General features: G+C 62.0%; 117 protein-coding genes (2 of these 117 cut by a window edge). 44 read left to right on the top strand and 73 right to left on the bottom strand.

What is annotated here, in order from left to right; all coding sequences use genetic code 11:
* The 8 genes from R4P65_RS04465 to purL form a co-directional block, all read right to left on the bottom strand.
* On the bottom strand, window positions 1-714 hold the 5' portion of the coding sequence (locus R4P65_RS04465) for an AIM24 family protein (RefSeq protein ID WP_003939813.1). It extends 33 nt beyond the left edge of the window; 714 of the gene's 747 nt are visible here — the first part of the coding sequence; it begins with the start codon at window positions 712-714; its stop codon lies beyond the left edge, outside the window.
* Between the two features lie 13 nt (window positions 715-727).
* Window positions 728-1,405 carry an AIM24 family protein gene (locus R4P65_RS04470; protein WP_317825589.1) on the bottom strand — a complete coding sequence of 226 codons (678 nt, stop codon included), beginning with the start codon at window positions 1,403-1,405 and terminating at the stop codon, window positions 728-730.
* Between the two features lie 3 nt (window positions 1,406-1,408).
* On the bottom strand, window positions 1,409-2,017 hold the full coding sequence (locus R4P65_RS04475; protein ID WP_020970622.1) for an AIM24 family protein: 609 nt from the start codon (window positions 2,015-2,017) through the stop codon (window positions 1,409-1,411).
* 167 nt (window positions 2,018-2,184) lie between these two features.
* Complete coding sequence (purF, locus tag R4P65_RS04480; protein ID WP_003940541.1) at window positions 2,185-3,762, bottom strand: amidophosphoribosyltransferase; 1,578 nt, start codon at window positions 3,760-3,762, stop codon at window positions 2,185-2,187.
* A gap of 126 nt (window positions 3,763-3,888) precedes the next feature.
* Window positions 3,889-4,278: a sterol carrier family protein gene (locus R4P65_RS04485; protein WP_214883455.1), complete on the bottom strand. Its 390-nt coding sequence runs from the start codon at window positions 4,276-4,278 to the stop codon at window positions 3,889-3,891.
* A complete protein-coding gene (locus tag R4P65_RS04490; RefSeq protein WP_317825591.1) occupies window positions 4,278-4,934 on the bottom strand; it encodes a CPBP family intramembrane glutamic endopeptidase in 657 nt (218 codons plus the stop codon). Before R4P65_RS04490 ends, R4P65_RS04485 begins: the two co-directional genes overlap by 1 nt.
* Window positions 4,931-6,715, bottom strand: a complete 1,785-nt coding sequence (locus R4P65_RS04495; protein ID WP_317825592.1) for an alpha/beta hydrolase — start codon at window positions 6,713-6,715, stop codon at window positions 4,931-4,933. The genes R4P65_RS04490 and R4P65_RS04495 overlap by 4 nt, the downstream gene beginning before the upstream one ends.
* Window positions 6,716-6,718: 3 nt before the next feature.
* A complete protein-coding gene (gene purL, locus R4P65_RS04500; protein WP_317825593.1) occupies window positions 6,719-9,007 on the bottom strand; it encodes a phosphoribosylformylglycinamidine synthase subunit PurL in 2,289 nt (762 codons plus the stop codon).
* Window positions 9,008-9,257: 250 nt separating this feature from the next.
* Between purL and R4P65_RS04505 the strand changes: the two genes are divergently transcribed.
* Window positions 9,258-10,235, top strand: coding sequence for a Dyp-type peroxidase (locus tag R4P65_RS04505; RefSeq protein ID WP_317825594.1), 978 nt, complete (start codon window positions 9,258-9,260; stop codon window positions 10,233-10,235).
* An 11-nt stretch (window positions 10,236-10,246) separates the two neighbouring features.
* On the opposite strand, the gene R4P65_RS04510 is transcribed toward R4P65_RS04505, so the two are convergent.
* Together R4P65_RS04510 and R4P65_RS04515 are read right to left on the bottom strand one after the other, a co-directional pair.
* Window positions 10,247-11,539: a M18 family aminopeptidase gene (locus tag R4P65_RS04510; protein WP_317825595.1), complete on the bottom strand. Its 1,293-nt coding sequence runs from the start codon at window positions 11,537-11,539 to the stop codon at window positions 10,247-10,249.
* Window positions 11,540-11,627: 88 nt separating this feature from the next.
* Window positions 11,628-11,981, bottom strand: coding sequence for a VOC family protein (locus R4P65_RS04515; protein ID WP_317825596.1), 354 nt, complete (start codon window positions 11,979-11,981; stop codon window positions 11,628-11,630).
* 68 nt (window positions 11,982-12,049) lie between these two features.
* On the opposite strand from R4P65_RS04515, the gene R4P65_RS04520 reads away from it, so the two are divergent.
* Complete coding sequence (locus R4P65_RS04520; RefSeq protein ID WP_317825597.1) at window positions 12,050-12,655, top strand: hypothetical protein; 606 nt, start codon at window positions 12,050-12,052, stop codon at window positions 12,653-12,655.
* A gap of 12 nt (window positions 12,656-12,667) precedes the next feature.
* Here the strand turns inward: R4P65_RS04520 and R4P65_RS04525 are convergent, their stop codons facing one another.
* The 3 genes from R4P65_RS04525 to R4P65_RS04535 form a co-directional block, all read right to left on the bottom strand.
* A complete protein-coding gene (locus tag R4P65_RS04525; RefSeq protein ID WP_411742511.1) occupies window positions 12,668-13,342 on the bottom strand; it encodes a CatB-related O-acetyltransferase in 675 nt (224 codons plus the stop codon).
* A 93-nt stretch (window positions 13,343-13,435) separates the two neighbouring features.
* Entirely contained in the window at window positions 13,436-14,665 is a 1,230-nt protein-coding gene (locus R4P65_RS04530; RefSeq protein WP_317825598.1) for an acyl-CoA dehydrogenase family protein, read from the bottom strand.
* Window positions 14,666-14,756: 91 nt separating this feature from the next.
* The gene (locus R4P65_RS04535; RefSeq protein WP_317825599.1) at window positions 14,757-16,058 is read right to left on the bottom strand and encodes an alpha/beta hydrolase; all 1,302 of its coding nucleotides are present in this window, start codon (window positions 16,056-16,058) and stop codon (window positions 14,757-14,759) included.
* 69 nt (window positions 16,059-16,127) lie between these two features.
* On the opposite strand from R4P65_RS04535, the gene R4P65_RS04540 reads away from it, so the two are divergent.
* The gene (locus R4P65_RS04540) at window positions 16,128-16,739 is read left to right on the top strand and encodes a phosphoribosylanthranilate isomerase (RefSeq protein ID WP_317825600.1); all 612 of its coding nucleotides are present in this window, start codon (window positions 16,128-16,130) and stop codon (window positions 16,737-16,739) included.
* On the opposite strand, the gene R4P65_RS04545 is transcribed toward R4P65_RS04540, so the two are convergent.
* Window positions 16,727-17,638, bottom strand: coding sequence for a hypothetical protein (locus tag R4P65_RS04545; protein WP_317825601.1), 912 nt, complete (start codon window positions 17,636-17,638; stop codon window positions 16,727-16,729). The genes R4P65_RS04540 and R4P65_RS04545 overlap by 13 nt on opposite strands.
* A 235-nt stretch (window positions 17,639-17,873) precedes the next feature.
* Here R4P65_RS04545 and R4P65_RS04550 point away from each other — a divergent pair, with 235 nt between their 5' ends.
* Window positions 17,874-18,647, top strand: coding sequence for an SDR family oxidoreductase (locus R4P65_RS04550; protein ID WP_317825602.1), 774 nt, complete (start codon window positions 17,874-17,876; stop codon window positions 18,645-18,647).
* 18 nt (window positions 18,648-18,665) lie between these two features.
* Here the strand turns inward: R4P65_RS04550 and R4P65_RS04555 are convergent, their stop codons facing one another.
* Both R4P65_RS04555 and R4P65_RS04560 read right to left on the bottom strand, forming a co-directional pair.
* On the bottom strand, window positions 18,666-19,097 hold the full coding sequence (locus tag R4P65_RS04555) for a nuclear transport factor 2 family protein (protein ID WP_317825603.1): 432 nt from the start codon (window positions 19,095-19,097) through the stop codon (window positions 18,666-18,668).
* On the bottom strand, window positions 19,094-20,017 hold the full coding sequence (locus R4P65_RS04560; protein WP_317825604.1) for an alpha/beta hydrolase: 924 nt from the start codon (window positions 20,015-20,017) through the stop codon (window positions 19,094-19,096). Before R4P65_RS04560 ends, R4P65_RS04555 begins: the two co-directional genes overlap by 4 nt.
* 111 nt (window positions 20,018-20,128) lie before the next feature.
* Between R4P65_RS04560 and R4P65_RS04565 the strand changes: the two genes are divergently transcribed.
* Window positions 20,129-21,130 carry an NADP-dependent oxidoreductase gene (locus R4P65_RS04565; protein ID WP_317825605.1) on the top strand — a complete coding sequence of 334 codons (1,002 nt, stop codon included), beginning with the start codon at window positions 20,129-20,131 and terminating at the stop codon, window positions 21,128-21,130.
* A gap of 54 nt (window positions 21,131-21,184) precedes the next feature.
* Here the strand turns inward: R4P65_RS04565 and R4P65_RS04570 are convergent, their stop codons facing one another.
* Window positions 21,185-22,333, bottom strand: coding sequence for a CoA transferase (locus tag R4P65_RS04570; protein WP_317825606.1), 1,149 nt, complete (start codon window positions 22,331-22,333; stop codon window positions 21,185-21,187).
* Window positions 22,330-23,502 (bottom strand): acyl-CoA dehydrogenase family protein, encoded by a 1,173-nt coding sequence (locus R4P65_RS04575; RefSeq protein ID WP_046380332.1) that lies wholly within the window; start codon window positions 23,500-23,502, stop codon window positions 22,330-22,332. The genes R4P65_RS04570 and R4P65_RS04575 overlap by 4 nt, the downstream gene beginning before the upstream one ends.
* Before the next feature lie 149 nt (window positions 23,503-23,651).
* Between R4P65_RS04575 and R4P65_RS04580 the strand changes: the two genes are divergently transcribed.
* Window positions 23,652-24,722, top strand: coding sequence for a LacI family DNA-binding transcriptional regulator (locus R4P65_RS04580; protein WP_317825607.1), 1,071 nt, complete (start codon window positions 23,652-23,654; stop codon window positions 24,720-24,722).
* 4 nt (window positions 24,723-24,726) lie between these two features.
* On the opposite strand, the gene R4P65_RS04585 is transcribed toward R4P65_RS04580, so the two are convergent.
* Genes R4P65_RS04585 through R4P65_RS04595 form a run of 3 tightly spaced genes read right to left on the bottom strand, consistent with a single transcriptional unit; the run spans window position 24,727 to window position 26,748 of the window.
* A complete protein-coding gene (locus tag R4P65_RS04585) occupies window positions 24,727-25,278 on the bottom strand; it encodes an SRPBCC family protein (RefSeq protein ID WP_317825608.1) in 552 nt (183 codons plus the stop codon).
* Window positions 25,279-25,321: 43 nt separating this feature from the next.
* Window positions 25,322-25,987, bottom strand: a complete 666-nt coding sequence (locus tag R4P65_RS04590; protein ID WP_317825609.1) for an alpha/beta fold hydrolase — start codon at window positions 25,985-25,987, stop codon at window positions 25,322-25,324.
* A complete protein-coding gene (locus R4P65_RS04595; RefSeq protein ID WP_317825610.1) occupies window positions 25,984-26,748 on the bottom strand; it encodes an MBL fold metallo-hydrolase in 765 nt (254 codons plus the stop codon). Before R4P65_RS04595 ends, R4P65_RS04590 begins: the two co-directional genes overlap by 4 nt.
* 19 nt (window positions 26,749-26,767) lie before the next feature.
* Between R4P65_RS04595 and R4P65_RS04600 the strand changes: the two genes are divergently transcribed.
* Complete coding sequence (locus R4P65_RS04600) at window positions 26,768-27,859, top strand: alpha/beta hydrolase (protein ID WP_317825611.1); 1,092 nt, start codon at window positions 26,768-26,770, stop codon at window positions 27,857-27,859.
* On the opposite strand, the gene R4P65_RS04605 is transcribed toward R4P65_RS04600, so the two are convergent.
* Entirely contained in the window at window positions 27,845-28,435 is a 591-nt protein-coding gene (locus tag R4P65_RS04605) for a TetR/AcrR family transcriptional regulator (protein WP_317825612.1), read from the bottom strand. The genes R4P65_RS04600 and R4P65_RS04605 overlap by 15 nt on opposite strands.
* A 130-nt stretch (window positions 28,436-28,565) precedes the next feature.
* Here R4P65_RS04605 and R4P65_RS04610 point away from each other — a divergent pair, with 130 nt between their 5' ends.
* The 6 genes from R4P65_RS04610 (at window position 28,566) to R4P65_RS04635 (ending at window position 33,218) form a co-directional block, all read left to right on the top strand.
* On the top strand, window positions 28,566-29,570 hold the full coding sequence (locus tag R4P65_RS04610; protein WP_317825613.1) for a patatin-like phospholipase family protein: 1,005 nt from the start codon (window positions 28,566-28,568) through the stop codon (window positions 29,568-29,570).
* Between the two features lie 13 nt (window positions 29,571-29,583).
* On the top strand, window positions 29,584-31,116 hold the full coding sequence (locus tag R4P65_RS04615) for an NAD(P)/FAD-dependent oxidoreductase (RefSeq protein WP_317825614.1): 1,533 nt from the start codon (window positions 29,584-29,586) through the stop codon (window positions 31,114-31,116).
* Window positions 31,113-31,991, top strand: a complete 879-nt coding sequence (locus R4P65_RS04620; RefSeq protein ID WP_317825615.1) for an SDR family oxidoreductase — start codon at window positions 31,113-31,115, stop codon at window positions 31,989-31,991. Before R4P65_RS04615 ends, R4P65_RS04620 begins: the two co-directional genes overlap by 4 nt.
* A gap of 19 nt (window positions 31,992-32,010) precedes the next feature.
* The gene (locus R4P65_RS04625) at window positions 32,011-32,529 is read left to right on the top strand and encodes an N-acetyltransferase (protein WP_317826126.1); all 519 of its coding nucleotides are present in this window, start codon (window positions 32,011-32,013) and stop codon (window positions 32,527-32,529) included.
* 90 nt (window positions 32,530-32,619) lie between these two features.
* A complete protein-coding gene (locus tag R4P65_RS04630) occupies window positions 32,620-33,030 on the top strand; it encodes a hypothetical protein (protein WP_230814708.1) in 411 nt (136 codons plus the stop codon).
* Window positions 33,030-33,218 (top strand): helix-turn-helix transcriptional regulator, encoded by a 189-nt coding sequence (locus R4P65_RS04635; protein WP_230814709.1) that lies wholly within the window; start codon window positions 33,030-33,032, stop codon window positions 33,216-33,218. The genes R4P65_RS04630 and R4P65_RS04635 overlap by 1 nt, the downstream gene beginning before the upstream one ends.
* Before the next feature lie 24 nt (window positions 33,219-33,242).
* Here R4P65_RS04635 and R4P65_RS04640 read toward each other — a convergent pair whose 3' ends face one another.
* From R4P65_RS04640 to R4P65_RS04660, 5 genes are all read right to left on the bottom strand, one after another.
* A complete protein-coding gene (locus tag R4P65_RS04640; RefSeq protein ID WP_030535223.1) occupies window positions 33,243-33,470 on the bottom strand; it encodes a hypothetical protein in 228 nt (75 codons plus the stop codon).
* A gap of 81 nt (window positions 33,471-33,551) precedes the next feature.
* On the bottom strand, window positions 33,552-34,379 hold the full coding sequence (locus R4P65_RS04645; RefSeq protein ID WP_230814710.1) for an ABC transporter ATP-binding protein: 828 nt from the start codon (window positions 34,377-34,379) through the stop codon (window positions 33,552-33,554).
* Window positions 34,363-35,463: an aliphatic sulfonate ABC transporter substrate-binding protein gene (locus R4P65_RS04650; RefSeq protein WP_317825616.1), complete on the bottom strand. Its 1,101-nt coding sequence runs from the start codon at window positions 35,461-35,463 to the stop codon at window positions 34,363-34,365. Before R4P65_RS04650 ends, R4P65_RS04645 begins: the two co-directional genes overlap by 17 nt.
* The gene (locus R4P65_RS04655) at window positions 35,460-36,317 is read right to left on the bottom strand and encodes an ABC transporter permease (RefSeq protein WP_317825617.1); all 858 of its coding nucleotides are present in this window, start codon (window positions 36,315-36,317) and stop codon (window positions 35,460-35,462) included. The genes R4P65_RS04650 and R4P65_RS04655 overlap by 4 nt, the downstream gene beginning before the upstream one ends.
* Before the next feature lie 243 nt (window positions 36,318-36,560).
* Complete coding sequence (locus R4P65_RS04660) at window positions 36,561-37,409, bottom strand: class I SAM-dependent methyltransferase (protein ID WP_317825618.1); 849 nt, start codon at window positions 37,407-37,409, stop codon at window positions 36,561-36,563.
* Between the two features lie 181 nt (window positions 37,410-37,590).
* On the opposite strand from R4P65_RS04660, the gene R4P65_RS04665 reads away from it, so the two are divergent.
* From R4P65_RS04665 to R4P65_RS04680, 4 genes are all read left to right on the top strand, one after another.
* On the top strand, window positions 37,591-38,436 hold the full coding sequence (locus R4P65_RS04665) for an LLM class F420-dependent oxidoreductase (protein ID WP_317825619.1): 846 nt from the start codon (window positions 37,591-37,593) through the stop codon (window positions 38,434-38,436).
* 104 nt (window positions 38,437-38,540) lie between these two features.
* Complete coding sequence (locus R4P65_RS04670) at window positions 38,541-39,113, top strand: flavin reductase family protein (protein ID WP_317825620.1); 573 nt, start codon at window positions 38,541-38,543, stop codon at window positions 39,111-39,113.
* Window positions 39,106-39,732 carry a superoxide dismutase gene (locus R4P65_RS04675; protein WP_317825621.1) on the top strand — a complete coding sequence of 209 codons (627 nt, stop codon included), beginning with the start codon at window positions 39,106-39,108 and terminating at the stop codon, window positions 39,730-39,732. The genes R4P65_RS04670 and R4P65_RS04675 overlap by 8 nt, the downstream gene beginning before the upstream one ends.
* Window positions 39,733-39,878: 146 nt before the next feature.
* A complete protein-coding gene (locus R4P65_RS04680) occupies window positions 39,879-40,970 on the top strand; it encodes an alpha/beta fold hydrolase (RefSeq protein ID WP_317825622.1) in 1,092 nt (363 codons plus the stop codon).
* Window position 40,971: 1 nt separating this feature from the next.
* On the opposite strand, the gene R4P65_RS04685 is transcribed toward R4P65_RS04680, so the two are convergent.
* Window positions 40,972-42,240: a vWA domain-containing protein gene (locus tag R4P65_RS04685; RefSeq protein ID WP_317825623.1), complete on the bottom strand. Its 1,269-nt coding sequence runs from the start codon at window positions 42,238-42,240 to the stop codon at window positions 40,972-40,974.
* Between the two features lie 173 nt (window positions 42,241-42,413).
* Here R4P65_RS04685 and R4P65_RS04690 point away from each other — a divergent pair, with 173 nt between their 5' ends.
* A complete protein-coding gene (locus R4P65_RS04690; RefSeq protein ID WP_230814720.1) occupies window positions 42,414-43,376 on the top strand; it encodes a sensor domain-containing diguanylate cyclase in 963 nt (320 codons plus the stop codon).
* An 89-nt stretch (window positions 43,377-43,465) separates the two neighbouring features.
* On the opposite strand, the gene R4P65_RS04695 is transcribed toward R4P65_RS04690, so the two are convergent.
* The gene (locus R4P65_RS04695) at window positions 43,466-44,764 is read right to left on the bottom strand and encodes an HNH endonuclease signature motif containing protein (protein WP_317825624.1); all 1,299 of its coding nucleotides are present in this window, start codon (window positions 44,762-44,764) and stop codon (window positions 43,466-43,468) included.
* Window positions 44,765-44,922: 158 nt separating this feature from the next.
* On the opposite strand from R4P65_RS04695, the gene R4P65_RS04700 reads away from it, so the two are divergent.
* From R4P65_RS04700 to R4P65_RS04720, 5 genes are all read left to right on the top strand, one after another.
* Window positions 44,923-45,426: a MarR family transcriptional regulator gene (locus R4P65_RS04700; protein ID WP_317825625.1), complete on the top strand. Its 504-nt coding sequence runs from the start codon at window positions 44,923-44,925 to the stop codon at window positions 45,424-45,426.
* A 10-nt stretch (window positions 45,427-45,436) separates the two neighbouring features.
* Window positions 45,437-46,495, top strand: coding sequence for an LLM class flavin-dependent oxidoreductase (locus R4P65_RS04705; protein ID WP_317825626.1), 1,059 nt, complete (start codon window positions 45,437-45,439; stop codon window positions 46,493-46,495).
* A gap of 8 nt (window positions 46,496-46,503) precedes the next feature.
* Window positions 46,504-47,070, top strand: coding sequence for an FMN reductase (gene msuE / locus R4P65_RS04710; RefSeq protein ID WP_019745144.1), 567 nt, complete (start codon window positions 46,504-46,506; stop codon window positions 47,068-47,070).
* Window positions 47,067-47,594, top strand: a complete 528-nt coding sequence (locus tag R4P65_RS04715) for a hemerythrin domain-containing protein (RefSeq protein WP_042952845.1) — start codon at window positions 47,067-47,069, stop codon at window positions 47,592-47,594. Before msuE ends, R4P65_RS04715 begins: the two co-directional genes overlap by 4 nt.
* 72 nt (window positions 47,595-47,666) lie before the next feature.
* Window positions 47,667-47,999 (top strand): CD225/dispanin family protein, encoded by a 333-nt coding sequence (locus R4P65_RS04720; protein ID WP_003940071.1) that lies wholly within the window; start codon window positions 47,667-47,669, stop codon window positions 47,997-47,999.
* 47 nt (window positions 48,000-48,046) lie between these two features.
* Here R4P65_RS04720 and R4P65_RS04725 read toward each other — a convergent pair whose 3' ends face one another.
* The gene (locus tag R4P65_RS04725; protein WP_317825627.1) at window positions 48,047-49,198 is read right to left on the bottom strand and encodes an alpha/beta hydrolase; all 1,152 of its coding nucleotides are present in this window, start codon (window positions 49,196-49,198) and stop codon (window positions 48,047-48,049) included.
* 38 nt (window positions 49,199-49,236) lie between these two features.
* Here R4P65_RS04725 and R4P65_RS04730 point away from each other — a divergent pair, with 38 nt between their 5' ends.
* Together R4P65_RS04730 and R4P65_RS04735 are read left to right on the top strand one after the other, a co-directional pair.
* Window positions 49,237-49,695, top strand: a complete 459-nt coding sequence (locus R4P65_RS04730) for a DUF5990 family protein (RefSeq protein ID WP_317825628.1) — start codon at window positions 49,237-49,239, stop codon at window positions 49,693-49,695.
* Between the two features lie 72 nt (window positions 49,696-49,767).
* Window positions 49,768-51,249, top strand: coding sequence for an NAD(P)/FAD-dependent oxidoreductase (locus R4P65_RS04735; protein ID WP_317825629.1), 1,482 nt, complete (start codon window positions 49,768-49,770; stop codon window positions 51,247-51,249).
* Window positions 51,250-51,871: 622 nt separating this feature from the next.
* On the opposite strand, the gene R4P65_RS04740 is transcribed toward R4P65_RS04735, so the two are convergent.
* Window positions 51,872-52,642: an ABC transporter permease gene (locus R4P65_RS04740; protein WP_230815461.1), complete on the bottom strand. Its 771-nt coding sequence runs from the start codon at window positions 52,640-52,642 to the stop codon at window positions 51,872-51,874.
* Window positions 52,643-52,704: 62 nt separating this feature from the next.
* Window positions 52,705-53,142, bottom strand: a complete 438-nt coding sequence (locus R4P65_RS04745) for a GtrA family protein (RefSeq protein WP_020908979.1) — start codon at window positions 53,140-53,142, stop codon at window positions 52,705-52,707.
* A gap of 141 nt (window positions 53,143-53,283) precedes the next feature.
* Here R4P65_RS04745 and R4P65_RS04750 point away from each other — a divergent pair, with 141 nt between their 5' ends.
* Window positions 53,284-53,991 carry a TetR/AcrR family transcriptional regulator gene (locus R4P65_RS04750; RefSeq protein WP_003940173.1) on the top strand — a complete coding sequence of 236 codons (708 nt, stop codon included), beginning with the start codon at window positions 53,284-53,286 and terminating at the stop codon, window positions 53,989-53,991.
* Window positions 53,992-54,040: 49 nt separating this feature from the next.
* Here the strand turns inward: R4P65_RS04750 and R4P65_RS04755 are convergent, their stop codons facing one another.
* The gene (locus R4P65_RS04755; RefSeq protein ID WP_230815460.1) at window positions 54,041-55,537 is read right to left on the bottom strand and encodes an MFS transporter; all 1,497 of its coding nucleotides are present in this window, start codon (window positions 55,535-55,537) and stop codon (window positions 54,041-54,043) included.
* 99 nt (window positions 55,538-55,636) lie between these two features.
* Here R4P65_RS04755 and R4P65_RS04760 point away from each other — a divergent pair, with 99 nt between their 5' ends.
* Window positions 55,637-56,296: a TetR/AcrR family transcriptional regulator gene (locus R4P65_RS04760; protein ID WP_019745154.1), complete on the top strand. Its 660-nt coding sequence runs from the start codon at window positions 55,637-55,639 to the stop codon at window positions 56,294-56,296.
* Between the two features lie 9 nt (window positions 56,297-56,305).
* Here the strand turns inward: R4P65_RS04760 and R4P65_RS04765 are convergent, their stop codons facing one another.
* The 3 genes from R4P65_RS04765 to R4P65_RS04775 form a co-directional block, all read right to left on the bottom strand.
* On the bottom strand, window positions 56,306-56,509 hold the full coding sequence (locus tag R4P65_RS04765) for a PspC domain-containing protein (RefSeq protein ID WP_317825630.1): 204 nt from the start codon (window positions 56,507-56,509) through the stop codon (window positions 56,306-56,308).
* A 178-nt stretch (window positions 56,510-56,687) separates the two neighbouring features.
* Window positions 56,688-57,536, bottom strand: coding sequence for an alpha/beta hydrolase (locus R4P65_RS04770; RefSeq protein ID WP_317825631.1), 849 nt, complete (start codon window positions 57,534-57,536; stop codon window positions 56,688-56,690).
* Between the two features lie 294 nt (window positions 57,537-57,830).
* Complete coding sequence (locus tag R4P65_RS04775) at window positions 57,831-58,184, bottom strand: helix-turn-helix domain-containing protein (RefSeq protein ID WP_317825632.1); 354 nt, start codon at window positions 58,182-58,184, stop codon at window positions 57,831-57,833.
* A 109-nt stretch (window positions 58,185-58,293) separates the two neighbouring features.
* Here R4P65_RS04775 and R4P65_RS04780 point away from each other — a divergent pair, with 109 nt between their 5' ends.
* The 5 genes from R4P65_RS04780 to R4P65_RS04800 all read left to right on the top strand — a co-directional run bounded on the left by R4P65_RS04780 (window position 58,294) and on the right by R4P65_RS04800 (window position 62,883).
* Window positions 58,294-58,914 (top strand): malonic semialdehyde reductase, encoded by a 621-nt coding sequence (locus R4P65_RS04780; protein WP_317825634.1) that lies wholly within the window; start codon window positions 58,294-58,296, stop codon window positions 58,912-58,914.
* 300 nt (window positions 58,915-59,214) lie between these two features.
* Window positions 59,215-59,862, top strand: a complete 648-nt coding sequence (locus R4P65_RS04785; protein ID WP_054187726.1) for an ABC transporter permease — start codon at window positions 59,215-59,217, stop codon at window positions 59,860-59,862.
* On the top strand, window positions 59,859-61,070 hold the full coding sequence (locus tag R4P65_RS04790) for an ATP-binding cassette domain-containing protein (RefSeq protein ID WP_007731456.1): 1,212 nt from the start codon (window positions 59,859-59,861) through the stop codon (window positions 61,068-61,070). Before R4P65_RS04785 ends, R4P65_RS04790 begins: the two co-directional genes overlap by 4 nt.
* A 41-nt stretch (window positions 61,071-61,111) precedes the next feature.
* Window positions 61,112-61,891, top strand: a complete 780-nt coding sequence (locus R4P65_RS04795; protein WP_007731455.1) for an ABC transporter permease — start codon at window positions 61,112-61,114, stop codon at window positions 61,889-61,891.
* A complete protein-coding gene (locus R4P65_RS04800; protein WP_317825635.1) occupies window positions 61,888-62,883 on the top strand; it encodes a glycine betaine ABC transporter substrate-binding protein in 996 nt (331 codons plus the stop codon). Before R4P65_RS04795 ends, R4P65_RS04800 begins: the two co-directional genes overlap by 4 nt.
* Window positions 62,884-62,910: 27 nt before the next feature.
* Here the strand turns inward: R4P65_RS04800 and R4P65_RS04805 are convergent, their stop codons facing one another.
* A complete protein-coding gene (locus R4P65_RS04805) occupies window positions 62,911-63,687 on the bottom strand; it encodes a trans-aconitate 2-methyltransferase (RefSeq protein WP_317825636.1) in 777 nt (258 codons plus the stop codon).
* Window positions 63,688-63,731: 44 nt separating this feature from the next.
* Window positions 63,732-64,778: a phosphatidylinositol-specific phospholipase C domain-containing protein gene (locus tag R4P65_RS04810; RefSeq protein ID WP_317825637.1), complete on the bottom strand. Its 1,047-nt coding sequence runs from the start codon at window positions 64,776-64,778 to the stop codon at window positions 63,732-63,734.
* Window positions 64,779-64,970: 192 nt separating this feature from the next.
* On the opposite strand from R4P65_RS04810, the gene R4P65_RS04815 reads away from it, so the two are divergent.
* Window positions 64,971-66,494 (top strand): long-chain fatty acid--CoA ligase, encoded by a 1,524-nt coding sequence (locus tag R4P65_RS04815; RefSeq protein ID WP_317825638.1) that lies wholly within the window; start codon window positions 64,971-64,973, stop codon window positions 66,492-66,494.
* A 19-nt stretch (window positions 66,495-66,513) separates the two neighbouring features.
* Here R4P65_RS04815 and R4P65_RS04820 read toward each other — a convergent pair whose 3' ends face one another.
* From R4P65_RS04820 to R4P65_RS04830, 3 genes are all read right to left on the bottom strand, one after another.
* A complete protein-coding gene (locus R4P65_RS04820; protein ID WP_317825639.1) occupies window positions 66,514-67,578 on the bottom strand; it encodes an acyl-CoA dehydrogenase family protein in 1,065 nt (354 codons plus the stop codon).
* A complete protein-coding gene (locus tag R4P65_RS04825; protein ID WP_317825640.1) occupies window positions 67,575-68,702 on the bottom strand; it encodes an acyl-CoA dehydrogenase family protein in 1,128 nt (375 codons plus the stop codon). The genes R4P65_RS04820 and R4P65_RS04825 overlap by 4 nt, the downstream gene beginning before the upstream one ends.
* A 504-nt stretch (window positions 68,703-69,206) precedes the next feature.
* Window positions 69,207-69,761 (bottom strand): helix-turn-helix domain-containing protein, encoded by a 555-nt coding sequence (locus R4P65_RS04830; protein ID WP_317825641.1) that lies wholly within the window; start codon window positions 69,759-69,761, stop codon window positions 69,207-69,209.
* 546 nt (window positions 69,762-70,307) lie between these two features.
* On the opposite strand from R4P65_RS04830, the gene R4P65_RS04835 reads away from it, so the two are divergent.
* Window positions 70,308-70,874, top strand: a complete 567-nt coding sequence (locus tag R4P65_RS04835) for a hypothetical protein (protein WP_317825642.1) — start codon at window positions 70,308-70,310, stop codon at window positions 70,872-70,874.
* Between the two features lie 99 nt (window positions 70,875-70,973).
* On the opposite strand, the gene R4P65_RS04840 is transcribed toward R4P65_RS04835, so the two are convergent.
* From R4P65_RS04840 to R4P65_RS04875, 8 genes are all read right to left on the bottom strand, one after another.
* Window positions 70,974-71,591: an alternate-type signal peptide domain-containing protein gene (locus R4P65_RS04840; protein WP_317825643.1), complete on the bottom strand. Its 618-nt coding sequence runs from the start codon at window positions 71,589-71,591 to the stop codon at window positions 70,974-70,976.
* 41 nt (window positions 71,592-71,632) lie between these two features.
* Entirely contained in the window at window positions 71,633-73,300 is a 1,668-nt protein-coding gene (locus tag R4P65_RS04845) for a signal peptidase I (protein ID WP_317825644.1), read from the bottom strand.
* A gap of 7 nt (window positions 73,301-73,307) precedes the next feature.
* Window positions 73,308-73,904, bottom strand: a complete 597-nt coding sequence (locus R4P65_RS04850) for a SipW-dependent-type signal peptide-containing protein (protein ID WP_317825645.1) — start codon at window positions 73,902-73,904, stop codon at window positions 73,308-73,310.
* On the bottom strand, window positions 73,897-74,532 hold the full coding sequence (locus R4P65_RS04855; RefSeq protein WP_024488237.1) for a signal peptidase I: 636 nt from the start codon (window positions 74,530-74,532) through the stop codon (window positions 73,897-73,899). The genes R4P65_RS04850 and R4P65_RS04855 overlap by 8 nt, the downstream gene beginning before the upstream one ends.
* Window positions 74,529-75,083: a hypothetical protein gene (locus tag R4P65_RS04860; protein WP_317825646.1), complete on the bottom strand. Its 555-nt coding sequence runs from the start codon at window positions 75,081-75,083 to the stop codon at window positions 74,529-74,531. Before R4P65_RS04860 ends, R4P65_RS04855 begins: the two co-directional genes overlap by 4 nt.
* A gap of 3 nt (window positions 75,084-75,086) precedes the next feature.
* Window positions 75,087-75,638: an alternate-type signal peptide domain-containing protein gene (locus R4P65_RS04865; RefSeq protein ID WP_317825647.1), complete on the bottom strand. Its 552-nt coding sequence runs from the start codon at window positions 75,636-75,638 to the stop codon at window positions 75,087-75,089.
* Window positions 75,639-76,153: 515 nt separating this feature from the next.
* Window positions 76,154-77,749: an amidohydrolase gene (locus R4P65_RS04870; RefSeq protein WP_317825648.1), complete on the bottom strand. Its 1,596-nt coding sequence runs from the start codon at window positions 77,747-77,749 to the stop codon at window positions 76,154-76,156.
* On the bottom strand, window positions 77,746-78,705 hold the full coding sequence (locus R4P65_RS04875; protein ID WP_317825649.1) for a DMT family transporter: 960 nt from the start codon (window positions 78,703-78,705) through the stop codon (window positions 77,746-77,748). Before R4P65_RS04875 ends, R4P65_RS04870 begins: the two co-directional genes overlap by 4 nt.
* A gap of 51 nt (window positions 78,706-78,756) precedes the next feature.
* Between R4P65_RS04875 and R4P65_RS04880 the strand changes: the two genes are divergently transcribed.
* Both R4P65_RS04880 and R4P65_RS04885 read left to right on the top strand, forming a co-directional pair.
* On the top strand, window positions 78,757-79,314 hold the full coding sequence (locus R4P65_RS04880) for a TetR-like C-terminal domain-containing protein (protein ID WP_317825650.1): 558 nt from the start codon (window positions 78,757-78,759) through the stop codon (window positions 79,312-79,314).
* A gap of 206 nt (window positions 79,315-79,520) precedes the next feature.
* Entirely contained in the window at window positions 79,521-81,161 is a 1,641-nt protein-coding gene (locus tag R4P65_RS04885; RefSeq protein ID WP_317825651.1) for an ABC-F family ATP-binding cassette domain-containing protein, read from the top strand.
* 68 nt (window positions 81,162-81,229) lie between these two features.
* Here the strand turns inward: R4P65_RS04885 and R4P65_RS04890 are convergent, their stop codons facing one another.
* From R4P65_RS04890 to R4P65_RS04915, 6 genes are all read right to left on the bottom strand, one after another.
* The gene (locus tag R4P65_RS04890; RefSeq protein WP_113682517.1) at window positions 81,230-81,718 is read right to left on the bottom strand and encodes a nuclear transport factor 2 family protein; all 489 of its coding nucleotides are present in this window, start codon (window positions 81,716-81,718) and stop codon (window positions 81,230-81,232) included.
* 27 nt (window positions 81,719-81,745) lie between these two features.
* The gene (locus R4P65_RS04895) at window positions 81,746-83,059 is read right to left on the bottom strand and encodes an MFS transporter (RefSeq protein WP_317825652.1); all 1,314 of its coding nucleotides are present in this window, start codon (window positions 83,057-83,059) and stop codon (window positions 81,746-81,748) included.
* 76 nt (window positions 83,060-83,135) lie between these two features.
* Window positions 83,136-84,593 carry an FAD-dependent oxidoreductase gene (locus R4P65_RS04900; protein ID WP_317825653.1) on the bottom strand — a complete coding sequence of 486 codons (1,458 nt, stop codon included), beginning with the start codon at window positions 84,591-84,593 and terminating at the stop codon, window positions 83,136-83,138.
* Window positions 84,590-85,372, bottom strand: coding sequence for an SDR family oxidoreductase (locus R4P65_RS04905; RefSeq protein WP_317825654.1), 783 nt, complete (start codon window positions 85,370-85,372; stop codon window positions 84,590-84,592). Before R4P65_RS04905 ends, R4P65_RS04900 begins: the two co-directional genes overlap by 4 nt.
* Window positions 85,365-86,201, bottom strand: coding sequence for an SDR family oxidoreductase (locus R4P65_RS04910; RefSeq protein ID WP_317825655.1), 837 nt, complete (start codon window positions 86,199-86,201; stop codon window positions 85,365-85,367). The genes R4P65_RS04905 and R4P65_RS04910 overlap by 8 nt, the downstream gene beginning before the upstream one ends.
* Window positions 86,202-86,250: 49 nt before the next feature.
* Complete coding sequence (locus R4P65_RS04915) at window positions 86,251-86,700, bottom strand: nuclear transport factor 2 family protein (RefSeq protein WP_317825656.1); 450 nt, start codon at window positions 86,698-86,700, stop codon at window positions 86,251-86,253.
* Window positions 86,701-86,838: 138 nt separating this feature from the next.
* Here R4P65_RS04915 and R4P65_RS04920 point away from each other — a divergent pair, with 138 nt between their 5' ends.
* From R4P65_RS04920 to R4P65_RS04945, 6 genes are all read left to right on the top strand, one after another.
* Complete coding sequence (locus R4P65_RS04920; RefSeq protein ID WP_317825657.1) at window positions 86,839-87,561, top strand: IclR family transcriptional regulator; 723 nt, start codon at window positions 86,839-86,841, stop codon at window positions 87,559-87,561.
* A 131-nt stretch (window positions 87,562-87,692) separates the two neighbouring features.
* Window positions 87,693-88,658 carry a pirin family protein gene (locus R4P65_RS04925; protein WP_230815434.1) on the top strand — a complete coding sequence of 322 codons (966 nt, stop codon included), beginning with the start codon at window positions 87,693-87,695 and terminating at the stop codon, window positions 88,656-88,658.
* Window position 88,659: 1 nt separating this feature from the next.
* Window positions 88,660-89,406 (top strand): pirin family protein, encoded by a 747-nt coding sequence (locus R4P65_RS04930; protein WP_317825658.1) that lies wholly within the window; start codon window positions 88,660-88,662, stop codon window positions 89,404-89,406.
* Between the two features lie 114 nt (window positions 89,407-89,520).
* The gene (locus R4P65_RS04935; RefSeq protein WP_317825659.1) at window positions 89,521-90,303 is read left to right on the top strand and encodes a pirin family protein; all 783 of its coding nucleotides are present in this window, start codon (window positions 89,521-89,523) and stop codon (window positions 90,301-90,303) included.
* Between the two features lie 44 nt (window positions 90,304-90,347).
* Complete coding sequence (locus tag R4P65_RS04940; protein ID WP_317825660.1) at window positions 90,348-91,274, top strand: hotdog fold thioesterase; 927 nt, start codon at window positions 90,348-90,350, stop codon at window positions 91,272-91,274.
* Between the two features lie 66 nt (window positions 91,275-91,340).
* On the top strand, window positions 91,341-92,288 hold the full coding sequence (locus tag R4P65_RS04945) for an intradiol ring-cleavage dioxygenase (RefSeq protein WP_317825661.1): 948 nt from the start codon (window positions 91,341-91,343) through the stop codon (window positions 92,286-92,288).
* A gap of 13 nt (window positions 92,289-92,301) precedes the next feature.
* Here R4P65_RS04945 and R4P65_RS04950 read toward each other — a convergent pair whose 3' ends face one another.
* The 3 genes from R4P65_RS04950 to R4P65_RS04960 all read right to left on the bottom strand — a co-directional run bounded on the left by R4P65_RS04950 (window position 92,302) and on the right by R4P65_RS04960 (window position 95,616).
* Window positions 92,302-94,662, bottom strand: coding sequence for an excinuclease ABC subunit UvrA (locus tag R4P65_RS04950; RefSeq protein ID WP_317825662.1), 2,361 nt, complete (start codon window positions 94,660-94,662; stop codon window positions 92,302-92,304).
* 88 nt (window positions 94,663-94,750) lie between these two features.
* On the bottom strand, window positions 94,751-95,161 hold the full coding sequence (locus R4P65_RS04955; RefSeq protein WP_209909792.1) for a VOC family protein: 411 nt from the start codon (window positions 95,159-95,161) through the stop codon (window positions 94,751-94,753).
* A gap of 5 nt (window positions 95,162-95,166) precedes the next feature.
* The gene (locus R4P65_RS04960) at window positions 95,167-95,616 is read right to left on the bottom strand and encodes a helix-turn-helix transcriptional regulator (protein WP_230815428.1); all 450 of its coding nucleotides are present in this window, start codon (window positions 95,614-95,616) and stop codon (window positions 95,167-95,169) included.
* 113 nt (window positions 95,617-95,729) lie between these two features.
* Here R4P65_RS04960 and R4P65_RS04965 point away from each other — a divergent pair, with 113 nt between their 5' ends.
* Window positions 95,730-97,688: a M13 family metallopeptidase gene (locus tag R4P65_RS04965; protein WP_317825663.1), complete on the top strand. Its 1,959-nt coding sequence runs from the start codon at window positions 95,730-95,732 to the stop codon at window positions 97,686-97,688.
* A gap of 71 nt (window positions 97,689-97,759) precedes the next feature.
* On the opposite strand, the gene R4P65_RS04970 is transcribed toward R4P65_RS04965, so the two are convergent.
* From R4P65_RS04970 to R4P65_RS05030, 13 genes are all read right to left on the bottom strand, one after another.
* Window positions 97,760-98,086, bottom strand: a complete 327-nt coding sequence (locus R4P65_RS04970) for a YnfA family protein (protein ID WP_070795706.1) — start codon at window positions 98,084-98,086, stop codon at window positions 97,760-97,762.
* A gap of 16 nt (window positions 98,087-98,102) precedes the next feature.
* Window positions 98,103-99,188 (bottom strand): sn-glycerol-3-phosphate ABC transporter ATP-binding protein UgpC, encoded by a 1,086-nt coding sequence (locus tag R4P65_RS04975; protein ID WP_317825664.1) that lies wholly within the window; start codon window positions 99,186-99,188, stop codon window positions 98,103-98,105.
* 15 nt (window positions 99,189-99,203) lie between these two features.
* Window positions 99,204-100,535, bottom strand: coding sequence for an ABC transporter substrate-binding protein (locus R4P65_RS04980; RefSeq protein WP_214883217.1), 1,332 nt, complete (start codon window positions 100,533-100,535; stop codon window positions 99,204-99,206).
* 37 nt (window positions 100,536-100,572) lie between these two features.
* Window positions 100,573-101,475 carry a carbohydrate ABC transporter permease gene (locus R4P65_RS04985; protein WP_124567764.1) on the bottom strand — a complete coding sequence of 301 codons (903 nt, stop codon included), beginning with the start codon at window positions 101,473-101,475 and terminating at the stop codon, window positions 100,573-100,575.
* A complete protein-coding gene (locus R4P65_RS04990) occupies window positions 101,472-102,446 on the bottom strand; it encodes a sugar ABC transporter permease (RefSeq protein ID WP_317825665.1) in 975 nt (324 codons plus the stop codon). The genes R4P65_RS04985 and R4P65_RS04990 overlap by 4 nt, the downstream gene beginning before the upstream one ends.
* A gap of 74 nt (window positions 102,447-102,520) precedes the next feature.
* The gene (locus tag R4P65_RS04995; RefSeq protein ID WP_317825666.1) at window positions 102,521-103,444 is read right to left on the bottom strand and encodes a L,D-transpeptidase; all 924 of its coding nucleotides are present in this window, start codon (window positions 103,442-103,444) and stop codon (window positions 102,521-102,523) included.
* A 216-nt stretch (window positions 103,445-103,660) separates the two neighbouring features.
* A complete protein-coding gene (locus R4P65_RS05000; RefSeq protein ID WP_317825667.1) occupies window positions 103,661-105,343 on the bottom strand; it encodes an FAD-dependent oxidoreductase in 1,683 nt (560 codons plus the stop codon).
* Window positions 105,344-105,424: 81 nt separating this feature from the next.
* Complete coding sequence (locus R4P65_RS05005) at window positions 105,425-106,306, bottom strand: hypothetical protein (protein ID WP_317825668.1); 882 nt, start codon at window positions 106,304-106,306, stop codon at window positions 105,425-105,427.
* A gap of 10 nt (window positions 106,307-106,316) precedes the next feature.
* Window positions 106,317-106,535: a dodecin gene (locus tag R4P65_RS05010; RefSeq protein WP_003939815.1), complete on the bottom strand. Its 219-nt coding sequence runs from the start codon at window positions 106,533-106,535 to the stop codon at window positions 106,317-106,319.
* 15 nt (window positions 106,536-106,550) lie between these two features.
* Entirely contained in the window at window positions 106,551-107,762 is a 1,212-nt protein-coding gene (locus tag R4P65_RS05015; protein ID WP_317825669.1) for a serine hydrolase domain-containing protein, read from the bottom strand.
* Between the two features lie 109 nt (window positions 107,763-107,871).
* Window positions 107,872-108,387, bottom strand: a complete 516-nt coding sequence (locus R4P65_RS05020) for a DUF6764 family protein (RefSeq protein ID WP_317825670.1) — start codon at window positions 108,385-108,387, stop codon at window positions 107,872-107,874.
* Window positions 108,388-108,465: 78 nt separating this feature from the next.
* Window positions 108,466-109,506, bottom strand: coding sequence for a non-homologous end-joining DNA ligase (gene ligD, locus R4P65_RS05025; RefSeq protein WP_317825671.1), 1,041 nt, complete (start codon window positions 109,504-109,506; stop codon window positions 108,466-108,468).
* Entirely contained in the window at window positions 109,506-110,552 is a 1,047-nt protein-coding gene (locus tag R4P65_RS05030; protein WP_317825672.1) for an ATP-dependent DNA ligase, read from the bottom strand. The genes ligD and R4P65_RS05030 overlap by 1 nt, the downstream gene beginning before the upstream one ends.
* A 108-nt stretch (window positions 110,553-110,660) precedes the next feature.
* On the opposite strand from R4P65_RS05030, the gene R4P65_RS05035 reads away from it, so the two are divergent.
* Complete coding sequence (locus tag R4P65_RS05035; RefSeq protein WP_317825673.1) at window positions 110,661-111,278, top strand: hypothetical protein; 618 nt, start codon at window positions 110,661-110,663, stop codon at window positions 111,276-111,278.
* A gap of 88 nt (window positions 111,279-111,366) precedes the next feature.
* On the opposite strand, the gene R4P65_RS05040 is transcribed toward R4P65_RS05035, so the two are convergent.
* Together R4P65_RS05040 and R4P65_RS05045 are read right to left on the bottom strand one after the other, a co-directional pair.
* Entirely contained in the window at window positions 111,367-112,518 is a 1,152-nt protein-coding gene (locus R4P65_RS05040; RefSeq protein ID WP_317825675.1) for a magnesium and cobalt transport protein CorA, read from the bottom strand.
* Between the two features lie 302 nt (window positions 112,519-112,820).
* Window positions 112,821-113,131, bottom strand: partial view of a TetR/AcrR family transcriptional regulator gene (locus R4P65_RS05045; RefSeq protein ID WP_230815414.1) — the 3' portion only. It continues 307 nt past the right edge of the window; only the last 311 of its 618 coding nucleotides appear in the window; its start codon lies off the right edge, out of view; the stop codon is at window positions 112,821-112,823.

A 113,131-nucleotide genomic window follows, 5' to 3' on the forward strand; every position in this document is an offset into this window, starting at 1 on the left:
CAGTGCGCGCAGACTGTTCTGCCCGAGTGCAACGGTCTCGGATTCGATGTGTTTGAGGAGGTGTCCGTCGTGGACGACCTTCTCGCTCGACTGGATCAGTACCGTCCCGGCTCCGGTGAAATCGAACTGACGTTCTTCGCCGGTGTTCGCGCCGAACATGCTTCCGCGAACCGCGCCCAGGAAGCTCTGCATCCAGTCGGCATCGAAGTGATGGGACGGTGACGGGCAGTCAGCCCAACCCACCAGCGCCTGCGGGTCGATGCGCAGCGGCGGCTCCGCGAACATGACGGGGCCGTTGGACGACGCCAGGAACTTGCCCGTCCCGAGCAGCGTCAAAAAGCCTGGGACGATGGACTGTTTGAGGTCCAGGCTCGTCTCGAAGGCGAGGAGATTGGCCGCGCGAATCGTGAGGTTGCCGTCGTCGAGGTCGTAGGAATTGATGTTGAATCCGCGGTCCCCGAGGATCAACTTGCCCTGCCCCTGAGCGAGCACCCAGTCGTCCGCGTAGAGCGGCGAAGAGAACCTGGCCGCGACGATCGCCGTCATACTCGTGCGCCCGAGCGGCTCGAAGTTGATGTTTCCGTAGTACGCGATCATCGCGCCCTTGGACGTGAACCACGGCTGCCCGGCCATCTCGACGCAGAAGGCGTAATCGTTGCCCGGGACGTTGTCGTTGGCGGGCAGAGTTGCCGGATTGTGAATTTCGATACCCATGCTCTGTGCCCTCTCAGAACTTCTGCTCGGACGCTTGGACCCAGACGGTGCCGGCGCCGGTCATCTTCAGCTGGATGGACTCCCCCGAGCCCTTGCCGACGGCCTCGCGCCAGCCGACGTTCGCCGAGATGTCGACGTTGATCTGACCGATGTGGCACACGTATGCCTGCGGGTCGACGACGACCTGAGGGTTGTTGGGACCGACCTGCAACGGAATCGCGCCCCCGTGCGAGAGGACCGCGACGCTTCCCTGTCCGTGCAACTGCGTCGTGAACAGGCCTTGACCGGTCATGGCGCCGCGTACCGCTCCGCGCACACCGCCCTGCGACGTGAGAGCGACTATCGAACTCTGGAGGTAACCGTCGTGTGCGAGGAGCCGGTCGGCTTCGACCGTGAGCATCGACGAACCGTCGAGGTGGATGACCTCGACGTAAAGACCAGCGTGCCCGTAGAAGACCTCTCCATTTCCCTCGGCGGCCATCATGCGTGCGTGTTCGCCGGACATCATGCGGCCGGCCATCCCGGCGATACCGCCCATGTTCGGCATGGCGCCGGGGCCACCGCCCATGCTGTGCGGGATGAAACGGACTTCGCCGGTGTAGTAGAGCATCGACCCGGTGCGGGCGAGCACGTTCTGTCCCGGTGCGAGAGTCGACTTGACGACCTTGCTGTTCACCAATTCCAACGGCATGGGTCAGCGCTCCTCGGGCTGGATGTAGACGACTCCGGATCCGTCGAATCGCAGCGAGAACGCTTCACCGCTGCCACCGCCGATCGCGGAGCGCCAGGTGACGTCGGTGACGAAGCTCTGGTTCAGCTGACCGCGGTGCGCGACGAAGGCGTCGGGATCGGCAACCAGAGGATACTGCGGGCTGACTTCGAGCGCGATGATCGGTCCGCCCTTCGACAGCACGGCCACCAGACCGGTGCCGCTGACGACCGTCGTGAACAATCCCTGTCCGGAACCTGCGCCGCGGAGGCCGGCAAATTTCACGTCGGTTCGCAGTTGGCCGACCAGTGCGAGCAACTGTGACGCTTCCACGTGCAGAGCGTCGTTGTCGAGCTCGATGATCGTGATGTCCTGGGCGTCGACCGCGAAGTAGACGGTGCCTTGACCGCTGACTTCCATCAGGGACAGTGATTCACCTGCCGCCTTCTGTTTCAGCGCGGCACGCAGCCCGCCGCCACCGCCCATACCGGCGTTCTTGAAGGTGATCGCACCCTCGTACGCCACCATCGAGCCGTTGATCGCTTTGATGGTGTCCCCCACCAGGTCTGCGACCAGTACCCGGTGCCCATCCATTCTCAGTTGCGCCACGGAGGGCACTATGCCAGATGCTCACGACGTATGCCGTGTCGTGGAACAGATCGCGTCGTTGAACAGATCAAAAAGCGACGGAACAGAAAATCTGCCGCCCACATGCTGTGGACGGCAGATTCTCGGCTGTCGAATTTCAACGATTCTGATGTTCAGGGGCGGCTGAGCGCGCTCGCATTGTCGTTGTCGCGAGTGGCCGTCGAACCTGCGGTGCTCTCGAGCATCCCCTCGAGGACGTTCTTGCCGATCGACGTTTCCTTGGGAAGCGCGATCGGGTAGGTCCCGTCGAAGCACGCGGCGCACAGACGGCTGGCCGGCTGCTCGGTGGCGGCGATCATGCCTTCGGTGGAGATGTATCCGAGGGTGTCCGCTCCGATGGAACGACGCACGCCGTCGAGCATTTCCTCGAACGTCGCGTCTTGTCCGCCCGCGCCGTTGGCGATCAACTCGGCTGGTGAGGCGAAGTCGATGCCGTAGAAGCAGGGCCACTTGACCGGCGGCGAGGCGATGCGGACGTGAATTTCAAGGGCGCCGGCTTCGCGGAGCATCCGGATGAGCGCACGCTGGGTGTTGCCGCGGACGATCGAATCGTCCACCACCACAAGGCGCTTGCCGCGGATGACTTCCTTGAGCGGGTTGAGCTTGAGCCTGATACCGAGCTGACGGATCGTCTGCGACGGCTGGATGAAGGTGCGGCCGACATAGGCGTTCTTCATCAAACCCTGGCCGTAAGGAATGCCTGAGCCCTGTGCGTACCCGACTGCTGCGGGGGTGCCGGACTCGGGAACGGGGATGACCAGATCACCTTCGGCGGGATGCTCGCTGGCGAGCAGACGGCCGATCTCGACGCGGGTCGAGTGGACCGAACGGCCACCGATGACGCTGTCGGGACGGGCGAGGTAGACGTACTCGAAGACACAGCCCTTGGGCGTCGGGTTCGCGAAACGCGAGGATCGGACGCCGTCGGCGTCGATCGCGAGCAGCTCACCGGGTTCGATGTCGCGGACGAACGACGCACCGACGATGTCGAGGGCTGCGGTCTCGCTGGCGACTACCCAACCGCGGTCGAGTCGGCCCAGGCAGAGCGGGCGGATGCCGTGCGGATCGCGCGCTGCGTACAGCGTGTGCTCGTCCATGAAGGTGAGGCAGAACGCGCCCTCCAACGTGGGAAGCAATTCCATTGCGGCCTGTTCGATGGTGCTGTCGCCGGCAGCGTGTGCCAGGAGACCACCGATGAGGTCGGAATCGGAAGTCGCGGCATTGGGGCGCTTGTCGTTGACCAGGCCGGCTGCACGGGTGCGGCTCGCGAGTTCAGCGGTGTTGACCAGGTTGCCGTTGTGGCCGAGCGCAATGCCGGTACCGGCAGTGGTCGTACGGAAGATGGGCTGCGCGTTCTCCCACGTCGTGGAACCGGTGGTGGAGTAACGGCAATGTCCGACGGCGACGTGTCCTGGCATCGCTGCGAGGGTCTGCTCGTCGAATACCTGGCTGACCAGGCCGAGATCCTTGAACACCAACACCTGGGAGCCGTCGGCTACCGCAATGCCAGCAGCTTCTTGACCACGGTGCTGAAGTGCGTACAGGCCGTAATAAGTGAGCTTCGCCACATCCTCTCCCGGCGCCCAGACGCCGAATACACCGCATTCTTCGCGGGGCTCGTTCTCGTCCTCGTCGGACGGGTTCGAAGCGAGGAGATTTGGACTGTTGACCGACAGATCGGCACGAGTCACCGGGCGCTCCCTTTGTGGGCAGGGGTTGGGGGGCATCCATAGTCTACGGGCATTTTGGGACCCACTTCCCCTGAGGGCTGCCTTGGGCCTCAGATCACGGCGAAGCGAACCGGATGGTCTCTGTCACTACGCCAACCGGAGCAGTGGGAGCCAGTGCGCAATTTCGGGGGCGCGGCTACCTGAGGCGTCGACTCGTCCGTCACCTGCGGCCTCGGAAAACTCGAGGAGTCCGGTGACCATCTGCAACCAGGTCCGAGCGTCCGTCTCGACGACGTTGGGCGGGGTTCCGCGGGTGTGACGCGGACCTTCGATGCATTGCACGGCAACAAACGGCGGCACCCGTACCTCGACGCTCGATCCAGGGGCAATCTGTTCGAGAGTGCGCGCACTCATCTTCACTGCCGCACCGAGTTCACTGCGGGAAGGCTTCGGAAGTTCCGGATCGCGAAGCCACGGGCCGACGGCCAGGACGGCGGCTCGAAATTCGGCGGGGTCGACGGCGCGGCGGGGCGGCATCAGTTCACTCCATGTCTGCGAGTAGCGATACGAACGGCAAGTGCGCCACCAGCATTCGTGGCCAGGTGCAGCAGGGCGGGGGCAAGCACGCTGCCGCCCCGGCGGTGCAGCCACTCGAACAGCAATGCCGACGCACCGGTGAATGCCACTGCTGCGGGAACGTTGTCGCCGGCGCCGCGGGCGGGGGCGACGTGCCACAGCCCGAAGGTCACTGCATGAACGGCCTGCGCGGTCGGTCTGTTCAATTCGCGGTTCCAGACTGCGGACATCGCGCTGCGGAACAACAGTTCCTCGGAGAGCACCGTGCCGAACGGGATGTGCAGGACGATCCATTCGAGGAAATCTTCGCGGCCGTCTGCTCGCTCGTCGGCAGCGAGAGTCGCGCGCAAGGAGGGAACGGCCAAAGCGACGCTGTAACCCGTAAGTACTGCGCCGGCCGCGGCTCCGCCGAACTGAGCACCACCACGAATGCCGGTGTGCGCCAAACCGAGTTCCTCGCGGGTGTAACCACGTGCGAGTAGGACTCCGATGGCCGACAGACCGGCCGCGGTGTTGACCACGGCGCGAGCGCGAGGCGAAAGACCGAACGCCGGAAGCACGACGTTGCTCCAGGTGATCGCGGTAGCGGAAAGCGCGATCGAGGCGACTCCCCTCACTTCTCGGGGCCCTCTGATTTCACGGCGACAACCAATGCCGACCGCACTCGCTCTGTTTCTGCGGCCGTCCATCCCTCGGGCTGGGCGACGCTGATCCAGGCGTCCAGAACGGAGGTTCCGTAATTGTGACCGTGACCGTCGGGAACTCCCGCGGCGTTACCGAGGTCTGCGGACACCTGCCAGAACGTCACGACCGGGAACCATTTCATCGACGGCGAGCGGTCGAAACCGGGTACTTCCTTGAGCCACTCAGGCCGATTGAACATGAGGTCGGGTGACCACCACACCACTGGATCGGAAGGGTGCTGGACAAACAGAACTCGAGGCTGCGGCCACGTCATCCCGTCGGTCGGAATGTCTTCGGAGCGATCCGCGAACCGCACGCCGGCCAAGCCGTCCGCGTATACGGGAGCTACTTCGGGAGTGCCGGGATCGCGTCTCTTCTCGATCGAACGCCACAACTGCGTCGCGTTCGGCGGGCCCACCCACAGAATTCCGTCGGCGGTATCGCGCGCCGCTTGCAGTGTGTCGAACGCCCCGGCGCCTGCCATGACGCCGAGGCTCTCGCCGTAGACCATGAACTTCGGCCTGGTGGCTTCCGGTTCCTGAAGCCATCTTTCGTGTACCCGCTCGATCAACAGGCGACCGGCAGCTTGCGCCTTCTCCTGGTCTGCGAGGAACGAGATCCAACTCGGCAGGTACGAGTACTGGCTGGCGACAAGCGCAGTGTCACCGTCATGTACAAGTTCGATTGCCTGCGCCGCAGTGGGATTGACCCACCCCGTACCCGTCGTCGGAATGACCACGAGAACCTTGCGCTGGAATGCGCCGGTCCTCTCCAGTTCTTTGACGACCAGATCCATGCGCTCTTCGGGGTCTTCGGCGCTTTCGAGGCCGGTGTACACGCGAATCGGATCCATCGCAGGCTTACCGGTTGCCGCTTCGAGTTCCTGCGCGTCGAGTCCGCGTGAGACGAAGTTCCGTCCCTCGAACCCCAATGTGTCCCAGGGAGCAGCAGATTCGGGGCTACCCGATTTCATCGGATCCTGCGGTTCGACGACGCCGTCGCGAGTAGTCGAGTTCTGCAGACTGAAGATCGAGTTGGTCGCTGCGTAGATTCCGCGGACCAGGACGCCGTCGACCAGCATGAAGAACAGAACGGTGACAACCAGGACGCCGACACCGTTGGCCACCGACCGCGACCAGTGGAACCGCCGCATCAGCTGTCGGGCAATCAGTTTCACCAGATCGTGCAGGACCCGCCAGATCGAGATGAGCAGACCGCCGATGAGAAGACTCAGTCCGAGTGTTCGGATGTAGCCCGAGGTGGTCGTGCCTTCGGCATCGGTCAGTGCCGCGATTTCGCGTTGCCACCCGGCCGCGTAGACCAGCATGATGATCGCCGCGACGATGGACGCGACCGGAACGAAGACTTTGATCGCGGACGGCACCGGTTCGGGCAGTGGCCACCACCGTCGCCCGCTGAGCAGGTATCGCTCGACAGCCCAACCGATTGCGGTACCGACCCCGTAGCCGATGGCCGAGTTGATGCCGCCGATCAGACCTTGGAACAGCCAATCTCGCGGCAACAGCGAAGGGGTCAACGACCAGCAGAAGAAGAACGCGGCAAACGCGATGCCGGTGAAGTCGAGTTTGAGGAGACCCCACGCCCACTCGGTGAAGCGGTTGTCGAGCTTCTCGAGAGATGCGGGAACAGCCAGCCGCAGGTGGTGTTCCTGCGGCTGGCTGTCAGAAGAAGTCAGTTCTCCGGAATCGACCATCTATCACCCGAACAGAGCGGGCAGCGTTCCCTCGAAAGCCTCACGGAGCTTGGCCATCGTGACGGAGAAGTGTCCCTGGACCTCGACGGAATCACTGCCCTCATCGACGACTCCGATACGCGTCCACGGCAAGCCGCGGGCGGTGCACATACCTGTGAAGCGTGTTTCTTCCGTGCGCGGAACTGCAACGAGGACGCGTCCCGACGATTCCGAGAACAGAGTGACGAACGGATTGGCGCCTTCGGGAATCAGGATGCGGCAACCGGTTTCGCCGGCCAGCGCGGCTTCGACGACGGCCTGGGCCAATCCGCCCTCGGAGAGGTCGTGGGCTGCGGTGACCAGTCCGTCACGCGAGGAGGCGAGCAGGATGTCCGCGAGCAACTGCTCACGGGCGAGGTCGACCTTCGGCGGCACGCCACCGAGATGACCGTGCTCGACCTGCGACCAGATGGAACCGTCGAACTCGTCGTGGGTGTCGCCGAGCAGGATCAGCGTCTCGCCGGGTTCAAGTCCGAGGCCCGTCGGGATGCGGCGGTGAACGTCGTCGATCACACCGAGGACGGCAACCACCGGCGTCGGCAGGATTGCCGTGGATCCGGTCTGGTTGTAGAAGCTGACGTTGCCGCCGGTGACGGGGATGCCGAGGGTGGCACAGCCGTCGGCGAGGCCGCGAACAGCCTGCTGGAACTGCCACATGACACCCGGATCCTCGGGTGAACCGAAGTTGAGGCAGTTGGAGACGGCCTTGGGCGTTGCGCCCGTGACTGCCACGTTGCGGAAAGCCTCGGCCAACGCGAGCTGGGCACCGGTGTACGGATCGAGCGCGGTGTAGCGGCCCGAAGCGTCGGTGGACAGTGCGATTCCGCGTCCGGTCTTCTCGTCGATGCGGATGACACCGCCGTCGGCGTTCTCGGCCAGGACGGTGTTACCGCGGACGTAGCGGTCGTACTGCTCGGTGATCCACTTGCGGCTGCACAGGGCAGGCGAGGCGATCATCTTCAGCAGGGTCGCTTCGAGCTCGGCGTCGGTTTCGGGACGCTTCAGTCCGGCGGTCGTGTTCGCGATCAACGCGTCCTGGCTTGCCGGGCGCTCGACGGGACGGTTGTAGACCGGGCCTTCGTGAGCGACGGTGCGCGGGGGAACATCGACGACGGTCTCGCCGTGCCAGGAGATGGTGAGGTGCTCGCCGTCGGTGACCTCGCCGATGTCGGTGGCCAGGACGTCCCACTTCTTGCAGACCTCCATGAACGCATCGACGTTCTCGGGCGTGACCACGGCGCACATGCGCTCCTGCGATTCGCTCGAGAGCACCTCGGCCGGGGTCATGCCGGTGGCGCGCATCGGAACCTTCTCGAGGTTGATGTGCATGCCGCCGTCGCCGGCTGCAGCCAGCTCGGAGGTTGCGCAGGACAGCCCGGCGCCGCCGAGGTCCTGAATACCGACAACGAGGCCGGCCTTGTAGAGGTCGAGACAGCACTCGATGAGTACCTTCTCTGTGAAGGGGTCGCCGACCTGAACCGCGGGCAGCTTCTTACGTCCGCCGGTGTCTCCACTCTCGTCGTCGAAGGTTGCCGACGCGAGGACCGAAACGCCGCCGATTCCGTCGAGACCGGTGCGTGCTCCGAACAGGATGATCTTGTTGCCTGCGCCCGAAGCGAAGGCCAGGTGCAGATCCTCGACGCGCATGACACCGGCAGCGAGGGCGTTGACCAGCGGGTTGCCTGCGTAGGACTCGTCGAAGACCGTCTCGCCGCCGATGTTCGGCAGGCCGAGGGAGTTTCCGTATCCACCGACACCGCGCACGACACCGTCGACGACGCGACGAGTGTCGGGGGCGTCAGCAGCGCCGAAACGCAGCTGATCCATGACGGCGATCGGGCGCGCACCCATGGCCATGATGTCGCGGACGATGCCGCCGACTCCGGTGGCCGCACCCTGGTAGGGCTCGACGTACGACGGGTGGTTGTGGCTCTCGACCTTGAACGTGACTGCCCAACCGTCGCCGATGTCGACGACGCCGGCGTTCTCACCGATACCGGCCAGCATGTTGGCGCGCATCTCGTCGGTGGTGGTCTTGCCGAAGTATCCGAGGTGGACCTTGGATGACTTGTACGAGCAGTGCTCGCTCCACATCACCGAGTACATCGCCAGTTCGGCGTCCGTGGGACGGCGGCCCAGGATCTCCTTGATGCGTGCGTATTCGTCGTCCTTGAGACCGAGCTCCTTGAACGGCTGAGCGGCATCGGGATCAGCCGATGCGTGCGTGACGGTATCGACCTGGTGAGCAGACACTGGAGAGTGGTCCCTTCCCTACGGGAGTCAAGAGGCAAGCCGGCGCGGAGCAGGACACCACGAATGTGCCCAACGAAAGAACGTGCCGGAGGACAGTCTATCGGTGTGGGCCGACGACTTCCGCAGACGGCAGCACCCGCAACACCTCCGGGCCTGCGAAGTATCGCCGGTCACACCCGCCCCGGTTTGGGTAATCCGGTCGGTTTTCTTAAGGTCAGGCCGGCCCACTCTCTCCCTCGAAAGGCCTCGCATGCCCCAGGATGTTCGTCAGTCCGACCTCACGGCACAGTCGCAGTCGGTGACCACTCCCCTCACTCCGGCTGCAATTTTCCTGGTCGCGACCGTAAATCCGGGTGGCGAGAACACCACACGAGAACTACTCGCCGACGTCGCGGGTCTGCAGCGCGCCGTGGGGCTGCGCGTCCCCGGATCAGGTTTGGATGTGGTGACAAGCATCGGATCGTCGGTCTGGGATCGACTGTTCGCCGGTCCGCGCCCCGCGCTACTGCACCCGTTCGCCGCTCTACAGGGTGACGTTCACTCGGCGCCGTCGACTCCCGGCGATCTGCTCTTCCACATCCGCGCAATGAGCATGGACGCGTGTTTCGAGGTGGCTCGGCAGATCACGAAGCGACTGCAAGGCGCGGCCACCGTCGTCGACGAAGTTCACGGCTTCCAATATTTCGAGAACCGCGACCTCATCGGCTTCGTCGACGGCACCGAGAATCCGGTGGGCCGCGACGCCGTCGCCGCGGTGACGGTCGGCGACGAGGATCCCGAGTTCGCCGGCGGCAGCTACGTCCACATCCAGCGATACATCCACAAGATGCGGGACTGGGAAGCAATCACCGTCGACGAGCAGGAGCGTGTGATCGGACGCAGCAAACTCGAGGACATCGAGATGACGTCCGACGTGAAGCCTGCCAACTCGCACGTCGCCCTCAACGCAATCAAGGACGAGAACGGCAAGGCTCTCGAGATCCTGCGTGCCAACATGCCGTATGGACGCCTCGGCGACGACGAGATCGGCACCTTCTTCATCGGCTACTGCCGCACACCGGCGATCACCGAACGGATGCTCGAGAACATGTTTCTCGGCAACCCTCAGGGGAATTACGACCGTCTGCTCGACTTCTCGACGGCCGTGACGGGCTCGATGTTCTTCACACCGAGCGCCGACTTCTTCGAGGATCTACCGGCTGCGCCCACTGAGCTCCCAGCACCTTAACTACGCGCCCTCTAACTACGCGGCGTGAGGAAGGCACCAAGCGCGTCGGCATACATGCGGACATCTGCCGCCCCCATCAGCTCGCGCGCCGAGTGCATGGCGAGCTGAGGCGCGCCCACATCTACGGTGGACAGTCCGGTGCGTGATGCCGTGATCGGTCCGATGGTGGAGCCGCACGGCAGATCGGCGCGGTGGACGTAGCGCTGCATAGGCACTCCTGCCTGATCGCACGCCAGCGCGAATTCGCCTGCACCTGCTGCATCGGTGGCGTATCGCAGGTTCTGGTTCACCTTGAGTACCGGCCCACCGTTGATCTCGATCCGATGAGCGGGCTCATGGCGGTCCGGGTAGTTGGGGTGCGTCGCGTGAGCCATATCGCCCGACGCGCACACCGAGCCCGCCATCGCCTGCAGGAATTCTTCGCGGCCACCACCGCGCCCCAACACGATCCGTTCGAGCACGGTGTTCAGCAGATCTGAGAAAGCTCCACGGTCGGACATGCTGCCGACCTCTTCATGATCGAAGAGTGCGAGCACCGGGACCTGCTGACCGGGCGACTCGACTGCGGCCAGAAGTGCTTGTGTCCCTGCATAACACGTGCCCTGATTGTCCAGCCGAGGGGCGCTGACCAATTCCTTGTCCACCCCCACGACTGAGCTGGGCGCAAGATCGTGTGTCATCAATTCCCAGCCGAGAACCGACGACGCGGCTACACCCGCACGCTCGGCGACAAATCCGGTGAACGACTTGGGTTTCGAACCCACGCCCCAGATTCCGTTGACGTGCCGCTGCGGATCCAGAGTCACGCCCTTGCGATCTTCGGACAGGTGGATAGCCAGCTGCGGAACACGCAGAATCGGGTCGTCGATGCGAACCAGCTTCTGCTCCACAGTGTTTCCCACCCGGACACTCAAACGGCCGGAGATACCGAGATCGCGGTCGAGCCAGGAGTTCAGCCACGTACCGCCATACGGTTCGAGGCCCACCATCTGCCACCCGGCCGAAGTGAGGTCGGGATGCTGTTTGACCCGCAGATTCGGGCTGTCGGTGTGACCTCCGACGATCCGGAACGGAGCGGTGTTTCCCACGCCCTCGGTGCTCCAGGCAATCAGCGAACCACCCCGCACGAGGAAGTACCGTCCGGGCTCGGCGGGCCACGACTGCGTTTCGTGGACTTCGACGAACCCACCGGCCGTCAGCTCGGTCGCCACCGTCGCGCACACATGGAACGGTGACGGTGACGAATCGACGAAGCTGCACAGGCCGTCTGCGTCGGCCCCGGTCCGAGGAGTCTGAGAAGTCATGCCCCTCATCATGCCCGAATCGGTGTCCGCGAAATCAGTGGGCACGAAATCAGTGGGCACGAATCGGGTGAGCTCAGAACCTGTCAGCTCAGGCGTGAGGACCGGACACGCAGAACTGGTTCCCATCAGGATCGAGGAGCGTCACCCAACGGAAACCGTCCATGTTCTCGCGGTGGTGCTCGGTTGCTCCGGCCTCGACGAGCCGCGCCACCTCGGCGTCGAGATCCGGACTCCCCAGATCGAGATGGATGCGATTCTTCCCTGCCGTGGGATCCGAGACCTTCTGGAAAGCGAAGTTGGTGGCGCTGTCCGGGACCGCGACGATGTAGAACCAACCGTCGTTCTCCTCGACGATGTTTCCGCCCAACTGCGCTGCCCACCACGTTGCAAGCGGACCGGGATCGAGACTGTCGAAGGTGATCATGCCGAGTGTGAGAGTCATGCGCACAAGCTAATGCAAGCCACCGACAAAAGACTCGCAATCTCGGGCCGAGATGAGACGATCCTCGAATGCGACTCACGACGCTTCGCAACCGCGTTGCAGAACCACTCTTCGCCGTTTTCTTCACGACCGGATTGCTGTTGAGCTGCCTTGGAGTGCTCGCCTGGCGATTTGCCACGACATCTATGCGAACAGAACATATCGGCATCCAGCCTCCACCACCACCGCCGATGGAGGACGGCAAGACCGGATACATGTGGGTTGTCGACGGCTACAGCTACGTCGACGCCCCACACTGGTTCCCCGCAACTGCATGGTTCCTGATAGTCGGAACGGCTGTCGCCGTTGTCGTCTCGGCGATACTGAACGCGACGGGATGGCGACTGGCCAGTGACGCGCACGGTAGAAAATTTGCTCTTCCGCTTGCACTTTCAGCTTTCGGCGCAGCCTACGGACTCGCGGTTGCCGTTGTCGGAAAAATCTGGCCGCCCACCTTCTATTCGGTGGTCCTTCCCGAACCGCGCGACCCGCAGAACCCCTACCCGGCATCGGCCGTTATCCACTTCGACCTCGAGCCGAACCTGATCACCTTCACCGCAACAGGTCTTGCCGTCGGCCTTCTCACGGCCGCCCTGCTTCATGTCCAGAGCTACTCGCTCACTCGATCGAACTAGCAGATCGGTAGATCACTCAACCGCTTCGAGTTCCGCGACGCTCCCGTCCGAGATCAACCGGACGTGGCGGGTGATCTTCTCGATCGGCCAGTCCCACCACGCAATTCGCACCAACTTCTCGATGTCTTCAGCACTGAATCGGCGCTTGATCTCCATTGCCGGGTTGCCGCCGACAATTGCGTAGTCCGGGACGTCGCGTGTTACGACTGCGCCGGTGGACACGATCGACCCGTGGCCGATCCGGACACCGGGCATGACTGTCACGTTCCCGCCGAACCACACGTCGTTCCCCACGACGGTGTCACCGCGCGACGGCAGATCCTGCACCAAATCCATGTGCCTGGCCCAATCGCCGCCCATGATCGGGAACGGGTAGGTGGAGACACCGTTCATACGATGATTTGCGCCGTTCATGATGAAGGTGACGCCGGTTGCCAGCGCGCAGAACTTTCCGATCACCAGTTTGTCGGGACCGTAGTGGTGCAACACGTTTCGAGTCTCGAACTCTTCGGCGAACTCCGGATCGTCGTAGTACGTGTACTCCCCTACCTCGATCAACGGGTTGTCGATCAACGGCCTCAGCAACACCACTCGCGGTTGCCCGGCCATCGGATGAACAAGGGTGGAATCCGGCGCAGTGTGATCCGGCGCAGCGAAATCTGACGCAGTGGGATCTGACGCGTCCATTACCAACTCCGATCCGTCGGCGCGGTGTCGCCGACCGCAGCAAGACTATCTGGTTCCTGCTGCGATCGACCGACAAGCGAAAACGTACCCGTGTCAGCCCAGGAGACCCTTGGCGATGTGGGTGACCTGAATTTCGTTGCTGCCCGCATAGATCATGAGCGACTTGGCATCACGCGCCAATTGCTCGACTCGGTACTCGGCCATGTAGCCGTTTCCACCGAACAGCTGCACGGCTTCCATTGCTACCTCGGTCGCTGCGCGCGAGGAGTACAGCTTCATCGCCGACGCCTCCGCCAGGCTCACTTTGTCTCCGGCCGCGGTGCGTTCGATCGCGTTGAAGACCATGTTCTGCACGTTGATTCGAGCGACCTCCATCTCGGCCAGCTTGAGCTGGATGAGCTGGAACTGCCCGATCTCGCGTCCCCACAGTTTGCGGGACTTCGCGTATTCGATACTCAGACGGTGGCATTCGTTGATGATGCCGAGAGACAGGGACGCGATGCCGATGCGTTCGGCGGCAAAGCTCTCCTTGGCGCTGGACTTTCCGTCCGACTTTCCGCTGTCCTCGGTCTCGCCGAGCAGACGGTCCTTGGTGATGCGGACGTTGTCGAAGAACAGCTCACCGGTGGGTGAGGAGTTCATGCCCATCTTCTTGAACGGCGGGCTCTGGGTGAGACCCTCCATGCCCTTGTCGAGGATGAAGGCGAGCACCTTGCGATCGCGACGATCAACCGACGCATCGCCCTCGTCGAGCTTTGCGTACACGATCATCACGTCGGCGTACGGACCGTTGGTGATGAAGGTCTTGTTGCCGTTGAGAATGTAGTCGTCGCCGTCGCGGCGTACGTAGGACTTCATGCCGCCGAAGGCATCCGAGCCGGAGTCCGGTTCGGTGATCGCCCAGGCGCCGACGGTCTCGAATGTCACCAGGCCGGGGAGCCAGCGTTCCTTCTGCGCGAGTGTGCCGCGGCTGCGGATAGTTCCGGCGGCCAATCCGAGGCTGACGCCCAACGACGCGACGAGACCGAGGCTGACTCCGGCCAATTCACTGTTGAGCACAACGCCCATGCTGCCTGCGCCGCTGAATGCGCTCGACTTCTCACCGCCACTGGAGGGTGCATCGCCACGCTCACGTGCCAGCGACTTCTCGAGACCCTCGCGTGCCATGTCGGCCAGACCGAAGGTCGAGTACAGCTTGCGGATGATGTCGAACGGCGGCAGCGCACCACTTTCGAGCTCGTCGACGTGAGGTCGCACCTCTTTGTCGATAAAGCCCCGCAAGGCGTCGCGGAACATCAGGTCGGTGTCGGACCACTCGTACATGTGCCTGAACTCCAGTCGGTGAACGATCGAGAGACTGCCGAACGGCAGTCACACACCGAATATAGAACACGTTCCAAAACCGGAACAGGATTCAGCTGATCAGTCCCATTCGCTGCGAGATCCACGCCAGTTCCTGTTCGACGCCCGCGGACCACACCGAAAAGCTGTGACCACCGGGAAGCTCGAGATACCTGGCGTCCATTCCGGCCGCTTTGGCCGCTTCGTACACCTTCTGCTGGCCGGGCTTGAACTCGTTGTCATCTGTTCCGACGACAAACACTCCGCCCGAGTTCGGGAACTTGCGGGTCGCCAGCAGGTCCATCGGATTCACCTTCACGAACGCTGCTTCGTCGCCGCCGAAGATCTCGTCGACGGTTCGCTGTCGGTCACCGAGCGAAGGCTCCAACTGACCGGACAGATCGAGGAAGGTCGGGTACACCTCGGGGTAATTGGTCGCCATCTGCAGTGAGCAGGTGCCACCGTAGGAGAGCCCACCGATTGCCCACGCTCGCGGACTCGTGTCGATCTGGAACGCATTCGCCACCGCAGCGGGCAAGTCCTTTGCCAGATACGTGCCGACCTTGCCCTGTGACGAGTCGGTGCACAGCGGATTGGCCATCTGCGACCCTGTTCCATCGGCTATCACGACGACCGGAGCGAGCCCGGCGTGATCGCGCGCGAAAGAATCCATTGTCGCGGTCAGCTTTCCGCCTTGGAGCCAGTCCTCGGGCTTGCCAGGCTGACCTGCCATGAGCACGAGCACGGGAAGAAGCGGGCGCGGATTGGTGAAGTACGACGGCGGCAGATACACCTGGGCGTCGCGCGCGGAGAATCCTGAAATCGTTCCGGGTACAGGCAAAGTCGTGACTCGTCCGCGAATCGGCATGCCCTCCGGCGCTTTCCACACCGTGTCGGTGGGGTCGCCGGTGACAACAGGATCCGTCGGACCGGGAACTTCACTGAGTGAGATGCGGTCGAAATCGTCGTGTCCGAACGCAATTCCCACAGTCGGATACGCGGCGAAAACCAGATTGATCTGCGTCGCGGCGGTGACGATGACCAGTACGGTCGCAATCACGGACAGCACCGCCTTCGCGACGGTTCCGCCCGCCTTGATTCGCGGCCCGAGAAGTAGCAGCGCGTAGATACCGAGACCGATCCACACGTAAATCGACATCTCGATGGGATCGGGGAACGGCACGATCACCTTTTCGACGGTGATCCACACGGCGATCATGATCACCAGTGCGATCAGCCCCGCGATCGGCACCGCTCTGCGGTAGTACCAACGCACGTTCGAACCGAGCAGCCACACACCACCCAGAACCCCAAGGACAGTCAGGATCACCGGCAGCGGTCCCGAGATCAAACTGATTCGGTAGAGCCAGTCCACGTCAAGCCTCTCGCACGTAGAAATGTCGCACGCACGAGGCTAGACGACGACACTAGTACTCTGTATCAGGTGACATTCATCAAGGTCTGTGGCCTACGCGACGTTGACACGGTCGACCTCACGGTGGGACTGGGCGTCGACGCCATCGGTTTCGTCTTCGCCGAGAGCGTCCGCAAAGTCGACCCCGCTCTCGCAGTCGAGCTACTCGCACGAGTCCCCGCTCACGTCCGGGCAATCGGAGTCTTTCTCGGTAACCCGATCGATCAGATCCGCGAGATCGCCGAGGTCACCGGGCTTCGCACCGTGCAGATTCACGATCTTGTCGACGCCGAGCAAGTGCAGCAACTGCACGATGCCGGCCTCACCGTCATCCGCGCGGTCGTCTCCAGCAACGTCCGCGACGGTTACAACCTCGACCTCGGTGAGGACGAGCTCTTGATCGACGGCGCGGACGCCGGATCCGGGGTGCCGTGGAACTGGGCCCAACAGCAATCGCGCCCGCAAGGTCAATGGATCCTGGCGGGCGGACTGTCCCCGGACAATGTTCGTGACGCATTGGATGCCACCGGAGCCTGGGGCGTCGACGTCTCCAGCGGCGTCGAATCGTCCCGCGGCGTCAAGGACCACGCTTTGATCGAGCAGTTCGTGAGCGCTGTCCGGCAGACCGATCACTCGAAATAGGACGCGTAGTCACTGAACGCGACTTGGCCGGTGGGACTCGCCTTCACAGCGTCGGCAACGGCAGGCGGAATGGGAACCCAGTGTGCAGGCATCGCTGCCGCCAGTGCGGGCTTCAAGATGTAGAGCAGAGCGAAGTTCACTATCCAGAGCGGCGGCGCCATCGACATGCCGACTTCCGAACTCACATCGCCTTTGGTGTTGGTCACCAGCTGCGCTTCACCCGAAATCTGTTGCGCTGCAAATCCGTAGACCGCTTGCACCGTGTATGCCGACTGGTAGAGCGCGATCAGAGTGTGCGTCGCACCGTTGTTGCGCAGCCAGGTGCCCACGAAACCGCCAGGGGCGATCAGCGTATTCACCTGCCGCGTCGGCGCATCCGCGTTGGCGGGGCTCTGCAACAATCCGTCGGGATTCACGTACAACCCGTAACTGGCCAGAACCGACGGCGTAGTGCCGGAGTAGAGAGGGCGCCCGTTCGTATTGGTCAATATTCGGGCGCATTCGTCGATCACCTCGGCGTCCTCGCGATTGCCCCCGACCCCACCGCCGGAGATGAGATCGCGATACTGCTCCTTGGACAAAGTGTCGGCTGGTTCGAGTCCGATCTGCGCGGCAATCTCGTCCGCTACCTGTTGACCCAGCGGCTGGTTGAGCTGATCCGGACTGATCATCTGCGTGGGCGCGACGCTCTCGTAGCCAGGTGCCCCGGCAAAGGGGATCACGAACCCGGTATCGACAGTCTCCGCAACAGGTTGAGCGCCGGCCGTCTGAGTCATGGCAAACGAAAGTACGCACACCCCAACCAAAGCCAGTACCGGGATGGTCCCCCGGTGCGACCGTGCTCGACGTCTACAGCCCTCGTTTGAGAAAGCCTTGCCTGCAATTCCCTTGCCGCGCATAGGTCAACCTCCCGGGACACAGTCGGGCGAATCAACTCGAGCTTGTATCTCAGTCAAACGCTGTGCACAGCGCCGTGTCAAGACTCTTGCCAGGTCGAGGGGCCGACGGCGCCCGCTCGCCCGCTACAGTGGTCTTTCCGACCAAGGTGGCCTCACCCGCGGTAGACCGCTCGAGTTGTGCGCGTCAGTTGCCGGAAGTCCCGCGTCGGTTACAGGAAGTCTCGGGAGGCGAGCAGTGTCTGACAAGCGCGGGACCGTATTGATCACCGGTGTCGGCCGGAGCAAGTCGATCGGAGCAAGCCTCGCATTGGGTCTCGCCGAGGATGGTTGGGATCTGACGATCGGCTACTGGGAGCCTTATGACGAACGCGTCGGATTCGTCCGCGGAGCGCACGATCCACAGGACGTGGCAGAGAAGTGTCGCGCACTCGGGAGCCGTGTCGACCTGGTTCCCGGAGATCTGGCCTCGCCGGACGCTGCCGGTCAGCTCGTTGACGCAGCCGCAGCGCGGAACGACCTTCGCGGGCTGGTGCTCTCACATTGCGAAAGCGTCGACAGCTCCATCCTCGATACCACCGTCGAGAGCTGGGAACGACATTTCGCCGTCAACGCCCGCGCCTCTTGGCTGCTGATCAAAGCGTTCGCCGAACGACTTCCGCAACAGCACGATGCCAGTCAGGTGACCGGACGGATCATCGCGCTCACCAGCGACCATGCGGCCCACAATCTCCCGTACGGGGCCAGCAAGGGCGCACTCGACCGCATCGTCATCGCAGCCGCAGTCGAACTCGGATCACGTGGCGTAAGAGCAAACGTCATCAACCCAGGACCGATCGACACAGGGTGGATGACACCGGAGATCAGACAGGCCGCCACCCTCCAGACCCCTGCCGGCCGGCTGGGCACTCCCGGCGACACTGCAGACCTCGTTCGATTTCTGATGTCCGACGCCGGAGGCTGGATTACGGGACAACTCCTTCACTCCAACGGCGGATTCAGTACGAACTGAGCCCTGGCCGGACTCGGTTCAGGCTTTGTAGGTCGGCAGCGTCTGCCCGAGCCTGCGGCCCATCTCGGCAGCCAATGCGGCGAGCCCGCTGGCCGGACGCACCATGACCTCGAAATCGACGATCTTGCCGTCCTCGTCGAATTCGACCATGTCGATTCCCTTGAGGCTCTTGTCGCCGATGTTCGCACTGAATTCGAGAACGACCTGCCGACCGTCGGCTCCGGCGAACTGACGGTGGTACTCGAAATTCTCGAACACCTGGATCACCGTATTGAGAATGAGCACAACGGCATCCGCGGACTGGTACGGCTTGAATCCGGTGGGCGATCGGAACTGCGCGTCAGGCGCGACGATGGTCGGTAGCGCCGACAGGTCACCGGTTTCGATCATGGTGTGCCACAACTGCAGGGCGGCTTCAACTTTCGGTTCGAGCGTCAATTCCGTGCTCATGCTTCTACCCTTTCCTCGACGTTACCTGCCACTTGATTTACTGGCACTTGATTGGTGACGGCCCACGCACTCAACACAGTTCGCACCCCGGTCACGAGTTGCAACGGCTGATCGATCATGACGTGATGTCCGGCTTCGGGAATCTCCGCCACGATGGCCTCCGGTCCGAACAATCCGCGCATGTGCTCCATGAGCCGGTCGGACACAATTCCGTTCTCGGCCCGGAAATACGCTACGCGGCAACGTGGTTCGCTGCCCATAACATCCTCGGCGCCAACACGGAGAAAGAAGTTCGGATCGAATTTCCACGACCAACCACCGACGACTTCCTCCATCGACGTGGCCGCCACATGATCACGCACTGCGGGTACCCCCGAGTCCTGCGGCGGTACGAAGCGGAATCGGTCCATCGCATCTTCTCTGGAGCGGTAAACCTTCTTGGGGCCGAACGCATTCTGGCGTCGAGCTGCCTCTTCTTCGGGCGTACGCGCCTTGAGTGGAGAATCGATGATGACAACGCCGTCCAACAACTCGCCGTGCAGATGTGAGGCCACGAAAGCAACAATCCCACCCATGCTGTGCCCCACCAGAATCGGCTTGCCGTCGATTCCCCCTGCCTCGGCCGCCGCCAGCACCTCGCGAGCCCACTGGGACATTGCGTAGGCGTCGCGAGTGTCACTGTCGCCGTGCCCCGTCAAGTCGAGAGCGACAACGCGGCATCCCTCGGAGAACTGCGGCGCGATGTGATCCCACCAGCGACTGTGGGCTGCGCCGCCGTGAATCAGCACGATTCCCGGCCCCGCCGACCCCCAAGCCCGAAAGTGCACCGAAGCGCCCTCGACCTCCACCGACCCCGTCTCGACCGGCGCTTCCAGCGCCCGAGTGAACCAACCAGGCGCGTCTTCGACCACATTGCTCATCGATCGAACATACATAGTCGCCAATCGGTTCATCCAACTCTTCCCAGTTCGTGATCCATCACCTATATTGAATCCGGCCTCAAGTTCAATTCGTTTCGCCGAAGGGGAGAGATGACCAACCGCCAAGTACGCCTCGCCGCCCGCCCGACAGGACTTCCCGACGCTTCCACCTGGGAATATGTCGACGCCGAGATCCCGTCCGCCGGACCGGGCGAGTTTGTCGTCAAGGTCGAATACCTCTCCCTTGACCCCGCGATGCGCGGTTGGCTCAACGACGTCAAGTCGTACGTTCCCCCGGTCAAGCTCGGCTCCGTCATGCGCGCCCACGGCGTCGGACGCATCACCGAGTCGCAACACCCCGATTACCAGGTCGGTGACATCGTCGCCGGATCGTTCGGCGCTTCCGAATACGGTGTTTCCGACGGCACCGATGTCACGCGGGTCGACGAATCGATCGCTCCCCTACCGACTTGGCTCGGCGCTCTCGGATTCCCCGGCGTCACCGCATATTTCGGATTGCTCGACGTCGGAAAGCTGAAGGACGGTGACACCGTCGTAGTATCCGGCTCGGCAGGCGCCGTCGGCAGCCTCGTCGGCCAGATCGCAAAGATCCACGGCTGCAAGGTCATCGGCATCGCCGGTGGTCCGGAGAAGTGCGCGTGGCTCACCGAAGACCTCGGCTTCGATGTCGCCATCGACTACAAGAACGAATCCGTCTACAAGGCACTCAAGTCCAATGCTCCCGACGGTATCGACGTGTACTTCGACAACGTCGGCGGAGAAATTCTCGACGCCGCGCTCTCCCGTTTGCGTCTCGGCGCTCGGGTGGTCATCTGCGGCGCCATCGCGGGCTACAACGCCACCGAGCCTCAGCCCGGCCCCGCGCACTATCTGTCACTTCTCGTCAACCGGGCCACGATGGCCGGCTTCGTGGTCTTCGACTACCTCGATCGTTACGCAGAAGCGCAGGAGCAGATCGGAAAGTGGATCAAGAGTGGCGAATTGACGGCCCGCGAGCATGTCGTTGACGGGGGCATCGACGCATTCGGCGACAGCCTCAACCTTCTCTTTGCCGGTGCGAACACTGGAAAGCTGGTCCTGAAGGTCAGCTGAGTCAGCCACACACGCAGATCGGCCACCGGTGTTCCGGTGGCCGATTCGCGTGCGTCAACCAACGCCCGGCGGGGTGGGAACGCTGTCTTCACCCAACCGCGGCGGGGCCGACCGATAGGTTGCCGGAGTGCCGCTCAACCGAATCGGATTGGCTACCTGCCGAGTCGGTGCATCGCGACGCGGATCGTCAATGGTCACCACCGGAACGAGATCCAGCCGTTCCGCCAGCGCTATCGCGTCGGCGATTTCGTTGAGGGGCCCACACGGAACACCTCGCTCGGTCAGTGCCTCGAACCACGAGTCTGCAGTGCCCTTGGCCAACGCAGCAGTGACGGCGTCGAACAGTTCTTCTCGATGCGCGACCCGATCCCGATTCGAGATGAACCGTACATCCGCGGCAAGTTCGGGAATTCCGAGAACCTCTACCAACGAACCGAATTGGCGATCGTTGCCGACAGCGAGAACCAGCGGGCGGTCGGCGGTGTCGAACACCTCGTAGGGCGCGATGCTCGGATGCCGATTGCCCATGGCCGCGGGCACCACACCCGCCGCCACGTAGCCGGACGACTGGTTGGCCAGTGCGGAAAGCAACGAGGACAACAGATTGACCTCGACGTGCTGCCCTTCGCCCGTTCGATCGCGGTGGCGCAGCGCTGCAAGGATTCCCACGCTGGCATGCAAGCCGGTGATGACGTCGACCACCGCGACACCGACCTTGGTGGGAGTCTTGGAATCGGGACCCGTGATACTCATCAATCCGCCGACCGCCTGAATCAACAGGTCGTACCCCGGCAGAGAATTGTTGCCACCGAAGCCGCTGATCGAGCAGTAGACCGCACGCGGATTCATTTCTCGGACAGCGTCGTAGCCCAGCCCCAGACGGTCCATCGTTCCCGGCAGGAAGTTCTGCACCACGACGTCCGCACTGCGAACCAGCTCGCGTGCACTCTCCAGATCCGCGCGCTCGCGCAGGTCCAGAGTGACCGACTTCTTGTTGCGGTTCACCGACAAGAAGTAGCTCGACTCGTCCCCCACCCACGGCGGGCCCCAGCTGCGAGTATCGTCGCCGACACCCGGCCGCTCGATCTTGACGACCTCCGCGCCGAGATCGGCAAGAATCATCGTGGCGTACGGGCCGGCGAGGACGCGGCCGAAATCCGCGATCACCAACCCGTCGAGCGCTCCGACAGCGTCTACCGTCACCGGAACGCTTCTTCACCGGTGAGAGCGCGACCGATCACCAGCTGGTGAACCTCGGAGGTGCCCTCGTAGGTGAGAACGGATTCGAGGTTGTTCGCGTGCCGAATCACGGGGTATTCGAGCGTGATGCCGTTGGCACCCAGGATGGTTCGGCACTCACGGGCGATCTTGATGGCTTCGCGGACGTTGTTGAGCTTGCCGGTGCTGACCTGCTCGGGACGAACCGTCCCAGCATCCTTGAGACGTCCGAGGTGGATTGCGAGCAACTGACCCTTGCCCAATTCGACTGCCATGTCAGCGATCTTGGCCTGAGTGATCTGGTACGCGGCGAGCGACTTGTCGAAGACCTTGCGATCACGCGCGTACGAGATCGCGGTCTCGAGGCAGTCACGTGCTGCACCCATCGCTCCGAAGATGATGCCGAAGCGGGCCTCGTTGAGGCAGCCGAGCGGGCCGGATAGTCCGCGAGCCTTGGGCAGCATCGCCGAGGCAGGCAGACGCACGTCCTCGAGCACCAGTTCCGACGTGACCGACGCCCGCAGCGACATCTTGTTCTTGATCTCGGGGGCGGAGAAGCCCGGAGTGTCGGTGGGAACAACAAATCCGCGGACGCCGTCGTCGGTGCGCGCCCAGACCACGGCGACGTCCGCGATGGAGCCGTTGGTAATCCACATCTTGGTGCCGTTGAGGATCCAGTCGTCGCCGTCGCGCTTGGCGTTGGTTCGCATGCCGCCGGGGTTGGATCCGAAATCGGGTTCCGTGAGACCGAAGCAACCGATGGCTTCACCGGCCGCCATCCGCGGGAGCCACTCTTCCTTCTGCTCTTCACTTCCGTTGTGGTGGATCGCGAACATGGCGAGCGAACCCTGGACTGATACGAGGCTGCGAATACCCGAATCGACAGCTTCGAGTTCCTGGCAGGCCAACCCGTACGCCGTCGCGCTCATCCCGGCACAGCCGTAGCCCTCGAGGTGCATGCCCAGTACGCCGAGCGCGCCCAGCTCCTTGGCCAGCTCACGAGCCGGCAATGCTGCCGCCTCGAACCATTCGCCGATGTGCGGGCGAATGCGATCGTCGACCATCTTGCGGACCGTGTCGCGGATCGCGATCTCCTCGGCATCCAGCAGGGTGTCGATGGCAAAAAGCTCGGACAGGGACTGCGGCGTGGTCACGGGGCCTCCAGTGTTCTCGGGCGCAATCCTTTGCAAGAACGATTGCGCAATCGTTTGCATCGCCTAGAGTAGGGCCCGGTTGCACACCCGTCAATCCCCGACCCTCACTCCGCCCCACACCCGGACCCACAGCAGGAGCCCCGACGCAGATGACGCCCGATCCGTCGACCCGCAGCAACGGCCGTCCGCCGACGCTGCGCGAAATCGCCGACCAGGCCGGGGTCCACATCTCGACGGCGTCGCGGGTCCTCCGTCAGCCCGAGCCCGCCGACGGTTGGTCCGACTCCGCGCTCCGAGTTCGTCAGGTCGCCGAGGAGCTTGGTTACCAACCGAACCTGTGGGCGGCCAGCCTGCGTACCCGAAAGACCACCACCATCGGCGTCGTGATGCCGAGGCTGACGGACGTCGTGGTGGCCACCATGTTCCAGGGCATCGAGGAGGCTGCCACCGCGGCGGGTTACTCGGTCCTGCTCTCCAGCCCACCTGACGATCTGGACGCGCAGCGCAAAGCAGTCGAGTTCCTGGTCAGCCGCCAGGTCGACGGGCTCATGCTGAGCAGCATCCACCTGCCGGGTACCGATTTCGTCGACTCACTCCCCCTGCGCTCGCTACCGATCTTGCTGCTGAACCGGCACATCGACCCGGCGACGTCGTCCGCGAACCGAAGCCTGCCATTTGTCAGCGGCGACGACCGCCTCGGCGGCTACCTCGCGGGAAGGCATTTACTGGATTGCGGCTATCGCGATCTCGGTGTGATCGCCGGACCGGATCACGCCAGCACTTCACGTGAACGCGTCGCAGGTTTCCGCGACGCCCTGGCCGAAGCGGGCTTGGAACTACCGCCGAACCGAATAGTGGCGTCCGAGTTCGAAGTTCAAGGGGGTGTCGATGCGGCTGCCACACTGCTCAGCGGGAACACGCGCCCTGACGCCGTCTTCACGGTGAGCGATACCATCGCGATCGGCGTACTCGGTGTGGCCCGTGATCTCGGGTTGAGCATTCCGGACGATCTTGCGTTGGTCGGCTACAACGACATTCCGGTTGTCTCCCAACTCCCGGTGCCACTGACGACGGTGAGGTCCCCCGCCCGCAAGATCGGCGCGACCGGGCTCGAGCACCTGCTCGCATTGATCGCCGGCAGGAACGTCGAATCCGTGAAGCTTCCCGTCGAACTGATCGCGCGTGCCTCCACCAGAAAGCCTGCCAGTCGCAAACTCTGAGCAGCTACCAGACCTGAGATTCGTCGATACCCAGCTGTCGCGCATAACCAGAGTTGAGCGCGTCCCAGCCGTACTCGCGTGCCCGTTCACCCACGATCGGACCGAAGGGCTCGCCCGCCAGAAGGGCGTCGAGTACGTCGAAGCACAAATGCCATCCCGCAGCGAGTGCCGACGCCATCCCCTCAGCCCGCGACCTCTGCGTGAGCACAACGCGGGTTCCACCTTCGATCGGGGTCAGGTCCCACACCAATTCGTCCGGGCCCCACTCGTGTTCGAGCCGCCGGGAAGTCTCCACGACGTGAACGATGACCGGCAGCGACATTTCGGGGGCGCCGTCCTCGGTGAGCATGGTGATCACGGCGTCGCCAGTGCGGCTCAGATTCCGATCGGCGGTGTACGGCGTCCATTGCGCCAACATCTCCGGGTCGGTGATCGCCTCCCACACCTTCTCGACGGGATACGGCAGCACCCGAGGAAAGCTGACGACTGTGTCGTCGCCGTCGACGCTCACCGTGACGTCGGACAGGGCACTGGGCTGATACGGCTGGGCACTCATGAGTCGATCTCACCAGGAACCACCGACACGGGCAACCGGCGCGTCAACGTCCGAGCGTGAACAGTTCTGTTGCTGCGGCGACTGCCTGTTCGACCACCGGATACTTCACCACGGACAAGTCGTGTCGAGCTCCCTCGAACTCCACCAATCGTGTCGGTACGGGAATCAGCGCGAGTGCGGCCCGAAGCTCCTCCGTGGTCGCGAATTCGTCTTTCGATCCGTGGACGACAACGGTCGGTGTGTTCAACTCGGGTAGGTGCTCGGTTCTGAGTTTGTCGGGCTTCTTCGGAGGATGCAGCGGGTAGGACAGCAGAACGAGTCCGTCGACGAGTCCTGGGTTCTGCGCCGCCAGCATCGACGCTTGCCGTCCGCCGTACGAATGTCCGCCGAGCAGAACAGGTCCGGGCACCGAGTAGTCCTTGCGAACAGCGGCAATCACCTCGGCAATGCCCGCGCGATCCTCCGCAGCACGCGACGGATGTGGCGGCCCCGAAGCTCGACGCACCCGAAACGCGAGATCGAAGCGCAGGACTTGCACTCCCGCCACGGCAAAGCCGTCGGCAACAGCGCGCAACAGCACAGTGTCGCAGTTACTTCCGGCGCCGTGAGTCAGTGCAAGCGTGGCGACGGGCGACGCGAAGGACACAGAATCAGGCCGATGCAGGAAACCGTGCACTGCACCTTCGTCGACCGTTTCGACAGTAGTCATGGACGCATCCTTGTCCGGCCGGCTCGGGCCTGTTCGACTGCGGCAGCCAGGCTGCCTTCGTAGACCGGACCGTGTCCGGGAAACAGCACGCCGGCAGGTGCAGCGGCGATATTGTCCAACGCCTGGTCCGTCGCTTCACGGTCATGATTGAAAGGGCACACCAGAAATTGTGGTCCGGCGACGCTCGATGTCGCGTGTCCGGTCACCAAAGCGTCACCCGACGCGACGACGCCTGCGTCGGGGACCAGGTAAGCGCTGTGGCCGTCGGTGTGCCCGTGAGTGGGGATCGGCACGATACGGCCTGGGATATCCAGCGCGCCACCGGACGCAAAGGCCTGTGCGTGAAGCAGTTCCGCTCCTTTCAACGCGCCCGCTCCGATCACGTCGCGAAGCCACTTCGGAGCACCTCGCCGCCACAACAGCAACGGAGCTTTCGCCGGCGACAACTGCTGCAGATACTCCCGCTTCGCGTGGGGCACCTCCAACGGATCCATCAGGACCGGAACCTCGAGCCGAGTCACGATGTCCGCGATTCCGCCGATGTGATCAACGTGCGCGTGAGTGACGAGGATTGCCCGAACATCCCCGAGCTGGTGACCGATCTGCTCGATCGAGCGTTCGACGTCGGCCCCGTTGGCCGGGTATCCGCCGTCGATCAGCGTCAGATCGGACCCCTCTTCGACCAGTACCCAATTGGCGTGACCGCACCGAACCAGGTGTGTGTTCTCGATCTGCGTGATCGACAGTGCCGCAGTAGTCATGCTTGGTAGTGTGCGCCACGTGTCGGAATCCGTGAAGCAGGCCAGCAGCCGCAGCATTCGAGATCGCGCCGAAGCATCCTTGGTGGCAGCCGCATTCGCGCTGCCCAGCGCGGTGAAACGCCGAATCACCGGTCCACCCGTAGTCATCGAGGGCAACACGCTCGACGCCGACGCACACCTGCTGCTCACGCTCGCGAAGACGCGGCCACTACCGTCGCATACAACCGATTCCCAGTCACTCGCCGCTGCTCGCGCCAATCTCACCCGAACGGCGATCATGATGGGCGGTCGGCCCGCACCGGTCCACACCGAAGAGATTTCCGTTTCGGGCGCCGACGGCCCACTTCGAGCTCGGCTCTATGTTCCGAGCGCCGACACCGGCGCTCTACTCGTCTACTTCCACGGCGGCGGCTGGGTGCAGGGCGGCATCGAATCCCACGATGCTCCGTGCCGCCTGTTGGCCGAGACTTCCGGCGCACGGGTCGTCTCGGTCGACTACCGGCTCGCGCCCGAATTCGCTTTCCCCACACCGGTACACGACGCCTACGCCGCCTACCTCGACATCGTCGACCGCGCCGAAGAGTTCGGTGCAGACCCGACGCGGATCGCTGTCGGCGGCGACAGCGCGGGTGGGCACTTGTCGGCAACGGTGGCGCTGCGTGCCCGCGACGACGGCAACACCCCTCCGGCAGCACAACTGTTGATCTATCCCGCGACCGACTTTCACGAGAAGGCGCCGTCGAGAACGACGTTCGGTGAAGGCTTCTTCCTGACCGAGGCCAACATGAACTTCTACGAGTCCAGCTTCCTCGGCAGCGATGCCGATCGACTCGACCCGATGGTGTCGCCGCTACGCGCCCCCGATGTGGCCGGACTGCCACCAGCCATCGTGATCACGGCGGGATTCGATCCACTCCGGGACGAAGGCGAAGCCTACGCAGCTCGATTGCGCGACAACGGTGTTCACGTGACGGATCGACGCTATCCCGGATTCATCCACGGCTTCGTCAATGTTCTGGGACCGAGCGCCGGTTCACGCGCCGCTGTCGCCGAGATCGGCGGAATGCTGCGAGTACTCCTTGCCCGCCCGACAGTTTCACCCACCCAGTAATATTTCGCGCACCGTATCCACCAACGGATCGACGGGAAGCTCTGGGCTGATCGCACGCTGAAGACCCAAACCGATTCCGACGCTGAGCATTCGAAGGGCCGCCGCATTCGGGTCCATTGTCGGCGTCACATTGTTGGATTCGGTGAGGTGCTGCACCATTCCGGCGATCAGTCCGCGCACTTGGTCGGCACCCGCCGCGATTTTCGCTCGAATGTCCTCGCTGTGCCGTGACCGGACCGAGAACTCGACCTCGAGCAGAGTCCACCTCTGGTCCCCGATCGTCCGCTCGGCCCATCGCGCGAACTCGGCCACCGCGTCGTCGAGCGTCGACTTCGCTCCGAGCTGGGCGGTGATCTCACCGACCTTGGTCAACCTGATTCGGCCGAGCACTTCAGCGCACAACTCGTCTTTGTTCTTGAAGTTCGAGTACACCGCACCCTTGGAGTAGCCGGCATCCTCGGCGATCTGATCGAGTGACGCGGCGGCGTACCCGCGATCGAGAAAATGCTCGACGGCCGTCGCCAACAAGGTTTCGCGGGTCAACGCCTGCGCTTCCTGCCTGGTCAATCGTGCCATCGGAACCTCCTAGTGGTTCTGAGTATCGAGATTCCAACGGTAGCCGAATACCGGGAGCGGCCCGCGGGCGCACTCCGGACAACCATATTTGGGGTACCCACGTTATTCAGATACTGATAGTCTCCGAAATATGACTTCAGAAGTGACCGGCACCACCGCGACCGGGTTCAGGCGAAACAGCGCGCCGAAACGCGGCTTGGCAATCGGATGCGGCGGCACTCTCGGCTTCGCCTGGACCGTTGCCGCGCTCGCCTCGGTTCGGGAGGCACTCGACTGGGATCCCCGCGAAGCCACCGCAATCATCGGCACGTCCGCCGGAGCCGAGTTCGCGACGATGCTCGGCAGCGGAGTCGGAGTCGACGAGTTGGTCGCCATGCAACTCGGTGATCCCGCGGCCCGCCCCGAACTCCTCGCCCACATCGCGTCGGCACCCGGAAAAATCCCACCACTACCGAGCTTGGGGATCGGCAATCCACGACTGGTGGCGCGTCGAGATCTTCCGGTTCTGAGCCGGATGAGCGGCATAGCACCGCTTGGTGGCGGTGACCCGTCCTGGCTCACCGCGCTCGCCGCATCACTTGCCCCTGGCGATTCGTGGCTCCCACATCCGAACGCGTACATGGTATCCATGGACTACAGAACGGGGCGGCGGGTCGCATTCGGGGCACAGGGGGCTCCGGAAGCGACCGTCGGTGAAGCACTTCGAGCGTCGTGGGCGATTCCCGGCTGGTTCCCACCTGTCACCATCGACGGCGTCAGGTACATCGACGGCGGCGCGGCATCCACGGCTTCAGTAGACCTCCTGCTCCCCCTCGAGCTGGACGAGCTGGTCGTACTGGCGCCCATGGCATCTCGAACGCTGAAGCCAGCGCGCGGTGCTGCACGCATCGAACGCCGGGCCCTGCGCAACTCCATGTCCAAGGGCCTCGACCGCGAGATCGAGCTGGTTCGCGCTGCCGGCACCAAGGTCCTGCGTATCGATGCCACCGATGACGATCTCGCCGTCATGGGCGCCAACTTCATGGACGGCCGACGGCGGCTCGCCACCTTCGAATCATCCCTGCGCACAACACGTGCGAGCGTCAAGCGTGAACTCGATGCGCACGCGTTCCACACCACCCATTCCCACCAGTGAAAGCGCAGACTCAGTGAACAACGAACCTGACCACTTCGAGGTCGTGATCATCGGCGGCGGGATCTCCGGAATCGGCGCAGCCATTCATCTGCAGCGCCTCGGGATCGAAAATTTCGTCCTGCTCGAAAAGGCCGATTCGCTCGGTGGAACCTGGCGCGCCAACACCTATCCCGGTTGTGCCTGCGATGTTCCGTCCGGCCTGTACTCGTATTCCTTTGCCGCCAATCCGGATTGGACGCGTTTGTTCGCGGAGCAGCCGGAGATCCGCGAGTACATCGACGATACGGCCCTCCGCCACGGCATCGACAAGCATGTTCGCTTCGGGGTCGAAATGCTCTCCTCACAGTGGGATGCGTCGCAATCCCTTTGGAAGATAACAACTTCCAGTGGCGAACTCACTGCTCGTTTCGTGATCGCGGCCACGGGTCCGTGGAACGAACCCTTGACACCGGCAATCCCCGGACTGGAAGCGTTCGAGGGCGAGGTGTTTCATTCCTCGCAGTGGAATCACGACTACGACTTGACCGGAAAACGGGTCGCTGTCGTGGGTACCGGCGCTTCGGCAGTCCAGTTCGTTCCGCGCATCGTCTCCGAAGTCTCCACACTTCACCTCTACCAGCGAACCGCTCAATGGGTTCTCCCCAAACCCGACCACTACGTACCGCGGATCGAAAGGTCCGTCATGCGATTCGTACCGGGAGCACACAAAGCCCTGCGCAGCATCGAATACGGAATCATGGAAGCGCTCGGATTGGGATTTCGCAATCCGTGGATCCTGCGAATCGTGCAGAAACTCGGTTCGGCCCAGTTGCGCCTGCAGGTCCGTGATCCGAAGCTGCGCAAGGCGCTGACACCCGACTACACCCTCGGTTGCAAGCGACTGCTCATGTCGAATTCGTACTATCCGGCACTCGGCAAACCCAACGTCAGCGTCCATGCCAATGCAGTTGAAGAAATCCGCGGCAACACCGTGATCGGCGCCGACGGAGCGGAATCGGAGGTGGACGCCATCATCTTCGGAACGGGCTTTCACATCCTCGACATGCCCATCGCCTCCAAGGTTTTCGACGGAGAAGGTCGATCACTCGACGACCATTGGCAGGGAAGCCCGCAGGCGTACTTCGGTTCCGCCGTCAGCGGATTTCCCAACGCGTTCATTCTGCTGGGCCCGAGCCTCGGCACCGGGCACACGTCGGCGTTCATGATCTTGGAAGCCCAACTGAACTATGTGGCGCAGGCGATCGGCCACGCTCGTCGGCACGGCTGGCAAACCATCGACGTGCGGCCGGAAGTACAGGCAGCCTTCAACTCTCAGGTTCAGGAAGCACTGGGAACCACGGTCTACAACGCCGGTGGTTGCGAAAGCTATTTCTTCGACGTCAACGGCCGCAACAGTTTCAACTGGCCGTGGTCGTCCGGCGCCATGCGTCGACGGCTACGAGACTTCGATCCGTATGCCTACAACCACACGCTCTCCGACAACCCTTCGTTGGATACCACGCCCTCTGAGCCCACCACCTCCCTCGAACCGGAGTACACCGCATGAGCCTCTTCGGCACCACCTACCCGCCGATCGATCTCGACGGAGCAGTTGTTGTCATCTCCGGCGGCGGCCGCGGAATCGGCCGGGCCACAGCGGAGTTGTTCGCAACTCGCGGCGCACTCGTCTGCGTCGGCGATCTCGATGAGGAGACAGCCGTCGATACAGCCGCGTCCATCGGCGCACGGGCCCGCGGCTACGCACTGGACGTCACCTCGCGCGAATCCTGGGATGTGTTCATCTCCACAGTGATCGGCGAATTCGGTCACATCGACATTCTGGTCAACAATGCGGGAGTGATGCCGCTCGGCGGCTTCCTCGACGAGTCCGACGCCACCAGTCGAGTCACCCTCGACGTCAACGTCTGGGGGCCGATTCACGGGATGCGCGCAGTGCTGCCCGGCATGGTGGAACGACGACGGGGCCACGTCGTCAACATCGCATCCATGGCAGGCAAGCTCCCCGTGCCCGGAATGGCCGTGTACAACGCAAGCAAGTTCGGCGCGGTGGGTCTTTCGGCTTCTGCCCGTGTCGAATTCGCAGATTCCGGAGTCAGCGTCAGCGCCATCCTGCCCAGCGCCGTGCGCACCGGACTCTCCTCCGGTGTGCCACTCGGAAAGGGTATGCCGACCGTTGAACCCGAGGTCGTGGCCAAAGCCGTCGTCGACACCGTCACGCATCGACGAGCCGAAACTACGGTTCCGCGTTACCTTGCGGGCTGGGACCTCATCGACGCCGTGGTACCCGAATGGATGATCAATATCGGACGTCGGGTGATCGACGATCGCCGCGCACTGACATCGGTAGATCCGAACGGGCGTGCGGACTACGAAAAGCGAGTAGCACGTCAGGCCGAAAACGAGGAGCACGATCGGAGATGAAGCGGGTAGTTTCGTGGCCATGTACATCCGCCGCGAAACTTCTTCCGACCGTGACGCCGTCTACTCACTGCTCGGGGCGGCGTTTGCCGACCAGGCACCGCCCGGCGAGACTCCCTACGAGATCGAACTGACACGCCAACTCTTCGCCTCGGACGACTACTTGCCGAAGTTGTCCCTGGTCGCCGTAGCCGGCGGCGAGATCGTCGGTTTCGTGATCGGAACACGCGGATGGGTCGGTCAAGTAGAGGCGGTTGGTCTCGGGCCGTTGGCAGTCACGCCGGGCAACCAGCGCAGCGGCGTCGGTTCGGCCCTGATGCACGCCGTAATCGGTGCAGCCGACGCCCAGGACGTGCCACTGCTCGCGCTTCTCGGAAGCACCGAGTACTACCCCCGGTTCGGATTCGTCACCAGCACCGACGTCGGAGTCGAGTCTCCGGAAGCCGAGTGGGGCGCTCACTTTCAGATCAGGACCCTCACCGCGTACCGGGCTGATCAGACAGGGAAGTTTTCCTACGCCGCGCCTTTCGGGATCGCTTGACCCTCAGCGCGATGTAAGAGTTCTTTGACATCAGGCATACGTAGACCTACGCTCAGGCATGTCAAAGAACTCTTACATCTGGGAGGCTTCATGAGCACCACTGCACGGTGGAGCCTGATCATCGGTATCGGCGCCGCAGCAACGCTGGCCTTCAGCTTTTTTGCAGCATTGACCGCCGACGACCGGAAGACGTTGGCCTTCATAGTCTTCGCTGTCGTCATGGCACCGGCTTGTATCGGGTCGGCGTGGGCCCTTTTTCCATCGGAGAACAACAAGGCCCCCGCCTACCCTGAGGACACTGTCGAAACCGAATGGAGTCGCAAGGCCGGCTTCGGTGCGTTCACCGACTTGATCACTGCCATGGGGATCGCACTGATCGCGCACAATGTCTTCGGCGCTCCCGAACTGCCGCTCGTAATGTTTACAGCCCTCGGGCTGGCCGACTTCGGAATCCGGTACTGGGCAGTGTCGAGGGACCGCACCCCCACTATCGAGATCTGATGCGCAACAACCTTCAAGAACTCCGGACGGCAGCCGGATTGTCACAGCAAGCGTGCGCCGACGCGCTCGGCATCACACGCCAGACCGTCATCTCTATCGAGAAGGGTCACTTCGACCCACGCCTGTCACTGGCGTTCCGAATCGCCGAATATTTCGACAAACGCGTCGACGACGTCTTCTCGAACTGACGGAAAATCAGTCGAGCTGCGGTTTCAGTCGAACAGAGTTGGCGATCCGTTTTCGTCTTTCCCGTCTTCGACGGCCGTGGCCTTCTTGCCCGAGCCCTTGCGGACGACGGTCAGCGTCGTCGTTCGACGCGACAACCTGTGCCCGTCACTGTGTTCGAGCAGCGCCATGCCCTGGCGAACTTCGACTACCGTCCACGGACCCGCATGGCCGGCTGCCTGCACGAGGTCACCGGACTCCACCTCAGTTGCCATGACCACTCCTTGTTCGTCGTGTCCTGCACGTTCTCCCTCCTATTATCGACGCGGTCGCCAGGTAGTCGACGCGCAGGGTACCTACGCTGCAGCCGCAACCTTGACGGCGTGGCCGACTTCGGCTCGGAATGCCGCATATTCGGGTGAGCCGCGGAGGTCGTCAGGGTCGACGCCTGTTCGTGGCAGATCGATTTTCAGATCGAGCGCGACCTTGCCCGGCCTGCTTGTCAGGACCACGACCCTGGAGCCGAGAAATGCTGCCTCGTCGGCGCTGTGAGTGACGAAGACACTCGTTCGCCCGGACTCGGCGCTGACGTTGCGGAGGTCCTCCTGCAGACGCTCGCGGGTGAGGGCGTCCAGCGCGGCAAAGGGCTCGTCCAACAGAAGCAACGACGTTTCGGCCGCCAAGGCCCGGGCAATTGCCACCCGCTGCTGCTGCCCGCCGGAGATCTCCCAGATTCGCCGGTCCGCAGTGCCGCCCAGCCCGACGCGGTCGAGGAGTTCGTCGCGTCTTTGCCCGCGGTCGCTCTTTGCAACGCCGGCGTATTTGAGTGCCAGATCGATGTTGCCGCCTACGGACTTCCACGGGAAGAGCCGCGGCTGCTGAAACACCACTCCCGCACTCGACCCGGGGATCGGGTCGGATCCCGACACCTGAACCGTTCCGCTGGATGGGTTTTCGAATCCCGCAATCAACCGCAGCAAGGTGCTCTTGCCGCAACCCGACGCTCCGACGAGGACCAGGAACTCACCAGGTGCGACGTCGATCGATACCGGTCCGAGCGCTGTTACGGACTCTCGGCCGTGGCCGTATTTGTGTGAGACGGTGTCGATTCTGATCGCGCCCGGGCGGTCGGGTGCGAACCCTCCGACCGCCTGCTGTGCGGTCACGCTACTGGTCAAGGACATCGGGAAGCCCCTTCACATAGAGAGCATTCTGAAACACCGTCAGATCAGGCACACTGTCGATCTGCTTCTGCTCGGCCAGGAATTGCGCTGCACTCTGCAGGTTCACTGCCAAATTTCCGGGAGCGCCCTCGGTGCCCAGCCATTCCGGCGAGGAGATCTGCTCGGGAGTGAGGAACACACCCTGCTTCAGCTGCGCTGCCGCGTCTTCCTTGGAGGCGCCCAATTGCGCGGCAACAGCTTCCGCTGCCGCGTTCGGGTCAGTGGCGATCGTCGTGAGCGCGCGGGCCTGAACCTGGCGCCAGGTATCGACGATCTCGGGGTGATCCTTCGCAAACGCGGTCGACACCACACCCAGGTCCAGCGTCGGCTTTCCCGCCGTCGCCAGCTCGCGGCTGGCGATCAACTGTGTTCCGTCCTTGCGGAGTTCGTCGAGCGTAGGCAGCCAGGTGTAGACGGCGTCGATGTCACCTCGCTGCCAGGCGGCGAGTGATGCTTGCGGCTGGAGATCCACCAACTGGACGTCATCTGCGCTGAGTCCGGCCTGGTTCAGAGCCGCCAGCAGACTGTAGTGAGCGGTCGACGCGAATGCCGTGGCCACTTTCTTGCCCCGCAGATCTGCCACGGTCTTGATTCCGGTTGCGTTGCGGGCCACCAGAGCTTCGTTGTCACCGGCCACATCGAGAACAAACGCAACCTGGTACGGAATGTTCAGCGGTGCCGAGAGTCCACGAGCAACCGGACTCGAACCGATTGCACCGAAGTCGATTTCACCGGCAATGAAGGCGGTGTTGATATCGGCTCCCGAATCGAACTTCGTCCACTTCACGTTGTACTCGGGCAGCGCGTCTTCGAGCCACCGATTGTTCTTGACTATCAAATCGCCGCTCGGGAAAGACTGGTAGGCAAGGCGAATCGTTTCCTTGGACGAATCCTGGCCGGAATGATCCACCGAGCACGCACCGAGAACCAGTGCGAGGACGCCGATCAGCACCGTGAACGCCGTCCGGGAAGCCTTGCCCTCATTGCGCGTCAGATTACTGCTGCGCTTCGGATTACTGCTGGCGCGTTTCTGATTGTCACTCATACTTTTCCCCTCCAGGGAACGGCGCGGCGCTCTGCAGCCCGCAGCAGTCCGTCGATGATCAGGCCGGAGAATCCGATGGCGAAGATCCCCACCAGCACAACCGGTGTGTTGTTGTAATTGCTTGCATCCTTGACCATTCCGCCGATTCCAGGGATGCCGTTGAACAGTTCGGCTGCGACCACCGACGAGTACGCCATACCCACCGACAGCCGAATTCCGGTGAAAGTTTCCGGCAAGGCCGACGGGACGACGACGTCTCGGATCACTTGTGCCCGTGAAGCTCCCAACGCTCTGGCCGCTTCGACCAGCCCGACGGGCGCCGCGACGACAGCAGCTGTGGTGGCCACTGCTGCGGGCGGGAGAGCAGCGAGCGCCAGCAATGTAATCTTTGGCGCCTCGTCGATTCCCAGCCAGATCACCAGCAGGAAGAAGTACGCCAAGGGCGGCAGTGCGCGAAGGAACGTCAACCACGGTTCGAGCAGACTCCGCAGCCATGACACCGATCCCATGGCCAATCCGAGAATGACGCCCAATCCGACGCCGATGATCACACCGACCAGCACCCGTCGCAGCGTCATGTAAAGGTGCTCCCAGAGCAAATACCCCTGGTAGCCCCGCACTCCGTCATGTGTGGTCATCGTGTTGACGAAGGCATGCCAGACCGTGCTCGGAAACGGCACGAAGGTCTCACTCCAGGTCCCGCTGGCTGCCGCGACCTGCCACAGCGCCAAGAATGCGATCACCGAAAGCACTGGAAGTCCTACGGTGGTCACACTCGAAGCCCACGGCCGACGCGGCTCACGGTTCGATTCCGAGGCCGGTGTTGGTTCTTTTGCTTCGACAGAAGTCGACATCGCTGTTCTTCCTCGACGTACGGAAATTCCGGCACATATGCAGCTACGAGTGCATATGCAAGGACGAAGGCGCACAGGGAGGCGCCATTCTCACTCAGGAGAGTCGGAAGGAATCAACAGCAACAGCAGTGAGCACCAAGACGGCACAGGTCGACGGCGATGCGTCGTGTCAGTGGCGTCGTGGGCATGGGGGTAATTAGTACCTGTGTCGTCAATTACCCGCAAATGCGGGGGAAATAGGCGTCAGCCTGCCAAGCGAACGGACAGCGAATACATCAGCGGCAGCTCGGGACGTCCGGCCGGGACTCCCCAGCGCTTGGCGCCGAGTTCGGTCATCTCCTCGAATCCTTGCCAGCCGTTGGCGTACGGGTACTCGTCGAAGGACTCGAGCAGCAATCCGGCCCGCCGCAACGCGCCGAGTACTTCGGCAATAGACCAGTTGAATTCACATGAGGGGAAAGGATTTTCGAAACTCGCGTTTCCACCTCCCGGAGCACCCGGCAAGACAAGATCGACTGAATCTGCCACGTAGTCGCCAACGCCACCGGGTTCGGTCACCGGGGTCCCGCCTCCGTACGGGCATGTCAGCGACCACTTCTCGTCGAAACACATGGCAAATGGATGAAACTCCACCAGAACGAATCGCCCGTCAGGCGCCAGAACACCGGCAATCCCCTCTGCCCACTCGTCGAGATCGGGCAACCAGATCACAGTCCCGTACGAAGAAAAGACTCGGTCGAACTTCCTTTCAGCGGCGGCAGCTTCGCGGAGCCATCCAGATACTTCCCCTCGCTCGAACTCGGCGGCAATGCCGGATTCCGTGGACAAGGTTCGGGCGAAGTCGATCGCGGAATCCGAGAGGTCGACGCCGGTCACGTTGGCACCGAGGGCCGCCAAACTCAACGAATCCTGACCGGAATTGCACTGCAGATGCAAAATCGAGGAGCCTGCAATCTCGCCGAGCAGCGCCACTTCTTCCGGAAACAGGGTCGACCCGCCGTTGCGAAAGAACTGTGCCTGGTCTCCTTTGTGGCTGTTGTGAGCGACAGTCGCCGCATTCCACGACAACCGATTCATCTCTACTACATCCACGGCGCCCACCTTGTCCAACCTCTCGGCCCCAACCTATCCGGCCCACAACCTCACACAACAAGTCCGCACGAGTTCAGCACGACCTCGGTCACGGCGGCAATCGATTTAACTCGGTCGGAAACCTATCCGAACGATCCTGGAACAGGTTACAGTTTTTCGACGGACCATCGAAGGAGAACCAGTGCGCTACGGACTCAGCCTGTTCACCAGTGATCGCGGCATCCGCCCCGCCGAGGCGGCAAAGGCTGCCGAGGCGAATGGATTCGACGCCTTCTACGTTCCGGAGCACACTCACATCCCGGTGTCGAGGGATTCCGATCATCCCGGAACCCAGTCCGCCGAATTGCCCGACGACCGTTACATGCGCACACTCGACCCCTGGGTCGCCCTGAGTACCGCGGCGTCGGTCACGAGCACCATCCGGTTGGGTACGTCCGTGGCCCTCCCCCTCGAACACGATCCGATCACTCTCGCGAAAACCATCGCATCGCTGGACCATCTCTCCGACGGTCGCGTGGTTTTCGGCGTCGGATTCGGCTGGAATGCAGAGGAACTCGCAGACCACGGCGTACCGCCCAACAAACGCCGGACCGCACTCCGTGAGTACCTCGAAGCCATGGGAGAACTGTGGTCGAAGGAAGAAGCTTCGTACGACGGCCAATTCGTGAAGTACGGGCCAAGTTGGGCCTGGCCCAAGCCTGTTCAGAAACCCCGTCCGCCCATCCTCCTGGGAGGTGGCGGCAACGAGAAGACCTTCAAGTGGATCGCCAAGTCCGCCGACGGCTGGATCACCACACCCATCGAGCAGGAGATCGACGGAAACGTAGAACTGCTTCGAAAGATCTGGGCCGAAGCAGGTAGGGTCGGCGAGCCTGAAATAACAGTCCTGGCAGGCAAACCCGACCCGGAGAAGCTCGCCCACTGGGCCGACATCGGTGTCACCGAAGCAATGTTCGGCACTCCGGACAAGAGCCCCGAAGAGGTTGCCGGATACATGGAACGTCTGGCAACCAAGCTCGGACGGTGAGGTCCGCCACAGCGCCTTGACCTCAACTGCACTCGAGGTTTTAACGTCGGTATTGCACAAGACAGTGCAACGACAGAAAAACCGAGGCAGAGGAGGAGCGAGGAGTGACCACAAAACTGGTTGGCACCCAATCTGTTTCGGACGGCCCCGTTGATTCGGAGCTGTCCATCCGGAGCTCCTTTGTCGACGCGTTCCGGAACCATCCCGCCGGCGTCTCGATCATCACGGCAACGGGCGACGACGGCCCGGCCGGCATCACGTCGTCGTCGCTGATCTCGATCAGCGCCGATCCGGCGGTTCTGGCGTTCTCACTGCAGTCGTTGCGAGGTTCTGCCAGAGCCATTGCTTCCGCCCGCAGTTTTGTTGTTCACCTGGCAAATTCGGCAAACGAGCGACTGGCTGCCACGTTCGCAACCCGCGGCGCTGTGCGCTTCGGGGACGACATGCCTTGGTCGTTACTGCCGACCGGTGAACCTTTCCTGCATGGGACGGGCCATGCCCTGCGCGCAGTTCCCTTGAATGCCACAACGTGTGGATCCGCAGTGATTGTCACCGCACGCGTAGTCGACGTCATTTATCCGCAGCAGGTTTCGGAGCCACTGGTCTATCACGATCGAACCTACAGAAACCTGTCCCCTCACAACATCTCCTCAAAGGAAGGCACGTCACATGACTGAATACGTTCTCCCCGAGCTGGATTACGACTACGCCGCTCTCGAGCCCCATATCTCCGGCGAGATCATGGAACTGCACCACAGCAAGCACCACGCCACCTACGTGGCGGGCGCCAACAGCGCAATCGAGCAGTTGGCTGCTGCCCGTGAAGACGGCACGATTACCGCGAAGGCACCGCTACTCAGCAAAAACCTCGCCTTTCACCTCGGCGGCCACACCAATCACTCCATCTTCTGGAAGAATCTCTCCCCCAACGGTGGTGAGCGGCCGGAAGGCGAGTTGGCAGCCGCGATCGACGAGCACTTCAGCTCCTTCGACGCATTCGTCAACCACTTCTCCGCTGTAGCAACCACTTTGCAGGGTTCCGGCTGGGCGGTGCTCGCCTACGACACGATCGGGAAGCGACTGGTCATCGAGCAGCTCACCGATCAGCAAGGCAACATCAGCATCGGCATCGTTCCGCTGCTCATGCTCGACATGTGGGAGCACGCGTTCTACCTGCAGTACAAGAACGTCAAGGCCGACTACGTGAAGGCCTACTGGAATGTCATCAACTGGGAAGACGTCGCACAGCGCTACGCAACGGCCACTGCCGCGACGGGCTTGATCATCCCGGCTTGATTATTACCGATCGACCCAGCTCGGCACGGTGGCTCCGTTGCCGAGCTGGGTTTCTGCACCCCAGACGTCGATGTATGTGAAGGCAGGTAACATACACCGAGCGCGGCCGACTCGGCCGTCAGCCGATTCGACTCCGAGGGGAACCAGTGCTGGATATCAGTGGCTTGATCGCGACGTGGCGTCCGACGCTGGACACCGCAGCGCGCAACGCGTGGGGACTCTCGTTCGGCGACGGCGTCGAGAAGGCCGAACGCACCCCGTCGGTACTGATCAGCGAAGGCCCACACCGCGATCTATATCGCTTCGGTGCATTGTGGACACCGAAGGGCAAGCCGGTTCTTCTCGTGCCGCCCCTCGCAGTTTCCGCCGATTGCTACGACCTTCGTCCAGGCCAGAGCCTCGCTGCCCACCTACTCGGCGGCGGCAACACTCCCTATCTTCTCGACTACGGAACCATGCGGTACTCCGACCGCGGAATGGGATTCGAGGCCTGGGTCGACGACATCATCCCCGAAGCGATCCGCTCCATATCGGATCTGCATGACGGCGCTGCCGTTTCCGTGATCGGGTGGAGTCTCGGCGGGACCATGTCTCTACTCACGAGCTCCGCTCACCCCGATCTGCCGGTCGCGTCGATCACCGCGATCGGCACACCGATCGACTACACGAAGATTCCCGCCATCAGCCCGTTGAGGCTGATCGGCAAATACACCGGTGACACGCCACTTACGTCGGCGACCAATCTCGTAGGCGGACTACCCGCTCCACTCGTTCAGGCGAGCTACAAGGTGACGGCTTTGCAACGTGAAGTCCTCAAACCGTGGTTCATCGTGCGTAACCTCCACGACACCGAGACTCTGGCTCGCATGGAATCGATCGACAAGTTCATGGCGGCAATGCCTGGATACCCGGGCAAAGCATTTCAGCAGATCTGCGAACAACTCATGCTCGGCAACAACCTCTTCAACGATGCCATCACACTTGCCGGACGTGAGATCAAACTGTCCGCACTGAAGGTCCCCGTTCTCGCGATCGGCGGCACCACTGATGTGATCGCACCCATCGCTTCGGCAGAGGCGATCACTTCGGTCCTGACCGGAGCGCCGTCAGTTCGATTCGAGGAGGCGCCGGGCAGTCACCTCGGTCTCGTTGCCGGTCCCACCGCTCGAGATTCCACCTGGACTTTCATCGACGAGTTCTTGAAAGAGAATGCACCGCAGCTGGTTTCGACCAGCTGAATCACGACTTCGTGATGCCTGCGGCCACAGCCGCCTTGTGCCAATCCGGGAACTCACTCAGCAAACGGGTGTACAACTGGGCGTCGTCGACGGTGTCGATGTCGTCCAGAGCGAAGAATCCGGCGTTGTCGATCACCCTGCCGTCGAGGTCGTCGAGCTTCTCCAGCACTCCGTAGTTGGCCTTGCCGATTCCGACGAACTGCCAAAATGCCGGGAGCCCAGACGCTTCGCGCATCAATTTCGTGATTTCCTTCCGCTCACTGAAGCCGCCGTCGGTGAAGAACAGGACAAGCGTAGGGGCCGAACCACGGGTCAGGCCGGAGAGTATCTCTGTCATGATCGGCACTTCACGATTCGCGGCGCCGATCTTGTCGTAGTTGAATCCGCCGTGCGAGCCGCGCAAGTGCAGGTAGGTATCCGACCACTCTTCCGCGTCATGGACAGAGATCTCGGGAAGCTTGAGGAAGCTGACTGCGTACAAGTAAGGCTCGAGTTTGCCGTCGTCATCGAGTTGGATCGCAACGGGGACCATGCGTTCGACAACGCGGTGAACCACCCTGGTGCGGTACTGCTTGGCCATACTTCCGGTTTTGTCGATCACCAGGACCACCCGTGCGCGAATTCCTTTGCCGCCCTTGGTCAGCAGGACCTTGGCCACTTCGCGCTTGCGGAGGTCCAGCTTTTCACGCTTCACCATCGAGAGTTTCGCCTCGTCAGGCACGCTCCGAATTCCGTCTGCCGATTCAGTGGACCCGGCAGGTTGGGTCTGCGGTTCCTCGTCGACAGAAACGCCGAATGCTGTTACCAGATCTGCCAATCCGCTGTCCCAGCCGGCTGACACGTTCCGCAGCTTCCACCCCGCGCCGCGGCGATAGATCTCGACGAGGACCGCCGCTCTCTCGGTCGTCAAACCCAAAGCCGGAGCCACAATCGCGACGGAACCGGCCTGTTCCACCACGACGCCCATGTCACGGACTGCAGAAAGGGTTCCGTTTGCCGCCGCATCCAACGCCACGGCAACACTCAGCTGGTGTATGTCAGCAGGCAACCTTGCGATGTCGATTTCAATGACGCCGCCGGACTCCAAGCGCACCGCACCTTCGGGTGAGACCGGCTGATTGAAGAAGATGAAATCCGCGTCATCGCGCACTTTGTTGCGATCATCGAGCTGGAACACCATCAGATCCACCGTGCCCGGGGCGCTACCGCTCACCGCCACTTTCAATGAAGTTCCGTCAATGACTGTGTTCGCCCCACGCGCCAGCTCCATACCGGAAGATTAGCTGGCCACGTCGAATCAACGGCCCCGCGGTCGGAAGAATCACAGCACACTTTCAGCAATCGCGAGGATTCTCGAGGCAGACTGTTCGAGGAAGATTTGTCGCACGCGGGACCAAGAGCCTGAACATCGACAGAATCCTAGGGTCGATCAGGAGGTCAAAAATGCCGCACGGCCAGGCGCGCACCATCCCGATGTTGCCACTCTTGCCACCTCTGACGAATTTCGACGACGCAAGTCGCTCGGTCGTGTCTTATCTCGACGAATATCTTCCGCTAGCACTGTGGTCGATCACGCGGTTCGACGGGTCCAATCAAATCTTTCTCACCGTCTCACCCAACCCACTTCACATCGAAGTCGGCGAGACCCGGGCTTGGCCAAACACCATGTGCAGCGAGGTAGTACTCGGAAATGCGCCGCCCGTCTCATCAAATCGCGCACTCGTGCGCGCACTTTCCCGAGATGACAGGTGGGAAGGCATTGGCGCATACGTCAGCATCCCAATCCTCCACAATGACGGCAGTCTCTTCGGCACTCTGTGTGGCGCCGACCCGAGTACAGGCGACTCCGCACTCGAGGACAACCTGGCCCTCCTCAATCTCCTGTGCCGACTTCTCGGAACCATTCTCGATGTCGACTATCAGCGCGCGCAGTCAGTACGACTGGCGGAAACCGCGCAACTCGATGCCGAGACCGACCCGCTGACAGGTCTTCTCAATCGTCGCGGGTGGAACCGCATCCTCGAGGCCGAGCAAACTCGGTACCGCCAATTCGCCGACCCTGGATCTATCATCATCGTCGATCTGGACGGTATGAAGACCATCAACGACGAACTCGGTCACGCCGCGGGCGACGAATACGTTCAAAGGGCCGGCAAGATCTTGGCAGCATGCGCGCACCCTGGTGCAGTAGTTTCACGGTTGGGAGGGGACGAATTCGGGATCGTTCTGCCCGATACACAGCCACGCGCCGTCGACTACCTGGTCGAGTGTCTGGAGAAGTCGTTCCGAAATGCCGACGTCTGTTGTTCGATCGGCCGAGCCGACTTTTCCATGACCCAAAGCCTTTCCGAGACTTGGGATACAGCCGACGCCGAGATGTACCGCCACAAGCGCTCGAAGCGCTGATTGGTCTCCCCAACGGCCTGTTGGCACCGCATCGAGGTTCTCTTCGATGCGGTGCTGGGCCGTGTTCTGTTGTGCCTGAGAAGCTGTTCTCAGGTTTTGAATGTGGTGTTCGCCGGCCTGGGATGCTGCCCGGGGTCGATCGAGGGCGGCGGGAGGAACCACGGTTTGTTGTCGACGCCGATCCGAATCTCCCACTTGCCGACGAACCCCGTTTTCCGGTGCATCAGCCGGTGATGCGAGCGGCACAGCAGGACAAGGTTGTTCATCACCGTCGGCCCGCCGTTAGCCCAGTGCCGGATATGGTGCGCGTCGGTCCACGCCGGAACACACGAACAGCCTGGGAACGCGCAGCCCTTGTCCCGGGCGATCAACGCCACTCGCTGTTCGGCGGTGACCAACCTCTTTCCGGGTCTCGCATCCAGCGGCGCGCCGTGATCGTCCAGCAACACCGTCGACAGGAAGCAGTCGCACCCCAACAACCTCGTCTGCGAGACGGACAGTGGCCCGAGCCAGGGCATGTGCCCGACATCGAGATCCGACACAAACCCACCATCATCGGAGGGTGTCGCGGCGCAGTCGCGGTGCTCGGCGAGGTCGCGGGCGTTGATGTGTACGTTCACGTGCGGACGTTGCCCACCATCGGTACCGGTCTTCGCGCAGTCGAGATAGCGGCGGATCAGTTCGGTGAACCCGTCCGCGGTCCGCTTCGCCGCGGACCGGGCATCGGGAGTGCCGTCCGGCGCCGGGGTCGGCATCGTCAAATTCGACAACGCCGACAACAGCATTTCTCCGGTGAGAGCGTCGAAATCTCCGCGGACCACCACCCGACCGTTCAAGGTCGATGCGATGCGGAGCTCGTTGCGATCGGTGTCTTCGGCGGGCGGAATCTCATCGGATTCGAACAACCGCTCCAACGTCGCGATCACATGCCGCACCTTCGTTGTCGTCGCCTCCACCCCCGACGCAGCCGCGAGCAACAGGTCGATGCACTTCGGTAGCGCTTCCTCAGGCATGCCTTTCGGTGGTGATTCACAGAACGCCACGATCAACACGGCATGATCGAACGAGCAATCCCCACAATCAAATCTCGCTGCCACTGCCGGAAACGGCCGCAACGCCGCACCGAGGGCGGCGATCTTCTTCCCGTCTCGAACCTGCAGCATCGTGTTCGCCGCCAACCACGAACCGACACCGCGACTGGCAATCACCTGATCATCGGGACGCATCGACAGTTCGTCCACCACTGCCACCCGCACGGCTTCCAGGCGCAGAATCTCCGCACTCGCCTCGACAGCAGCAGCCCGCAACTCCGCAGCAGACAACCGCCACAGACGTCCGCGCAACCCCACCGCAGAACCCGACACCACATCCGACAACAAGACACTCATTGAATCCCCCGATCCCCACCTCAAAGCATACTCGAACACGCGTTCGAGTCAATGCTTTCCGGCCAGCAAAAACCCAAGCAGGGAATGGATCGACCGTCGCGAACGTATTACTTGAGTAAGCAATACTTGCGATCGCAAATAAATGGAGGGCGTCACCGATGACAACTGATGAACACGTACGTGGTCGCGTGTGGCGCGACCTCGTCGTCTCCCACAGCGTCATCCTCGGCAAGATGGAGGCGGACCTTCGAACCACCACCGGTCTCACCCTTGGCCAGTACGACGTTCTACTCCGACTGCACGAAGCTCCGGGAAACACGATCCGAATGGGCGATCTGGCCGAACTGGTATTGGTCACCACCAGTGGCGTGACGCGCGTCGTCGATCGATTGGTCGAGGCAGGACTGGCCGAGCGCGTTCGACCGGACAACGATCGACGCGTCGTGACGGTATCGATGACGCCTGCAGGCAAGAAGACACTTCGAAAAGCGTCCGCCATACATACACGAGGAATCGCCGAATACTTCTCCGATCTCATTGAAACCGAGGAGCTTCCGGTACTCGAACGCTTCTTCTCCCGACTTGCCGCACATCACACGAATCAAGGCGGCACATGCGATGCGCACGTCGATCAACTTTCCATCACTCCCACGAACAGATAGCGAGAACAACATGGCTTTCGAATTGGGCGTCTACCATTTCGGTGAACTCACCCCAAACCCCACAACCGGCGCGATGATGAATCCCGGTGTACACCTTCGCCATTTGGTGGAGCAAGCAACCGTCGCCGATCAGGTTGGACTCGATGTCTTCGGCGTCGGCGAGCACCATCGTACCGACTTCGCAGTCTCGGCCCCTGCAGTTGTGCTCGCGGCAATGGCTCAGGCTACCGACAACATCAAGCTGTCCAGTGCCGTAACTGTGCTCAGTTCCGACGATCCCGTCCGTGTGTTCCAACAGTTCGCGACAGTCGACCTGCTTTCCGAAGGCCGTGCCGAGATCATTGCCGGCCGAGGTTCGTACACGGAGTCATTTCCGCTTTTCGGGTACGACCTGTCCCAGTACAACGAACTCTTCGCCGAAAAGCTCGATCTACTACTTAAACTGCGCGACGAGAACCCGATCAACTGGGAAGGACAACTTCGCGCACCGCTGATCGACGGTGACGTGACGCCCCGCCCGGACCGTCAGATTCCGGTGTGGATCGCAGTCGGAGGTACTCCGGCCTCTGTCGTGCGTGCCGCGAAACTTGGCCTGCCCCTCTCGCTTGCCATCATCGGTGGAAGCTACCAACAGTTCGAACCGTTTGTCGATCTGTACCGCAGGGCTGCAGCGGAGTTCGGACACGATCCGAAGAAACTCGCTGTCTCGATTGCTTCGCCAGGATTTGTCGATACCTCGAAGCAAACAGCACTCGACACGTCGTACCCTCACTTCCAGGCCGGGTGGATGCAGAATCATCATCAGCGCGGAAACGGAGTTCCCATGCCGCGCAGGGCATATGAAGCGCAGGCAACCACCGCGGGTGCGTTCTTCATCGGCGGCCCGCAGGAAATCATCGACAAGACGATGGCGCAGTACGAGCTGTTCCATCATGACCGCATCATGATCCAGATGGGATTCGGCAACGTGCCACAGAAGGACATGCTGCGTGCGATCGAGATCCTCGGCACCGAAGTAGCCCCCGTTGTGCGTAAGGAAATCGAATCACTGAAGTCGTCCCAAAAATAGGAGTTTCGATGAGCACACCTCTCAAAATTGTTGCCGTTGTCGGCAACCTTCAAAAACCCTCCAAGACTCGTGCCCTCGTCGACCTGATCGTCGAAACCTTGGGAGACTTCGAGCAGATCGACACACGAGTTTTCGAGATCGTGGATCTGATTCCAGGTCTTGCATCTGCTCTGGATCGCGATCACGTCGACTCAGTGACCGCCGAAGCGCTGGCAGCAGTCGAGTCCGCCGATATCGTCATCGCGGCGTCACCGGTGTTCCGCGGCTCGTACACGGGAATGTTCAAGCATTTCTTCGATCTCGTGGACCAGTACGCGCTTGCCAACACTCCGGTGATTCTTGCTGCGACAGGTGGCAGCGACCGCCATGCTCTCGTGTTGGACCATGCCCTGCGGCCACTGTTCGCTTTCTTCCAAGCGCTGACCGCTCCGGTCGGGATCTATCTCAGCTCCGGTGATTTCGACGGAACGACTATCCTCAACCCCGAGGTATTCGAACGTATCGAGATGGCAGCGAAGGACGTCCTGCCGGTAGCGAGGATGCTCGCGGAGCGGGATCGAGTTGCGCTGACGTGAACGCCCCTCATTCGCACAACACGGCAACAGTTGCCGGTCTGAGGATGATCGAACAGCTACGTCAGGTTCACGAACCTCTGCGAGCCGATATCGAGGTACTCGAGAAAGCCCTGCAACTGTTGTCGGACGAAACCGCCGATCTGACTCGGATACCCGAAATGATCGACAATCTGACGATCGCGGATTTCGTCTGGCAACTACGGGTCAACTGCGACTTCTACTGCAACACGCTGACTCTGCACCACACCATCGAAGATCAACGTATGTTCCCGGTAATGACCAGGAACTTTCCCGAGTTGGCCCCTGCGGTCGAACGACTGCAGGCAGAACACAAGCTTGTCGGGGAGATCGTGTCGGAAGCCAAGCGTGCGTCACTCGCGCTGAGCACCGAATCCTCCACGGTCAATCGGGCACACGCCGCAATCTCCGAATTGGCGGATCATATGCAGTCGCACCTCGATTTCGAGGAGGCCACACTCTTTCCGTACTTCCGACGGATGGATCGCGACTGGCATTACGGCTGATCGTGCACACTCAGTGATTCTTCAGCTCCATCGCAGTAGCGTCGAAAGGGCCACCTCATGTCAGGAGCCCCCATGACCAACCCGGATCAACCCACCGTCCAGCAATCCGTTCCTCAGCACCCGATTCGACCGCCCGTCAATGCGGGTTGGGCAGTGGTCTCGCTGCTGTTCTTCTGGCCGCTCTCCTTCTCCGCTTTCACGCACGCCTTCAACGTGTATCCGCTGTGGGCCGACGGCGATGTGGCCGGGTCGCGGTACGCGTCCGATCGAGTGAAACGACTCGGTCAGATCTCGCTGTGGATCGCAGGCGGGCTACTACTCCTGGTCTGCATCCTGTACGCGATCGCGGCAATCGTGTGGTTCGCCAACGGTGGCCACGATTACGGGCCGCGACGTATGCGCTGAACAACCACCCTGAAACAACAACACCGCAACAACAACACCGCCGAACATCACTTCATCAATCGATCGATGAATTCCATGGTCTGGTCCATCGAAGCGACCGTCGTTTGGCCGTGGCTGATTCCGCTGAGTTCTTGATACTCGAACTGCGTTCCTCGCGAACGCATGTCGACCGGTTGCGCCCAGGTAAGGGCGACAGGAACCGTGGTGTCCGACACGCTCTGCACCACACGCAGTGACCGGTCGTAGCCGTCGACCGGCACCTGCATCATCTCGCGAAACAGATCGTGGAAGCGTGGCGTCCACACCGATCGAGAAAACAACGAGCTCAACTGGATTCGTTCGGCGCGAATGTGGCGGCCGAGTTCTCCGGCGCACAGTGTCCGAGCCTTTTCCATCCACTCGATCCCCTGCGGCGAGAGAACCTCCCGAATGTTCTCTTCGGGTCGTTGATCGTCGATCCCGGCCAGAACGTACAGCGCGTATCCCACCAACCCGGTGATGCCTATGTCGGGAAACAGCGGTCCCCCCAACGGGAACAGACCTTCCATGTGTGTGGGTCCTGCAACAACAACCGAGCCGCGGAAATCCAATTCCGGTGCACGAGAAGTGGCCTCGTGTCCCGCGAAGTACGTCGCGTGACCACCTTCGGACAGACCTACGACCATCCACCGCGGGCTCAGCACGTTCCCGTACAACTCGTGTGCGGCCTGCACGATGTCGACGGCATTCGCACCGGCGGCATGCCCGTCGAGATACGCCAATACCCCGTCGGTGCCCAGACCCGAGTAGTCGGTAGCGACAACTGCGTACCCCTGGCCCAACCAGCGTTCGATCGGTTCGATCTCCCCGGGACCGAATCCGGTTGACGACGGCGCACACTGATCCGCACTGCCCAGAGTTCCGTGGGCGTAGGAGATGACGGGCCAGCCACCGATCGGTGGCGCACCTTCCGGTAGAAACACCGACCCTGACGACTCTCCCCACCTGTTGGCAGTTCGCAGAGTCCGATAGACAACTCGCTCCGCTGCACCAGTACCGACTGGAAGGGCTGCGGAGAGCAGTTCGTGCGATTCCAACGTACCCGCGACTTCCGGTTCGTCCGCCGTCGCCACGGCAACATCAGACACCACCACAAGACTCGACAACAGCATGCTCGCCACCGCGGCCGCAACAACGCCTCTACCCGAACGACTCACCACGCCAACCCCTCCCGACCCGTGCAGAGCATGATGTCGATATGCAGATCATCATCACCGGTCACAGCCTGCCCGGACGGGATTGTTCCGAAACCGCAACCTTCGAAGGACGGAGCAACATCCACGTCGGCGTCCAGCGCCGGGGCAAGCCCCACGAAATCCTCGACCTCGTACCGGGAGACACCGAGACAGCGCGGTGGGAACTGGCCGCGAACCTCGAGAGAAAGCCAGGTCCCTGGGACATTCTCGGACCATACATCCAGGGCAAACCGGGCAGACGCTTCATCTACCTGTCCTGGGTGACGGTATCCGAGGACCAGACGTTCGAGATGTTCCGACGCGCAAAGCTGATGCTCGATGCGATCCCCGAGCACGTCGTTGACGAGGCGGACGGTTCCGGTGTGCTCCACGGAGATCTCGGCCTCACCGACGCCGCAGGTAAACCCCTGTGCGCGGCGATCCGGCCGCCAACGATCACGTGGACATCCTCGCCTTACTGAGCATTGTTCAGTAGTGTGATGAACGAACACTACTCTGCGGGTGACCACGCGATCGATACGGAGTCCGAACTGATGAGCACTGAACACCTCGATGTCCTGATCGTCGGCGCCGGCTTGTCCGGCATCGGTGCTGCGTATCGACTCCAGACCGAACTGCCCGGTAAGTCGTACGCAATCCTCGAGGCTCGTGCGAACAGTGGCGGAACCTGGGACCTCTTCAAATACCCCGGTATCCGTTCAGATTCCGACATGTTCACGCTCGGCTATCCGTTTCGCCCGTGGACAGATGCCAAAGCAATTGCCGACGGTGATTCGATCCTCCGGTACGTGCGCGATACCGCTCGCGAAAACGGGATCGACAAGAAGATTCGGTACAACCGGAAGGTGACGGCAGCATCCTGGTCGTCAGCGGACTCGACGTGGACAGTCACCGTGACGACCGACGGCGAAGACGAAATACTGACCTGCAACTTCTTGTATCTCTGCAGTGGTTACTACAGCTACGAGGGCGGATACACCCCCGACTTCCCCGGACGCGAATCGTTTGCCGGCGAGGTGGTGCACCCGCAGTTCTGGCCCGAAGAACTCGATTACTCCGACAAGAAGGTCGTTGTGATCGGAAGCGGCGCCACCGCAGTCACTTTGGTCCCCACGATGTCGCGGGACGCAAGCCACGTCACGATGCTCCAGCGATCACCGACATACATTCTGGCGCTGCCGTCCAGCGACAAGGTGTCGGACACCATCCGTGCGATATTGCCGAATCAACTCGCGCACAGCATCGCTCGATGGAAGAGCGTCGTAGTGAACCTGAGTTTCTACCAACTGTGCCGACGCAGTCCGGCGCGCGCAAAGAGGCTGCTGAACCTCGCGATCAGTCGCCAACTCCCGGACGAGATCCCACTCGATCCCCACTTCACTCCCACCTACGATCCCTGGGACCAGCGCTTGTGCGTCGTACCGGACGGCGATTTGTTCAAAGCCCTCCGATCTGGGAAGGCTTCGATCGAGACCGATCACATCGACACCTTCACCGAGACCGGGATTCGGCTCGCGTCAGGACGTGAACTCGACGCTGACATCATCGTCACTGCAACAGGATTGAAGATGGAAGCGTGCGGCGGAATGTCGATCGAAGTGGACGGCCAACCCGTCACCCTCGGTGATCGTTACGTCTACAAGGGCATGATGATCAGCGACGTACCGAACTTCGCAATGTGCGTCGGATACACCAATGCCTCGTGGACTCTGCGAGCCGATCTCACGTCGATGTACGTGTGCCGACTACTGACCGAGATGGACAAGCGCGGCTACTCGAAGTGTGTGCCGCACGCGACCGAAGACATGGACCAGCGGCCGATCCTGGACCTGGCGTCGGGGTATGTAATGCGCGCGGTTGAACAGTTCCCGAAGCAGGGATCTAAGTCACCCTGGAACATGCGGCAGAACTACATCCTCGATCGACTTCACTCGACGTTCGGGAGCATCAACGACCACATGACGTTCTCGAAGGTGCCAGTTCGAAATTCGAACCCGGTACCGAGCAAGAGTTGATCGGCGCCCGCACGACCAGGTAGAGCAGTCGGGCAAATCCACCAATCGATCCGAGAACAAAAAACACGCCCGAACCTGTGACGACGGCACAGAGCGCACCCAGGACGATGATCGTTGACGCCTCGATCATCCGACCGGCGGACTCCGATCCGAGAACGTGTATTCCATCAACTCCTTCGTCCATAAAACTATTTTCAGCCAACCGTCCAGCCGGTTTGTAGGGACTTTAGTCACAAGTCGCGTCAAAATGGACTCATAATTGCAGGTCAAGCGTTCAGTTGGTGATCGTTTTCAGGGCAACGGGGATGACCGGCAACCGTGTCTTGCGCTAGTGCCTGGACGATCCACAGCACACGTGACATCACACTCGCCGCCACCACAACACTGTCGCGCTTGAACCCACAGATAGTGTTCGTCTACATCTCCGGTGAAACGCCGACTCCACCGAATCCAATAGGACCATGTGGAAGCGAGTACGTGGCGCAACCGTGAACGCGTTACTCGCACTCCCCCTCACCACCTACATCTTCAGGACGGGGTTCATCCGTCCGCGCCCGGAATCGCCGTCGAAGACGTAGTGGTACAAGCTCTTCTATCGGCCGTGTCCTGCACAGCGACAAGATCAACGAACTCGCGCGGACCTGACAGCCTTGCCTCGAAAGACGAAACCGCGGGCGACGAGTTCCAATGCCACGGCCACCGAGCAGGTTTGTGCCAACAGCAACCCTGCCAGTACAAGAATTTGCACAGCACCGGCCTGAACGGCCGATCCCGTCGCGAGCAACACACCGACAAAGGCTCCAGGCAATGTCACGAGGCCGACGGTGCGGGTCTGGTCGACTCCGGGCAGCAAAGCATCGGACGCAGCGGTACGGGCGACTTCCCACCGCGCATCGCGTTGCGAGAAACCTAGGCTCAGTGCGGCTTCCACTTCCCCGAACCGATCGTCGACGGCGTCGAGTCCGCGTTTGGCTGCCATCGATGTTGCAGTCATCGCGCCACCCAGAACAATTCCGCCGATCGGCACCAGAGCAACGCCTTCCAGCGGAACCACTCCGGACAGCAACATCAGTGGCAGAACCACACCGATTCCCGACGCCAAGGCGATGGTCAGCCATACTCCGGAAGTTCCTGCGCCGGAACGTCGTGCCGCGGTGAACGACGCCGCAGCGAACATCCCGACGAGCACGAGGAGCGCCGACCAGATGTGAGCCAAGGCGGCGGCGAGAATCAACGAAATCGCAGCCAACTGAAGAGCGCCACGAGCGAGCGCACCGGGGACTACCCGAACGCTACCGAGAGAGGCGAATCGGTAGACGAGCGTGGCGACAAGAGCCATGACGATGCAGAGCACAACCAGCCGGACGCCGGAGTCGGCTATCGAAAGGCTCATGGGTCACAGTGTTCCCTACGAACCGATTCGATCCGAACCTGCGATCCGAACTCGAGAACCGCTCAGAACACCCAACCGCGAAGTGCGACAAACCGCAGACCGCCGACAATTCCGCTTACTGCGATCACAAGGCCCGCTTGAAGAAGTCCGTCGGCGCCGGGCAACAGGAAGCCGAGCGCACTGATGGCAGCCGAACTGGCGATCAACCCGACCAGAGCGAGTCCACCGCCTTCCCACTGCGCGGTGAACCAGTTGACGCGATCCGCGGCATGGAAGGTGAGCCGGCGATGCAGCTCATTGGCAAGAATGGTGCTCAAGACCGCACCAACTGCGTTGGCGACCAGCGCTCCGTCACCGCGCAGCGCCAGAAAAGCGGCAAAGTACAAGATGTTGCTGGCTCCGCCGACGAGGGCAAAACGAACGAGCTGGGCAAAGGCGCCGTCGCCGGCAAGGGCGCGAAGCCTCGTTGCCGCGAAACCTGCACTCCGCGTACCCACCATCGAGATCGGATTGCTCCCGACCCAGATGTCAGACGTGCTCATATCGGCTTCTCTCATACGGACAATCGGAACCACACGTTCCGCTTAGCAATATAGCACTAACGGAATCGATCATTCCGCTTAGTGTCGTAGACTGTGAGGATGCCGACAACACACCCCGACGCTTCTCATGCGGGGACCTCGGCCGACTGCTCACAGCCGCGCCTTCGGTCCGACGCCAAGGCCAACCTCGAGCGCATTCTCAACTCCGCTCGCGAGGTGTTCGCTGCCCAAGGACTCGACGCCACGCTGGCGGACGTCGCGAAGCACGCCGGCGTCGGAGTCGGCACCGTCTATCGCCGGTTCGCCAGCAAGGACGAACTGATCCAGGCACTGTTCGACACGCGGTGCTCCGAGATCGAAACGATCGCCGCCACCGCCCGAGAGATGCCCGACGCCTGGGAAGGTCTTGTCTACTTTCTCGACGTGATCTCCCTGCGCATGGCAGACAACCGCGGATTCGGCGATCTCCTGATGGACGGACGCTTCACGTCCGACACCTTCGCTCGCGCGCGCGCCGGGATCGCTCGACACACTGCGGTACTTGTCAATCGCGCCAAGGAACAGGGCACCCTGCGCAGCGACTTCGAAGTCAACGACATTCCACTTCTCATGCAGGTCGTCAAGATGGCCCAGAAGTTCGGTGGGGACGAGGCCCCTCAGGCTTACCGCCGCGCACTCGGGTTCATGATCGACGGACTCTGCGCGTCCCGCACCGGCCATCGGGAACTGCCCGTGCCGGCGCTTTCCTCCGAGCAACTCGATCACGTCCTTCATCGGTTTCAGGCAACGCCCGGGAAGAACTGCTGACTCGATTTCGGGGTCGACGCCATTGCGGCGTCGACCCCGAGATTTGCTGTCAGTGAGCGATTACCGGCTCACCTTCAGGTGAATCCGGAAGCAGTCCGCTCCGAAGAACCAGTCCGGTCAACACCGCACCGACCGCGAAAATACCTGCTGCCCAATAGAACGTCGTGGTGTAGCTCTCGACGGCAGCCTGCGCCTGAGTCAGCGGATTCGTCTCGCGGCCCACCAGGTAGTTGGTCGAAGCCGAAGCAGCAATCGTGCTGAGCAGTGCGGTACCGATCGAGCCGCCCACCTGCTGCATCGTGTTGACGGTGGCAGATGCGACGCCGGCATCTTCGTGATGCACGCCTGAAGTTGCTCCCTGCATCGACGGGGCGAAGATGCTGCCCATGCCGAGTCCGGTGACAACGAGACCGGGCAGGATGTGGACGGCGTACGTGCTGTCCACGGAGATCTGGGCCAGCAGCGTCATTCCGATCGCCGCGATGACCATTCCGCTCACGATCAGCACTCGCGGACCGACGCGCGGTAGCAAGACTGCTGTCGAAAGCGTTGCCGCTGTTACGATTCCGAACACCATCGGCATGAATGCGAGGCCGGTCATGATCGGACTGTACCCGAGGATCAGCTGCATGTAGTACGTCAGGAACAGGAAGACTGCGAACATGCCTGCGCCGGAAAGGAAGATCGCCAGGTACGAGCCAGCCCGGATTCGGTCGAGGACCACCCGCAGCGGAAGGAGCGGGTGCTCGGACTTGGTCTGCCAGTAGATGAACGCCGCCATGAACACGACGCCGGCAACGAGCCACGAGATGGTGGGAGTTGCGCTCCACCCGTCCGATTCGGCCTTCGAGAATCCGAAGACGATGCTGAACAAGCTGATCGACACCAGGATCGTTCCCGGGATGTCGAGTTTGGGTCGCGAGTCACTGGTGTGCGGCGCGAGCAACAGGACTGCTCCGACCAGGGCGATCGCCGCGAAGAAGAGATTCACGAAGAGGCACCAGCGCCAGTCGACCCACTCGGTGAGTGCGCCGCCGAGCAGCAGTCCGATGGCGCCACCGCCGCCGGCAACGGCACCGAAGATGCCGAAAGCCTTGGCACGCTCACCGGGGTCCGTGAATGTCACGGACAGCAGCGACAGGGCCGCCGGGGCAAGGAGCGCACCGAATACGCCCTGGCCGGCACGAGCGGCAACAAGCATTTCGAAGTTGACGGCTGCGCCACCGATGGCGGAAGCCACAGCGAAGCCGATCAGGCCCACGATGAAAGTTCGCCTGCGCCCGAACAAGTCGCTCAATCGACCGCCGAGTAGCAGCAAGCTGCCGAACGCCAATGCGTATGCCGTGATGATCCACTGGCGGTCCGAATCACCGAACTCCAGTGAGCGCTGCGCAGCAGGCAGCGCGATGTTGACGATGGTGGCATCCAAGACCACCATCAGCTGCGCAATTCCCAGAACCGCGAGAACCAGCCACCGCTTTGCGTGGTTGTCCCCTGAAGGCGCTGAGGACTGCTCGAATTCAGTCCGTTCAGCAATGTCTGACATAGTCCCTCGCCCAACCTATGCGGAGATGGCTTCTCCGGTTAGCAAAAACGCTACACGAAAACGGAGAGACTGTCTCCACTTGACGGGTAGAGTGGGGACATGAGTACCGCAATGGAGCGCCCCCTTCGCGCCGATGCTGCACGTAATCGGCAGTTGATCATCGACGCCGCACGTGAATTATTCGCCGAAGAAGGGATCGACGTCACACTCGACGACGTCGCCCGGCGCGCGGGTGTCGGCGTCGGAACGGTCTATCGGCGGTTCGCCAGCAAGGAAGAATTGATCGACGGAGTCTTCCAACAGAACTTCGCCGACATGGCGGCGGCCGCGGACGCGTCACTTGCCAATCCGGATCCGTGGGACGGACTTGTCACCTTTGCCGAATTCGCTTGCAGCCGTATGTCGGTCAACCGCGGGCTCAAAGACGTCCTGAACGGAACCGACGAGGGATGCGAACAAGTCGCATGCCAACGATCCATCATCGAACCGTCGGTCGAGAGGATCTTCTACCGGGCCCAGGAGGCCGGGATGCTGCGCCCCGACGCCGTACCGACGGACCTGTTCGGCCTCATCTTCATGGTGGGCGCAGTCACCGAATTTGCTCAACCCGTCAACCCGACCGTGTGGCGTCGATACCTCTCGGTGATGCTCGACGGCCTACGCACGGAGGGCTTGCACCGTGACGCACTCCCCCTTCCTCCGCTGAGTTCGGAGGAATTGCACGAGGCCAAGCAATGCCTGAAAGACCGCCGCCGTTGAGCGGTTCGGTCAGATCTGCTCACGAGGAATGAAAATCCACATCACGATGTAGATCAGAAACTGCGGGCCGGGCAACAGGCACGAAAGCACGAAGAGCAAGCGGACCGTCGACGACTTCCAACCGAAGTATCGTGCGATCCCGGCGCACACTCCACCGAACATTGCTCCCGAGCGTGCGCGGGCGAGCTTGCGGGTCTTCATCGGCGAAGTCATGTTTCGTGTCCCTTCAGTAGATCTCGCGGACTGTCCGCGTCGACTTCCACTATCCGCCGCCTGGTCACTCACGCGCATCAGGCCATGGACCCATCTTTTCCGGCCGCGGTACATACCCAGGTACCAGTCTGCCCCCGCGTCGGACTCAGGGTTCTCCCCTACACCTCAGCCCCAGACTTCAGCGCGGGAACAGTCGCCGAAGCCGTTTCGGTGCCGCGAAAGGTTGCCAGTTGTCGACGTCCTGCGCCAGACGGTCGGCGACCGTCCACAACGCCGATGGGTTGTGAGTCAATCCCATGTGACTACCCTGCACCGCAACGCTTTCCGATAGTCCGGACGTGGTTTCACAACATGCTTGCCACGGAACGATTCCGTCATGCCTCGAGTAGACCGACGTGGCAGGAACCGAAATGCTCGGTCCCTGTTCGGATTCGATGCCGTCGACTGGAGGCAGTATGGCGTGGTTACCGGACAAACGAGCGTAGAGCGATCCGACCCTCGTCTGCTCCAGACTGGTAAGAGCGAAAGGACTTCCAAGTGTCACCACCTGTCGCACCGAATCCGGCAGGTCCCTCGCCAACTTACGAGCGTAAATACCGCCCAAGCTCCAGCCGATGACCGACACCTTCTGCTCGTATCGATTCGCCACCTGGGCCAATGCGGCAGGCAATCCGTCGACCACCATCGCTGTCGGGCCGGTGTTGACGCCCAGATTCCAGCCCTGGACGCGGTATCCGAGGAAACTTAAATACGCCCTCAAGGCAAGAGTCGACACGTCCGATGTCAGCAATCCTGGGAGAACGAGGACTGGATGCCCGTCTCCACGCGGTGATCGGAGTAACCAAGGAGCCGCAAGAAGCAGCGAAGCAATGTCGACCAGTCCGCGCGTCGGCTCGCTCAGACACATCGCCAAGGATGGCGGCCCCGGAACAAGCGGGCCGACTTCACGAATCACCGTCGATCGCTGTGCCCAATCGAATTCGGTCTCGGCGAAATCGATCGCCGAGACTTCCGCACCTATGGACACCTGAACTCCTGTCGGCCGGTGCCCTTGCCGGGGTGCGTGGTGGGGCGGTTCCGCGGGCTGTGTGCTCAACCCGCGGAACCTTGTCCTCATCCGCCACCGGTAGCGAACCAGGACCCGTTCTGCCCACAGATTCGTGACCAAAGGCATCTCGACCACACGAACACTGTGTGATCCAGAACACTAGTTTTGGTTACGTTGCATCTACGTTGCGTAGATGTTTCGTCGCCTCCAAGGAGATTTCGTCCCACAGAAGCGCGACCCACGCGGTCGCGGCGCCTGCGTCCTAGCGGTCGCTCAGTTCGACCAACTCTCGGGTGGCAGATTTTCGGCGGCCCACGTTGTCAGTTCACTGAGAGCGGGGAGCAGCGCCTGCCCCGACGCTGTGAGTTCGTACTCCACGGCTATGGGCGGGCCTGCATCGACGCTCCTCGTCACCAGGCCTGCCCCTGCCAACTCCGTCAGGCGTTCCGAGAGCACCGAATCACTGATCCCGCCGACCGCGCGCTTGAGTTCGGAGAATCCCGCCGGCCCGTTCAGCAGCGTGCCGAGAATGACGCCGTTCCACCGTTTGCCCAGGAAGCCGAACGCGCGGGCCAGAGCCCCGTCACATGCGCGGGGCTCGTGTCCCGCTTCGCTCTTGCTTGCCACCCCACCATCCTAGCCACAGTGCTAACGTATCCGTAGGCACTATTTTTTTACTAGCAACTAGCTTTACCGGGTAATGCTCGGTCGAGCTACCACGGAACGGAAACCCCCGATGTCTCTCGACGCAGCCACCCCATTCACCGCCCAGCAACTCGACGAAGCCGGCCGCGAGCTCCTCTTCACCGCGGCTCGCACCGCCAACTCCTTCTCGAACGAGCCTGTGACCGACGACGAACTAATTGCAATCTGGGAGCTCGCGAAGTGGGCTCCGACCGCGGCTAACACCAATCCGCTGCGCGTGCTGTTCGTTCGTACCGAGGAAGGCAGAGCACGCCTCGTCGAGCACATGTCCGACGGCAACAAAGCCAAGACCGAGGCGGCTCCTGCAGTTGCGGTTCTCGCGGTCGATACCGAGTTCTACAAGCACATCCCCGACCTGTTCCCCATTCGCCCGGAGATGAAGGACTACTTCGAATCCGACGAGGCTGCCGCCAGTTCGACGAGTCGGTTCAATGCCGCACTGCAGGCCGGCTATGTGATCCTCGCGATTCGCGCACAGGGTCTGGTTGCCGGCCCGATGGCCGGGTTCGACGCCGACGGCATCGACGGCGATTTCTTCGCAGACAGACGTTTCAAGACGATCCTCGTGGTGAACATCGGCCATCCCGGTGAGAACCCGTGGTTCGATCGTCTGCCGCGTCTCTCCGATGAGGATGCGCTCAGCTGGGCCTGAGGCCAATTCGGACAAATGAAGCGATGCGGGAGGGTTCTGCGGAACTCTCCCGCTTTGCTATCTCCAGCGCGTTTCAACTCTGCTCGCAGTGGGTACCTACCCGCGTCTCGCAATATCTCACGTCCAGAACAACATCCGACACGCTGCAATCGGAATTAGTTGCAGTATCTCAGTTTTTGGACGACAGTCGAGGGAAACCCCTCGGCCTACTGAGGCTGTGGGGAAAGCCCTTGTGCGCCGGTCGGTGTCGAGGGAAGACGTTCGAGCGAGCAGAAGTCCGAAGAAAGTGGGTTCGGAAATATGGGCGCGCTATGGGATTTTGTCGTTGCACGACGACAACAGTTGTTGACCGACTCGTACCTTCATGTTTCAGCAGTTATCCAGTCCGTGATCATCGCGACGATCGCCGCCGTGATCATCGGCATTCTCGTCTACCGGAGCCCGGCGGGATCCTCCATCGCTACGGCGTTGGCCAGCACGATCCTGACGGTTCCTTCATTCGCTCTCCTCGGACTGCTCATTCCGATTCTCGGTCTCGGCGTCGCTCCCACGATCACCGCGTTGATCTTGTATGCCCTGCTCCCGATCATTCGGAACACCATCATCGGTCTGGATGCGGTCAACCCGGCGATCACGGACGCAGCCCGCGGTGTCGGAATGAATCGCATGCACGTACTGAGTCGAATCGAGCTACCGATCGCGTGGCCGTCGATCCTCACCGGCATGCGGGTCAGCACACAGATGCTCATGGGCATCCTCGCCATCGCGGCGTACGCCAAGGGGCCTGGTCTGGGAAACCTGATCTTCTCCGGACTCTCGCGTGTCGGTAGCCCGAACGCTGTTCCTCAAGCGCTGGTCGGCACCGTACTGATCGTCATTCTCGCTCTGATTCTCGACGGAATCTACGTCGTCATCGGTCGTCTCACTACTTCGAAGGGGCTGCAATGACTGAAACCATTCCGTCTGACGTATCCACAGATCAGAAGGTATCCGGGGTCGAGATCGTCCTGGAGTCCGTCACCAAGCGGTACCCGGGCCAGAAAGCTGCAGCGGTGGACAATGTTTCGCTGACTGTTCCGGCCGGTGAGATCGTGGTCTTCGTCGGACCTTCGGGTTGCGGCAAGACGACGACGATGCGCATGATCAACCGCCTGATCGAACCTACCTCCGGCAAGATCACCATCGACGGCAAGGACGCGCTGTCGATCGACCCGGACAAGCTCCGCCGCGGCATCGGGTACTCGATCCAGCAGGCAGGCTTGTTCCCGCACTTCACGATTGCGAAGAACGTCGCGACTGTCCCGGGTCTCATCGGTTGGGACAAGAAACGTATCGCAGCGCGCACCGACGAGATGCTCGACCTCGTCGGCCTCGATCCCGATACCTATCGCGACCGCTACCCTCGCCAGTTGTCCGGTGGGCAGCAACAGCGTGTGGGCGTGGCGCGGGCGCTGGCCGCCGATCCCCCGGTGCTGTTGATGGACGAACCTTTCGGTGCCGTCGACCCGATCACCCGCGGCCTGCTCCAAGACGAACTGATGCGTCTGCAGTCGGAGTTGGGTAAGACCATCGTCTTCGTCACCCACGATTTCAACGAGGCAGTCAAACTCGGTGACCGTATTGCCGTGCTGGGCAATCAGTCCAGCATCATGCAGTACGACACTCCGGAAGCGATTCTCGCCAATCCCGCAAACGACATGGTCGCGGGATTTGTCGGGGCGGACGCCTCGCTCAAGCAGTTGACCTTGACACGGGTGCGCCAGATCAAACTCAAGCAGTGCCTCACCGCCCGCGAAACCGATTCGGTCGATGATTTGAGAACCGCACTCGCAGCGCGTAAGTGGAAGTGGGCCCTGATTCTCGATCAGCGCGGACGGCCGCTTCGCTGGGTCTCACCCGGCCACCTCGCCCATGCGTCGACTCTTCGAGGTGTCGGGAACGAGATCGGCGAAGCCGTGTCCATCCAGTCCACCCTGCAGGATGCGTTGGAAGCTCTTCTCGCCGAAAGCAATGCGTCCACCGTGGTCACCGGACGGCGTGGCGAGTACGTCGGTCTCATCACCATCGACACACTGGTCAGCCATCTCTCCGAGATGCGCGAGGAGCATGCGCACGACCACGACGAAGAGCCAGACACCGAGAACGTCGAGGGTTGAACATGACTGCCACGACAGAGGAGCGCGCCTCCGCGCCTGAGATGGAACCGGACGCCCCCGATCTAGGTGCGGCCGAGAACGCCGCCACACGCCGTGCGGAACGGATGCGACTGTATGTGCAGCCGGTCATCGTCCTGATCCTGGTTGCTGGCGTGTTGATCTGGGCATTCAGCCGTGATCTCAACGCGACGCAGAAGGCGAGCATCAATCTCGACAACATCGTCACACTGACCTGGCAGCACGTACTGATCACCGCCGCCGTGGTCATCATCGTCGTAGCCATCGCGGTTCCACTAGGAACCCTGCTGACCAGGCCGAAATTCACCCGATTGGCACCGTTCTTCGTGGGAATAGCCAACATTGGAGCCGCGGCGCCTGCCATCGGCCTGCTCGTGCTGTTCTATCTCGCAACAAGAACGACGGGCTTCTGGATCGGCGTGTTTCCCATTGCGTTCTATTCGCTGCTTCCGGTGCTGCGCAACACCATCCTCGGCTACCAGCAAGTGGACAAAACCTTGATCGACGCGGGGCGCGGGCAAGGAATGTCTTCGCTCACGGTCCTACGTCAACTCGAGTTCCCGATGGCTGTCCCGTACATCCTTGCAGGACTGCGCACTTCGCTCGTTCTGGCCGTCGGTACCGCGACGCTGTGCTTCCTGGTCAGTGCCGGCGGACTCGGCATTCTGATCGACACCGGATACAAGCTCCGCGACAACGTCACCCTCGTTGTCGGTGCCGTACTGGCGGTGTCGTTGGCCTTGCTGATCGACTGGCTCGGCGCGCTCGCCGAAACTTATCTCGGGCCCAAGGGATTGCGATGACCAAGACTTCGATCACCAGAACGTGGGGCTGGAAACTCGCGGTTGCCACGATCGGCCTCACACTTGCCGCTTCCTGTGGCCTCGAATCCGGTGGCGCACTGCCCCTGGCCGTCGGCCCCGGCAGCATCGAGCCGGTTCCGGAGCTCGAGGGTGTGAAGATGACCGTCGGCTCCAAGGACTTCACCGAGCAGATCGTGCTCGGGTACGTCATCGAATTCGCGATGGCCGCTGCGGGCGCCGATGTCCGCGATCTCACGAATATCCAGGGCTCGAACAGCACCCGTGACGCACAGTTGAACGGGCAGATCGATCTTGCGTACGAATACACCGGAACAGGCTGGATCAACTACCTCGGCAACGAGACTCCACTTCCCGATTCACAGGCACAGTTCGAGGCCGTCCGTGATGCGGACCTTGCTGCGAACGACATGGTGTGGACCGATCCGGCGCCGATGAACAATACGTATGCATTGGCGATGAGCAAGGAGACCGCCGAGAAGACCGGTGTCAAGACCGTTTCCGACTACGCGAAGTTGGTCGAATCTGATCCCGGAGCTGCGGTGACGTGCGTCGAGACCGAGTTCAACGTCCGCCAGGACGGATACCCCGGCCTGGCAGAGAAATACGGATTCGACGCCTCACGTGCCCAGCGCCAGATCCTGCAGACCGGCATCATCTACCAGGCGACAGCCGACAGCGATCAGTGCAAGTTCGGCGAGGTGTTCACCACCGACGGCCGCATCATCGCACTCGATCTCGTTCTGCTCGAAGACGATCTGCAGTTCTTCCCGAAATACAATCCGGCGCTGGTCATGAAAAAGGACTTCGCGGAGGCACATCCGCAGGTTGCCGAAGTCATGGCGCCGATCTCGGAGCGACTGACCAACGAGGTGATGACCGAGCTCAACCGGCAGGTCGACGTCGACGGCAAGGAGCCGGCGGATGTGGCCCGCGACTGGCTGGTCTCGGAAGGCTTTGTCACCGCTGAGTGATCGACTGACCGCAACCCAGCCGAGTAGTTACCGCTTGCGTCCGACGCAGAACACCCGCCGGAACGGAAAGAGCGTTCCGGCGGCTGTTGCGGGGTAGGCCTCCCGCAGCAGATCGGAATACCGGCGCTCGAACTCCGGAGCGTCAGCCTCGCCGAGAACGTCGAGCACGGGCCGTAACCCCGTCCCCCGTACCCATCCGAGCACCGGATCGGCACCTGCCAGCACATGGACGTATGTCGTCTCCCAGGCGTCGACGTCGAATCCGTGTTCCTGCAGACGCTGCGCGTACGCAACCGGACTGTCGACGCCTTCCGGGCCGCGTAGGACGCCGCCCAGTCGCTCGCTCCATTCCGCGGACTCCGCGAGGCTTCGCATGAGCGCATGTGACGGTGCATCGAAGTTTCCTGGAACCTGCCACGCCAGCCACGACCCGGATACCAGGGTGTCCGCCCACTGCTCGATCAGCTCGCGGTGGCTCGGAACCCACTGCAATGCAGCGTTACTGACGACCACGTCGTAACCCGTGGCATCGAAGGACATGATGTCCCCCAACTCGACGGTGACGTTTCCCGGTAGGTCTGTCGGGGCCTGCGCCACCATTTCGGGAGACGAATCGAAACCGAATACCGAGGCGTCCGGCCATCGTTCCCCCAGCATCGCGGTCAAGCTACCTGATCCGCAGCCGAGGTCGGCTACCCGCATCGGGTCTTCGGTCGCCACCCGTGACACCAGGTCCACGAACGGGCGTGACCGCTCACCCGAATAGCGGCCGTAGACTTCGGGATTCCACGTGACAGTGCGCATGAACCCATCCTGCACCCTGTTCCTGAGAATTGCCGCCCTCGAGATCACCGACGCGGCACCACGGTGGACAGTACGTTCGGCAACCTCGACCAGTCCGCGGTGATGTAACTTGCGTGATCACCGGCCAACCGGTCGAGACGCTCGCTCGCCTCCACCTCGGTGGCATGCGCACCGTCGATCTGTGGAGCGACCTTGTGCGCGTCGGTCATGACGAGCAGGTATCCACGATCGTGGTACCACTGCGGATCCACAACGCCCGAGGTGTAATCGAGGGCGTCGCCGTCGAAGATCACGAACCACGGGCGGATGCCCGGGTCGGCGTAACGGTCGATTCGTGGGTCTCTCGGTGACGCCCGGTGAACAGCGGGAAAGGCGGCGCCGAGTTGGACGAGCCCGGCTGCGGACAGATCTCGCAAGTGCGTCGCGTACTGCCGGTCGGTCCACTCCGCGTCGAGCGGGTTTCCCTCCTCGATCGTTCCCGGAATCAGCTCGAACAGAAATTTGCCGGTCATCTCGGACATGCTCGGCCATCCACGGTCGGTGACGGCGGCATCCGGGGTCGAGTAGGACTCACCCATCAGATCGGATGGAGTGAAGACCGCGTCGCCGAGAGTCCCGAGAATCAAGGCGTCGAGATCGGCAGGTCCGCGTCCGTAGCCGGTGGTGAACCCGTCCTTGAGTTCCAACTTGATCATCACCGGAGGATGCTCGGGGTCGGCTTCGTGCCACGCCCGCATATCTGCCAGGCATCCGCGCAGTCCCTGATCTCGCAGACCACTTCGCAACCCGGATGCGTCCTGCGCACCGACGCAGTTGCTGTCACTCGCCACCGGATTCATGTGCGAGACACGCCAGTCCGGACCACCGCCGTTGGTCCACAGATCCAATTCGAGAAGCGAGGCCCCGGAGTCCAAAGCGTCGGCGAAGTACGGAAACGTCGCCTTCTCGTAGGAATTGTGGACGCCGACGGACGTGGTCTCGGAGAACGAGCGAGCTCGGTCCGCAGTCGTCTCGGCACCGGCGGTGGAAGCAGAGACGACCGAGACGACCGCCGCGAATGCACTCACACCGGCTACCAGAATTCCACGCATGTTCGACACTCTCGCAGAAATCACGCCGCTGCAGGACGGAATCGGAAGAGACAACTGGACAATCGTCCTAGACGGCATCGAGGGTGAGGCGCGGTCTCAGGCGGTGAGTGAAGGAAATTATCAGGCAAATAGCATCATGGCTGGAACTGATCCGAGTCGGAGCACTCGGCCCACACCCGCAGAAGGAATCGCATGCAGCTGACTCAATTCGTTCACCGATCCCTGCGAGCATCACCCGATGCGGTGATGACGATCTTCGACGGCCGGCTGCGCACGTGCCGGGAATCGGTGGACCGGATGAGCAGACTCGCCGGAGGGTTTCAGACTTTGGGCCTGCGCACCGGTGACAGAGTCGCAATCTTGGCATCGAACTCCGACTACTACCACGAGGCGCTCCTGGCCTGCTGGTGGTTCGGAGCAGTGGCCAGTCCGGTCAATTCTCGCTGGAGCACGGCGGAAATCACGTACGCCCTGGAAGATTCAGGATCGACGGTATTACTCGTGGACGAGAACTTTGCTTCCGTCGGATCTACCCTTCGCGAGGCGTGTCCGGGCCTGACCACTGTCGTCCGCTGCGGCAGCGGCCCGGTTCGCGACGGAATGCTCGACTACGAACGGGTGATCGCGGAGGCGACTCCGGTCGACGATCTGCGCGTCGGCGGCGACACGCTGGCACTACTCCTCTACACCGGCGGGACCACCGGAGTGCCGAAGGGCGTGATGATCAGTCATCAAGCGCTGATGACCTCGGCGCTTGGTACTCTCGCGGCAGGCAGCGTGGCTGTCAGCAACGGAACGAACCTCGCGATCAACCCTCTGTTTCACATCGCCGGGATAGTTGGATGGTTGGCTCAGTCGCTGATGGGTGGCACCCAGGTGTTCATGCCGAACTTCAGCCCACGCACGTTCCTCGAGGCCGTTGATCGCCATCGCCCGACAACTGTGGGTCTGGTGCCGACGATGCTTCAGATGTTGGTCGACTACGAAGACTCGACCACCTATGACTTGTCCAGCGTCAGGATCCTGAGATACGGCGCCTCGCCCATTTCGCCGACGCTTCTCGAACGAGTCATGCAAATGTTCCCCAACAGCTCGTTTGTGCAGGGCTACGGGATGACTGAAACCGCGCACATCAGCATGCTGAGCCCGGCTGATCACCTCGAAGGTGGTGATCTCCTCCGCAGCGCCGGTCGAGTACTGCCGCACTGCGAGCTGAAAATCGTCGACCCGACCGGCGCGGAACTCCCACCCGGCGAGGTGGGCGAAATCGTCACGTTCGGCAGCCACGTCATGCTCGGATACTGGAACAAACCGAAAGAGACCGCAGAAGTGCTCCGCGACGGGTGGATGCATACCGGCGACGCCGGATACCTCGACGCCCGCGGTTACCTGTTCATCGTCGATCGCATCAAGGACATGATCGTCACCGGTGGCGAGAACGTCTACTCCACCGAGGTCGAAAACGCTCTGGCACAACATGAATCCGTCGCGGCCTGTTCCGTGATCGGCCTGCCCGATACCCAGTGGGGCGAGCGTGTCCATGCCGTAGTCGTCCTTCGGCATGGTTTCGACGCCGACGCCGACGAACTGCGCGCTCACGTGAAAACGCTGATAGCCGGTTACAAATCTCCGCGTACCTTCCAATTCGTCGATGCATTGCCACTGTCGGCAGCAGGCAAGATACTGAAGCGCGATCTTCGTTGCAACGCAACGTAATCCTCTACGACAGTCAGGATTACAGCTGCAATGTCGGTTCTGGGTCAGTAATCAAGCGGTGCAGTGAGGGCGATGCAGCTACGGCCTCTCCCAGTTGCGTCGCGCTCGCGATTTCGTCGCCGAACTCCGATCGCCAGGCATGCAGTCGTCGGGTGAGTTGTTGCAAGCGGTATTCGCGGGTCATGCCGATCGCACCGTGTGCCTGGTGGGCGGCGCGCACGCTCGCGAGCGCATTCTGCGAAACCACCAATTTGGTTGCACACACTTCGAAGTCGGCGTCGCGACGGGTGAGCGCGTGCGCCGTGCGATCCACGGCCAGTGTGGACATCGATGCCATCTGTGCGAGGGTGACGATGTGCTGCTGGACGGCTTGGAATTGCGCGATGGGCCTGCCGAACTGCACCCGCTCAGACACGTAGCGCCGGGTCAACGTCGACACCGACTCCATGGCTCCTGCCATCTGTACCGAGCGCAAGAACGCGCCGAGCCTGCTGAGAATCCGTGGGTCGACCAAGTTGTCACCATCGACAATCCGCGCTTCTGCGAACGTCAGGCTCTGACGCGGTTGCCCGGCAAGATCCGTCCCTCCACCGATCTCGGCGTCGGAGATGTTCAAGAGTACAACGCGATCACCGAGAACTGCTGCCAGCACTGATGCGGCGCTACCCCACGGCACATCGTGAAAGGTGCCCGACAGGAAACCGTCGTTGATGCGACGCACATCGTCGCGCTGCGATCCCGGGGCGACCGTTGCGATTCCGGAGGGCACGGATAACCCGGCCGCTGTTGCCAGCCTGCCCGCGAGGTACGTCTCGGCGAGCGGCAACGGCGCAGCGTGCCTCGCAGCGGCACGCTGGACAGTCACGGCGTCGAGTAGCGAGCCACCGGAACCACCAACAGATTCGGGAAGACCGACCAGCGGCAACCCCAGTTCCACTGCCGCGCTCCATAATCCGGTGGGCAGACCGTCGATCTCCGCCTGCGCTACCACCTCGGTGCCGGACTTCTCGGCGAAAAATTGCTCGACCATCGATTCGAGGTCGGCGTCGAATGTGTACGCGTTGATCTCTGACCCCGAATTCATCGGTTCAACCCTTTCACGATCACGGTGCGGAGAATTTCATTGGTGCCGCCGCGAATCGACCACGACGGCGCCACCAGCACGGCCCGGGCGAGCAATGACTCGTACGGATCGTCGGAGGCAAGGTCTGGAGCCCGTCCGAGGTGCCGCGCGACGGTCGCAACACAGTCCTGTTCGAAGCGTGTTGCCATCTCCTTGATCAGCGCGGCCTCTGTGACCGGCGAGCGACCGGAGTCGACCATCCGTGCAATGGACAGCGACATCCCACGAAAAGCCCAGCAGCGCGCCGTAATCGAGCCCAGATCGGCCAGGGCCGCGGGACCGCCCTGCGCCGCCTGGTTGGCTGCCCAGTTCTCGAGGACCGGCATCAGCGACATCCAGCGGTCGACGCCACCTCGCTCGAGTGCGAGTTCACCGGTGTTTTGTCCCCAGCCCGCTCCGACGTCTCCGAGGCGACGCGAGTCCGGCACGAAAACGTCCTGGAACGACACCTCGCAGAAGTCCTCGCTTCCGTCGATGAACGGAATGGGTGCGACGGTCAGGCCCTCGCTGTCGCGATCGACGATCAGTTGAGTGAGTCCGTTGTGCTTGTCTGCCGAGGTTCGCAGCAGGGCGAGTATGTGTGTGGCGTGGAACGCGCCGGTGGTCCAGATCTTGGTGCCGTTGACTTTCCAGCCACCATCGACACGTTCGGCGCGAGTGCGTACCGATGCCAGGTCCGAACCCGAGTCGGGCTCACTCATCCCGATCGAGAACGAGAACTCACCGCTCGCGATACCGGGAAGGAAGTACCGCTTCTGTTCTTCCGTGCCGTTGGCGGCGATGCTCGGACCCGACTGTCTGTCTCCGATCCAGTGATAACCGACCGGCGCTCCCCGCGCGAGAAGTTCTTCGACGACGACCAATCGATCAACCGCTGACCGCCCGCCCCCGCCGTATTCCTTCGGCAGTGACATTCCGAGCCACCCACGGCTACCGAGATCTCGCGAGAATGCCGGATCCACAGCCCCGGACATCCCGAGTCCGAGTGGGTAGCTTCCGGGGGTGAGCCGCTTGTCGAGGTACTCCCGTACTTGTGCCTGAAGATCGAGTTCCTCGGTCGTCAGTTCTGTTGCGTCGAAACGCATGAACGTCTCCGATCAGTTGAATGTGTCGATCCGCCACCAGTGGCGGATCGACGAAATTTTCATGCACCCAGCAGCAGGGCGCAGCCGATCTCCAACAGTCTCTCCGACAGGTCGTCAGGACGGAAGAAGTTGGCGGCTCCACAACCGTCAGAGCAGCACTGACGGTAATCCTGGCTGTCGCGGGTTCGAGCCCCGGACGAACGCCGTCGAGCACCTTGACCCACAGCGCGACGTACTCACGTTGATTCTGTTCACACGTGCGGCGGATATTGTCCGATAGTTGGTCGAGTTCGCTGATCAACAACCCGATCAAATAACGCTCGTTGATCGCGAAATCGATATGTGCGACAAGCAATCCGGACAGCGCGTCCTCCGGCCCGGTTGACGGTCTCCTTCGCGGCAGCGGACAGGCTTCAGGGTACCCAGTCGAAGAACGAATGCATGATCAGAACCGTCTACAGCTGCGACCGACCCGTTGCACTGTTCACGAACGCGAAATCCTTCTCAAGAGCCGACGAACGACTCGACCATCCGTCGTTCGGCGGTCTTGTCTGCGAGAGGCCATGCCAACAGCATCAATACGATCCGAACCACCCACTGCGACTGTTGACCTTCGGGATCCAATCCGGCAAGTTCCAGTGCAGTACGCGGCAGCGGCGGCGAGGACGCAAGATACTCGTCGATATCGTTGGCCCGCGCTGCCGCAAGGCCGTGGCTCATGGCAGCGTCGGATCTGATCGCGTTGACGGCGACGAGAATCGACTCCACGATCCGCTCGTCGCCGTGCAGTGATTCGACGGCAGCCGCAACCTGCCTCGCCACGGAAGCCGCACCTCGGGACAACAGCCCTTCACGAATCGCGGACTTCCCACCCACGTAGCGGTAGAGCGTTGCCCGCGAACAGCCTGCGCGCAAAGCGACGTCCTCGGCGTTGAACCGATCGAATCCCTGTTCTCGAATCAGCTCTGCTGCAGCCGCGAAGATGCGCTCGGTAGCGAGTTCACGACGATTACCGCCGGCCAGCCAATCGGCGGCGTGGCGCTCGTTCGCACCGGTCACTCTCCCTCACCTCGTCTCACTCTGAGACAGATTCAGTCAGAAATCTGAACGCTACGGAAGGCGGGGAGCCTCTGACCTGGGAGAAGCATGGAAGTCTGAATGTGCGTGAGATTCTCTCAAAATACCAGTTCAGAGGTCTTTTCTACCTGTTGACTTCTCCTTCCTGGCCGTGAAATCTTCCCTTCGCGACACCATCGAGGCTCGACATCAACCCATTCCTCCCGTCGAACATCGACGACCCGTACCCGCTCTACGACGTACTCCGCCGCGAGCACCCCGTGTACCGAATTCCCGATACCGACTTCTATCTGGTGTCGACGTGGGAACTGGTCACCGAGGCCGTTTCCTGTACCGAGGACTTCTCCTCCAACCTCACCGGCGTGCTGGTCCGTACACCGGACGGTTCGGCCCTGACCTTCGATATGGACAGCGGCGGGCAAGCTGTTCACGTTCTCGCGACTGCCGACGAGCCCGACCATCAGCACCAGCGCAAACTTGTCCTGTCCGACACTGGTCACCAAACGCATACGATCACTCGAGCCGACGATGCTCGAGAACACGCAGCAGTTGCGGGACAACAGCTTCGACGGTCGACAGATCGAATGGGTCACGTCGGTAGCGGACACACTGCCGCTGCAGATGGTTGCCACACTGATCGCAGGTGCGGCAAACTTCTACGTCGGAGATTACGAAATCAGCGACGGCATGGAAGCATTCCTTCGTGTCGACGTAAACGGCGTTGCCGGCAATCCGCTCACCGTCACCGGCAATGTCGCCACACCGGGGCCCCAGTTGAACTCGGTCCGCCTAGCACCGGGTGAAAACGCCAAGGTTGCCTTCGTCATCGAAATGCCCTTCGAGGCAGGGAACTCTTCGCAGAACGGCAGTATCACGCCGAACTGGAGCGTGGACCTCACGCTCGATTCCACCGATACCCCCGTCACGCCCGGAGGAACCGGATCACTCGATTTCGGTTCCCTGAGCTCCGGTTCGACTGACTTCGGCTCGGCGAGCTTCGGTTCACTCGACACCGGATCAGTGAAGACTGGATCTGTCAGCTCAGGATCGCTTGATGTCGGGTCGCTCGGCAAGCCGGTCACATACATCGGATAAGTAACCCCTACAACAACTCACAAAATGAGGCCGGGTGGCAGATCTGCTACCCGGCCTCACTTCTGAACAGCTACAGCGCTCGCGTTACCCGCACCGACATCATGCGGGAATCTGCACCAGGTTCACGTCGAATCGCGCCAAATTCAACGACTGATTCATCGACAACGCTGTCGCGGTATCCTTGTCGAAGGTAAAACGTATTGTCACGTCAACGATCTTGCCGTCCTTCGACGTACTGACCACAGTTCCGTCGGCACCGACAGGCACTGTCACCCCATCGAGCTTGACTTCGGTGACCGGCTTCAGCTGGGCAACCAGCGCAGCTCCCCCGGAGACCCCCAGATCACTGGTCGACAACTTTGCCTTCATTTCAGTTCCCTTGATCTCCAACGCGAAACTGGCGTGATAGGTCAGAACGTCGCCCGGGACGACAACCATGGTCGAAAGGTCGATCGGACCGTTTTGGTCCGTCCATGTTGGTGCGGCGACGGTTTTCAGCGCCAACGAACCGGATTCGACCGGAGTAGTCACGACAGGGGTAGTTGTAGCCGGAACCGACGTAGTCGTGGTGGGCTTGCCACCGCCGGACGAACCCAACGAGCCGGTATCAGCACAGCCTGTCAGGAATGCTGCTCCGCCGAGCATGACCAGCGATACGCCGATCATTTTGGCACGTCGCGCATTCCATCGACTTGCGGGAACGATGCGATCATTCATCCGAACTCTCCAGTCCCCGAATTCCGTCTCTTCTGTATGCATCACTTCTGCCCGTCGATCCAGGCAGCGATCTCTGCGGGAGCTTCGCCGGAGGGGTTCTTCTCCGAAACACCTGTTGCGGCATTGACTCGATACACGTTGGCGCCGTCCACGATCCACAGCTCATCTGCGTCGGATTGCCACATCGCCGTTGCGGTAGCACTCACCGGCGTGCTCGACACCTCTGCACCCGAACTGTCGGTGACCACCACGGCGACGCTGGCACCGTCCTGCATCAACGTTGCGCTGTAGCCCGTCAGCGACGTTTCCGCCGCACCCAAAGCCATAGGCGCTTCCTTGGTGGTGGTTGTCGTGGCAGTTGCATCGGTTGTTGTCGGGGTTGTCGACTGAATCGTAGTGCTGGTCGAGGCTTCCGTTGTCGTGGTGGGACCGGTCGTGGTTGTCACGTCAGCCGTAGTGGGAGCCGTCGTCGACGTGCCTGTCGTTGTCGGTGTACTGGACGTGGTGGTCTCGGCAGCCGTCGCGGTTGTCGGAGCAACTCCGCGTGCAAGCTGCTCAGTTTCAGCGACAGCCGCGCCGGCGATCGAGCCTGCCTCACCTTGGCAATAGATGCTTGTCTGAGACGCAGGTTGGCGTAGGTTCCACCCTCGCCAGTCCGTTGACGATTCGCCCGTGATTCGGTTGATCGTGTAGATGCGAAGCGTGTACGTGTATGAGTTGAAAACGCTGTAACCAGCATCTGTGTAGTAGATAGTGGATGAGACCTGGGTTCCTACTGCGGCACCGACACCGGGATCGTATCCCCATGTTTTCATCCACGAGTTTCCGTTGTAGTACCGCGCCTCGTAGCGATATTGGGGACCTATGTGACTCCACTTAACAGTGGACGATTGAGAGCCACCTATGCCGTTTGTCGTGCAACTGACGCTGCTCGTTGCGGGATTGATCTTCCCGCTCACGGTAATGGCACCACTCGTTGCGACGGCAGTGTCTGTGAAAGCCGCTGCGGTGCCGCTCACCTGCGTAACACCGATCAGTGCAAATGCCGAAACACCGAGAACCGCAAGCTTTCGGAGCGAGAACGCCGAGCGATGTCCGCCTGTCCCGCTGCTCGAAGAAACCATCGGAAACTCCATCGTTGCAGCGGCTTCCGTGTCCACACTGCCAACTCCTCCACTCGGACCGTCATCCGAATCCTTGCGGCGAGAGTTGGGCCGGAAGGCAATGATCACCAATCCGCCGACCAACGCCCCGCCGAGGAAGATCGCGAGGGGGCTGGAGAGCCAAGCAATTGCGTAGCCCAGGCCCCCGACGCTGAAGAAAATGCGGTCGGCTTCGGTGATGAAGTAGGGCTCCACGTCAGGCTTGGCATTTGCGTCACCCTTGAGAGTCACCGTGACGGAGTTACCAGCCTGCTGGTCAAGTTCGTACACGCGGTGTGTGATGCGCGTGCCCTGTCCGTTGACGACGCTTACTACGTCGCCCACTGAGAGGTCGGTGGCGGGCACGGTTCGGGCCAATGCCAAGGAGCCAGTGGTGATTTCGGGAGACATCGAACCCGAACGAAAGACGAGCGGCTTGATGCCGAACAGCATCGATGCCGCGGCGGCGAGAACACAGATGAGTCCAGCCACCGCCCCTATTGTCAGCGCGAGTTCGCGACCGGCATGTGCCGATCTCGAACTGCCGGGAGTTGTGTGATCAGACATGGTCACCTCAGGCCGTCGTCGCCGCGAACTGGAACGAAACATTGATCGACTTGTTCTGTTGTGCCGAAAGCACTCCCGTATCGAGCGCAACCTTGAAACACAGAGTTTCAGAACCTGTATTCGCAGCCAACTGACGTCCTGTTGTGATGATCGGAGTCGCGGCAGTCGTCGACAAGCCGACCGGGCCGGCAATCGGGGTTGTGCAACTCTGATCGAGAACAGTCACCTTCATAAACGGGGCAAGCGCGGCCTCGCCTGTTGCGGTTGCTGCCATGGTGTATTTGAACTGTGCCGCGCCAGTGTTCTGTACAGGCAGAGTTGCCGTGACACTGTCGCCGGGCATCATGCCCGTCTTGGTCAACGCGGTGAAGCCGTAAGCAGTCGGATCTCCCGGGTCACCGTTGAGCTTCATCTCGATCGAACCGGTGCTGAATACGCCGGAAGTCGCTGTAGCGTTGTCAGTCCACGCAGCAAGAGTGCCAACGGCACCGAGGCCCAGGACAATTCCCACCGACATGATCGCGCGTGCGCGACCGCTGGTTGCGCCCCGGACCAGACGTGTACCGAGCGGGGCGGGCGCCTGCTGCTCCTCGTGCTTAGACATGGCTGTGCCTTTCTTGCTGCTCAACTCGAGGCGCCGGCGCACTCGGTTCGGAAGGTTGGGGGTCTGCAGACGCAGATCGCCGCCGGGTACGGTCACGGACCGATCCGACGAACATGAACACGGCATAGATCGACAGTGCGCCGACGACTACCGTCAGCATCACCGAGCGCATCTGCCCCGTGATGGCGTTGTACACGTACCCGATGTACGGCACGCTGTACCACACCTTGCCGCGAATCTGCTCCGGTACAACGGGATTCTGATCCGCTATCGGATTTGCATCGCCTTGTGTGACGAAGGTGAGATCACCGGCGGAGTTGAGTCGCACCATCGTGATTCGGTGCGTAACCACATCGGGCTTCCCCGACTCGATTTGGTAGGTGATCGCATCACCTGCCTGCAATTGGGCAGCGTCCTGCGGTTTAACCACGATAAGGGTGCCGGGTGGATAGGTGGGCTGCATCGAACCTGTCAACACAGTGAAGGGCGTCGACCCCGTCAAACGTGGAACAACGACCGTCGACAACAGAATCGCCAGAACACCCAGCAGCAGAGCCCACGAGACGATATTGCGGATCCACCACCAAGCGCCGGTTCTCTGATCAGAACCCTTCACTGCGTGCGTCATACCGACTCCGCTTCGAATGAGAAGTGCACACTCGTGGAGACACCAGAAGCAACGTCAGGACCGACAGTGCCACGCAGGCACAAGATATCGGTACCGCCGGCAGCGACAGTGCGCCATCCCGGAGCTGTCGGTACCTGAGCACCGACCATGGGCCCGTCGTAGATCGCGGTGCCGGCAGTTGCGCCTTGGGCGGGGCAACCGGCCTCTGAAGCCACTGGCGTCACCGCGAGTGAGAGCGGAACATCAGCGGAAGACTGCGCGACGTTCTGGATCCGGTAATTGAGAGGAACATTTCCGGAGTTGTGAACTGTCAACGGAGCCTGTGCATATGCGTTGGGGAACATACCGGTGGCGCCCAGAGCAGTGAAGTCGTAACTGCTCTGGCCGCTACCGGCACTGCCCACCGTCAGGTCGAGGATCCCGGACTGGATCGTGCCACCGGACAGTGTTTCAGCGGCCGTCCACCGCGCGCTGGTCTGCTGCACCGATACAAAGATCAGTCCGATGACCAGCGCGGCGGCAGTTGCCCACCAACGGTAGTGCTTACGCAAGCCTTAGGCCTGATCGAGAGTGACGTTGAAGTTCGTCAGATCGACCTGGCTGTCCTGCGAACTGTTGGTTGCTGGAGTCTTCGTGAAGTCGAAGACAACATTCACGCTGACGACGTTGTTGTTGTTCGCGGAAGTGATGACAACGCCTGTTCCGTTCGTCGGCAACGGAGTCGCTCCGACCGTCGCTGTCGTGACCGGAGCCATCTCGGCCTTCAGGGTGCCGGTTCCCGTGATCGTCGAAGCATCCGCCTTGAGCGTCGCGCTCAGATTGTTGCCCACAGCACCGATCTTGACGGAGCCGGAGTAGGTGAGGACGTCGCCAGGCGAAACCTTGAATGTGCTGATGGTGACGGGGGCCGCGGTACCACCATTGACAGCTGCGTTCGAAACCGTCCACGACGGGGTTCCTTCGGTCGTCAGCGTCAGCTTGCCCGAAGAAATCGTGCCGCCGTTCAGAGGCGCGTTTGCGTTCCACGCCGCCATGGTTCCCGCGCCACCGGCGAGGAGAAGTGCTGCTGCACCGGCCGCGACTGCGCCCTTGGTTGCCTTGTTCATGGAGAACACTCTTTTCGTCTGGTCCCCGTGGCGGGGAGCTTGCAGGGTGAGAAAGCTGGTCGGATCCAGTCATGTGCGCCCTGGTACGGGCAGAGGGTTTCGTTCATCCGTGGTCAGTGAGGGGTCGTAGCGGTAAGTGCAGAGCGAGAGCGTGTTGCGGAAAGATTGCGAGCCGTTCTCGCGAACGGGCCATTCCTCTCTCGTGCTGTCGACGTCCGCTTGCGTCGTTTAGATTTTTACCACACGTATCAGTAATTTTTGGCGAAAAGCTGGTCGAATGTCCAGAAGATCGTTGAAACCTGAACTTGACTAAAGAATCGCCTCTCAACTGGAGCATTAGAAAAACCCTGCGCTTTGTTGCAACCCGTTTGCTGAAGTAACCTTCGCCCAGATGGTCCTTAAAGTCCGAATGTGGACTGAAACATGTTCTACAAACTTTTGGTTTGTTTTGGAAATCGCTCGACTGCCGCCACTTGGAGAGCAGCGACAATCGAGCAACAACTAAGGCGGAGGCCCTACGCCTCGAAGACGGTCTCACCGCCGACAACCGTGCGCAGGACCGACAGTTCGTTCAATTCCTGAGAAGCGCTCCGCAACGGATCTCCGTCGAGCACAACAAAATCCGCCAAAAGTCCCACCGCTATCCGACCTTTGTCCGATGACTCACCGGTGAGACGAGCGGCAGCACTCGTGTAGCCGGCCAGCGCGTCGGACGTGGAAACCCGTTGCTCCGCACCCAGAACATGACCTTCTCGCGTCACTCGATGTACGGCTGTGTTCATGGTGAAGAGCGGGTTCACCGGAGTGACAGGGCAGTCGCAATGCAGCGCGTAGGCAAGCCCCGCCGCCACGACCGAGGCCACGGGGCTGATCCGCTCGCCGCGGCCCGGTCCGAGGAACCGATCACGGTGCCGGTCACCCCAGTAGTAGACGTGGTTCACGAAGATCGACGCCACCACCCCGAGTTCGACCATTCGCGCGATCTGATCTTCCCGCAACGTCTGAACGTGCTCGAGTCGATGTGTGACCTCGACGTCCGGGTGCGCTGCCCGCGCCGCGGCAATTGCGTCCAGTGCAAAATCGATGGCCTGATCACCATTGGTATGAATCGCAACCTGCCGGCCGGCAGCGTGATGTTCCTCGACGAGCGCCCCGAGCGCACCTGCCGGGATTGCCATTCCGCCGCAGTGGCATCCATCGAGATCGTGGTACGGCTCGGTCAGCGCAGCAGTATGCAACTGGATCGACCCGTCCGAAATGAGTTTGACGCCACCCACCTGGACTCGGGTCGTCGGATCGGCGAGTTCGCCCAACTGATCGTGAACCCCGTGGCCGAGATAGAGGCGCGCACGCAGCCTCAGGTCACCTTCAGCATCCAGTTGCCGGTACGCCTCGTACATCTCGGCCGTGACGTACATGTCGTGGAAGCTCGTCACGCCCACCGACGCCATGACTTCCTGCGCCCGCAGCATCGCGATCTTGGACGCATCCGGGTTCATCTCCGGAACAAGGCCGTGCACCAGAGACATTGCCGGAACCTCGCACAGTTCACCAGTGGGTACACCGTCACTGTCGCGAACGATGACACCACCCTCCGGATCGACCGTTGCGGAATCGATCCCGGCCTTCTCCAGCGCGACCGAGTTGACGTAGATCCCGTGAGCAGACAAGTGCCGCACCAGAATCGGATGCTCGGTGGAAGCCTTGTCCAGATCAGCCGCGGTCAGGCCTCGATCTTCCGCCACGAGGCTGTCGTCGAAGCCCCACGCTTCGATCGGATCACCGACTGGTGTGATCGCGGCCCGCGCAGCCAACGCCGTGATCAACTTCTCGATGGTCGGGCACGCACTTGTCGTTGCGTCGACCCCACTGAGCATCAAACCCCACATCATCGGATGAAGGTGCGTCTCGATGAACCCCGGCACAACCACCGCGCCGGCGAGATCGACAACGGAAGTGTCGGAATCGGTCAGCGCCGAGATCTCGGCGTCAGTTCCGAGGGCAACGAATCGGCCGTCCTTGACCGCCACAGCGGTCGGGTTATCGCCGACCGGACCGTCCATGGGCCTGAAGTCGCCGTTGATGTAGATGTGGCCAGCCGCCGTGGTCATACGCTTGTCTCCATTCGTTTTCCGACAACAGTCGTCGAGGACTTCTTCGCGGGTATCCGCGTCGCCACAACCACTCCGGCCAAAATCATTCCGGCACCCGCGAGTTGGACGAGAGTTGGGGTCTGCGCGAGCAGCACCGCGCCGAACACCATCGCCGACGCCGATTGCAACACAAGGCTGGCGGCGACTGCACTGGCAGGCAGACGCTGACTGGCGCTGGCCACGAGCAGCCACCCGATCACCTGAGACACCAACGCGAGCAGCACAAGCCAGCCTTGAGCTGCGAGCGAAGGCGTCAGATCCAAAGTTCCGCTCACGAGGCCGTAGACACCTGCCGTGAGGGCAGTGGCTCCGGTCGAGACGAACATCGGCAACGCCGTTCTGCCCGCCGCCCGAGTAGCCAGCCCCATGAGGAAGATGTAGACCGCGTAGGCACCTGCGGCGATCACGGCAAACGACGCTCCGACAGCAGGATTCGACCCTGTGAGCGTTGTACTCGTCCCGGCTACCAGAGCAACTCCGACAAAGAGCAACGGAAGGCTGGCGACCAGTTCCCGGCCGATCCGTTGGCGCAGAACAACATAGCCGAGGATTGCGACGAACAGCACCTGCAGGTTCAGGATCACAGTCGAAAGACCTGCTCCGATCGAATGAATCGACTCGTGCCAGAGCACCAGATCGATTCCGAGGAATGCGCCGGCGAGTAGAGACTTCACGATCCAGGGCGCCGCCGTCGACGCTCGTGGTGACCGGCGGCGCTGGACGAGCACGAGCACGCCGAGGGGGATGAGCGCATAGAGACACCGAAAGAATGCACCCGTCGACGGAGACACTCCGGAGAGTTCATAGAGCACCGAGGTCAACCCGAGGATGCATGCACCGGTGACGACTACGCGCAGGTCACGACGGCGTAGTTGATCGCCGGACGGCACGCGTGGCGATACTTCATCACTCATGGTGATAATGTATCACCCGCATGAGGCCTGTTATACGGGGAAGATGCGTGCATGAGAACTCCGGTTACCCGTGAACGCGTGATCGCTGCCGCAGCCGACCTGGTCGACATCAAAGGGGCCGACGCTCTGGTACTGAGTCAACTCGCCGAGACCCTCGACGTCCGGCAGTCAGCCCTGTACAAACACGTCGACGGGGTCGACGACGTCCACCATCAACTCAGTCTCTTCGCACGCAACCTTCTGGCAGAACAACTGCGCGCCGCCGCGGTCGGTCTCTCGCGCGACGACGCCGTCATGGCGCTCGCAGACGCGTGGCGTGCCTTCGTCCGAGCGCACCCCGGTCTCTACGCCATCACCGATCGCTACCCCACCGCTCCGCATCCCGATCTGGTCTCGGCCGTCGGCGAGGTGGTCGACGTCATCAACAAGGTGATCGCGGGATACGGTCTGAGCCCGGATGATTCGGAGCAGGCGGCGTGGTCTCTTCGTAGCGCGCTGCACGGTTTCTGCATCCTCGAATCGGTAGAAGGCCAACCGGCAGGAACCGACCCTGATCGGGTGTATCGACGACTGGTCGAACTTCTCTGCGCCGGTATTGCTCGTATGTAAATACGCGCTCCTGTTATCGTCGGATGAAACGACACAGACCAAAAGGATCAGACATGGTTGGTGAACTCGACATCTCCGGATAAACCGGGCATGACGGCCACCGGCAGACGCCTCGGAGCGCAGCCGTCGTGGCCATGTTGTCGTTCACTTACCCGACTCCTTGCGGAGCAGCGTTGCCGCGCCCGCACAACACCTGAGGTCTATTCATGTCCGATACCTACATCGTTTGCTCGAATCTGTCTTTTGCCTGGCCGGACGACACTCCGGTCTTCGACGAATTGTCATTCACCGTGCCCGGCGGCCGAACCGGGCTGATCGCCCAGAACGGCGTCGGGAAAAGCACTCTGCTCAGATTGATCGCCGGCCAGTTGCGGCCACGCGCCGGCAGTGTGTCCGTCGACGGCGTTCTCGGATACCTTCCGCAGGACCTGCCGCTGACGGGCGATCTGACCATTGCCGAGGTCTTGGGCATCGCCCCGACGCTCGCTGCGTTGGACGCTGTCGAATCCGGGGACACACGAGAAGAACACTTCACGACAATCGGGTCCGACTGGGATATCGAGGAACGAACGCGAGCCCAACTCGGTCGACTCGGTTTGGCCGAGATGACGTTCGATCGTCGCCTCGACACTCTGAGCGGCGGGCAGGTCGTCTCGCTCGGACTGGCGGCGCAACTCCTGCGACGCCCCGATGTCCTTCTCCTCGACGAACCCACCAACAACCTCGACCTGGACGCGCGCCGCAGGCTTTACGACGTTCTCGACGACTGGAGTGGTTGTCTGTTGGTAGTCAGTCACGATCGAGGACTACTCGACCGCATGGACCGCATCGCCGAACTTCACAGTGGCGAGATCAGCTTCTACGGTGGCAATTTCACCGACTACGAAGCTGCGGCACGCTCGGCTCGCGAAGTGGCGGAGAAGAACATCCGCAACGCCGAGCAAGAGGTCAAGCGCGAGAAGCGCGAACTGCAGCAGGCCCGAGAACGCGCTTCACGACGCGCAAGTAGCGCTGCCCGCAATCTCGGGAACGCGGGCTTGCCCAAGATCTTTGCGGGGACCATGAAGCGCAATGCTCAGGAGTCGGCCGGCAAGGCCAACGAGACACACCTCGCCCGGGTCGACGCGGCAAAGGAACGACTCGACCAAGCCGGTCGAGCTCTCCGAGACGACCAGACCATTTCGCTCGAATTGCCGGGAACCCACGTACCGGCTGGCCGGACGGTATTCCTCGGCGAGCGAATGCAATTCGCGTTCGACGATCGCGCGATCTTCACCGACCCCGGAGCTGACCTGGCCATTCGAGGGCCGGAACGTATCGCCCTGACCGGGCCGAACGGCGTCGGAAAGTCGACGTTACTGAGAATCGTGAACGGGGACTTGGCGCCGACTTCCGGTGAGATCAAGCGAGCCGACGGTCGGGTGGCCTATCTGTCGCAGAGACTCGACCTACTCGACCCCACGCGCACCGTCGCCGAGAACTTTGCATTGTCTGCTCCAGGCCTTCCGGCACCGGAACGCATGAACATCCTGGCGCGCTTCCTCTTTCGTGGCGCGGGCGCTCATCTACTAGTCGCTGCGCTCTCTGGTGGTGAACGATTGCGAGCTACGTTGGCATGCGTTCTCTTCGCCGATCCAGCCCCACAACTGCTGCTCCTCGACGAGCCGACCAACAACCTCGACTTGGTGAGTGTCGCTCAACTCGAAAGCGCCCTGAACGCATATCAGGGGGCATTCGTGGTGGTCAGTCATGACAAGAGATTCCTGGCCGAGGTGAAGGTCCAACGCTGGCTGAGGCTCTCGAACGGCTGTTTGACCGAAGTCGCTGCACCGGATGTAGTGGACTGATCAAACGCTTAACAGGCGAAAGGCCTTCACACACATCGTGTGTGAAGGCCTTTCGTCTGCACGGCCGGTCAGGGAGTTCTGGTATAGACCGGGTCGTCGAAGGATCGGCGTTGGGTCACCCAGTCAGTGGGCAGAACGTTTTCGATCACGTCTTCACGGGATTCGTCGAACACGACGATCCGATCGGCGATTCGCCACTCACCACGGCGCCTTTCGAACCTGTCGACGTAACGGCACTTGATCGTGGCAAGCGTCTGCACCGAATCCGTACCGGAACGCTCCTGCCGCAGAAAACACAAGCAGTACGACTCGCACTGAGCGACATCGCCGTTGACGTCTATCAGTATGTTGGAAATGCAGTGAATCGAAGAGTCGATCGTCTTGTGCCTGAGCTTCATGTCTTCGATGAGCCCGTCGACGGTTCCGATGTAGCCACCGTGGTTGTCTATCGCGTCGTCGAAGTAGCAGAGAGCTACGCTGTCGAAATCTTTCCGATCGACGGCCCGAGCGTAGCGATACAGAACTTCGGTGATTTCTTGCTTGTCAGCGAGGGACACGGTCAGGCTCCTGTTCTCACGAGGTGATCAATCAACCTGCAGTTCAACACCCTTGGTCTCCTTGATGAAGAAGACCGTGACGAGGGTGATCACGGCACAGAACACGAAGTATCCGGCCGGGGCGAGAGAGTTACCGGTCAAGCTGATGAGATAGGTGGCGATGAATGGCGCGGTGCCGCCGAGGAACATGTTGGTAACGTTGTTACCCAGGGCCAGACCGCTGTATCGCACAGATGCTTTCAGCATCTCGACATAGGTCACGTATGAAGCACCGTTGACAACGGAAACACAGATGAAGAGAACAGACTGACCGACTACCGCCTGCCAGATACCTGACCCTGCCATCATCATGAACATCGGGATACCGAGAACCACTGCGGCGGCACTACCGGCGAACAGCACCGGCCGACGCCCGTACTTGTCTGCCATGTAACCCGAGATCGGCAAGGTGATGACGCCGAGAACCAGTGCAAGGGAGGTGGAAAGGAAGGCAACCCGCGACGAATGACCGCCCGTGGTCTGCAGGTACGTCGCGGCATATACCGAGGCGATGTAATAGCCACCAGTGATGAGTGCGCCCAGCATGATGATCTTGACGACGCTGCCGCCGGAGGTGCTGAGCAGTTCCCGGATGGGAAGCTTCTTGGTCTCACCCTTGTCCTGCAGTTCTTCGAACTGAGGAGTGTCTTCCATCTGGCTACGGATCCAGATACCGATGCCACCGATCAGCAGGCTGAGCAGGAACGGGATGCGCCAAGCCCATTCGAGGATCTGTTCTTGCGAAAACACCGAGGTCAGGCCGAGGGCCATGAGCGAAGCTGCCAGCGAACCCAGGTAGGTGCCGGTGTTGACCATCGACGTCTGCGTCGCACGCCACCGTTTGGGAGCGGACTCGGAGACAAACGCGTTGGCGCCGCCGAGTTCACCGCCGGCCGCGAAGCCCTGAAGGCAACGAGCCAGAACGAGGATGGACGTGGCCCACACACCCAGCGTGGCGTACGTCGGCAGCAAGCCCATTCCGGCTGTCGCGAGAACCATCAGGAGGATGGTCCAGGACAAGGCGTTCTTGCGGCCGTACTTGTCGCCGATGTGGCCGAAGAAGATTCCGCCGGGCACACGTAGGAAGAAGGCCACCGCGAACGCCGCGAAGGTACCGAGCAGTGCTGCGTTCGGGTCGTGGGAGACGAAGAACAGCGCGGCGATGGTGGTCGCCATATACCCGTAGATACCGAAGTCGTAGTACTCGACGACGGTACCGACGATGGCCGCGCGAATTACCTTCGTCGTCGACTGTCGTTCGGTTGCCACGCTGCTGCCCTCGGTGAATTCGGCTCTCGCCATGGTCTCATTCTCTGACATGTTGTTCCCTGCCTGGATTGGATACTGACTGGATTCGGTGCCGCGCAGACGTCGGACGTCAGGAGTGCGCGATGGAATGGACCGGTGCGCTGTCAGCGCTGGTCCTGGTGTAGTTCGCCGCATTACGTCCCGCTACGCGGCCCATGGTCAAAGCGTTGGCAACTGCATTGCCGCCGCCCACGTATCTCAGTCCGAGGATTCCGGCGCCGGCCTCACCGGCCGCGTACAGACCCTCGATAGGTGCTCCCGTGCTGCCGAGTACGGCCGCATCGGTGTCGATCTCCATTCCCGCATGCGTGCATACGAGCTCTGCAGGAAGGATTTTCGCGGCATAGAACGGTGCAGTCGCAATAGGATCCGGGTTGCCGACGGCGCCCTTGTTCCGCAACGTGCGATGACGGAGAAAGTCGTCGTCGTGGCCGCTGGGCAGTTGCTCGTTCCATCGACGCAAAGTTTGGGTCAGCGTCGCAACCGGAACACCCGTCGCCACTGCGAGGTCTTCGATCGTGTCAGCGCGGATCGTGCCACCGGCGGCAACTTCTTCCTCGATGCGTTCGGGATTCCAATCGGCATATCCCGGAGCCAGATTCACGCGAGCGTTCTCGTCGAAGATCATCCACCCGTATCCGCCCTGATGGTCGATGATGCCGGTCGAGACGGCGTACGAGCTGTCCTCGTCCATGAATCGACGGCCGTTTTGGTTGACGTAGATCCGTGACTTCGGCGGAAAACCGGCCTGCCAGTGGTGGAATCGCTGGAAGTAGACGGTGGGCAGCATCAGACCCCAGCCGTCGCCCGCCAGGGAAGCGCCGAGGTCTTCGGCAAAACGAAGATGGTCTCCGCGACTCCCCTCGGCTGCGACGACGAACAAGGCATCTCCGGCCTTGTTCGCGTCCGGGAAGTGGCGTTCCACCAAACCCGGATCTTGCGCGAATCCACCGGAGGCAACAACGACGGCGCCCGCAGGCACCTCGATGTCGTCGGCGACAACGCCGACAACCCGACCGTCTTCCTCGATCAGCTTCTGCACCCGTGTTCCGAAGATGACCTCGATCCCGTGCTTGCGACGAGCCTTGTCCAGCACTTGAATCAGTCCGTATCCCTGATCCTTCGGCACGTGGCCGCGCCAGACGTCCTCGACGCCGGCTTGGGCGAGCCCAGGTTGGTGTGCGTTACCCGAGATCGCCGCGGGAACCTCGACGCCGAGTCCGATGAGCCATTCCAGTGTCGGGCCGGCGTTTTCGCAGAACGCACGAATCAACCCGGGTGAGAGCATCCACTGGTTGAGGTCCATGTAGTGCTGGAAGAACTTCTCTGCCGAGTCGTCGACTCCGAGGCCTGCCTGCACGCTTGTTCCGGCGGCTGTGAAGATTCCGGCCGACAGCGCAGTGGATCCACCGAGTTCGGTTTCGGACTCGAACAGCAGAACGGATGCGCCTTCTTCAGCCGCCGACACCGCAGCGGCGAGACCTGCTCCGCCGCCGCCGATGACAACGACGTCCCAGTGCTCGGTCATGAGAGTTCTCCAGTCTCCGCGATGATGCGGTGGTAAAGACCGTTCGACACCAACCCGCCGTCGACAGTGAGTTCCGTACCGGTGGTGTAGGTCGAACTGTTCGAGAGCAGGAACAGCACTGCTTCGGTGATCTCGTCGAGAGTTCCCATGCGTCCGAAGGGAACCGACTTCAGTGACGCGGCGACGAAATCGTTTGCGCCGCCGAGCAGCGCCGTACCGACCAGTCCCGGGTGCACCGAGTTGACGCGAATCCCCCACTGTGCGAAGTTCCCCGCGGCCGACTTCGACAGACCGGTCAGACCCCACTTACTCGACGAGTAAGCCGGAGAAAAGTATCCGATCTGACCGGCGATGGACGAGATGTTGACGATCGATCCACCGCCACTCTCACGCATCAGCGGCGCCACCGCCTTCATACCGTAGAACGGGCCGAAGAGGTTGATCTTCATGGTCAGTTCCCAGATGTCGTTCGGGGTGTCCATGAATTCGAGCCGACGCGAGATGCCGGCGTTGTTGACCAGTCCGCCGAGTTCCCCACGGGTGGTGCGAATTTCGTCGACAACCCGGTCCCAGGCATCGGCATCGGCGACGTCGAGAAGATGAGCGGATGCCGATCCGCCTGCGGCGACGATGTCGTCGACCACGCCGGATGAATCCGAAACATCGGCAATGCAGACGTGCGAACCGCGCGCGGCGAGAGTGCGCGCGTGATGCGCTCCCATCCCGGCAGCACCGCCGGTAACGAGAACGACGCCGGGATATGTCGTGGACTCAGACATGCCGCGAACCACCGTCCACCGCAATGCTGTGCCCGGTGACGTAACGCGCGCTGTCCGAGAGCAGGAACAGCAGCGGGCCGAAGACCTCTTCGGGCGAGCCCAGACGATGCAGCGGTACCGCGTCGAGTGCGTTCGCGAGCGCGATCGGATCTTCCTGGACCCACTTCGTCATCGCCGTGTCGATGTAGCCGGGCGCAATGGAGTTGACCCGAATACCCTTGTCGCCGAACTCCACTGCGAGAGACTCCGTGAGGTGCGCAACGGCAGCTTTCGACGTGCAGTATGCGCCTCTCCCCTTCCGCACACGCAGCGCAGACACCGAGGACATGTTGACGATGGCGCCGCCGGGACCGAGGTGGCGTGCCGCGGCCTGAGCACCGTAGAGCACTCCTTCGACATTGACACTCAGCGTTGCGCCGATCTGCTCCGGGGTGATCTCCTCGGCCAGCGCGAACGGGAAGATACCCGCATTGTTGATCCAGAAATCGACCCGGCCGAACTCCTTCAACGCCAACTGCGCAAGCAGTTCGTGCTCGTCCGGCTTGGTGACGTCGACCCGAGCTCCGACGACGCGACCCGGCCTGTCCGCCAGTGCATTCGATTCCAGGTCCGTATTGATTCGTGCGGCCGTGGCGAGCATCTGCTCTTCGTTGATGTCGGCGCCGACGACATGTACGCCGCGTGTTGCCAGTCCTTCGGCGAACGTCGCACCCATCCCCTGAGCCGCGCCGGTCACCACTGCGACCTTGCCTGCCAACTCCGGGTACACCGCCGACATCTGCGTCACTACGGTACGGCCCGGGTTCGTCTGGTCAGAGCTTTCGGTCATGATGTACTTCTCCTACTGAATATTGTTGCGCAAGAAACATTTCGGTACTTCAAGCTTGTTCGAACGCTCGGGGCGCGTCGTCGCGGGAGACGGCGCGGCGGGCGATCTTCCACTCCTCACCGACCCGAACCACGTGATCTGTGACAGTCGTCATCCGCAGTAGCCGCGAGTCTCCGCCGCGAGCGGTGGCAACGATCTGCAGGTACCCGTGCACTGTGAGAGCACTCTCGTCCACCACCTCGACGACGAGATTGGTCAGAACGTGACGATGCACCTCGTCGGCAGCTTCCGCCGCAGCGGAGAAACGAGCAGCAAAAGCCGTTAGGTCGGCGAAACCGACCACGGGTTCCGGATAACTGGGGGAATGAAACTCACCGCCATCGGTGAATGTCTGCGCCCAATCCTGCTGGCGCCCAGAGTCTATGCAATGACTCTGGTGGCCGTACAGCTGATGGATTGCGACAACGTCCTCCGTTGCCACGACGCTGTAGTTGCTCATGAAGGTTCTCTCCGAACACGCTGCGCTGCATCCACCCGAAGGTTGTACAGCTCCGTAAAGTGTGCGATAATCGCACACACTGTGCGATATGTTCAAAGCGTAGGTGGCATACCTCACAAACGTCAAGAAAGGGATTTGATGTCAGAGCTGAGCGAGGAACACCGACCGCGCAAAAGTGCAGTTCAAGTGGACTCGAGCATGTCGAGAACGCTGCACCACGGACTCGAGATCCTGGAACTCCTGACGTCCTATCCACACGGCCTGTCGGTCACCGACATCGCCGACGGAGTGGGAGTCCACCGAACCGTCGCGCATCGATTGATCCGCACACTCGAGGCTCATCACCTGTGCCGCAAGGACTCCTTCAAGCGCGTCACTCTCGGCGCCGGGCTGGTCACCCTTGCCGAACCGGTGGAACAAGATTTGCGCACTCTCGCTCGCCCGATTCTTCAAGAACTCGCCGAGGCCACCGAGGCGACAGCGCACCTGGTTGTCCGCGAGAGCGACACCGAAGTGCGCGCCCTGATGGTGGTCGAACCGCGCAGCGCCAAAGTCCACGTCGCGTTCCACCCAGGGCAGGTTGATCCGATCGACCGCGGCTCCGCCGGGCTTTCCATCCTTGCCTCACTCCCGCCGACGAGTGGGGAACGAGAGGAAGTGACGGCCGCACGCGCACGCGGCTACGCAGTGACCGTCGGGGAGGTCATCCCGTCCGTCCTGGGAATCTCGGCAGTCATCCCCGGCAGACGCCGCGACGCCATTTCCAGCCTCGGAATTTCCGTCTTCGACTCTCAGGACCAAGCAGCGCTGGGCGCCGAGGTCGTGGCAGCCGCAAAAACCCTCGGCAGCATGTTGCGCTGATCCAGGCACCAGGCTGATCCAGACACCAGCCGGGCCCCGGGAATACTCGGGGCTCGACTTTGTTGACTCCTGGTGAGATAGTTGAACACTCAACTACCGGACTTCAGCTTCACGGACACGAGGAGTACGACATGCCTGCTGTGACAGTCGAGAACATCTTGGCCCTGCCCCGCCTCGACGAGCCGGCCGCGTCAGCAGTCGACCGCCCGGTCAAGAGCATCACCACCGCACCGGTCGGATACGAAGGTGAAGGCTTCCCCGTTCATCGCGCCTTCGCGGGCATCGACCTCTCCGCCCTCGACCCCTTCATCCACATGGACCAGATGGGCGAAGTCAACTACGCACCCGGCGAACCCAAGGGCACACCGTGGCACCCGCACCGCGGCTTCGAAACCGTCACCTACATGATCGACGGCATCATGGAGCACCAGGACTCAAACGGCGGCGGCGGCATCATCGGCGGCGGCGACACCCAGTGGATGACAGCGGGTGGCGGCATCCTCCACATCGAAACTCCGCCGGAACACCTCGTCGTCAGCGGCGGCCTGTTCCATGGTGTCCAGCTGTGGGTCAACCTGCCCCGCGACAACAAGATGGCAGCGCCGCGGTACCAGGACATCACCGGCAACAAGGTGGCACTGCTCTCCTCCCCCGACGGCGGAGCCTTGGTACGTGTCATCGCCGGAGACATCGCCGGTAACGCCGGACCCGGTTCGACATACACACCCATCGCGCTCTCCCACACGACCGTGGCCCCGGGTGCGAGCCTGACACTTCCCTGGAACCCCGAGTTCAACGCGATCGTCTACGTCCTCGCCGGCGAAGGCACGGTCGGGGCCGAGCGCCGGCCCATTCGTGTCGGACAGACAGCTGTCTTCGGACGTGGTGACTCCATCACCGTCGCCGCTTCCGATCGCCAGGATTCACGGACCGAATCCCTCGAGGTCTTCATCCTCGGCGGCAAGCCGATCCGCGAACCCATCGCCATGGCCGGGCCGTTCGTCATGAACACCAAGTCCGAGGTCATGCAGGCTTTCGAGGACTTTCAAGCCGGACGCCTCGGATCCATCCCGGCGGCACACGAGACCCTGAGCTGACATGTCGTCGGTAGTCGTCCAACGAGCATACGAACGTGCGCATCTCAACTACGGCTGGCTCACGGCACGTCACAGTTTCCCCTTTGCCGGAAACTTCGATCACGCCGCGTACGCGCACGGACTTCTGTTGGTGAACAACGACGACATCATCGAAGCCGACTCCGGTTTCGACACTCATCAGCACCGCGACACCGAGATCGTGACGTGGGTGCTCAGCGGATCTCTGGTTCACCAGGATTCCGCTGGGCACTCCGGAGTCATCCATCGAGGCCTCGCGCAAAGAATGAGTGCCGGTACGGGAATCCTGCACTCCGAACGCAACGATCGCTGGCGCGCCGACGGCTCACGTGTCACCGAACCCGTTCACCTCGTTCAGATGTGGATACCGCCGGACGAATCCGGAGTGACTCCGAGTTATCAAGAACTCGACATCAATTCCGAACTCGACGCCGGTGGCCTGATCACCCTGGCGTCGGGGATGCCCGCGCATCGTGATCACAGCGCGATAAGCCTGCACAACAAACATGCGGCCCTTCATGTTGCACGCCTCGAGACCGGCGGGTCGGTATTCCTGCCGGACGCACCGTACGTGCACGGCTTCGTCGCCGGCGGCACGGTCGACGTCGAGGGAGTCGGATTGCTCGGTCCGGGAGATTCGTTGCGTCTCAAGGATGCTGGCGGTCAAAGAGTCGAGGGGATCGACGATGCAGAGATACTCGTGTGGGAGATGCACGCGTCGACGAACTGACGACACAACCGAGTACGCCCAATGCTCGGACTACACAGCAGGTTCGTCGTAGGGTGGATTCCGGTAGTGGTGGATCCGGCAGTGATGGATCCCGGTGGCACAGAAGGAGGAGCCATGGCATCTGGTCGAGCACAGGCCCCACAGACGACACCGCACATCGATGTGCACCGCTCCGGTGATCGCTTGAAATCCCGCGTCTCCTGGCTGGATTCGAAGCATTCGTTCTCGTTCGGGCAGCACTACGATCCCGACAACACCCATCACGGATTGCTACTGGTCAACAACGACGACACCGTACTGGCGGGAACCGGCTTCGATACCCATCCGCACAAGGACATGGAAATCGTGACGTGGGTTCTTCGCGGTTCGCTCGTGCACCAGGATTCCATCGGCCACACCGGCGTCATCTATCCAGGGCTCGCCCAGCGCATGAGCGCCGGCACCGGAATCATGCACAGCGAGAAGAACGATTCGTGGCGTCTTGGCGGCGAACAGCATTCCGATCCCGTGCATTTCATCCAGATGTGGGTGGTCCCGGACGAAGGTGGACTGACTCCCGGGTACGAACAACTCGAGATCGACGACGAATTGCTGCGCGGCGGTCTGATCCCGGTTGCCTCCGGAATGGGTCGCTACAAGGATCATTCGGCGATTCGCATCAACAACAAGAACGCCGCCATGCACGTCGCACGCATTCTGCCCGGCACCTCTGTACATCTTCCCAGCGCACCGTTCCTGCACGTCTTCGTCGCGCAGGGCACTGCCGAGATGGAGGGCGTCGGCACACTGTACGAGGGCGATGCCGTCCGGTTGAGCGATTCGGGTGGGCAGCAACTGACCTCCGACGCCGGGGCCGAAGTCCTCGTCTGGGAAATGCATTCCCGTATCGGAGGTTGAGACCCGGTCTCGGCCGGACTGTGCGCCCTGGAGATACTCGACGGATGAGCATCGACAACTCCGCCGCGCCCGTCAAGAAGCTTGACCCCCTCAACACCTTGATGGGTGTGCGTGCCGTGTCGGTTGCGCCCGGGGACCTGGCCTTCGTCCAGTCCGTCGGCCCGCGATTCCACGATCACCGTGGCAAGACCGTGCTCGGTTCCATCGGAGTCATGATCGACGGAGCCATGGGCGGCGCGGTGTACTCGGGACTGACTTCCGGGCATCAGTCCGTACTTGCGCAGGTCACGGTCAGTGCCGGCGCAGACATCCCGGCCCTCGCAGACATCGGTGCCACCGGCACACTCGTCCATCTCGACGACGGCGTCGGTCTGGCATCCGGGCAACTTCACGACGACAACGGCACCCTCCTGGCCGTGATGGCCGGCCGCGCCATGGTGGTCTCGCGTCCTCCCGTCGTGGGAATCGACGACTACGTGGAGGGTGAGCCACTGCCCGTCCCGACGCCGGAAAAGACGAGCAACCTGCGCGGGCTGTCCGGATCCGACGTCGTCGAAGGAATCCGCGACGGCAAACTCGAACGCGGCCCGCTCGCCGGACTCCTCGATCTTGCGGTCGTCGACGTGACCCCGGGTTCCGTCGTGGGCGAGTTCGCCCCGGTCACCTGGATGGCCAACCCACTGGGTGCTGTTCAGGGCGGTGTCCTGATCTCGGCGGTCGATGCCGTCACCGGTCTGGCAGCACAAACCCTGACCAGCATCGATCAGGACTATCGCGTCCTCGACCACAAGATCGACTTCCTGCGCTCCCCCGACATCGGTGGGCCGATCATGCGCGCCGAGGCCGTCGTGATTCGTGCCGGGCGCAGGCTCGCACTGATCGAAACTCGCATCGTCGACGACGGCGGACAGGTCTACGTACGGGCCACCTCGAGCATTCAGATGCTCTCCCAGCAAGTTCACAGCGGATAACCAGTTCCGAACCAGGTCGCCCGTCCACCATTGAGACAACAGCCCACACAATGGAGGTACAGCGGCGTGAACAAAGACATCGAAGCAAGCCGGCTACGCGTGAGCCGTCGACGGGCCCTCGCGCTCGGCGGAACCATCAGCCTGGGCGGGCTCATCGCAGCGTGTTCCGGTAACAGTGGCACCGCCCCGACGACTTCGACTGCGGCTGCATCGACGACAACCACGTCCGGAACTTCCGCCGCAGCCACGTCCGGCGATGTCGTCACCGCACTTCTGGCCAAGGCGCCTCAGTGCGTCATGAGCAAAGAAGAGACGCAGGGTCCCTACTGGTTCGACGTCGACTCCATTCGCGGCGACATCCGCGAAGACCGTCCGGGCACCACACTCCAGGTGGCAATGCGCGTGCAGGACAACAGTCAGTGCAACGTCGACGGCAGCATCGGCGCGGTCTCTAACGCCGTCGTCGAGATCTGGCACTGCGACGCCGGCGGCGTGTACTCCGGTTTCGAATCCGGTTCGCTGAGCGCCAACGGCGGCGGTGGCGGCGGAACTCCCCCGGCCGGCGGAATGGGCGAACCTCCGTCAGGCGCACCCGGTGGGATGGGCGGCGGCATGGGCGGTTCTGGCGAGACGTCGGACGGTTCGTACAGCGTCGGCGACACCGAAGCCACCACCACCGACGACGGCACCTACCTGCGCGGAGCCCAGACCACCGATGCAAACGGAATCGCGCAGTTCACCACCATCTTCCCTGGCTGGTACATGGGCCGCACCACCCACATCCACGTCAAGGTGCACATCGACAAGAAGACGGTCCTGACGTCGCAGACCTTCTTCGACGAGACGCTCCTCGACGAGGTGTACTCGCAGTCCCCGTACAGCGAGCACACCGGTCGTGAGAACAACACAAACAACGCCAGCGACGGCATCTACGACGACACTGGCCTCATGACCGTCGAAAAGCAGTCGGACGGTTCCTACCTCGCCGTCATCAACCTGGGTATAGACGCCTGAAGTAGGAGCCAGGTCAGCCGCCGACGTATGCCGCGAGGTGCTTTCCGGTGAGGGTGGAACCGTCGGCAACCAGTTCCTCGGGAGTGCCCTCGAAGACGATCCGACCGCCGTCGTGACCGGCACCAGGGCCGAGGTCGATGATCCAGTCGGCGTGCGCCATCACCGCTTGGTGGTGCTCGATGACGATGACTGACTTGCCGGAATCGACGAGTCGATCGAGCAGGCCGAGCAACTGCTCGACGTCGGCCAGGTGCAGTCCGGTGGTCGGCTCGTCCAGGACGTACACACCACCCTTCTCCCCCAGGTGTGTTGCCAGCTTGATGCGCTGACGCTCACCGCCGGACAGCGTCGTCAGCGGCTGGCCGATCGTGAGATACCCGAGCCCCACGTCGACCAGTCGTACGAGGATCTTGTGCGCCGCAAGCGTCTTGGCCTCACCGTCGCCGAAGAACTCCTCGGCCTCGGCCACCGACATTGTGAGAACCTCGTTGATGTCCTTGCCACCGAATTTGTATTCGAGTACCTCAGCTTGGAAGCGCTTACCCTCGCACTCGTCGCAGAGAGTGGCAACGCCGGCCATCATCGCCAGGTCGCTGTAGATGACGCCGTTGCCGTTGCACGTCGGGCAGGCGCCCTCGGAGTTGGCACTGAACAGCGCCGGCTTCACGCCGTTGGCCTTCGCGAATGCCTTGCGGATCGGGTCGAGCAGCCCGGTGTACGTTGCCGGGTTGCTCCGGCGCGAGCCACGGATCGCGCTCTGATCGACCGACACCACGTCTTCGCGTTTCGCGAGTGAGCCGTGGATCAGCGAACTCTTGCCCGACCCGGCGACACCGGTGACCACGACCAGGACGCCCAGCGGTACGTCGACGTCGACGTCCTGCAGGTTGTGCGAGTTCGCTCCGCGAATCTCGATTGCCCCGGTGGCTTCGCGCACAGTCTCTTTGATTGCGGCCCGGTCGTCGAAGTGACGGCCGGTGACGGTGTCGCTGGCACGCAAACCGTCGACGGTGCCCTCGAAGCAGACGTTGCCGCCGGCGCTACCCGCGCCCGGACCGAGGTCGACGATGTGGTCGGCGATCACGATCGTCTCCGGCTTGTGCTCGACCACGAGCACCGTGTTGCCCTTGTCCCGCAGGCGCAGCAGGAGGTCGTTCATCCTCGCGATGTCGTGCGGATGCAGGCCGGTGGTGGGTTCGTCGAATACATACGTGATGTCGGTGAGCGAGGAACCCAGGTGACGAATCATCTTGGTGCGCTGAGCTTCACCGCCGGAGAGCGTTCCCGACGGCCGATCGAGACTGAGGTAGCCGAGTCCGATCTCCACGAACGAGTCGAGCGTTTCACCGAGCGTCGTGAGCAACGGCGCGACCGACGGTTCCTTCAGTCCACTGACCCATTCCGCGAGATCGCTGATCTGCATCGAGCAGGCGTCGGCGATGTTGACGCCCTTGATCTTCGACGACCGCGCACCCTCGCTCAGTCGCGTCCCGTCGCATTCGGGGCAGGTGGTGAAGGTGATCGCCCGCTCGACGAAAGCCCGGATGTGCGGCTGCATCGCGTCGACGTCCTTGGCCAGGAACGACTTCTGAATCTGCGGAATCAAACCTGTGTACGTCAGGTTGATTCCTTCGACCTTGATCTTGGTCGGCTCTTTGTAGAGAAGGTCGTTCAGTTCTTTCTTGGTGTACTTCTTGATCGGCTTGTCGGGATCGAAGAAGCCGCAGCCGCGATAGATCCGGCCGTACCAGCCCTCCATGCTGTAACCGGGAACCGTGATCGCACTTTCGTTGAGCGACTTGGTGTCGTCGTACAACGCGGTCAGATCGAAATCGTTGACCGCCCCTCGTCCCTCACACCGCGGGCACATGCCGCCGGTGATCTTGAAGCTGCGACGCTCTTTCGTCTGACGGCCGCCGCGCTCCATGGTGACCGCGCCTGCACCGGAGATGGAAGCGACGTTGAACGAAAACGCCTGGGGCGAACCGATGTGAGGCTTTCCGAGACGGCTGAACAGGATGCGGAGCATCGCGTTGGCGTCGGTGGCGGTTCCGACGGTCGAACGAGGGTCGACGCCCATTCGCTGCTGATCGACGATGATCGCTGTGGTCAAGCCGTCGAGAACGTCGACGTCCGGCCGCGCGAGTGTCGGCATGAATCCTTGAACGAACGCGCTGTACGTCTCGTTGATCATCCGCTGCGATTCCGCGGCGATCGTACTGAACACCAGCGAACTCTTTCCCGAACCGGAGACGCCGGTGAAGACCGTCAGCCTCCGCTTCGGGATCTCGACACTGATGTCTTCGAGATTGTTCACCCGCGCACCTTGCACGCGGATCAAATCGTGGCTGTCTGCGGTGTGCAAGGCAGTCATCGTGTCTCCATCTGTCAGTCGATCGCCGACGGTCTCAGCGCAGTTGACGGTCTCAGCGCAGTTCTTGAATTCAGCGCAGTTCTTGAATTCAGCGCAGTTCTTGAATACGGATCAGGTTTCCCGCTGGGTCGCGGACGGCGCAATCGCGAACGCCGTAGGGCTGCTCTGTCGGTTCCTGGACGACGTCGATGTCGCCGGCCTGAAGCCGCTCGAACGTGTCGTCCAGATCTTTGGTGGCCAGGAGAAGTCCGCCGTAGGTGCCCTTGGCCATCATCTCGATGATGGTGCGGCGCTCCTCGTCGGTGATGCCGGGATCGACGGCCGGCGGATGCAGCACGATGGAAGTGCCGGGCTGGCCGGGCGGCCCCACGGTGATCCAACGCATCCCGTCGTAACCGACGTCGTTGCGAACCTCGAAGCCGAGCGTGTCGCGATAGAAGTTCAGGGCGGCATCAGGGTCGTCCTGCGGAAGGAAACTCGAGTGAATGGTGATGTCCATGGCGATCACGTTAATTGCGGTTGTGGGGTCTGCGCTTCTCGATTCCTGATCGGTCTGGTGACTTGTTTCGACACACAGGACGGCATTCCGGCCGTCGACTGCTCGGCCTCGCGCCGGTAGACACTGGGCGGAACCCCGACCAACTCGGTGAACCGGCTGCTGAAGGTGCCGAGTGAGCTGCAGCCCACTTCGAAGCAGACGTCCGTGACACTCAGGTCGCCGCGGCGTAGAAGCGCCATCGCGCGCTCGATGCGCCTGGTCATCAAGTAGGCGTACGGCGGTTCGCCGTACGCCTGGCGGAATTGACGACTGAGATGCCCCGCAGACATGTTCACTCCCCGCGCGAGCGCCTCCACGTCCAGAGGCCGCGCGTACTCGCGGTCGATACGGTCACGCACGCGTCGTAGTCGCGCGAGGTCCTGCAGGTGCGGATCTGCGGCAGGTCTGCTGGTCACGTAATCGATCGTGCCATGCCATACCGACGTTGCCCAGCGCAATAGTTGAACTGGGGCTTGGAGCGATCATGCACACACCGAGCAGTTCGTCATGATCGTGTAAGGATGGAGAAATGACCACGGCTCATCGCTCAGGCATCGACCTCACCCACCTCGACGGCGACACACGGGCGCAGGACGATCTGTTCGTCCACGTCAACGGAAAATGGCTCGCCGAATACGAGATTCCGGCAGACCGCGCCGTCGACGGGGCATTCCGCACGCTCTACGACAAGGCCGAAGAAGACGTACAGACCATCATCACCGAAGCCGCGGAGTCCAACTCCGCCGCCGGTACCGATGCTCAGCGCATCGGTGACCTGTACTCGAGCTTCATGGACGCCGATTCCGTGGAAGCTGCGGGCCTCAGCCCCATCGACGACGAGCTGGACGCCATCGCAGACGCACCGGACCGTTCGTCTCTCGCCACCGTGATCGGACGCCACCAGCGCGTCGGCGTCGGTGGCGCCATCTCTCACTACGTCGACACCGACGCCAAGAACTCCGAGCGATACCTGATTCACTTCAGCCAGTCGGGCATCAGCCTGCCCGACGAGTCGTACTACCGCGAGGACAATTACGCGGAAATCCGCGAGAAGTACGTCGCGCACATCGACAAGATGTTCACCCTCGCCGGCGTCGGGTACGACGCGCAGCGTGTGTTCGAACTCGAGAAGAAGATCGCGGCCGGGCACTGGGACGTCGTCAAGCGTCGTGACGCAGATCTGAGCTACAACCTCGTGGGCTTCGAGGAACTGACCGAGCAAAACCCCGGGTTGGACTGGGCGGCGTGGCTGTCGGGTCTCGGCGCCGATTCGGAGAAGTTCGCCGAGATCGTCGTCCGTCAGCCGGACTTCCTGCACACCTTCACCGCTCTATGGGCGTCGGAGTCACTCGACGACTGGAAGGCATGGGCGGCGTGGAAGGTGCTTCATGCCCGCTCCCCTTACCTGCATTCGGCCCTGGTGGACGAAACCTTTGCGTTTTACGGCACCACGCTCTCCGGGACGGAAGAGAACCGTGAGCGTTGGAAGCGCGGAGTCAGCCTTGTTCAGGATCTGCTCGGAGAGGCCGTCGGCAAGCTCTACGTCGATCGGCACTTCCCCGCAGAAGCCAAGACCCGCATGCTGGAACTGGTCGCAAACCTGCAGGAGGCGTACCGCCGCAACATCTCCGATCTCGAGTGGATGAGCCCGCAGACGCGTGAGGCCGCATTGGCCAAGCTCGAGAAGTTCACTCCGAAGATCGGTTACCCCGACAAGTGGCGGGACTACGCCGGTCTCGAGATCTCGGCTACCGACCTGGTGGGCAACTACCGTCGTGGATACGCCGCCGAGTACGACCGTGACCTGGCCAAGCTGGGCGGCCCCGTCGACCGAGACGAGTGGTTCATGACGCCGCAAACCGTCAACGCCTACTACAACCCGGGCATGAACGAAATCGTGTTCCCCGCAGCCATTCTCCAGCCACCGTTCTTCGACGCGGCAGCCGACGACGCTGCCAACTACGGCGGCATCGGCGCCGTCATCGGACACGAGATCGGTCACGGCTTCGACGATCAGGGCGCCAAGTACGACGGCGACGGAAACATGGTCGACTGGTGGACCGACGAGGACCGCAGCGAATTCGGCAAGCGCACAAAGGCTCTCATCGAGCAGTACAACGAATTCGAGCCGAAGGAACTGCCAGGCCACCACGTCAACGGCGAGTTCACGATCGGCGAGAACATCGGCGACCTCGGCGGTCTGTCGATCGCGATCGCGGCGTACAAGATCGCGACCGAAGGTACCGAACCGCCGGTCATCGACGGACTCACCGGCTTGCAGCGCGTGTTCTTCGGGTGGGCGCAGGTGTGGCGCACGAAGGCTCGGGAGGCCGAAGCGCTTCGCCGTCTGGCCGTCGACCCGCACTCGCCGCCGGAGTTCCGGTGCAACGGCGTCGTCCGCAACCTCGACACGTTCCACGAGGAGTTCGACGTCAAGCCCGGTGACGCACTGTATTTGGCGCCGGAGAAGCGTGTGAAGATCTGGTAGCAGGGGGGGCAAGCCCCTGTGCGCGCTCGAGGACCCTCTGGACTCCCTGAGCGCGCACGGGGCCGAAGGTCCTACCGGGCGTACATGATCACCCCGACACCGACGAGACAGATCAGCGCACCGGCGATATCGAAGCGATCCGGGCGAAATCCGTCCATCACCACCGCCCAGAGTAGCGACCCCGCAACGAAGATGCCGCCGTACGCAGCGAGGATACGGCCGAAGTTGGCATCCGGTTGCATGGTCGCGACCAGGCCGTAGAGGCCGAGCGAGATGACGCCCAGCCCTACCCAGATCCAACCCTTCTGCTCGCGAATTCCCTGCCACACCAACCACGCGCCCCCGATTTCGAGCAGCGCGGCGAGAACGAACAACAACAGCGAACGCGCGACGGTCATGCCGCACACAGTATCGCTACAGACGGACCCCGGTCTCCGCGGAGAAGAAGTACACCTCACCTGCTTTGGGCAGCAGGTGAAGCGACTCCCCTGGTGACACGGACATCTTCCGGTCAACGCGGATGACAATCCGGCCGGATCGGCTCTGCCACTGGCAATCCGGAGCGCCCTTCGCGTACACGAACGATTCGGCGCCCAACTCTTCGAGCAGGTCGGCGTCCACGGCCAGCGAGCCCTTTCGCCACGCCCCCACCAGATCCCACGACTCCGGGCGGACTCCCACGACTACCCGATCCCGCTCGGACGCCCCGGTGGGCAGCGGAATCCGCAGGTCACCGAGCACTGCGACGGTACCCTCGACCGGCGCTTCGATCAGGTTCATGCCGGGCGATCCGATGAAGGCGGCCACAAATGTGTTGACAGGGTTGTCGTAGAGTTCCCGCGGCTTTGCCACCTGCTGCAAGCGACCGTCCAGCATTACCGCGACGCGGTCTCCCATCGTCATCGCCTCCACCTGATCGTGGGTGACGTAGACCGTGGTGGTGCCAAGACGGCGCTGCAAGGCGGCGATCTGCGACCGCGTGCTGACGCGCAGTTTGGCGTCCAGATTACTGAGCGGTTCGTCCATGCAGAACACCTTGGGATGACGAACAATGGCTCTACCCATGGCAACTCGCTGACGTTGCCCACCGGACAGCTTCGCCGGTTTGCGTCCGAGCAGCGGTTCGAGTTCGAGCATCCGCGCGGCCTCGAGCACCCGCTCTCGGCGCTCGGTCTTTCCGACTCCCGCATTCTGCAGCGCAAAACCCATGTTCTGCTCGACGGTCATGTTCGGATACAGCGCGTAACTCTGAAACACCATGGCGACATCGCGCGCCCGCGGAGCGAGGTGCGTGACGTCCGTGCCGCCGATCTCGATCCGGCCGTCCGACGCGGATTCGAGACCGGCGAGCATTCGCAGGCTGGTGGACTTACCGCAACCGGAAGGTCCTACGAGTACCAGGAACTCACCGTCAGCGATGTCGAGGTCGAGACGGTCGACCGCCGGTCGATCGGTTCCTTCGTAGCGGTGCGTGACTCCCGCGAATTGCACGTTGGCCATGAGTGCTCTCTCCTACTACTTCGGCAGCTTGGGGGTGATCTGCCGGTCGATGATCTGCTGCAACTGGGTGGCAACGCCGGCGAATGTCGATGCGACGTCGGCCTTCTGGAGAGCGATCTGCTCGAGTCCCGTGCCGATGATCTGATCCCCACCCGGGACGAACACGCGTGCGTAGTCCTGCGAGCGCGTACGCGAAAGCTGATCCACGGCGGTACGGGAGTTGGGGTTCGCGTCGAGGAACGCCTTCATGCTCGGCTCCGAGGTTGCCGACTTGCGGACGGGCATGTAGCCGACGTTCTGCGAGAAGTACGCCGTGTTCTCACCATTGGTGATGAAGTCGATGAACTTGAGCGCGTTCTTCTTCCGCTGATCGGAGATCTTCGACGGGATGGCGAGCCCGGCGCCGCCGGTGGGGCAACCGGGAGTTCCGTCCACGGCGGGGAGGAAAGCGGTGCCGAAGTCGAAGTTCGCAGTCTTCTTGATGCCGGACAGATCACCCGTCGACGCGATGGTCGACGCCAGAATGCCGGTACCGAATTCGTTGGCGATGTCGGTGGAGACCGCGGCGTACTTCTTGTCGTGAATCATGCTGGAGAGGAATTGACCTGCGGCAATGGTCTTCTCGTTGTCGAGCTGCAGATTCCACTGGTCGGAGTACGATCCGCCGAAGGTCCAGATGGGGCCTTCGTAGGTCCAGCCGAGGTAATCCTTCGCGTTGCCCCACCCGTGTGCCAATTTGCCGTTGCCCACGACCTTCTGCAGCTCTGGTCCCCACTCGTCGAACTCCTGCCACGTCGCCGGCCCACGGTCGGGAAGACCGGCCTGCGACCAGACCGCCTTGTTGTAGTAGAACAACGGCGTCGACCGTGCGTAGGGAAGCGCGTAGTGCTTGCCCTGGAACAGGTAGTCGGCGAGCAGCGAATCGACGTAGTCGGCCGAGTCGACGCCCACCTCGGAGAAGAGTCCGTCGAGCGGCTCGATCGCTCCGGCCAGTGCGTAGTTGAACCACCAGACATCCGACAGCACAACTACATCGGGCACATCTCCGCCGGAGAGGGCAGCGTTGAACTTTTGTGCCACCTCTTCGTAGTTCTTGCCGCCGTCCACCAAGTTGACCTTCAGGTCCGGGTACTTGGTCTGGAAGCGGTTGATCAGTTCCTTCTCCACGTCGGTGGACTTACCCGGGTGGTTCGACCAGAAGGTGATGGTGTTGGAATCACCGGCAGCACCGGATGTTCCCGCAGCATCAGCGCTCGACCCGCCGGAACCCGCGCACGCGGTCAGTGCGGCGCCGGCGGCGATTGCACCGCCGAGGCTCAAGAATCCGCGCCTGTTCATGTTTGCCATTGCTGCTCCTCGAAAAAGAAATGTGACGGGAAAACTGTCAGCCCTTGACCGCACCGGAGGTGAGGCCCTTGATCATGTGTCGTTGCAGCACAAGGAAAATCACCAGAATCGGCAGCATCGTCAGCACCGTTCCTGCCATGACCGGACCCCAGTTGGTGAGTCCGTCGTTGTTCTGCAGTTGGGTCAATCCGATCGGCAGCGGTGCTACCGAGGAATCGTCGGACATAAGGAACGGCCACAGGTACTCGTTCCACTCGTTGACCACCGTGATGATGCCGAACGCCACCATCGTGGGTCCGGAAACGGGGAGCACCACGCGCCAGAGAAGCCGCCAGTGACCGGCGCCGTCCATCCGCGCCGCCTCGATGATCTCCGAAGGAATCGAGAGGAAGTGGTTGCGCATGAGGAACGTACCGAAGGCTACACCCGCGAGCGGAACTATGATGCCCTGGAACGTGTTACGCCAACCCCACTCTGCCACGAGTGCGTAGTTCGAGATCACGGTGATCTGATTCGGCACCATCAAGGCGGCGATGATGCCGAGAAAGACGAAGTTCTTCCCCGGGAAGCGCAGGAACACCAACCCGTACGCACTGAGAGTGCCCAGAACGAACTTCGCCGCGGACAGAATCGTCGTGATGACTATCGAGTTCCGCAGAAACATCCAGAACGGGACCGATGTTGTTGCTTCGGAGTAGTTCTCGGGATGCAGCGACGACGGCCACCACGTTGCCGGCTGGGTGTAGATCTCCGGCCGCTCCTTGAACGAGGTCATCACGATCCAGTAGAGCGGCAGGACGATGATGATCAGGGCGATCACCATTGCCGCGTACCCGAGGACCTTCACGCCGACCTCACGCCGGTCCACGTTCCTGCGGTCCGGTCCGGGCCGGACGACGGAAGTCGGAGCAGCGCTTTTCTTTTCCTCTACCGCTGTCATTTTTCTTCTCCCCGATCCATGGCACGAACCTGGTAGACGGTGATGATCAGCAGGATCAGGAACATGATGGTCGCAACCGTCGCGCCGTAGCCCGCCCGGAAGTTTCGGAACGTCTCGTTGTACACCTGGTAGACCATGGTCGTCGTCCCTGTCCCCAGCGGGCCACCTCGGGTCATGACGTTGATGATGTCGAAGACCTGGAGCGAGTTGAGCATGACGGTGATCGAGAGGAAGAACGTCGTCGGACGCAACTGAGGCAGAAGAACCCGGCGGAACTTGGTCCACGGCTTAGCGCCGTCGATTTCGGCGGCTTCGTTCAACTCCTGCCGAACTCCTTGCAGCGCAGCAAGGTAGATGACAAACGTGTAGCCGAGGTTCTTCCACATGTACGTCACGGTCACCATGAACAGCGCCCAGTGGGGATCCTGATAGAAGTCGGGCGACTGGAGTCCGACACGGTGCAGGAGATCCTGGATCAGACCGAAGTTGGGGTCGAAGACGAACTGAAACGCGACACCGATCGCTGCACCGGAAATCACGAACGGCGCGAAGATGGCCGACCGGACCAGGTTTCGCCCGACGAGCTTGCGATCGAGCAGCATGGCCAACGCCAAACCGATGACCATCGAACCTACAACGGTGACCAACGTGAATACCACTGTGTTGGTGACGATCTGCCAGGTGCCGCTTCGTCCGAACCACTCGCGGTAGTTGCTCAGCCCGATGAACGTCGCCTTCGGGTCCGCAATGTTCCAGTCGAAGAAAGAAAGTCGGATGTTGTCCACCAGCGGGCGATAAGTGAACAAGATCAGCAACGCGAGATTGGGACCTACCAAGAGCGCAAAGAGCGCGTAGTCACGCCATGGTCTGCCCCACAGACCTGGCTTGCCTGAAGTGGGCAGCGTTCTTTCCGGACTCGATCTCACTGAGGCAGTCTGACCGCCCGCAACGAATGAATGGTGAACGTACAAGACACTCGAGCTGAACGCGACACGAAAAAGGCCCTGCGCGAATACTTCTCGCGCAGGGCCTTCGTCGACTGTGTCTAGCGGTTCCAGTCACCCAATCCGTCGGCGCCGCTGAGGACTCCACCTGCGGTGTTCTGCACGATCACCGGGTCGCCCTTGCCTGCGTTCTCGAAGAACCACTTGGCGTCCTCGGTGCTGACGTTGAGGCAGCCGTGGCTGACGTTGGTGAATCCCTGTTGCGCAACCGACCACGGAGCAGCATGAACGAAGATGCCACTGTAGGAAATTCGCGTCGCGTACTCGACGTAGGTCCGGTATCCCTCGGGAGAATCGATCGGAACTCCGTACGTGGACGAATCCATGTACATGTCGCGCAGCTGCTCGCCGACGATGTACGTGCCGTTCGGTGTTTCGTGGCCCGGCTTGCCGAACGACGTCGGCATGGTGCGCACAACCTCGCCGTTGCGGGTGACGGTGACCTGCTTGGTGTTGTCGTCCGCGACGGTGACGAGCGCATCACCGATGTTGAACGTGGAGTGCGAATCACCGGCGTCGACGGTCACGGAGATGTTCGCCGGCCAGAACTGTGCCGGCTTCCAACGGACCTGGCTGTCGTTGATCCAGTAGAAGCTGCCCTCGACCGGAGGATCGGTGGTTACGCGAATAGCGCGTTCGGCCGTGGCACGGTCGCCGACTGCCTCGTTGAAACGAATGATGATCGGCTGTGCGATACCGACTGTCTCACCGGCAGACGGGTTGAGCGAAAGCGCGGAGAAGTTGGGAGCGCCGATGGGCGCCTGAATCGGTGTACCCGGGATGCCCGGAACCGGAATCGCCGGGTCGAGATACGGCACCCCTGGAATGACGGGCAAAGGAATGTCCGGTCCACCGGGGAAGAGAGGAACGGCCGCGGAAGGTCCGGCGAGAGCAAGGCCGGCAGCCACCGCTCCGACGATTGCCACGGCAACCCGTGACGTCCGACGACCCTGTTTGCTGCCCATGTCACTACCTTCGCTCGACTGACCACGTACTCACGTGGATTTTGCGCGGCCGGCATCGATACCCGCCTGGTACCGATGCCGATGCACCATTCGGACGCACCCGCTGGGAGCACACCTACACACCCGAGCACGCCAAAGAGAGCAAACCGCACATTTCCATAGTCATTAACACACAAAAGCGGCAATCGAGCAATTCGGATGTTCGCCCAAATGTTGCTATCCCTCGCTGCGGGCAGCCGCCAACATGGATTCGATGGAGATGAGTTTGGTTCGCGGTCGCCCGGCGGCGGCACCGGATGCGCGTTCTGCCTTGTCGATACGCTGCCACCCTTGATAGTCCACCTGATCCGGCGACCGGTCTGCCAACAAAACCTGCAACTTGTCGGCATCCTCGGCGGGGGTGGCGAGGCGTCCACCAGCGAAGTCGTCGAAGATCATCGACACGGTCTCGGCGGAGCAGTACTTGTTGGTGCCGATCACGCCAGTCGGTCCGCGCTTGATCCAACCCGCGACGTAGACACCCGGGATCGGCGTGCCGGTCTCGGTGTCGATCACTCTGCCGTTCTCGTTGGGGATCACGCCGCGAGCGTCGTCGAAAGGCAAGTCGGCCATCGGTGTGCCGCGGTATCCAACCGACCGAAGCACCAGTGAAGTGTCGATCGTCTCCTCGGTTTCGGTGGGCCGGGCGGAGAGCTGACCGGTCGGCGTTGCCACCAATTCGTTTTTCACGATCCGCACCTGTGAGACTGCACCGTCGCCGAGGATCTCGACGGGAGAGGTGAGGAACCGGAGAACGATCCGCTTGCGAGAAGGATCTGCGGTACGTGAAGCAAATTCCTGCGCCTGCTTGACCTTGAGCAGGACGGACGGCTCGGCGGCATCGCTGTCCACGAACGCCCGACTGGCCTCGTCGAGTTCGGCTTCGACCGGGTCGACGACTACGTCCACGTTCGCCATCTGTCCTAGCGCCAACAGTTCGGGATTGGTGTACGCGGCCTGCGCCGGCCCGCGACGCCCGAGAATGACGACCTCACGAATCTTGCTGTCACGCAGGGCTTCCAATGCGTGCTCGGCGAGGTCCGTCTTCGCAAGCTGGTCAGGGTCGGTCACCAGGATGCGTGCGACGTCGAGTGCGACGTTGCCGTTTCCGACGATCACCGCTCGCTCGCCGGACAGATCGAAAGTCCGATCGGCGTATCCCGGGTGGCCGTTGTACCAGGCGACGAACTCGGTGGCAGCGTGACTTCCCGGCAGATCCTCGCCCGGGATCTCGAGCTTGCGATCCCCGGCAGCGCCTACCGCGTAGATCACTGCGTGGTGATGGTCCAAGAGTTCCGAATGCGAAATGTGGGTGCCCACCTCGACGTTGAAGTGGCAGCGCACAGTCTTCTTCGCGACGACGGCGCGGAACTGATCGGTGACCCCTTTGGTTCCGGGATGATCCGGAGCCACGCCGGCGCGCACCAATCCGTAGGGAGTGGGAAGTCGATCGAACATGTCGACCTCGACGCGAGGCTTGCCGGTCAGTTCCATCGCCGCGTAGCAGGCGGCCGGGCCGGAGCCGACGATCGCCACTTTCAGCGTTCCCAGTTCGGGATCGATCTTGGCCATCGTGATCGGCTCGGGCCAATCCGGGCCCATCGGATGCTTCTCGAAGTACGACGCGTTCATCTGCAGGTACGGCGCGTCGTCCTCGTCGAGTTCGTTGTCCGGGAAGATCGCCTCGACCGGGCATTCGTCCACACACGCACCACAATCGATGCAGGTGTCGGGATCGATGTAAAGCATTTCGGTGGTCGCGAACGGAGCTTCGTCCGGTGTCGGGTGAATGCAATTGACCGGACACACGTCAACACACGAGGCGTCGTTGCAGCACGGCTGCGTGATTACATACGCCATGACATTCCCCTATCCCTGAAACACGAAGCACGAACTGATTCCCAGACTATAACGTGTTCCAATTTGGCGCGAGAATCGTTTTCAGATCACCCCATTGCGCTTCAGCAGCCATACAGCCTGCACGGTGGCGTGACCTCGCCATTCCAACGCAGCGGCGGGCGAATAGCTGTCGAAATCCACCGCCCAACCGCCGTCGTCATGTTGTCGCGCAGCGAGCGCAGACAGTTCGGACTCGATCACTGATGCCTCGAACAACGCGCGGGTCGGGCCACCGGGAAGCGGTGAGAAATCGAGGGGCCGCATGAACTCGCCCTCGGCTCCCCCGTCCACGTGAACCAGGCCGTCGGCCGGGATTCGTTTACCCAGTGCATTCACCAACGACGACACCTCGGGGGCCGTGCTGTGTACCGCGTCGAGAAACTGCAAGGCAAAGGCCAACTCGAGGGCATGCAGAGAATCCGCCCCGTCGATCGCGTCGAGGCAATATCGAACGGCAGAGGCGAACCACGGATGTTCGGCAACGGCCTCGTCGAATTCGGCGACGCGAGTCGCTGCAGCACACACGATGCTGGTGATCTGCAACGACGGCGTCGTCGGATCCGCATCCACCCAGAAGGGCGCACAACCGGCCGGGTCGGCGATCGGGAAGGCGAACGGCAAACCGCCGCCTGCCAGCGAATTGGCCTGCAACCAATCGCACAGCTCGACCGCTCTGGGCGTCGGCGTTCCGATGTCCGCAAAGGCTTCGAAGGCATGCAGCGCTCCGCCAGGTTGGCTGGTTGCCGAGCGGAGATCCGGTTCGAGTCCCCAGCCGTACCCACCGTCCTGGTTGCGATAACCGTCCACGGCCGCACAAGCCGCGGCCCGGTCACCCTGTCCGAGAATCAAATTCAGTCGATGCCGATCGAGAGTCCTGGCATGTCCCGCCATGAACCCGACGGCCGCCCTGAGATCAACACTCATGAATGACGACTCAAGATTCGTCGCCGTCGAGCCGGAAGCCGACCTTCAACGTGACCTGGAAATGCGCCACGGCGCCGTTCTCGATGTGACCGCGAGTTTCCACCACCTCGAACCATTCGAGGTTGCGCACCGTCTCGTTCGCCCGGGCGATGGCGGTGCGAATTGCCGCATCACTGCTCTCAGTGGACGAGCCGACGATCTCGGTCACCCGGTACACGTTGCTGCTCATGGCATTCCCTTCGTGTCAGATTCGACGAACCAACTCCTGCGCCTCGGCACCGAGCCTCGCAAGGCGAAGATCACCGAGAGCTGTCACAGCACTACCCAACCTGTTGGTCGTGAAACCGAGTGAGAGTCCGCTGGACAGATCCGCGTACGCACCCGAACCGCCGACTCCGTAGTGGCCTATCGCATTACGCGGCTGCCGCCGCGCAGCGATGATCGGCGGGTGGTAACCGAGAGTCCAGTTGGGCCGCACCGCCAGCACGTAGTCCCGATCGCGAGTCTGGATGGTCGACATCTGGTCGATGGTCGATTCCTTCAGGAACCGCTTCCCGTCGATCACGCCGCCGTTCGCAATGGCGCCGTACATCTTCGCGAGAGCACGCGCGCTGAACACTCCGTTCCAGCCCGGCATGACGGCGTCGTGGACAGCCGGGTTGCGCACCATGACGTCGAAACCGTCGGGCATCGCGGCCTCCGCAAGTCCGCGAGTCGGACCTACGTGTGAGAGCACGGTAGAAGCGAAGGCCCAGTTCAGGCCCGCAGGGTTGATGTGTGGGAACAGCTTCGCGATTCGTGGACGCTCGGTTTCGGGTACGCGATACCAGAATTCGTCGACTCCGAGAGGCTTCGCTATTTCCGCTTGTACGACGTCGATGAACGGCTGACCGGACACCCTGGCCACAAGTTCGGCTACCAACCACCCGTAGGTCACCGCGTGATAGCCGGGGCCTCGAAGCCGACGCGAATCCGGCTTCTCGGCAGCCAGGGCGGCAACAACCTCGTCGTAGTCCATCAGGTCGAGGGGATGCGGCATCAGGCCGCGAACGCGGTGAAGGCCCGCTCGATGCGACATCAGTTCACGGACGGTGATCTTGTCCTTGCCAGCCGCCGCGAATTCGGGCCAGTACTGAGCAACCGGAGCGTCGTAGTCGATGAGCCCGCGTTCGGCGAGTCGATGAACGACGGTGCTGGCTACGCCTTTGCCCGTCGAGAAGGACAGCGACACCGTGTCGTGGTCCCAGCGCCGATCACGGTCGGCATTGCCGGCCCAGATGTCGAGCACTTTCTCGCCGCCCAGGTACACGACCAGCGCGCCGCCGCCTTGTTGCGGTTGGCGATACATCGCGAAGAAGCGGTCGGCCAGGGGAAGGAATCGCCGGTCCACGTACAGCTCGGTACGCGAAGGCACCTCCACCCGGGCGAGCGAACCCCGTCGTGCGTTGGGAGTCATCGCGTCCTCCGATCCCCACTGATTCAAGTTGTCCGGTCACCGGATCGGTGGCGGGAGCTTGACACCATTGTGACCACTGTCACGCAAGGGGTTCAGGACCGGGGTGCTCTCACGGGGTGACCCACGTCGAAGTGCCGTCGCTGAAACATCCCTGACCTGTGGCGATATTGAAAACAAGGGTGGGACCACCTGAGCAGATCGCCCCGACGTCCGCGTCACCCACCGCCGCTCTGCCACCAGGCCCACTGAGCACGACGGCAAAGGGCGAGGAGTCGGTGCGGCCGAGTGCCAGCGAACCCGGACCGTACGCAACAGCGGCAAGTAGACCCCCGCGCGACTCCGCCGCAGCGACTCCGCCGAAGAGTCCCACGCCCGCCGACCGGCCACCGTCTCGCGAATCCGCGACGCCGACGCCGTCGCCCTCCACGTGTGAAATCGCGTGGCTGGAGGGATCTGCCACCGCTCGGCACGCGGACGCCCCCTCGACGATCGTCTGATCTTGGCCGCGCGCCGAACAATCCAACGTCGCAGCTGAAGCTGTTCCGCTACCGAGCGACAATCCGAAGGCGGCCAGAACGATGCCGCCCGCCGCCAAACCTGCTGCTCGCTGTTTCCGGCGATCCATATCCAACCCCCACAGTGCATTCGACGTGACCGTACATTCGACGTCTAATCGAATTACCCGATATGTCCGCCTCTGACGCTACCCGTCTTTGTTCTTCCGATCGCGGTCCTTGCTCGGTTGAACACGTTTGGGTTCACCGGGCATTTTGGGATAGTTCGGCGGGTACGGCAGATCGCCAAGTCCCGCCGCCAGATCCTTCTCCCACATCTCCAACAAAACATCGAGGGCAAAGGCCTTGTCGTGCATCGCTTCCATCGGATCACCACGATCGGCGAGCAAGCCGGGAACCGTGGCGATGGTGCAGTCGTCTGGATGCACGTCGCGCAGTTCGCCCCAGGTCACCGGCGTTGACACGGTTGCAATCGGCGTCTTGCGAGCGGAATACGCCGCCGCGATCGTCCGGTCACGGGCATTCTGATTGAAGTCGATGAAGATCCGTTCACCCCGCTCTTCCTTCCACCACGCGGTTGTGGCGCGATCGGCACTACGACGCTCGACCTCACGAGCGAGGGCGATACCCGCGTGACGGACCTCGACAAAGTCCCAGCGCGCTTCGAGCGGGATGTAGACATGAAGGCCTCGGCCACCGGAAGTCTTGGGGAATCCCTCCAACCCCAGCTCGTCGAGCAGGGGACGAAGAACCTCGTCCGCGATGGCAACGGCCTCGTCGAACCCGGTTCCCGGTTGCGGATCGAGATCGATGCGGAGTTCGTCCGGGTGGTCGGTGTCCGGGCACCGCACGGCCCACGGATGAAAGGTGACGGTCCCGAGATTTGCAGCCCACACGATGTTCGCGGCACTGCGCACTCGAAGGACATCGGCCTTGCGGCCGGAAGGGAACGTGACCTCGCAGGACTCGACGTGCTCGGGCCGCTTTGCCGGCAGCCGCTTCTGGTAGACCTCTTCGCCCTCGATGCCGTCGGGAAACCGCTGCAGATGCGTGGGGCGATCTTGGAGTGCTCGCAGCGCTGCGCCCTGCAGCGCCACCGTGCGGTAGTACTCGACAAGATGACGCTTGGTTCCGCCGTCCTCACCCAGCTGCGGATAGTAGATCTTGTCCGGGCTCGACAACCGGACCGCGATCCCGTCGACGTCCAATTCCTCTGCCGGACTTGCCATCACTTACCACCTGCAAGTACATCCGCGAAGTCGTATCGCACCGGAACCTCCAACTGATCGAATGTGCATTCGTCTGGCACCCTGTCCGGACGCCAGCGCAGGAATCGTGCAGCGTGCCGAAAGCGTTCCCCTTCCATCTGGTCGTATGCCACTTCCAGCACCCGCTCCGGACGAAGCGGAATCCACGAACGGTCTGCGGCAGATCTCCACCGACTGGCCTCGCCCTCGGCCACAACATCGTCCCCGAGCCGCAGAGGTTCGAGCTCGGCCAGCAACTCGATTCTCCGCGCTGCGGTGAAAGCCGACGCGCCACCGACCATCTTCAATTCCGAACCGTCGAACAGACCCAGAAGCATCGACCCGATACCTGGCTGGCTCTTGTGGGGACGGTAACCCAGCAGTACGACATCCGCGGTCCTGGCGTGCTTTACCTTGATCATCTCGCGCTTGTTCGGCAGGTACCGCCCCGCCAGCTTCTTGGCGACAACCCCGTCGAGACCCGCGCCTTCGAAGGTTTCGAACCAGACCATTGCTTCGGCACTGTCTGCCGTCGCTGCTGTCACGTGGCAACTCGGTCCGCCGCCGACGGAATCGAGGAGCAGCGCACGCCGCACACCGAAATCCTCGATCGAGACGTCTCGATCCCCGAGCGCGAGTAGATCGAACCCGACAAACTGTGCGGGCGTTTGTTCCGACAACAATGCAACGCGGCTCGCTGCGGGATGAATACGTTCGGACAATGCTTCCCAGCTCAGGCGCGTCACACCGTCGATTTCACGGGGAACCACCAGTTCGCCGTCCACTACGCATTTCTCGGGCAATTCAGCTTTGACGGCTTCAACTGCTTCGGGAAAATACCGCGCCAAGTCTTTTCCTCCCCGCGACCCGAGCACCACTTCATCACCGTCGCGAAAGATGATTGCTCGAAATCCGTCCCATTTCGGCTCGTACGACCACGTCGGATCCCCGGACTCGGGCTGCTGCGGCACGGTAGCCGCGGCCTTCGCGAGCATCGGGGCAAGCGGCGGCATCAGGGGTAGGTCCACCCACTCATACTGACAGTCCGGTTGGCAATTCGACTACCGATGTATTGGAATAGGTCCCGAACAATCTACGAACCAACAGAACTATCCAGAATAACCAAAGGGGTCCTTATGTCCGGAATCGTCCGGCGACTTTGCACTGCGGTGATCGCAACTTCTGCAATCGCCGCCTTCACCGTCGGTTGCGGTTCCGACATCGAGCCGAAAGCCATCGCGGAATCATCGTCCTCGGTTGCCGATTCGACCACTACCTCAGCGGCGCCGACAACCTCGAAGATCACCGGCCAGGAGGGTTCGGACGACGGCGGCGACGTCGACATCGACGTGTCGATCGGTGACTGCGTCAAACTCGGCGGCACTACGACGGCCGCCGAGATCGACAATGCGGACTGCGGTAGCAAGGAATCCAATTACAAGGTGGTCGCCAAGGTTCCCACCTCTGATCAGTGCGCCTCCGATGTCGACTCGTACTACTACGAGACTCTCGCGGGTGACGAGCAGGGCGCTGTCTGTCTCGACGTCGACTGGGTAGTGGGCGGATGCATGGATCTCGGCAGCGGCATGGACGAGCCTGCCCGCATCGAATGCTCGGACGCCAGCGGCACCAATGTCGTCGAGGTCGTCGAAATTCTGCAGAACTCCACGTCGATCGACGAATGCGGTTCGGGGGCAGACTCGGGATTCGAGCACCCGGAACGTAAGTTCACGGTCTGCGTGGCCACGCTCTGATTCGAGCGTCTCTCCCGAACAAACCTGTGCGCCTTGCCGACCGAACTCGGTTGACAAGGCGCACAGCGCTTTCTACAACGAGTGCGTTCTACAGCCAGCCCCGACGCTTGAAGATCGTGTAGAGACTTCCACACGTCAGGAACATCATCGAGAGCGCAAACGGATAGCCCAAGTGCCAGTGCAGTTCCGGCATGTCGTCGAAGTTCATCCCGTACACGGTTCCGATGAGCGTCGGCGCGAAGAGAATTGCCGCCCACGCCGAGACTTTCTTGATCTCCTCGTTCTGCGCGTAGCTTGCCTGCGTCAGATTGCGCATCTCCTCGTTCTGGTTCTGCGACACCAGAGTTGCGTTCACCGTGAGGATGTTTCCGAGCAACTGACGAAATCCATCGGCTCGCTCCACCACCGTCGTCGCATGGTCGGTGACGTCGCGGAGGTAACGCTGGAGTTCTTCGTCCGTGTGGTACTTGTCGAATCCTGCCGACAACCCACGCAGCATCCCCAGCAGCGGACGAGTCGCCCGCTGGAATTCGATTACCTCACGGGTCAGTTCGTAGATGCGACGCGATACTCCGGGATCGCCGCTGAACACTTCGGTTTCGATCTCGTCGATGTCGTTCTGCAGGCCGGCAACTACCGGGGCGTACCCGTCGACGACTGCGTCGAGAATGGCGTAGAGAACGGCCTCGGTACCCAACCGCAACAGGTCAGGATCATTCTCCATACGAGTCCGCACCGCGGACAGATCCGGCGATTCACTGTGACGGACGGTAAGAATGAAGTTCGGACCACAGAAGATGTGCACCTCACCGAATTCGACCCGCTCGGTCTCGTCGCGGTACCGCGCTGCCCGCAGGACCACGAACAGCGTCTTGCCGTAGCGCTCGAGCTTGGGGCGCTGGTGCGCGACGATCGCATCCTCGACCGCCAGCTCGTGGAGGTCGAAATGCTGTGCAGCGGCATACAACTGGGCGTCGTCGGGCCGGTACATGCCGATCCACGCCATCGACTGCGAATCCGGAAGGCAGGACAGCGCCTCCGCCAGCGTCGACGGTGACGCTATTCGCTCGCCGTCGCGGTACACGCCGCTGTTGACGACGGTCGATTCGACGGGCGCCACCGCCTCGGGCGGGGCAGCCTTCACGACGGTGCGCGCGGCTCGCGAGTGCCCGGGATGTGAGTCACCGAGACCTGCAGAACGACGTGGCAGTACCGACCGTGAACGACGAAATTCGCGCATGCTGAACAGCTTTCGAGGGAAGAGTGAACGACGACGCTTGCTTCACAGCAAAGCCGAAGCCGATGAACACACGATGAAGCTGCAGCAAAATACCGGATCAACCCGGGCGGCTACAGCTTCAGTTGGTACTCGGAGGTTGGCCACGCATTACAGCCACACCTCCTCTTCCCTGAATTCCTGCGCAAGTCCGCGCACGACGCCAACATGCTACCGCGACTGTCAGGGCACGACAAACCGAACGACAAGCCGCAGGAAAGCACGAACCGGCCGGAGGAAACCCGCACGGTGAATGCAGCTTTCAGTCAGCTCGCTGCGCGCAATCCGCCGACCAAGAGCTCGACGATCTGGTCCGCCAACGACTCCGTCTCCGCCAACGTCTGCCCTTCACGCCTTCGGTACCAGAGGTCGATGCCGTTGAGACTGCTGAGGAGTACTTTTGCGGCCATTCGAGGTGAACCCGCACGAATCGAACCATCCGCGACACCTTCGGTCATCACGTCGACGAACAGATTCTCGTAGTCGAGCCGCAGCGAATTCAGTTCCACCAGGACTTGCTGCTGCCTCGGCTTGAGCGCCGAGTTCATCTGGCCCCGGACCCCCTGGTGGATCGTGT

The sequence above is a fragment of the Rhodococcus sp. IEGM 1318 genome, from assembly GCF_033142465.1.
GTDB classification, from domain to species: domain Bacteria; phylum Actinomycetota; class Actinomycetes; order Mycobacteriales; family Mycobacteriaceae; genus Rhodococcus_F; species Rhodococcus_F qingshengii_B.

What these genes read in the sequence shown, in the direction of transcription:
- R4P65_RS04470 (WP_317825589.1), bottom strand. Translation starts at nt 1,405, where the DNA reads ATGCCGTTGGAATTGGTGAACAGCAAGGTCGTCAAGTCGACTCTCGCA.
- R4P65_RS04475 (WP_020970622.1), bottom strand. Translation starts at nt 2,017, where the DNA reads ATGGATGGGCACCGGGTACTGGTCGCAGACCTGGTGGGGGACACCATC.
- R4P65_RS04485 (WP_214883455.1), bottom strand. Translation starts at nt 4,278, where the DNA reads ATGCCGCCCCGCCGCGCCGTCGACCCCGCCGAATTTCGAGCCGCCGTC.
- R4P65_RS04495 (WP_317825592.1), bottom strand. Translation starts at nt 6,715, where the DNA reads ATGGTCGATTCCGGAGAACTGACTTCTTCTGACAGCCAGCCGCAGGAA.
- R4P65_RS04505 (WP_317825594.1), top strand. Translation starts at nt 9,258, where the DNA reads ATGCCCCAGGATGTTCGTCAGTCCGACCTCACGGCACAGTCGCAGTCG.
- R4P65_RS04510 (WP_317825595.1), bottom strand. Translation starts at nt 11,539, where the DNA reads ATGACTTCTCAGACTCCTCGGACCGGGGCCGACGCAGACGGCCTGTGC.
- R4P65_RS04515 (WP_317825596.1), bottom strand. Translation starts at nt 11,981, where the DNA reads ATGACTCTCACACTCGGCATGATCACCTTCGACAGTCTCGATCCCGGT.
- R4P65_RS04520 (WP_317825597.1), top strand. Translation starts at nt 12,050, where the DNA reads ATGCGACTCACGACGCTTCGCAACCGCGTTGCAGAACCACTCTTCGCC.
- R4P65_RS04525 (WP_411742511.1), bottom strand. Translation starts at nt 13,342, where the DNA reads ATGGACGCGTCAGATCCCACTGCGTCAGATTTCGCTGCGCCGGATCAC.
- R4P65_RS04530 (WP_317825598.1), bottom strand. Translation starts at nt 14,665, where the DNA reads ATGTACGAGTGGTCCGACACCGACCTGATGTTCCGCGACGCCTTGCGG.
- R4P65_RS04545 (WP_317825601.1), bottom strand. Translation starts at nt 17,638, where the DNA reads ATGCGCGGCAAGGGAATTGCAGGCAAGGCTTTCTCAAACGAGGGCTGT.
- R4P65_RS04555 (WP_317825603.1), bottom strand. Translation starts at nt 19,097, where the DNA reads ATGAGCACGGAATTGACGCTCGAACCGAAAGTTGAAGCCGCCCTGCAG.
- R4P65_RS04560 (WP_317825604.1), bottom strand. Translation starts at nt 20,017, where the DNA reads ATGAGCAATGTGGTCGAAGACGCGCCTGGTTGGTTCACTCGGGCGCTG.
- R4P65_RS04565 (WP_317825605.1), top strand. Translation starts at nt 20,129, where the DNA reads ATGACCAACCGCCAAGTACGCCTCGCCGCCCGCCCGACAGGACTTCCC.
- R4P65_RS04580 (WP_317825607.1), top strand. Translation starts at nt 23,652, where the DNA reads ATGACGCCCGATCCGTCGACCCGCAGCAACGGCCGTCCGCCGACGCTG.
- R4P65_RS04585 (WP_317825608.1), bottom strand. Translation starts at nt 25,278, where the DNA reads ATGAGTGCCCAGCCGTATCAGCCCAGTGCCCTGTCCGACGTCACGGTG.
- R4P65_RS04590 (WP_317825609.1), bottom strand. Translation starts at nt 25,987, where the DNA reads ATGACTACTGTCGAAACGGTCGACGAAGGTGCAGTGCACGGTTTCCTG.
- R4P65_RS04595 (WP_317825610.1), bottom strand. Translation starts at nt 26,748, where the DNA reads ATGACTACTGCGGCACTGTCGATCACGCAGATCGAGAACACACACCTG.
- R4P65_RS04605 (WP_317825612.1), bottom strand. Translation starts at nt 28,435, where the DNA reads ATGGCACGATTGACCAGGCAGGAAGCGCAGGCGTTGACCCGCGAAACC.
- R4P65_RS04610 (WP_317825613.1), top strand. Translation starts at nt 28,566, where the DNA reads ATGACTTCAGAAGTGACCGGCACCACCGCGACCGGGTTCAGGCGAAAC.
- R4P65_RS04620 (WP_317825615.1), top strand. Translation starts at nt 31,113, where the DNA reads ATGAGCCTCTTCGGCACCACCTACCCGCCGATCGATCTCGACGGAGCA.
- R4P65_RS04625 (WP_317826126.1), top strand. Translation starts at nt 32,011, where the DNA reads ATGTACATCCGCCGCGAAACTTCTTCCGACCGTGACGCCGTCTACTCA.
- R4P65_RS04630 (WP_230814708.1), top strand. Translation starts at nt 32,620, where the DNA reads ATGAGCACCACTGCACGGTGGAGCCTGATCATCGGTATCGGCGCCGCA.
- R4P65_RS04635 (WP_230814709.1), top strand. Translation starts at nt 33,030, where the DNA reads ATGCGCAACAACCTTCAAGAACTCCGGACGGCAGCCGGATTGTCACAG.
- R4P65_RS04640 (WP_030535223.1), bottom strand. Translation starts at nt 33,470, where the DNA reads ATGGCAACTGAGGTGGAGTCCGGTGACCTCGTGCAGGCAGCCGGCCAT.
- R4P65_RS04645 (WP_230814710.1), bottom strand. Translation starts at nt 34,379, where the DNA reads ATGTCCTTGACCAGTAGCGTGACCGCACAGCAGGCGGTCGGAGGGTTC.
- R4P65_RS04650 (WP_317825616.1), bottom strand. Translation starts at nt 35,463, where the DNA reads ATGAGTGACAATCAGAAACGCGCCAGCAGTAATCCGAAGCGCAGCAGT.
- R4P65_RS04655 (WP_317825617.1), bottom strand. Translation starts at nt 36,317, where the DNA reads ATGTCGACTTCTGTCGAAGCAAAAGAACCAACACCGGCCTCGGAATCG.
- R4P65_RS04675 (WP_317825621.1), top strand. Translation starts at nt 39,106, where the DNA reads ATGACTGAATACGTTCTCCCCGAGCTGGATTACGACTACGCCGCTCTC.
- R4P65_RS04685 (WP_317825623.1), bottom strand. Translation starts at nt 42,240, where the DNA reads ATGGAGCTGGCGCGTGGGGCGAACACAGTCATTGACGGAACTTCATTG.
- R4P65_RS04690 (WP_230814720.1), top strand. Translation starts at nt 42,414, where the DNA reads ATGCCGCACGGCCAGGCGCGCACCATCCCGATGTTGCCACTCTTGCCA.
- R4P65_RS04695 (WP_317825624.1), bottom strand. Translation starts at nt 44,764, where the DNA reads ATGAGTGTCTTGTTGTCGGATGTGGTGTCGGGTTCTGCGGTGGGGTTG.
- R4P65_RS04700 (WP_317825625.1), top strand. Translation starts at nt 44,923, where the DNA reads ATGACAACTGATGAACACGTACGTGGTCGCGTGTGGCGCGACCTCGTC.
- R4P65_RS04705 (WP_317825626.1), top strand. Translation starts at nt 45,437, where the DNA reads ATGGCTTTCGAATTGGGCGTCTACCATTTCGGTGAACTCACCCCAAAC.
- msuE (WP_019745144.1), top strand. Translation starts at nt 46,504, where the DNA reads ATGAGCACACCTCTCAAAATTGTTGCCGTTGTCGGCAACCTTCAAAAA.
- R4P65_RS04720 (WP_003940071.1), top strand. Translation starts at nt 47,667, where the DNA reads ATGACCAACCCGGATCAACCCACCGTCCAGCAATCCGTTCCTCAGCAC.
- R4P65_RS04730 (WP_317825628.1), top strand. Translation starts at nt 49,237, where the DNA reads ATGCAGATCATCATCACCGGTCACAGCCTGCCCGGACGGGATTGTTCC.
- R4P65_RS04735 (WP_317825629.1), top strand. Translation starts at nt 49,768, where the DNA reads ATGAGCACTGAACACCTCGATGTCCTGATCGTCGGCGCCGGCTTGTCC.
- R4P65_RS04740 (WP_230815461.1), bottom strand. Translation starts at nt 52,642, where the DNA reads ATGAGCCTTTCGATAGCCGACTCCGGCGTCCGGCTGGTTGTGCTCTGC.
- R4P65_RS04745 (WP_020908979.1), bottom strand. Translation starts at nt 53,142, where the DNA reads ATGGTGGGTACGCGGAGTGCAGGTTTCGCGGCAACGAGGCTTCGCGCC.
- R4P65_RS04750 (WP_003940173.1), top strand. Translation starts at nt 53,284, where the DNA reads ATGCCGACAACACACCCCGACGCTTCTCATGCGGGGACCTCGGCCGAC.
- R4P65_RS04755 (WP_230815460.1), bottom strand. Translation starts at nt 55,537, where the DNA reads ATGTCAGACATTGCTGAACGGACTGAATTCGAGCAGTCCTCAGCGCCT.
- R4P65_RS04760 (WP_019745154.1), top strand. Translation starts at nt 55,637, where the DNA reads ATGAGTACCGCAATGGAGCGCCCCCTTCGCGCCGATGCTGCACGTAAT.
- R4P65_RS04765 (WP_317825630.1), bottom strand. Translation starts at nt 56,509, where the DNA reads ATGACTTCGCCGATGAAGACCCGCAAGCTCGCCCGCGCACGCTCGGGA.
- R4P65_RS04780 (WP_317825634.1), top strand. Translation starts at nt 58,294, where the DNA reads ATGTCTCTCGACGCAGCCACCCCATTCACCGCCCAGCAACTCGACGAA.
- R4P65_RS04785 (WP_054187726.1), top strand. Translation starts at nt 59,215, where the DNA reads ATGGGCGCGCTATGGGATTTTGTCGTTGCACGACGACAACAGTTGTTG.
- R4P65_RS04790 (WP_007731456.1), top strand. Translation starts at nt 59,859, where the DNA reads ATGACTGAAACCATTCCGTCTGACGTATCCACAGATCAGAAGGTATCC.
- R4P65_RS04795 (WP_007731455.1), top strand. Translation starts at nt 61,112, where the DNA reads ATGGAACCGGACGCCCCCGATCTAGGTGCGGCCGAGAACGCCGCCACA.
- R4P65_RS04800 (WP_317825635.1), top strand. Translation starts at nt 61,888, where the DNA reads ATGACCAAGACTTCGATCACCAGAACGTGGGGCTGGAAACTCGCGGTT.
- R4P65_RS04805 (WP_317825636.1), bottom strand. Translation starts at nt 63,687, where the DNA reads ATGCGCACTGTCACGTGGAATCCCGAAGTCTACGGCCGCTATTCGGGT.
- R4P65_RS04810 (WP_317825637.1), bottom strand. Translation starts at nt 64,778, where the DNA reads ATGCGTGGAATTCTGGTAGCCGGTGTGAGTGCATTCGCGGCGGTCGTC.
- R4P65_RS04815 (WP_317825638.1), top strand. Translation starts at nt 64,971, where the DNA reads ATGCAGCTGACTCAATTCGTTCACCGATCCCTGCGAGCATCACCCGAT.
- R4P65_RS04820 (WP_317825639.1), bottom strand. Translation starts at nt 67,578, where the DNA reads ATGAATTCGGGGTCAGAGATCAACGCGTACACATTCGACGCCGACCTC.
- R4P65_RS04825 (WP_317825640.1), bottom strand. Translation starts at nt 68,702, where the DNA reads ATGCGTTTCGACGCAACAGAACTGACGACCGAGGAACTCGATCTTCAG.
- R4P65_RS04835 (WP_317825642.1), top strand. Translation starts at nt 70,308, where the DNA reads ATGCTCGAGAACACGCAGCAGTTGCGGGACAACAGCTTCGACGGTCGA.
- R4P65_RS04840 (WP_317825643.1), bottom strand. Translation starts at nt 71,591, where the DNA reads ATGAATGATCGCATCGTTCCCGCAAGTCGATGGAATGCGCGACGTGCC.
- R4P65_RS04845 (WP_317825644.1), bottom strand. Translation starts at nt 73,300, where the DNA reads ATGTCTGATCACACAACTCCCGGCAGTTCGAGATCGGCACATGCCGGT.
- R4P65_RS04850 (WP_317825645.1), bottom strand. Translation starts at nt 73,904, where the DNA reads ATGTCTAAGCACGAGGAGCAGCAGGCGCCCGCCCCGCTCGGTACACGT.
- R4P65_RS04855 (WP_024488237.1), bottom strand. Translation starts at nt 74,532, where the DNA reads ATGACGCACGCAGTGAAGGGTTCTGATCAGAGAACCGGCGCTTGGTGG.
- R4P65_RS04865 (WP_317825647.1), bottom strand. Translation starts at nt 75,638, where the DNA reads ATGAACAAGGCAACCAAGGGCGCAGTCGCGGCCGGTGCAGCAGCACTT.
- R4P65_RS04870 (WP_317825648.1), bottom strand. Translation starts at nt 77,749, where the DNA reads ATGACCACGGCGGCTGGCCACATCTACATCAACGGCGACTTCAGGCCC.
- R4P65_RS04875 (WP_317825649.1), bottom strand. Translation starts at nt 78,705, where the DNA reads ATGAGTGATGAAGTATCGCCACGCGTGCCGTCCGGCGATCAACTACGC.
- R4P65_RS04880 (WP_317825650.1), top strand. Translation starts at nt 78,757, where the DNA reads ATGAGAACTCCGGTTACCCGTGAACGCGTGATCGCTGCCGCAGCCGAC.
- R4P65_RS04885 (WP_317825651.1), top strand. Translation starts at nt 79,521, where the DNA reads ATGTCCGATACCTACATCGTTTGCTCGAATCTGTCTTTTGCCTGGCCG.
- R4P65_RS04895 (WP_317825652.1), bottom strand. Translation starts at nt 83,059, where the DNA reads ATGGCGAGAGCCGAATTCACCGAGGGCAGCAGCGTGGCAACCGAACGA.
- R4P65_RS04900 (WP_317825653.1), bottom strand. Translation starts at nt 84,593, where the DNA reads ATGACCGAGCACTGGGACGTCGTTGTCATCGGCGGCGGCGGAGCAGGT.
- R4P65_RS04905 (WP_317825654.1), bottom strand. Translation starts at nt 85,372, where the DNA reads ATGTCTGAGTCCACGACATATCCCGGCGTCGTTCTCGTTACCGGCGGT.
- R4P65_RS04910 (WP_317825655.1), bottom strand. Translation starts at nt 86,201, where the DNA reads ATGACCGAAAGCTCTGACCAGACGAACCCGGGCCGTACCGTAGTGACG.
- R4P65_RS04915 (WP_317825656.1), bottom strand. Translation starts at nt 86,700, where the DNA reads ATGAGCAACTACAGCGTCGTGGCAACGGAGGACGTTGTCGCAATCCAT.
- R4P65_RS04920 (WP_317825657.1), top strand. Translation starts at nt 86,839, where the DNA reads ATGTCAGAGCTGAGCGAGGAACACCGACCGCGCAAAAGTGCAGTTCAA.
- R4P65_RS04925 (WP_230815434.1), top strand. Translation starts at nt 87,693, where the DNA reads ATGCCTGCTGTGACAGTCGAGAACATCTTGGCCCTGCCCCGCCTCGAC.
- R4P65_RS04930 (WP_317825658.1), top strand. Translation starts at nt 88,660, where the DNA reads ATGTCGTCGGTAGTCGTCCAACGAGCATACGAACGTGCGCATCTCAAC.
- R4P65_RS04935 (WP_317825659.1), top strand. Translation starts at nt 89,521, where the DNA reads ATGGCATCTGGTCGAGCACAGGCCCCACAGACGACACCGCACATCGAT.
- R4P65_RS04940 (WP_317825660.1), top strand. Translation starts at nt 90,348, where the DNA reads ATGAGCATCGACAACTCCGCCGCGCCCGTCAAGAAGCTTGACCCCCTC.
- R4P65_RS04950 (WP_317825662.1), bottom strand. Translation starts at nt 94,662, where the DNA reads ATGACTGCCTTGCACACCGCAGACAGCCACGATTTGATCCGCGTGCAA.
- R4P65_RS04955 (WP_209909792.1), bottom strand. Translation starts at nt 95,161, where the DNA reads ATGGACATCACCATTCACTCGAGTTTCCTTCCGCAGGACGACCCTGAT.
- R4P65_RS04965 (WP_317825663.1), top strand. Translation starts at nt 95,730, where the DNA reads ATGACCACGGCTCATCGCTCAGGCATCGACCTCACCCACCTCGACGGC.
- R4P65_RS04970 (WP_070795706.1), bottom strand. Translation starts at nt 98,086, where the DNA reads ATGACCGTCGCGCGTTCGCTGTTGTTGTTCGTTCTCGCCGCGCTGCTC.
- R4P65_RS04975 (WP_317825664.1), bottom strand. Translation starts at nt 99,188, where the DNA reads ATGGCCAACGTGCAATTCGCGGGAGTCACGCACCGCTACGAAGGAACC.
- R4P65_RS04980 (WP_214883217.1), bottom strand. Translation starts at nt 100,535, where the DNA reads ATGGCAAACATGAACAGGCGCGGATTCTTGAGCCTCGGCGGTGCAATC.
- R4P65_RS04985 (WP_124567764.1), bottom strand. Translation starts at nt 101,475, where the DNA reads ATGACAGCGGTAGAGGAAAAGAAAAGCGCTGCTCCGACTTCCGTCGTC.
- R4P65_RS04995 (WP_317825666.1), bottom strand. Translation starts at nt 103,444, where the DNA reads ATGGGCAGCAAACAGGGTCGTCGGACGTCACGGGTTGCCGTGGCAATC.
- R4P65_RS05000 (WP_317825667.1), bottom strand. Translation starts at nt 105,343, where the DNA reads ATGGCGTATGTAATCACGCAGCCGTGCTGCAACGACGCCTCGTGTGTT.
- R4P65_RS05005 (WP_317825668.1), bottom strand. Translation starts at nt 106,306, where the DNA reads ATGAGTGTTGATCTCAGGGCGGCCGTCGGGTTCATGGCGGGACATGCC.
- R4P65_RS05010 (WP_003939815.1), bottom strand. Translation starts at nt 106,535, where the DNA reads ATGAGCAGCAACGTGTACCGGGTGACCGAGATCGTCGGCTCGTCCACT.
- R4P65_RS05015 (WP_317825669.1), bottom strand. Translation starts at nt 107,762, where the DNA reads ATGACTCCCAACGCACGACGGGGTTCGCTCGCCCGGGTGGAGGTGCCT.
- R4P65_RS05020 (WP_317825670.1), bottom strand. Translation starts at nt 108,387, where the DNA reads ATGGATCGCCGGAAACAGCGAGCAGCAGGTTTGGCGGCGGGCGGCATC.
- ligD (WP_317825671.1), bottom strand. Translation starts at nt 109,506, where the DNA reads ATGGCAAGTCCGGCAGAGGAATTGGACGTCGACGGGATCGCGGTCCGG.
- R4P65_RS05035 (WP_317825673.1), top strand. Translation starts at nt 110,661, where the DNA reads ATGTCCGGAATCGTCCGGCGACTTTGCACTGCGGTGATCGCAACTTCT.
- R4P65_RS05040 (WP_317825675.1), bottom strand. Translation starts at nt 112,518, where the DNA reads ATGCGCGAATTTCGTCGTTCACGGTCGGTACTGCCACGTCGTTCTGCA.